Here is a 115,343-nt window from a genome sequence, read left to right on the forward strand (position 1 = left end):
ATCGTTTTTTAAAGCACATTTAAACATTGCCCACTTCCATGTCGAGCAAGTTCAACCTGACTTTGATCAGGATAGTCAAACTATCTACATTTGGCTAAAGCCTGGCTTAAAGTATGTAAGCTACTGAAAGTTGAAAGATGAGCATAACGGCTAATCTATTAAGCTCAACTTCCTCTATTCGTTTGTTTCAACAGAAATTAGATGAAATGAATACCGATTGCAAATGCCTTAATTCATACTTAAAGGATTTCCTGCAGCAATCAAATCTGTAATTAGTTGACCGGATTGGCCTGACCAAAATTCTTTATCACACACTATTATTAGCTGCTTCTGAGCTCTACTAACGGCTGTGTTCACTAAGTTGAGCCCTTTCGATATAGGTTTTTTGGAATCAACGAACCACATATCATTTGTATCAACCACACTTAGAATAACAGTATGCCATTCCTTTCCTTGTGATCCATGTACCGTTGATAACTTGAGATCGTTTCGTTGTTGAGGCAAGCGCTGACCTAAAAGCTTTAACTGCTTAGAGTAAGGTGTAAGAATTACGAAGTTCTCTTCCTGAGCCTTCACCAGTTGACTCACGATTTGTGTAATTGCCTCCACCTCATTTTTGCTGGTTCTGCTTTTAAAAGCATCGACCTTTTTGGCATCCACAAAAAGGATTTGTGTATCTCCTTGATCCACAGAGGATGTGAAAGAGTCGGCATAAACGTGATGTGCTAAAACTTTTGCTAGAGATCTGCCAAAACGAAAAGTCTCACTAAGCTGAGAGCGTTCCATGGCAGAGCAACTGAGATCTTTGTTATCAAAATAGTCAAGTAATGCCTGATCCTTACTTTGTAGAAACAAAGATTCTACAAAAATGGCTGATTGAGCCCAAATAAAGACATTCTTATAATCAGGATTCTTTTCAATGTCACTGTCATTGATCTCACAAACAGGAGGCAGCTGTTTATGGTCACCTAAGAAGGTAATTGGTACTTTATTATGAAATAGCGTTAGTGCCTTGATAACATTCGCATACCCAGCCTCATCCAGAAAGATATGTGACACGTCTAGCTTTTTATCATGAAAATTTCCGATATAGCTATCCAGGGTACATGCAATTACTTTTACCTCCTTTAATCTTTGTTCAGTAGAGAATGCTGCAATCTTTTCACGCTCATTGTTAAGTCTAGCTAAAGTACTGTTGATTTGATCCTCAGAATAATGTTGGTAATCAGATAAAAATTGGCTATCAACTTCTACTTGTTTCAGCTCCTCTTCCAAAGCTTCTTCAAATTGGTCTTTAACAGCTATGTAATTATTTTCATTTACATGGCTTGCCACTGCTAATAGATTTATCTGCTTCTCTAACTTTTCAAAAATGATTTCTTTTAGCTCAGTTATACTTTCCTCTACACCTTTTAATTCATTGGTGTATTGGTTAATAGCCTGTAGCTGTGGCTGTAATGAATCCTTTAAAGAAATCAGAGTACTTATAGCCTGTTGTGTTCTAACCTCAGCTCGTTCTAACTTTTGCTCTGTTGTGGTAGGTCCTGAGGAGAAAAACTTGTAAAGCTTATTTGTAAATGAATTTACAGAGGCTTTAAGGGCTATTCTTTCTTTATCTACTTTGCTTAATGTTTCTTCTTGTCTGTGTATAGCTATCTCAATAGATTTGCGTTTTAGAGTAGCGTTTTCGAAATTACTTTGTGACTTCTGCTTTTTGTTTTTGTATTTTTTGAACTTGTTGAAGAGGGGTAAGCTTTCTTTTGCTTTTTCAAGTGCTTGTCTGTTTTGCTCATATGCAATTACCCTTTCAAATAAGCTTATCTGATTGTCAATTTCTTCTAGCTTTTTTTGTACTCCCTTCTGTTCACATACATCAGGATAATCTTCAGCAAAATTTTTTGAAGGTGTTCCAAGCCTCAGAACTTGCGTTCTCTCTACCTTAGCTTTGTCCAACATTTTAATTACGCCTCTTAGAACCTGCTCAAGAGCATTATTGGTAGGTGCTAATATGGCAACTCGTTTATTATTTAAAATATAGTGCAGAATTGCGTAGGAGAGTACGAATTGAGTTTTACCGGTGCCTGGCGCTCCCCAAATATAGGAGAAAGGGTTATGAAAGATATTGGACAGAGCTGCTTTTTGGTTTTGTGATGGCTCTAATCCTGGCAAAAACTTGATTTGATTGGAGCTATTTTTTAATACTGAAGCCTTTTGTGGCAAACCGATACCATTCCCATTTTTTTCATACCAAACCTTAACCCTTCGGACTAAAAATTTTAAATCAGACACTACAAATAGATCACCTGCTTTTATAAATCTAAAAACAGTCTGAAGCTCTTTATTAGGCTTGACTAGAAGAAGGTTTTTGTCAGAGTTATACTCTACTACTTTTACTTGAGTTGTATCAAATAAATTGGCTTTGACTTTAAAAAAAATGGATTCTGTATCGAATAACTTTGCCGAAAGCCTAAGCTTAATGTACAAATCCTTTTTAGAATTTATTTCCAGATCAAAGACACTTACTTCCTGAACCCCTTTTTTATGTAGTTCTAGGTACTTTAAATACTTATCAGCACTATCAATACAAGTATTTCTTATCTCCTCTACTTCCATCTTCCAACCTTAAATAAAATGTCAATAGTCAGGCAGAAGTATTACCTAAACTCCAGCCTTACATTATTGTTATCTCAAATTTATGCTATTTTTTATTGTCTTTAAAAGAAAGGTTGGGAATAGCTTTTATTTTTTTTGAGTTTAATGGTTTAAAGGTGATTCAACAGTAGCTTTACAGCTAGGTAATAATAAAGTAGTAGCACTGAAATATCAGAAGATTATAATAGTAATGTCATAGCTTCTTACTATAATGAACGCAGAGTTTAACAAAGAAATGTACTAATATATCTGGATAGCTTATGGCTAGCTTAGAGTGGTTCTACATGTTTTATTTAATTTTTTACTCCTTAGATAACTAAACGTGATTGTCCTGTAATATTTATAAACAGAGAACATAGTTAGTAAGGATAGCACTAGGGAAGAAGGTGTAATAGATTCTGTTGATAAATTATTATTGACTGCTTCTTTGAGACCAGCTATTGGTAGTTAGTATCTTTTTCTTTGCTGAAGATTAAAAAAATATTTGCATTCAATCATAACAAATCAACATATAATATATCATATGTTATGAGAAGTTGCTAGATTTGAGTTATTAATTTGATAAAATATGAAAGCAACTTTTACAATTATTTCATTTCTGTTGATCATCCCCAAAGTGCTACTTGCACAGTTAAGTCCAGTAGAAGTAGCTGATTTATCAGTTAAAGTTCCTGGCCTAGAGACTACGGAATTATATTACGGTTTTGAAGAGGGAGATGAGTTGAAATTCAACTACCAAGACTTTAGTAAAAAAAGTATAAAGCAGATTGAAATTGTAGAGTATCCTTCAAATGTGAAATACTCTGGCTATGAAGTTAAAGAGTTGACCAAGACCATAAAGATAAACAAAAGGGGGATTTACATCTTTAGGTTTATCAATTCAGCTTTAGGTCAGCGTGTTGGCTCAGTAAAAATTAGTAGAGTTCCTGTAAATGATAAAGCTCTGGGGTTCAATCCAAATATCAATTGGAAAGAAGTAGCTGATACCACTTATGCTATTGTCAAAAAGAAAGAACTTGTTGGACAGGATACTACTTATAAGATGGTCAATGTAAGAGAACTTGTAAATACAGAGACTCTAGTTGAGGAACTTTTTAACAAAAAAGAACAGGTGGCTGCTCAGATGACCATGGGTAAAGCAAGCGAATCACTTCTTACAATTACAATGCCTCGGAATTATAATACTGAGCTTGAATCTCGTGAAGTAGTTGCTTGGGCATATTGGATAGGAGTAGGTCAAGAAGGCCATAATGCATTCGAAGCTAATAAGGCTAAATATATGAAAGCACTTGGTGGTGTGGCTAATGCTACAGGTAATCCGTTAATTGGGCTAGCACTTAACCAGTTCGCTTTCCTACCCACAGGTAATGCAGGAAGTAATGTTGCTTATTACTTTTTCCAAGATCAAGCAAATGCTGAAATGTTTTGGCACAACCATGATGCTAAGGGTTGGCGATTTTTTGATCAAGGCAATGGGGTTTCGGGATATGGCAGAAAAGAAGCTCCCTTGCAAGGCACATTTTACCTTGGGCTCCATAATGACAATGTATACAACGATATAAATGTTGATGTGAAGTTTGTTGCAGTAGTACAGAAAAAGACATACCAAACTAAGCAAATAAAGCAGCCAATAGTAACACCAAGATATGAGGAGAAGGTATACAAACAACCAAATGTGAGTATTAAGAAAGTGCCGACACATTCCTAACTTATGTAATAAGTTAATACTTCCTATAACTAATAATCCCTCTACCACAATAGAGGGATTATTAGTTATAGGACATTCTTTTCGTGCGAAATGAAAAGCATAATAAGTATGCTCTTCATTTATTTAAGTCATAGTTCGAAAAGGATAAGAGTAACAGCCTATAAAAACAATTTTGTTACTTTTCTGTTACTCTAGAAACAAAAAACCCGCTTATTTATCGAAATAAGCGGGTTTTTAAGCTTTACTAAGTAGTCCGTAGGGGAATCGAACCCCTGTTGCCAGAATGAAAATCTGAAGTCCTAACCCCTAGACGAACGGACCGTTATGTATTTTGTGTCACTCATTCCTGATTGACGATGCAAATATAGGCTACAAAAATGTTTTGCAAAACATTTAGCTCAAAAAAAAACGAAACAAAGTGTAAAGTATTCGTATTCAGGGGAGAAAAAAATATTGGTTTTCCTTTTAGCGAATACGTAACTTCGCACCACATTAAATATACATCTTACCAAATATAGATACCATGTCTAAAATTAAAGTTGCAATTAACGGTTTTGGCCGTATCGGTAGACTTACTTTTAAGGCACTGCTCCAAAAAGAGAATGTAGAAGTAGTAGCTATCAATGACCTTACTAATACCAAAACTCTTGCCCACCTGCTAAAATATGACTCTGTGCATGGCAAGTTTGATGGTACAGTAGAAGCCACTGAAAATGGCATTATCGTAAATGGTCGTGAGATCAGAATTACTGCTGAGCGTGAGCCAAAGAACCTGCCTTGGAAAGAGCTTGGCGTGGATGTAGTGCTGGAATCAACTGGTCGTTTCGTAGACGAGCAGGGTGCTGGCGGACATATTGAGGCTGGTGCTAAAAAAGTAGTTATCTCTGCTCCTGCAAAAGGTAACATCCCTACAGTAGTACTTGGTGTAAACGAAGACATCCTTACTGGTGATGAGAAGATCGTTTCTAACGCATCTTGTACCACTAACTGCCTTGCGCCAATGGCAAAAGTGCTGGATGATACATTTGGTATTGAGAAGGGCTACATCACTACTGTGCATGCGTATACTTCTGACCAGAACCTACAGGATGCGCCTCACAGCGACCTGAGAAGAGCACGTGCTGCTTCTTACTCTATCATCCCAACATCAACTGGTGCAGCTAAGGCCGTAGGTCTTGTATTACCACACCTTAAAGGTAAACTGGATGGTGTTGCCATGCGTGTTCCAGTTCCGGATGGCTCTTTAACCGACTTAACAGTTGTGTTGAAGAAGCCTGCAACAAAAGAAGAAATCAACGCAGCGCTTAAAAAGGCTGCTGAAGGTGAAATGAAAGGTATCCTGGAGTATACTGAGGATCCCATCGTTTCTATTGATATCGTAGGTAACCCGCACTCTTGTATCTTTGATGCAGAGATGACATCAGCTAACGAAACACTTGTAAAAGTAGTAGGCTGGTACGATAATGAAACTGGTTACTCTAACAGAGCCGCTGACCTGATTGCAAAGTTAGGACAGTAATTCTGTAAAATTTTTAGTAAACGGAAGCCCGCCAACAGGTGGGCTTCCGTTTTTTATATGCGTATATGTACAGATGATAGAAATAAATTATTAAATTGATATATATCATACTTTAGCCAGTTAACCAGGTATACCTTTGAGATCAATAAATCCTTTAAACCACTAACTACAAACACCATGAGACGCATACTTGTACCTACAGACTTTTCGGAACAGGCACAATACGCTTTTGAAGTTGCTGTAAATATTGCCCGTAGAACCGGAGCTGCCATTAAGCTGCTGCATGTAATTGATATGCCGCGCTCAATCGGTTTTAGTGCTACCGGTGATGTAACTTACCACGATAATATGGAGCAATTATACATAGTGCGCCTGCTGGAAAGTACAAAAAGCAGAATGTCCCTACTACTGAACAAGGTTAACCATAGTGGTGTGGAAGTGGTGCAGGAGGTTGATGTAGATAGTATTGTTGGTAAGATTAAGCGTGTAGTGGCGGATGATAAGGTTGATCTGATTGTAATGGGATCGAAGGGTTCTAGTGGCATGGATGAATTCCTCATCGGGTCTAATACAGAAAAGGTAGTGCGCACGGCAAATTGTCCGGTGCTAACTATAAAGAGACACCAGCCTGACTTTGAAATAAAAGAGATAGTTCTTGCTTCTGATTTCAGGCGGGAAGTTGGTAAAGCCATGGATTCTTTTAAGTTCTTTCAACAGCTTTTTGATGCCCGGGTACACTTGGTATACATCAATACACCAGGCGCATTTGAGTCAAGTACAAACCTGCGCAGCAAACTGGCTCATGCCGCCGAAAAGTACGACCTGCGTAACTATACCATAAATGTGTATAACGATACCATAGAAGAAGATGGCATACTGCATTTTGCTGAGGATATCAATGCCGATATGATTATGATGGCTACGCATGGGCGTACAGGCCTTTCTCACCTGTTGAGCGGAAGTATAGCCGAGGACCTGGTTAACCATACCAGCCGACCGGTGCTGACGTATCACATTTAAACTATAGTTTTATACTCAAAAGCCCGGTTATACTTGTATGGCCGGGCTTTTTGTTTACAGCAGTAAAGGTTACTTTTGTACTTATACTTACTATACAGCATGAGTACACGTCCGCGCATTCGGTTTATCATTAATCCTGTTTCCGGTACCAGGAGCAAGGTTGATGTAGCCGCCCGTATTAAACTATACTTAGATCACGGCAAACTCGACCATGATATAGTTTATACTGATTATGCCGGACATGCTACGGAGCTTGCTGCAACTGCTGCTGCCAGCAATTACACAGCTGTAGTGGCTGTGGGGGGAGATGGTACTGTAAACGAAGTTGCACGGGGACTGCTACACACAAATACAGCTTTAGGTATACTTCCAAAAGGCTCGGGTAATGGTTTGGCAAGGCACCTGCAACTACCCCTGAACCTGAATAATGCCATTAAAGTGCTGAACACAGGAGAAATATCGGTAATAGACAGTGGTACGATCAATGATATTCCCTTTTTCACCACAGCAGGTATAGGTTTTGATGCGTATATCAGTTCAGTGTTTGCTGGTAATAAGCGCCGTGGATTAAAAACATATGTGGAGTTGGTGCTAAAAGAAGTACGCACTTATAAACACCTGCCTGTTAAAGTATGGCTTAATGAGCTTGAAATGCAAACAGATTGTTTTGTGATGGCTTTTGCCAATGCTGCCCAGTATGGTAACAACGCATACATTGCACCACTTGCCGATATACGGGATGGTTTATTGGATGTATGCCTGGTGCGCCAACTGGATTTTATTAAAGCTATTAACCTAAGCTACTGCATGCTGACAAAACAACTGGCAAATGTGCAGAGCGCAGAATATTTTAAAACGAAACATATAAGGGTCGAAACAGAAGAACCAATGATGTTTCATGCAGACGGAGAGTTTAAAGGCAAAACCAGCCACTTTGAAGTTAACCTGAAACCGGAGTCGTTAAAGGTGCTGATACCTAAGGGCAAAGTATAAGTATAGACTAAGAAACCATGAGTGATAAAAATAAGAAAGGCCGCCAGGGAGTAGTATATTCTACAAATTCCGATTTCAACTATCAGTACGAGCAGGAGCATGAAGCAGAAACGCTCCCGCCACAGCAGCAAAACCTGAAAGTGATGCTGGATAAGAAGTCGCGTGGTGGTAAGCAGGTAACCTTAGTAGAAGGCTTTGTTGGCTCAGACGATGATCTGAAAGAACTAGGAAAAATGCTGAAGAATAAATGTGGCGTAGGCGGATCCGCTAAAGACGGTGAGATCCTAATCCAGGGTGATTTCAGGGATAAAGTGTTGCAAACCTTGCAAGCAGCAGGCTATAAGGCAAAGAGAGTAGGTGGGTGATTGGAGTGATAGTTTTTGAATACTTGTACTATAGAATGTTTAAAGCATATAAGGCTAAAAATGATTCTCCAGCTATTAGAACTTATATGTACATTGCTTTCCTTCAGTTCAGTCTAATTGCATTAGTCTTTATTTATCTTGAAGGTTCCTTGAAAAGAGCAGGGGTTATAGATAAAAAGCTCTCAGTGAGTTACCTAATTATAGCGGGTATTTTAGCCTTATTTTATACTTATCTACGTTATTAAAGAAAGGATTATAGTTACTATACCAACAAGTTTGGAATGCTTAACAAGCTAAACAATTTCTTGAGAATATGGATGTTTATAGTTCTTCCGTTTCTCCTCTTTTTCGGAGGAATCTACATATATATTCTTCTTTTCGGAGGAACAATTTTAGGAGAATTACTACAAGGCTATCTTAATTAATTATTCTTCTTTACTCATTAAACAAGCCCTGCACTTTCTCCAAATCTTCCGGTGAGTCTATACCTATGGTTTCAAACTCAGTCAGGGCAGTGGTGATCTTAAAGCCGTTTTCCAGCCAGCGCAATTGTTCTAAAGACTCAGCCAACTCTAAACCAGAAGGCGGTAGTTGTGTGATCTGCTCCAGTATATCAGCTCTATAACCGTAAATGCCGATGTGTTTATAATAAGTATGTTGTTTATGCCAGATATCCTGTGGCACGTTGCGGCAGTAAGGTATAGCTTGGCGGCTGAAGTATAACGCATCCCCAGACTTGCTAAGTACTACCTTTGGGGCATTAACATTAAACAGCTCTTCTTCGGTTGTTATCTTTTTAACCAGCGTAGCCAGTTGCGTATTTGGGCGTGTAAAACAGCTGGCAACAAGGTCTATCTGCTCAGGTTTGATAAATGGCTCGTCGCCTTGTATGTTAATGATATACTCGTAAGGCTTGTCGTGCAGTTTGTACGCTTCAAAACATCGGTCGGTGCCACTCTGGTGATGCTCTGCAGTCATTACAGCTTTTCCGCCAAATTCCAGTACATGCTCATAAATACGGTCATCGTCGGTGGCAACTATAACTTCAGCTAAGCCCGACGCAGATGCCTGCTCATAAACCCGACGGATCATAGTTTTGCCATTGATATCGGTAAGAGGTTTACCCGGAAAACGGGTTGATGCAAAGCGGGCTGGAATGATGCCGAGTACGTCCATAGTTTCTACTTGTAAGTGCAGGCTCAAATATACGGAAGTACCCGGTTTATTTAAGGTTAGCAGCGGGCAGTTTTCTTCTTTTTACCAGTGCGTCCCATTTGCTCTACTTTCTCGATGTAAGTATAAGCTTCCGGAGTTTTGCAGGCTGTACCACCCATATCTACCTGTACTTTGCCAATAGTTTTGGCTACTTCTTTGGCTTTTGCAGTAAGGGTAGGTATAAAGCAACCCATCGCAATTACAAATCCGTTCATGGTGTAGCGCACACGGTTCGGGCTGCTGTGTATAGCTTGCGCTACATGGTCCAATTGGCTGGTAAGGTACTCCAGGTCCAGTTCAGAATCCCCTTTTATACTTGCCAAACTCGATAGCGTAGCCCAACCGGTAGTAGCAATTCTTTCGTCATCAGACTGTATCCATTCCTTTGCCAGTTCTAAACCATAGTTGCTTTCAGAGGCTACCCACGCAACTGTATACTCGCTGAGCATATACCAGTTTGCCTGTTCAGCCCAATCCTGCAGGTCTTCTTTGGTCATAGCTTTTTCGTCGGCAATCAATCCGGCCAGGTACATGGCATCAGAGTTACCAGTGGCATACAGCTCTTTGGCCAGGTTATAGTTCTTCTTCAGCCTCTTTTGGATAGGCTTCAGGTCACCAACTTTTACACCGAAGAAAGGTTCCTGTGCACCATGCTTCAGCCAGGTTCTTTTGGTTTGTTGGTCGCCAAGGGTTTCCAGGTGCAGCAGTACTTCCTGAACCGTCATTACCTGCGATGGATCTTTAGAATCATGATCTGGTTATACTGTCTGCCCATCATGCAAGAGATAGCATTCTTCTTATAATTGATTATTGAAAGTCTAACAGCAATAGGTTCGCCAGTTCTATAAGATTCCGGAATAGCAGATTCATTTATAGGTTTATGCCTCGGGTACCGATCTCCTGTAGAGATAATGTAACCACATCCATCGGTTTCATATTTTCCTGTCCAGGTTATAGTTGCATCCAGCATCTGCACATCTTCGTTTTCTTCATCATCGCAGGATATCAGGAAGAGCAGGCTAAAAGCAAAAAAGAGTAGTCTTAGTTTCATAAAATAGCAGTTTAACACAGGACCCACGAAAGGCCACTGAAGTTGCAAGCTATTACAAAATATAGTTTACAGTCTTTCTATAGAAACGATGCGGATGCCTGGCATAGAGCGATCCTGTGTAGATAGGCCGCAGCGACGATCTATCATTTCACCGGTTTCAGTGTAGGTTACTTTTACAGGTACAGTTGCTTCTTCCTGTTTAAACTCGTCGCCAATTACAGCTTCGTCTTCCGGTTTATAATCTTTGCCGTCAATGGTCAGTTTAAAGCCGCATCCATCCACCATATATTCCCCGGACCACTCTAGTTGCGCTTCTTTTGTGATAGCTTGGTTTTCTGAGTTCATAGCTTTTTTTGAACAGGATGTAATTAAAACAGATGCTGAAAATAATAGTGTAGTCAATAAGGATAATCTCATAAATGCTTGTGGTTAGTGAATTTAAAGGTTAAGAGTTGAATGGGTTTAAATATACCTTAATCCTATGATCATTTAACTCATAGTCAGGCTTTCTTTACGCGCAGGGCAAAAGTGCTGTGGTCTATCACTTCCACTGTTTCGCCTTTTTCAATATATCCTTCGCGGGCCTGGGCATCATATAAGGTATCATCTATCAATACACGGCCAGTAGGTGCCATACGGGTGTGGGCAATACCTGTTTTACCTACCAGGTGAGAAGCGTCTGCCGAAGACCGGTAACCTTCCGAACCCTGAAATGTATTTTGCAATACCACGCGCTTCATGGTTCGGCTGGCAGCAAAGCGGCTCCAGGTTAGCGCAACTAAAACTACAGCGCCAACCATACCTAACACTACTGAAATCAGGCTCTGCATTAAGGCGCTGGATGGCACAAATGTAAAGTCGAAGTTCTGGTTATTAACCATGATGAGCAAAAGTGATACAAACACCAGTATAATGCCGCTGATGCCCGCAATGCCAAACCCCGGAATTACCAGTACCTCCACGCCAATAAGTATAAGCCCGGCAATAAACAGTAATATTTCCCAGTTCTCGGCCAGGCCGTTCAGGTAATAAGGCGTTAAGTATAAAATACCTGCCACTACGGCTGTTGCCAACGGAAAACCAATACCCAGAGCCTGCAACTCATAGTATAAGCCCCCGATGATCAGCAGTAAAAGTATACCACTTACAAACGGATTCAGGAAAAAGGAAATGATCTTGTTGGTGGTGCTCAGTTCATAGGTTACTACTTCAGCATCCTGCAAATTTACCTGTTGCAGTACCTGCTCTATGTTGGTGGCTACACCGTCGCAAAAGCCATGCTTTATAGCTTCGGATGTGGTAAGTGTAAGTACCTGGCCCGCGGATAAAGTACTATCAACGCTGGCCTCTACCATTGCTTCCGCCAGGTGCGGGTTTCGGCCCTGGGCTTCGGCAGTAGAACGCATAATAGAACGCATGTAACTTTGGTATTTACCCGGAGCAGCCTCGCCGTTTGCGCCTACAACAGTTGCCGCTCCAATGTTGGCACCCGGAGCCATATAAATACTGTCGCAGGCCATTGAGATCAGTGCACCCGCCGAGGCCGCATTTTTATTAATGAACACATACATTGGTTTTGGATATTCCAGTATGCGCTTGCGCATCTCATCGGCATCGTTCAGGGCACCGCCAAATGTATCGAGTATCAGCAGTACGTGGTCAGCTTTTATTTCGGTGGCATGGTTCAGGGCCAGCTCGGTATAGCGGTTGGTGCGCGGGTCTATCTCTGATTTTATCTCCATCACCAGTACTTTCTGTTTTTGTGCCCAGCCAGTAACAGGCAGCAACAAAAAGATCGGGAGCAGATACAACAAAGCAAAATGCCAACGTTTTGAGTCAGATTTCATACATTTGGGGCTGATACTGTGCCATTTTGGTTGAATATAGTAAAAAGTTAAGAGTTATACTTCCACTACTTTATACATACGACTTTGGAGCGCCTGTGTGGCGTATGCGACTGGATGCTGCAGCTAACCGGCTGGCCCTGGAAGTGCGTGATGCGGATTTGTTATTAGCAGATTTTTATACTTTAGAGCTCACGCATAATAAGCTTAAAAAACTGCCATTACCGGGAGCTAAAAACTGGTGGCTGGGCCTGGAGGATGTACACGAAGGACTGTTGCTGTTACATAGCTATGGCGACCGACAAACAGGGCAGCACAAAGGCATAATGGCCTACACTGCCGAAGAAGGAAAACTGCAATGGCAACAACCCGAACTGGCTTTTTATGGTGTAAGCGCTGATGGAATTTTGGCTTTAGATTTACAGGATCAGAAATTATACTTACTGGACTCGCAAACCGGAACTATACTTTCTGAAAACGTGTCACTGGTAGGCGGTGCAAATTCGGTAGCAGAATATAATATTGAGCGAACGAAAGCGTGTGTATACCCGATGCTGTTCCTGGAAGGGGAGCCATATTTTACGCAAGTGCAGGATTTTCTGGAACATCAGCTGCAGGTTAAACCCGTGAAGGGAATAGAATACGCTGAGACTGAACAATATATTCTGGTAAGCTTTTATACCGAAACAGCAGACGGAAAATTAGATAACCTGTTGAGTGTGTTTGACTTGAACGGTGAATTGCAGTTGCGCCAACGTATTGCACACGGATTAAGTGGCATAGGTTCAGATACTTTTATTATCTTTAACCACAATTTATACTTTATTCAGCAACGAAACATTTTAGTTGTATATAGTCTTTCATAGTTTACCTTTTAGCCCATGGTACGCATACTTTTACTAGTTCTTTTATTATCTCCTGTACTATCATTTTCGGCCTCGGCCTTTAACCTTACTGCCCTGCGCGACTCAGTAGGAGTAGAGCGCCGCAATGGAAAGTTTTTTGTGAAGCACAAGGTAGAACCAAAAGAAACCCTTTATGCCTTATCGCGCAAGTATGGCGTGCCTGTTGCCCAGATCGTAGAGTCTAACCCTGCAGTGGAGGCAAGTATAAAAATTGGCCAGGTAGTGCTAATTCCTAGCAAGGCACCATTATCAGCTGCTGTTAATGCTGCAACAACTAAGCCAGCTGCACCTGCTGCCAGCAACCGCACCTTTACTGTAAATGCAAAAGGCGAAAAGCTACATAAGGTAGAAGCCAGACAAACGCTTTACAGCATTTCGCGCATGCATGGCATATCAGTAGACAATATTAAAAGCTGGAATAAACTGGCATCTAACGAGATCGAAATTGGTACGGAGCTAATTGTGGGCAAAGGGGCTGTGCCAACTGCCAGCAAGCCGGTGTATGTGCCAGAAGCCGACGACGAGGTTGAAAAGCCTGTTGCCGCAACTCCTGCTACTAAACCAGCGACATCAACCAAAACTACAACACCAGCCAAAACGGAGCCTGCTCCAGCTACAACTACAACGCCTGTTGCCACAACTACAGTAAGTGAGCGCGAAGAAGAAGCTGGCACAACCGAAACTGCTGCCGGCGTTAAGAAGGTGATTGAAAATGGCATGGCTGAAATGATTGATCCGAAGGCAGATACCAACAAATACCTGGCACTGCATAAATCAGCCCCGGTTGGTACCATTATGCAGGTAAAGAATGCGATGAACGGCCAGGTAGTGTATGTGCGTGTAATTGGTAAATTACCTGAGACAGGCGCTAACAGCAATGTAGTGGTTCGTATCTCTAAAAAGGCTTACCAGAAGCTGGGTGCTGTTGATCAAAAGTTCAGAGTAGAAGTATCGTATATGCCGTAATTACGGTCTGGATTTATACTTTAAAGCCTGAGCAGCAATGTTCAGGCTTTTTTGTTTAAAGTAACTACTTTTAAAGTACCCGTATACTTCAGTTACAGAAATCAAAACCAATGAAGCAAGATATTGCCGCTATAAAAGCCCTGCTGGATGACCGGGTGGAGAAGTATAACCAGCCCAATTTCATCCCAAACGATCCGGTATCTATACCACATAGGTTCACTAAAAAGCAGGACATTGAGATAAGCGGATTCTTTGCTTCGATTCTGGCGTGGGGACAGCGTAAGACCATCATTAATAACTGCGTAAAGCTCATGAACCTGATGGATAATGCACCGCACGATTTTATACTTCATCACCAGGAGCAGGACCTGACACGCTTTTTAGGTTTTAAGCACCGTACTTTTAATGATACCGACCTGCTATACTTTCTGCATTTCTTTAACTGGTACTATAGCAAACACGATAGCCTTGAAACAGCTTTTACCGGCAAGAATAACGAGATCAAAACACAAAGAGAGCGGCTGATACATTTCCATGATCTGGTGTTTAGCCTGGAAGAGGCACCGCATCGGTCAAAGAAACATATCTCTACACCAGCCCGGAAATCAGCCTGTAAAAGAATAAATATGTACCTGCGCTGGATGGTACGAAAAGATAACAACGGCGTAGATTTCGGGATATGGGACACTATGAAACCCGCTGACCTGGTTTGCCCCTGCGATGTGCATGTAGAGCGTGTTGCCCGCCGTCTTGGACTGATAACCCGCAAAGGAATGGACTGGCAAACCGCTGAAGAACTGACTGACCACCTTCGCACCTTTGACCCGACAGACCCTGTTAAGTATGATTATGCGCTCTTTGGTTTAGGTGTGGAAGAAAAGTTTTAGCAGTCTATACTTCTTTTTTATACTTTTTTACCTCCAGTTCATCAGGGCATTGTTGCAATAGCTCGGCTATACTTTGCTGAAATACCGGGTGCACTAAGCCGGGAGCTATTTCCTGTAAAGGCAGTAGTGTAAAACGGCGCAGGTGCAGTTGCGGATGTGGTATTGTCAGGCGTTGCGTTTGCTGAACAAGGTTGTCGTAGAACAGGATATCGATATCGATCACGCGTGCTCCCCAGTGCTCCAGGCGTTCGCGCCCCAAGTCATGCTCTATGGTATTTATAGTTTGCAATACCTGCTCCGGGCCAAGTATAGTTTCTACCTCCAGCACCTGGTTCAGGAAACTTGGCTGGTCTGTTTTGCCCCAAGCTGCAGTTTCGTATAAAGCAGAAGCTTGTTTTATACTTCCCACCTGCGCGGCTATACTTTCGCGGGCCTGTTGTAAGTATAACGTACGGTCGCCGAGGTTACCACCTAGCAGCAGGTATAGTTTAGGCATGTTTCCTGAAAAATGCTATACTTAGGTCTGCGGCTACGCGTGCTGCTTCCGGTAATTCATTTTTTTCGTAAGGGTGCATGCCACCAAAGGAGTGGTCAGTGCCGGGCAACAAATGCATTTCAGCGTCGGGTTTCCAGCTTTGCAGATCGTGAGCCATTTGTACGGGCAGTGTTTCGTCTTCTTCGCCGTGCAATATAAGTAAAGGCTGGCGCATGTTCTTTATCACCTTTGGTATCTCCAGCCGCTGTTTATTGGCTAAGTAGTTTTCCATTATCTGGTAATACATCGGCATTTTCAGGCCGGTGCGGGCATTGGTTATCCATTGCACCCCTTCGCGTTGCCACTTGTCATTTTCCAGTTCATCCCAGCGTTGGTCAAATTTATTAACCGCAGCCCAGGTTGCCACAGCTTTCACTCGGGTATCTTCCGCAGCTTTAAGTATAACGGTGCCACCCCCGCGGCTATGCCCGATCAGGTAAATATGCTCCAGGTCCAGCTCTTTGTAAGGCAGCGGCCCTTCTACATTCTCTACCATGTCTATCAGCGCTTTTAAGTCGTCGAGCTCCAGGCAGAAGTTGTTATTGCCAAAAGCTTCGAGGTCATGCAAATCAGAATAATCCTCTACAGTAGTGCCGTTGTAGGCAAAGTTGAATTTAACAAACACAAAGCTACGCTCAGCAAAATACTGCGCAAGCAAATTGTAGTGCCCCCAGTCTTTAAAGCCTTTAAAGCCATGCGTAAAGATTACGATAGATTTAGGTTTCCCGGATGGTACATACACGGCGTCAGCGGTGAAAGGTCTTCCATGTTCAGGATAAACTACGAAATCAACTTTTAGTGTATCTGCCATAGGTAAGGGTATTTAAAATGGCTTTTAGGATGCTTAAACGGCTTAAAATAATGGTTTGTTGAAATATTTAAAGGATTATTTGTTAACGTCTTATGGTAATAGTTGTAAATACATTAATCAGACTTCTTAAAGAAACTATAAACCAAACTTAAAGTTTAGCCAATCAATACTAAAAACTATAAACAAGGTAAACAGGCTGTTTTATACTTTAGTAACTTTCAAATAAGCTAACGCCTTAAAATATCTGTGTAGCAATTTAACAATTAAACCCCGTTTTGCTACTGCAGGTTTGGAAACCACTATTGCAGGCAGTAATATTGCAACACCAACACATGAGCAGCACCCTAGATAAAATACAAGCGCCAATTGCCGGCGAAATGGAGCTTTTCGAGAAGAAGTTCCGGACTTCCATGAAGTCGAAGGTGCTGTTACTGGACCGAATCATGAGCTACATCGTGAAGCGTAAAGGCAAACAGATGCGCCCGATGTTTGTGTTCTTCACGGCTAAACTCTACCACGAAACCATTACCGATGCTACTTACCGTGGTGCTGCTCTAATTGAGCTGCTGCATACGGCTACATTGGTGCACGACGATGTGGTGGATGATGCCAATTACAGACGTGGTTTCTTCTCAGTTAATGCCCTCTGGAAAAACAAGATTGCCGTGCTCGTGGGTGATTATCTGCTCTCAAAAGGCTTGTTGCTTTCGTTGCAGAACGATGATTTTGAGTTGCTCAAGATCGTATCGAATGCGGTGAAGGAGATGAGCGAAGGGGAGCTGCTGCAAATAGAAAAAGCCCGCCGCCTGGATATTGACGAAGCCGTATACTTTGACATTATCCGTCAGAAAACGGCATCGCTTATTGCCTCTTGCTGTGCGGTTGGTGCTGCCTCGGCAGGTGCCTCAAAAGATGAGATCGAGAAAGCCCGTTTATTCGGCGAAAAAGTAGGAATCGCCTTCCAGATTAAAGACGACCTTTTTGATTACGGAACCGCAGAGATAGGCAAGCCAGTTGGTATCGATATCAAGGAAAAGAAAATGACCTTGCCGCTGATCCACGCCCTACGCCAAGCCGATTGGCTGACAAAGCGCCGCGTTATCTATAACGTGAAAAACAACAACGGCGACAACAAACGCGTGCAGCAGGTGATCGATTTTGTGAAGCAATCAGGCGGCATTGAATATACTATAGAAGTGATGAACCGCTACCACGCCGAAGCGCTGGAGATACTTCATACTTTCCCACCATCTCCTTCACGTACCTCATTGGAACAACTCATTGCTTATACTATAGAGCGGGAGAAGTAATTGATTGTTGATTTCTGATTCTGACAATCATAAAATCTGTAAACTTCAACTATAAATTTGTAAGGTAGGTAACTATGAAGTAGGATAGTTTTGTGAACGCAAAATAACCTATGAAAAATGAGCCTGAACACCAATACCTGGAACCGCCTGCGGTATACTTTATACTTACCCATCTACGACCTTATTGCCGACAGAATCTTCCGGAAGTATAGAAAACGGTCTGTAGAACTTTTAGCTGCTAAACCCGATGATGCTATACTTATACTTGGCGCTGGCACCGGCCTGGATCTGCCGTACCTGCAAGGCTATACAAACTTGACTGCCATCGATATTACACCTGGCATGATAACCAAACTACAGGAACGAGCTGAGAAGCTAAGAATACCTGTAGATGCCCGAGTGATGAATGGCCAGCAACTGGAGTTTGCTGATAATTCTTTTGATGCCGTAATAGCGCACCTTATACTTGCTGTCATACCCGATCCAATTGCCTGCATTAAAGAAGTGGAACGTGTTTTAAAGCCGGGCGGCACGGTTATGGTGTTCGATAAATTTCTGCCGGACGGGCAACAACCATCTATACTTCGCAGGTTCTTTAATCAAATTGCAAGTGCCTTGTTCTCAGATATTAACCGCAGTATTGGCGCTATAGTAAGCCATACTTCCTTAACTATAGAACTAAATGAGCCAGCTGCTTTAAACGGTACTTTCAGGTTGGTAAGATTACGGAAGTCGAAATAAGTATAGCTTTGGATGAAGCATCACATCCGTAATTCCAACCACCCCTAACCCCTCCTTATCTCAGGCGGGGAGTTCTGACTTTACTCCAGCAAAATCAGAAGGTCTATAGTTGCTGCTTAATCTCCGTTAAAAATAAGAATAAGAAACAGCTGCTTGAGTGACTATGTTGGCATAGAAGGCAGTAGTAGCAGACTCCCCGCCTTAGATAAGGGGGGTTAGGGGTGGTTGGATTAGGTGCTGCAATTAAAAAAGGCCGTTACTATAATAGCAACGGCCTTTTTATACTTTATATTGATCGAACAATCAACTATTAAATCTTCTCAGCTAACAACTGGTCCATGGTCTTATTAAAATCGGCTACCCAGTCTTCGTAGTATTTGCCGGTGCCAGGGCCTGAGAACCCAGTGTGTATCTTGCGTACTTTGCCATCTCTGCCAACAAAAATAGTAGTAGGGAAGGAGAGTACATGGTTCAGGGCTGGCAATGCTTTGGCTGCTGCTTCTTTATCTGAGATACCTGCTACCACAAGGTCATAGCCAATGTCAAAACGATCTTTCATTTTCTGCAGACGTGGGGCAGCTTTTTCAAATTCGGGGCTGCGCTCAAAACCTAAACCAATTATTTCCAGGCCACGGCCTTTGTTCTTTGCATAGTATGGGGCCAGGAACTTAGTTTCGTCCATACAGTTCGGGCACCAGGAGCCAAGCAACTGCACAATCACCACTTTGCCTTTATACTTGTCATCGCTAAGCGATATATTTTTGCCGCCCTCTATACTCGGGAAACTGAACTCCAGATTCTCATAACCCGGCTTCAGGAACGTAAGTGAATCGGCATTGGCTAGTGCGGCATTGTCGTTACGCTTGGCGGTCCAGCTTTCGTAACCATTCATGCCTGCATAAAAGTCACCTTTCAACGTGTTGGCATCAGTTGGTTTAGCCGTAAACAAATAAGCATGGTTTCCATCAAAAGTAGAAACGCTCAGTTGGTCGCCATCTACTTGTCCATCTAAATAGCGGTAGTCGCCGGTCTCGGTCAGGAAAGTGCCTGTAATATTATTCCCATCTTGCTCAAAAACGCCAACAGCATCGTAGCTTTTACCTTCTTTATCAGTAAACACTACATCCCATTTGCCATTGTAAGTATAGGCCGCCTTTGCTGGCTCAGCTTTAAAGCGGTTGCTGTTACCATGCTCGGCTGTGAAGGGAAGAGAATATGCGTAAGCCAGGTCGTTGCGTACAAAGCGGCCGGCCATCTTATCATCCTCAACTTTGGCTATCAGGTCGGCATCAAAAATGTGGAGCTTTATTTTTACAGAATCGCCGTCAGAGGTAATCTCGTCCAGAAGTATGCGCTCTTCCCCATTTACTAAGTATAAAACGGTGCTGTCGTTCTGCTGCTTGGCCTCCATTGTAAACGGAATTTCTTTGCCATCGGTACGCTGCAGGGCAACACGCCAGGTGCCCGGTTTTATAGTTGCGGAAGTTGAGTCCATTTTATTTTGCTGGCAGGAGCTAAATCCTACCGTTAACAGCAGGGCAAATAACAAAATAAGCCTTGCAGAAGTATTAGAATAGGTACGTTTCATGGGGTAAAATTACTGTAGGAAATCCGTAAAAGCCAAACATGGGACTGCCTATACTTGTTTATAGGCCAAAGGTTATATTCATAACGTCTAATGTTGCTGAATAGCCTATAGATTTCGTACATTTGTGAACTTCGGAAAAGAAGCATTTTATACATTAACAATAGCAAAACTATGGCATTTGATTTAGGAATGATCAAGGCAGTTTATGCCGGTATGGGTGAGCGCATTTCGGCTGCCCGTAATACAGTTGGCAGACCGCTGACTCTGACTGAAAAGATCCTGTACGCTCACCTATATAACGGTAATGCAACTCAGGCTTATGAGCGCGGAAAATCTTACGTGGATTTCGCTCCGGACAGAGTTGCAATGCAGGATGCCACGGCACAGATGGCCTTGCTTCAGTTCATGCAGGCTGGTAAGCCTACTGTAGCGGTTCCGTCTACAGTTCACTGCGATCACCTGATACAGGCCCGCGATGGTGCAGATTCAGATTTAAGAGACGCTTACAGCGAAAACAAAGAAGTTTACGATTTCCTTGCTTCAGTATCTAACAAGTATGGCATCGGTTTCTGGAAACCAGGTGCAGGTATCATTCACCAGGTAGTATTAGAAAACTATGCTTTCCCGGGTGGTATGATGATCGGTACAGACTCACACACACCAAATGCCGGTGGTCTGGGTATGGTAGCGATCGGTGTTGGTGGTGCTGATGCTGTGGACGTAATGGCTGGTATGGCCTGGGAGCTTAAATTCCCGAAAGTAATTGGTGTGAAGCTGACAGGTAAACTGAACGGCTGGACATCTCCGAAAGACGTTATCCTGAAAGTGGCTGGTATACTTACTGTAAAAGGTGGTACGGGTGCTATCGTGGAGTACTTCGGCGAAGGCGCTGAAGCTATGTCGTGTACAGGTAAGGCAACAATCTGTAACATGGGTGCTGAGATAGGTGCAACTACTTCGGTATTTGCTTACGACAACAGCATGCGCACTTATCTTAATTCTACTAACCGCGAAGAAGTTGTTCAGATGGCTGATGAAGTTGCTGAGCACCTGCGTGCGGATGATGAAGTATACGCTGATCCGGCTTCTTTCTATGATCAACTGATCGAGATAGACCTTTCTACTTTAGAACCACACGTAAACGGACCATTCACTCCGGATGCAGCTTGGCCAATTTCTCAGTTCGCTGCTGTAGTTAAAGAGCACGGCTGGCCAGCTAAATTGGAAGTAGGTCTTATCGGATCTTGCACCAACTCATCTTACGAAGATATTACCCGCGCTGCATCTATAGCAGAGCAGGCGGTAACGAAGAACCTGGTTGCTCAGGCTGAGTTTACCATCACGCCTGGTTCTGAAATGGTACGCTATACTACAGCCCGCGATGGTCTGTTAGATACATTTGCGCAGATGGGTGGTGTTGTATTGGCAAACGCTTGCGGTCCGTGCATCGGCCAGTGGGCCCGTCACACTGATGATCCGACTCGTAAGAACTCTATCATCACCTCATTCAACCGTAACTTCGCGAAACGTAACGATGGTAACCCGAACACACACGCGTTTGTGGCATCACCAGAGATCGTAACTGCTTTTGCTATTGCCGGTGATCTGACTTTCAACCCGCTTACTGATACCTTAACTAACAAAGATGGCCAGCAGGTAAAACTGGATGAGCCTAAAGGTATAGAGTTACCAGTAAACGGTTTTGCTGTAGAAGATGCAGGTTATGTAGCTCCAGCTGAAGACGGCAGTGGTGTAGAAGTTGTAGTTGATCCAAAATCTGACCGTCTGCAGTTACTGGAAGGCTTTAAGCCATGGGAAGGTACTGACCTGACTGGTCTGAAGCTTCTGATCAAGGCGCAAGGTAAGTGTACTACCGACCATATTTCTATGGCTGGACCTTGGTTGAAGTACCGCGGTCACCTGGACAACATCTCCAACAACATGCTGATCGGTGCGATCAACTGCTTTAACGGCGAAGCTAACAAAGTATACAACGACATGACCCGTGGTTATGACTCTGTTCCGGCTACTGCCCGTACTTATAAGTCAGCTGGCATCGGTACCGTTGTAGTTGGTGATGAGAACTATGGTGAAGGTTCATCTCGAGAGCATGCAGCTATGGAGCCACGCCACTTGGGTGTTCGTGCGGTTATTGTGAAGTCTTTTGCACGTATCCACGAAACTAACCTGAAGAAGCAAGGTATGCTGGCGCTTACATTCGCTAACAAAGCAGATTACGACCTGATCGAGGAGAACGACACCTTCGACATCCTAGGTCTGGAGAACTTTACGCCAGGTCAGCCACTGAAAGTGGTACTTAACCACAAAGATGGTTCTAAAGATGTGATCCAGGTAAATCATACATACAACGAAGGCCAGATCGAGTGGTTTAAAGCTGGTTCTGCCCTTAACCTGATCCGTTTAAAAGAAAAGCAGAGCGCTAACGCGTAAGCTATACTTTAGACTATAAACAAAAGGCCTCACTTACTGGTGAGGCCTTTTTCATTTTATACCTTATACTTTTCGAGCTCTCCACATAGATGAAGACCTAAGACAACTATAAAAAGAAGAGGCCTTGCTAAACAGCAAGGCCTCTTCTTTTTATAGTTGTTACCTAACGCAGTACTACTATCCGTTTAATAAAATTAGTATCCTTATAGGTGAAGTGGGCAATGTATAAGCCATTCGGGATCCCAGCAAAATCGAACACTATTTCTTTTGTACTCTCGTTTTTAACAGGCAATTTGAATTGGCGACCCACCTGATCGCTAAACCAGATCTCCGGTGCAGGTCCGGCATTCACATCCGCTGACCAGTTAACGCGTATTAAGCCTGTAGTTGGGTTAGGGTAAATATCTGTTAGCTGCGCATACATATCGGCTTTGTCAGTAGCCAATGGCTCCCGTACAAGATAGGAGTTAACTTTAGAAACGCTTACACAACCAGCACGATCAGTTATTTCTAATTTTACATCAAAGTTGCCTGGCGTTTTAAAAGTATAAACCGGGTTTTGATCAGTAGAGATGTCTCCATTGCCAAAGTTCCAGCGCCAGTTTTTTCCGTTTATACTTTTATTCACAAATCTAACCGGAGTATTGGCATGCAATGTCGCGCTTTCAGCTTCAAAATCAGCAGCTGGCGGCAGAGGTACCGATAAACTCGCTTGTGACACTGCACTTTCAAAAAGGGAATCCACGTTTGTAGCGTAGATGGAAATATTCTCGGTGAAGTTCTTTAAGGTATAAGCGCTGCCTGTTGCAAGTAAGGTCTTCTTCTCAGGGTCTGCATAAAATTTATAGTTAGTACCTCCGGTTGGTGTCCAGGTAAAGTCGCTGCCTATGCAAATTGTATCCTGTACAGCTACCGGGGGAGGGCCACTCTTTATTTGTATATACTTTTGTTGCGCAGCATCAGCGTGTTGTTGTAAGGCCGTCAGGTTATCCCCAGAAAGTATAGCAAAGGAGACTACTTTAGTTTCCCCGGGAGCAAGTTTAGGTATAATGCCTCCAACCACATGAGATACATTATCGCCGTTGCCGTTGCCTTTTGCTTCTGTACGGGCCACGCCTCCTGCTAGCATTGCATACTTTTCCGCATTCGTAAACCCATCTTCTATTGCTATACTTCCGGCAACACCCACGTTATCAATAGCATAATAGATAGGAGCAACCGGAGTAAGTAATTTTATACCTACTACCGGCTGTGAACCTACCGTATTATACACGTAGCCCAGGTTTCGGGTATCGTCCCAGGAGGCGGCATTCTGGTAGTATACACCTACGTCCCAGTCAGCAAACAACGCTGATGATAAATTTCTCAGCGTGTCTGGTGTAAGGTTCTTAATGTAGTACTCCTGTATAATATAATCTTTGTCAGGAACTGAGTTCCAAGCCATGGTTCGGTGTTTCACTTCCACACCCACCGTGGAGGCAGATGGGTAAATATCCTGGAGCAATCCGCGTACTTCCTGAGTGGCAGTAGGAGTATCATAGTATATTTTTGAAGAACGTATGGGAGTAAAATCGCCATCGTTCTGCCAGTTTGCATTGCGCAGGTTATCTGATACCCGGGCAGCTGATGTGCCAATCATTAAGCCGCCTTCAAAAAGCAATGTGGTGCTGCCTTTATATTGCATGCCCACACCTTGGTCAAAGTTCAACCCATTAAAGCCTAAATTACCCTTGCTGTTTATGGTGATGCGTACATTGTTTGCATCCATGGTATGGTAATCCGGGTTTACAACTAACTCGAAGTATTGGTAATCGGTGTAGTTGCCGGCGTTAAAGCTGAGTTTAAAAGCAACTGTAGTGTTTATAGGTATATCCGGGGAGATGGTGACCTGAAAAGGGGCAGTGTGGTTATTGGCAGTTGCCATTGTGGCCATGCTGCCTAAGGATAAGCGCTCGTTTGCGATGGTAACAAATGGTGAAGAAGTAGATAAAGTAACTTCCAAGTTGCTGACCGGATCAAGGATGTTTAAGAAACCGGCCTCGATTGCAACAGTACTGCCTGCCTGTGCCGATCTGTTATTTTTAATAGTAAAAGCTGTGCAACGTACAGCAGCCAGATTGTTTTGTGTTAGTGCTTTTTTTATGTTAAGCCGGCCGGTACCTATTTTATCGAGGTAAGGTTGATTACCTGCCAGATTGTTTATGTTATCTGTTGTTACACGGATACGCTCCATCACCTGCAAGGCATTAAGTTGCGGAAATTGTGCCCGCACAAGCGCAGCAGCGCCAGCTACCATCGGCGACGAGAAAGAACTGCCCCAGTTATAAGTATAGGAATTATTATTAGTTACGGAGGTAGAGTAGATATCTATACTTGGTGCCATCAGGTCTACGTAATGGCTCCAGGTATAATCTTTATACTTCAGATCAGATTTATCAGAACCGGCAACAGACAATACATTGGCATAGGAGGCAGGATAATAATTTGCCTGTTTTTTGATGTTACCAGCTGCCGACACAACCACAACATCCTTTTCGAGCACTACATAATTGATAATGTCCTGCTCGTACTGCGAGTAGCCTTCGCCACCCCACGATAAGTTTATGATCTTACATCCTTTTTCGGCGGCATACACTACTGCCTCATAGCCACCACCAAAAGATCCATCTCTGGAAGAAAATACTTTAAGTGGGAGTAACTTCGTTCTAAAACCAACCCCAGCCATACCGATCGCATTATCAGGAGTTGCAGCGGCCACACCTGCCACGCCCATACCATGACTTTTGTATCGGGTATCGTCCAGTACGTTGTTATCACCATCTGCAAAATCCCAGCCCGCATAGTTATCCGTATAGCCGTCTCCATCGTTGTCGGTGCCATCTATCGGGTCAGCGTAGTTATACTTGATGTTATTTTTCAGGTCGATGTGATCGGTACGGAAGCCGGTGTCAGCAACGCCAATTACTATATTAGTGTCGCCCTTCTGAATATCCCAGGCACCGTAAGCCTTAATTAGTTTAAGGTAATATGCAGTGATTTTAGTGGAGTCGGAGTGGGGGTCGGAGGTACTATAAAATGGTTCACGCAGGTATAACGGCTCTACATAAGCTACGTTACCGGTTGCCATTAAAGCGCGTTGTACATCTTTAAAGCTTAGCTCAGAAGAATAAGTTGCCTGGTAGATCCGGGTTATATCGGTAGAAGCTGAATTGCGAAGTTTTGCAGATTTAATGCGAGCATTCGGAAACTTTGGGTGAATACCTTTGGCTCCAACCTTTTGTAAAGCCTGTTGTAACGTGTTATACGAGGCTGTTCTGGCTGCAGTAGTATTCTCTGGTTTTAGTTTATACACAACAGTATAGGGCCTGGTGCGCGAACCATGGCCGTTAATTTGCTGTGCAATAACAGGCGCTGTAACCAACAGAAGCAGGGTGAGCGCAAGCCATCCCTGGCGGAAGGGCGCCTTAAGTGGGGTAAACATCTATACCAAGAATTAAATTTTTAAGTTAATAAAAACTGATCAGTACCTGTAAGGGAACATTATGCCTGATAACACATTTAAATATAAGGCGAAATACCAACAACACCCTAACGTTTATAATTTTTTACGTAACTTTCCACAGTTGGATCATAACCGAACATTTTAATATTATAATAAGAAAAACTATGGCTACAAATCTGGCAGATAAACACCAAGCAACACTTAATACCGCCGTACGTGCCCTGCATGAACGTACTTTCTTTGCTCATTACCCTGAAAACCCGACACCAGATGTTTATGGGGAGAATGCTGATAAAGAAGGCCGTGAAAAATATACATCACGATTAAATAATAAGTTCGAAGAACTGCTACAAGAAAATCCTGAAAGCTGGACCGGGCAGGAAGAATCGCCTTATGAGCAGCAGGCTTTAGGAATAAAATACCCGTTCTTTTCACCTGAAACACTTATTTCCCGTGCTGAAGAAGCTTACCACCAGTGGAGAAAAGTAAAGCCCGCTGATCGTGCTGCTATACTTGTAGAAACCCTGGAACGCATGAAGAGCCGTTTCTTTGAAATTGCATATGCTACCATGCACACAACTGGTCAGGCTTATATGATGTCGTTCCAGGCATCTGGCCCGCACGCTGCTGATCGTGCGCTGGAAGCCATTGCCTCAGGTTACGAAGAGCAGACTCGTTTCCCGGAAAGTACGGAGTGGGAAAAGCCGATGGGTAAGTATAACTTAAAGCTGAATAAAACCTGGAAAGCTGTACCGAAGGGCGTAGCACTGGTAATTGGTTGCTCAACCTTCCCGACCTGGAACACTGTGCCGGGCATGTATGCAAGCCTTGTTACTGGCAACCCGGTTATTGTAAAACCACATCCGAAAGCTGTATTGCCAATCGCTATAGTTGTAGCTGAGGTGCAGAAAGTATTGGCTGAAAACGGATTGAATCCAAATATCTGCCAGCTTGCTGTTGATGCAGAAGACAGACTGATTACAAAAGAACTGGCAGAACATCCTAAAGTAAAACTGATCGACTATACCGGCGGTACAGAATTCGGTAACTACATCGAGAGCCTGAAAGGAAAGACGGTATTTACAGAAAAAGCAGGTGTGAACTCCATTATACTTGATTCGGTTGATGATCTGGATAAAGTAGCGCAGAACCTGGCGTTCTCTGTTAGTTTATACTCCGGGCAGATGTGTACGGCTCCTCAAAATTTCTTTATTCCGGAGAATGGCATTAAAGTAGGAGGCGAAACGGTACCTTACGAAGAAGTGGTTCAAAAAATTGCTGATGCCGTAACCGGACTGGTTAACAACCCGAAAGCTGGTCCACATATATTAGGTGCTATCCAGAATCCGGCAACTACAGCCCGCGTGAAAGAAGCAGCAAGTATAGGTGGTAATGCGGTTTTAACAACCTGCGATTTCAGCAACCCGATGTTTGCCAATGCGCGTACCTGCTCGCCGGTTATTTACGAAGTAGATGCAGCCGATAAAGAAAGCTATAGCCGCGAACTGTTCGGGCCGATCATGCTGATCATCAAAACAAAAGATACTGACCAAAGTATAGAATTGGCCAGCAGCATGGCACGCGAGCATGGCGCTATCTCATGCGGAGCTTATACTACAGATCCTGTCGTGAAAGAGAAGATTATGGATGAAATGAGCTTAGCTGGTACTCCGGTTAGCTTTAACCTGACAGGAGGTATTTTTGTGAACCAGAATGCCAGCTTCTCCGATTTCCATGTAACAGGTGGCAATCCTGCTGGTAACGCATCGTTCACTAACCCTGAATTTGTAATTAAGCGCTTTACCTGGGTTGGTTTCAGAGAGCCTGTGGTTGGCTAAGCAACTATAAACTATCAAAAAGCCCGACTGCTGAAGAGTAGCCGGGCTTTTTTTATTTGAATAGATTTTCAATATCGTTCTTCAGATTATCCAATCCGTTGCGTAGGTTCTGCCACTTATCCTGTGTGTCTTCAGTATCACTCAGCTTTTCGGCAATCAGTTCTCTTTTCTTCTCAAGTGCGGCTATGTGCTCGTGGTAAGTATGATTTGAGTCTACAGTAGTGGCGTTTACTTTTGCTCTCAGGGTTTTAATTTTGCTATCCAACTCCTCTAAGCTTTGCTGGATCTCTTCGCGTGTCAAGTGGTTTGGCGCACGCATATGTTCAGGCTTCAGGTTATATGTATCCATATAAATAGCTTTTTATTCTGGTTGATGTATATCTTCTACATACTTGCCAAGAGCTGAAAAGGATATAAAACCGGCACTTGAGTATCTAAAAAAGTGACTTTTGTTATTATTTAGAAAAAATCTAAATAAAGGTTTGTGCTTACCAATTCGCTTCTTACTTTTGCTGCACAATAGAATTAATCTAAATAAGAATAAAGTATACATCATGTCCCGGAGTTTAGCTTCCCTAATCTTATTTCTGTTCGTTACCCAACTAGCACTTGCACAAAGCATCGGCCGAATTGAAGGACGAATAGTATCTGAAAGAAATGAACCCTTATTAGGTATAAGTGTAGCCCTGGAAGGCACAACACTTGGCACCACCACCGACGAAGAAGGCAAATATGTTATTAAATCTGTTGCTCCGGGTAGTTATACTTTAGTGGCTTCAGGTGTTGGTTATACTACCGTTAAGCGAAGTATAGAAGTGAAAGGTGGCTCAACTATAACAGAATACTTTTTACTGCCATCGTCGGCTACTGCCCTTAGCGAGGTGGTTGTAACTACAAGCAAGAGTGGCGAGTTTGTGCAGCCAATAGGCTCTACGGCTACTAAAATGGAAGCACCCTTAAAGTCGGTTCCGCAGTCGGTACAGATCATATCCCGTCGTGCTATGGACCAGATGCAGGTTATCCGGCTGGATGATGCTATGCGCAACGTGAGTGGTGTAACCATGGAGACTGGTTTTGGCGGCCGTACGGATATTTTCCAGATACGTGGCTTCAGAACAAGTACCGAAAGTATATTTAAGAATGGCTTCCGTAACAGCGTGCGTACCTTCCGCGAAACAGCCAACATCCAGCAGTTAGAAGTAATGAAGGGCCCTGCATCGGTATTATATGGTGTGAGCGACCCGGGTGGTATGGTGAATATCACAACCAAAAAACCAACAGCATTTACTTTTCAGGATATACAGTTAACAGCAAACAGCTTTGGCCAGTACCGTCCGGCTATAGATTTTGGTGGCGCCCTGAACGAAGAGAAAACTCTGAAGTATAGAATGAATGCTGTGTTTGAAAAGAGCGATACCTACCGCGACTTTGTAAGCACCAAGCGTTTTTTTGTAGCTCCGGCCTTAACTTACGATTTCTCAGACAGAACCTCACTTACTGTAGAAGCCGAATACTTGGACCACGACCAGGCATCGGACAGAGGTATAGTTGCTTTTAATAAAGTGATTGCTGATGTGCCAACTAATCGTTCTATAGGTGAGCCAGATAACGTAGGCAGACACCAGAACCGACTGGTACAGTATAACCTGCAACACCGTTTCAACGATATTTTCAGTTTGCGCCATGCCTCTAACTTTACCTATTCATCAGAAGAAAGGAAAATTATAGAATCTCAAGGTGTGTTGCAAAAAGAAATAGAGAAAGATGTTTTTGTGGATGTTGATGGAAAGGTAATTCGTCGCTTACAGGACCAGTATAATTTTGAGCGCAACTATGCCACACAAAATGAGCTATATGCTACCTTTAAAACAGGTGCGGCTTTTGAGCACAAAACAGTAGTAGGAGTTGAACTTGCACACTCTACATTCGATATCTGGTATAACCGTGGGGCTTACGATACGCTTGATATTTATAAACCGCAATACAGCCGTTTACCAAAACCGACAAAACTTAAATTTGGGGATGACTATCGCGACATTACAAAGCTGTACGGCGTGTATGTTCAGGACTTCCTGTCGGTAAGCCAGAAGCTTAAAGTGTTGCTGGGAGCCCGTTACGATATCTGGGATCTGGAAAAAGTTAACCAGAAGTTGGACAAGAAAACAAATACTTTCTCGGGGGTAACTACAGCGCAGCGTAATACTGCTTTTAACCCGCGTGTAGGAGTACTTTACGAACTGGTTGGCCCGCTTTCAGTTTATGGTAACTGGTCACGAGGTTTCCAGCCGGAAGTTGGTAGAGTGGCAGACAGGTTTAATGCGGATAGTACCGCTGTCATCAGCGAGTCTTTAAAACCTGTTACGTCCGAGTTAATGGAAGCTGGCTTTAAGGCTGGATTACTGAATGACAAGGTCAATATCAAAGCAGCATACTTCAACATCGTTCGCCAAAATGTGCCTTTGGAAGATTTAAGAGCTAAATCTGACCCTAGATATGCCGGACTTGTAATGCAGGTTGGTGAAGTGCGTAGCGAAGGTTTTGAAGCAGACGTAACTGGCGAAGTTGTAACCGGACTGAATGTAATTGCTACTTATAGTTACACGGATGCCATTATTACAAAAGATGTTAAGGAAGGTCTGGTAGGTACTCAATTCAGAGGTGTGAGCAAGCACAGCGGCAGCCTTTGGACAACGTACGAGCTGCAGGATGGTGCTTTGAAAGGATTAGGCATTGGTGGTGGTTTTACCAGTTTCGGCGACCGTCCGGTTGATGCTACAGACAGCTTCAGGCTACCAGGTTATACCCGTTACGATGCTACTGTATACTATGACAACCAGAAGTATCATGCAGCCATTAACGTAAAGAACCTGACAAACGTGAAATACTACGATGGTTCTCAGTCAGCAACTGCTATTATGCCGGGTGCGCCAATATCGGTGCAGGGTACAATAGGCGTTCGCTTTTAACCTGAATAAACTATAGTTTTGCTAAAATCTGGCGGCGCAGCTTCGGTTGGGCCGCCGGTTTGTTTTACGACCTCATGAGAAAACTGATTCTGCAACTACACCTCTGGGTTGGCCTTACCGCCGGAGCTATACTTTCGGTAGTTGGCATTACTGGTTCTGTATATGTTTTTCAGCCGGAGCTAACAGCACTTTTGTACGCCGACCTCTACCAAAGCTCAAATCAGGGTGCTAAAATAGTTGATGCCAGAAGTATAGTTAAGACAGCAGAAAAGCAATTTGATGGTAAAGTATCCAATATTTTTTTTCCGCTACGTGAGCTGGAGAATTACATTGTTAAGATAGATGGCAAAAAAGAGTTTATCTTTTACGATGGTGCCACCGGTTTATACTTAGGCGAAATGGCTAAGCGCCGCGGTGTAATGGAAGATGTGCTGGAGATTCACAGGGAGCTCACAATTGGCGAAATGGGTTCTATTGTAACAGGTATAAGCTCGCTGCTACTGGTACTAGTGTTGTTATCTTCGGGCTTATACTTATGGCTGCCTTATAAGAAGAAGCAACTGAAAGATGGTTTGCGCCTGAAGCCTAATGCCAGTTTTAAACGCCGGAATTACGATGTGCACAAGGTATTCGGTTTTTACTTTATCATCCCGCTTTTCCTGGTAAGTATAACGGGTGTATACTTTGCTTTTTCTGAAGAAGTACAGGCCGTAGTAGATTATGTAACCCGCACCAAGGAACCAACACCGGATGTAACCAAAATAAAATCAACTTATAGAGCCGATCTACCTGAGGTAACCATAGCACAAACGCTGGATATGATGGACGAAATGTATCCGGGGTATTATAAGCGTAATCTGATCATGCCAAAAGACAGCGCCGACAGGATATACTTTTCGGTAGTGAATACTGCTGAAGTAGATGCAGGACCAGAATACAGACCACAGGTGTACATCGACCAATACACTGGTAAAGTGCTTTATGCCTATGAGCCTCACACATCCCCGGCAGGCCGCCAATTAACGCGCAACTGGTTTGTGCCGATACACTTCGGAGAAATAGGAGGGTGGCTTACACGTATACTTTGGTTTTTTACCGGATTGATGCCGGCTATACTTTGGGTGAGTGGTATTATTATCTGGCGCGGACGTAAAAAGAAGAACAAACGAAATAAAGTATTACACCGCAATTTTTCTACACAGTAAAACTAACCCAAAAGCTGCTGATCAGTATAGTAAAGCAACTAACCGTACTGAAAAAGGGGCTTATTACCATTTCTGTAAAATTAGTGCAAAAAATACCTGTGAATTTAGCTGTATATAGTGCAGTTATTTTGAAATAGGTAATCTTAATTTGATATTTGTAATTAGTACTACACTCTAAAGAACAGATACTACATAAATGCTTGATCTGATACTGCTGATTGATGATGATGATACTACAAATTTCCTGAACAAGCGACTGCTGGAGGAAATGCAGGTAGCTAAGGAAATTTTGGTATACAACAACGGTAAAGATGCAATTGAGTACCTGAGCGAAGCCTGTGCAGAAAACAATACATCTGATAAAATTTGCCCGGACCTGATATTCCTGGATATAAAGATGCCTGTCATGGATGGCTTCTCCTTTTTAGATGAATACCAGCAACGTAACCTGGACTCAAAAGATCATGTGATCATAATGATGCTGACTTCTTCGGCAAGTTTTTATGACTTGGAGCGCCTCAAGAACTACAACCGTGTAAAGAAGCATTACTCAAAAACGCTAACAAAACACGATGTGCAGGAAGTGCTGCAACAGTTCTTCTCAAACCGATAAGTATAGCTTAATAACCAAAAGCGCCTGCTACTTTAAAACTAGCAGGCGCTTTTTAATTTGCAGCAGGTATAAAGTTTATACTTGTTCTGCTTTGATTTCGGCAGCCGGCCAGGTAAACACAAAACGTGCACCGCGCCCTTCAGACTCAACCCAGATTTTGCCTCCCTTACCTGAAACAATTTTCTTAGCAATAGATAAACCTAAGCCTGTACCCGAGTTCCTGGCACCACCTGTATAATACATATTGAAAATTTCATTCTGCAATTCAGCCGCTATACCTGGGCCATTATCCTGTAACGAAAAATAAAGCCAGTCACCTTTCAGTTCGTATGCTACTTCTATGGTGGCGTTAACTATAAGGTCATGGTACTTAATTGCATTCCCGATCAGGTTACTGAATACCTGGTGCAGCAGTATAGTTTCTGTTTCAAGAATTAATGGTGTGGCGGGTAGTATAACAGTTATATGCTCCGGTATACTGAGCAATTCGGTTATGCCACTTACAAGCTGGCGTACTTCTATTTCAGATTTTACAATGTTTTGCCGCCCTGAAATGGAGTAAGAAAGTATACTCATAATAAACTTATCCATGCGGGCAGTTTGCTGGTGCAGCATCGGGAAGAATTCTTTGGCTTCTTCTGTTTTTCCTGCATAAACACAATCTTCCAGTGCCCGGGCCAGCCCTTCAATATTTTGTAACGGAGCCCTCAGGTCATGAGAAACAGTATGTGCAAATGTATCCAGTTCTTCGTTTATGTGTTGTAGCTTTAAATTCTGCTCCTCACGCTCACGCAACAATCCTTGGATATCATTATTGGTCTGCTGTAGCTTCTCATTCAGGCGGCTGATTTCCTGTAGTTGTTGTTCGGCCACTTCGTTACGGTCACGGAGCTGTTCCAGCACTTCCAGTAGCTGCATGTTCTGGCGTTTGATCTCAGCATATGGTGATACACTGTCCATATCAAACTCCATCATCCAGGTATCTGCAATGGTTTTAGTTACGATAGGAGCGTGGTGTGGCAGACGCTGGCGCAGTATTACTTTGGTACCTTTTTCAAACTCGCTTACAACGTTAAAATAATCAACAAGCTTACGGGAATGTATTAGTCCTGTACCTTTTGTATTAGAAGCCCCGATATTCCGGTTTAACAGGTAATCTATGTTACCCAAACCCCGGCCACGATCACTTACGATGGCTTCAATAAATTTTACACCATTTATTTCAACCAGGTTAAACTGAATATTACCGTTCCCTACATGTTCTACCATGTTGCGGCAGATCTCTGAAACAGCTGTAGCAAACTTAGTCTGGTTGCCGATGGTAATCCCCAGTTTATCAGAAAGCTGTTTTGCCCGCTTATAAGCCAGCACTACATCCAGCTCATTTGTAATATTAATTTTAAGGATGTTTATCAGCATAAAGGTCAGGATTTGGAACGTACTACTACTACCAGAGAATCATCGGTATCTCTGCGGAAGTCGCGGTAAAGTACAGCTGCAATTATACTTACGTCGTGGCGGTGCAGGTTGGTGTACTTACTCAGGTCGTATCTCGACTTAATTCCATCTGAATGAAGGATAAGCAAGCTGGATTTGTTCCATTCCTGTTGCTGCGAATTAAGAGTGGTGGGAATGTTATGACCAAGTATACCATTATATGCAATAATGCTTTTACTGGACGCATTAACTATACCCGGGCCATCAATGGTGTAAAGCCTGCCTGCAATGTTGCCAATGCCGCAGTAGCTCATTCTTTTCAGACCTAAATCTATATGAACTATAGTGCCTACAGCTCCCCGTGTTTTCCGGATAGCCTGATGTATTTGCCGTAGGTTACTGACCGGGTCCAGAGAGTGGTTATTCAGGAAAACTCTTGCGGCTTCAGTGCTCGCATCTTGTGCTGCAGCTCCATGTCCTAATCCATCCAGGGCAATAAATTCGCAGCTCCGGCCTTGTATGCTCATGGCAAAACCATCACCACAAAATTGCTCATTAGGCTTTGGCACCAACAGGGCCCCAATTTCGAAAGGAACATTTTTTTTAGGAGCTGAAGTGCTTCCTTTATAAATGCGGGAGAGCAACACAGTACCACATCCGGCACAGGAAAACATATCAAAAGTATGCGACTGGCGCATAATGGCACCTAACCCTTCGCCGGCAGTGCCAGTAGTGGAAGTACCATCCTGCATCATCCGATGTGGTTCTTTCATGCCCGGGCCAAAGTCCAGGCATAGTATTTCTATCGCATTATCTTCCGTGTATTTTACAAGAAGTTCGCCACCTTGCGGAGAATGCTTATGCAGGTTCGATGCCATCTCAGACACCACGATATTGATGCGTCCTACTTCTGCGGGAGAAAAACCGTGGCTCTCGGCCAGGCGGGTAATATCTCTTTTTACAATATTAGCGAAGCTTCTATCTGCCAGCAGAAACCGCTGATAATGCTTAACGTCCATGCTTCCAGTGTGTAACAGTAACTGTTGTGCCTGCGCCTACCACACTTTTGATATCAAATTCGTTTACAAGGCGCTTGGCACCCGGCAGGCCTAAACCAAGGCTCCTGCCGGTCGAAAACCCATCCTGCATAGCTTGTGCTATATTTTCTATGCCGGGGCCTTCGTCTATAAAAGTTAATCTTACGCCACTTTGGCCGCTTTTGCTTATTATTTCAAGAATTATTTTTCCGCCATTGGCGTACTTTAGCATGTTCCGGACAAGTTCGCTGGCAGCTGTAATAAGTTTGGTCTGGTTTACCAGGCTCATCCCTATTTTTGTGCTCAGCTCACGCACCCGGTTCCGGAATGGTACAACGTCCTGCTCACGCACGATCTGCATCGTGTCTTTAGTCATTGTAATCATCCAGTTCCTCTTCGTTTTCTTCTTGTTGTTGAGTTGTTAACAAGTCAGTTTTATCATAAAGCAGATCCATACCTTTTTCTACGTTAAGGGCAGTGTGTACCCCTTGTAAAGTAAGGCCAAGCTCTACCAGTGTAATAGCAACAGCAGGTTGCATCCCCACTACCACTGTTTCGGCATCCATAATACGCGACATAGAGGCAATATTACCCAGGATACGCCCCATAAAGGAGTCTACGATGTTTACGGCAGAAATATCGATCAACACTCCGCGGGCACCTGTGTTACTTACCATCGTAATCAGGTCATTCTCTAAACTAAGTGCAAGTCTGTCGTATAGGTCAACCTGAATTGTAACCAACAGGAAAGGCCCCATTTTTAATATTGGAATCCTGTCCATGGTATTATCTGATCAATTTGGTTTGTGTACCTACGTTCTTCTTCTTTACTTCCAGGGCAAGCATGCTGAATGCTAATTGTAATGCGCTGGCCAGGGATGCTTTGGTTTTGATATTGGAAAGGTCGATGCCCAGGTGAACAATAGTTTGAGCAATTTCGGCACGGATACCGCTGATGATACATTCTGCACCCATCAGGCGTGTGGCGCTAACAGTTTTGATCAGGTGCTGAGCTACCAGGGAGTCTACTGCAGGTACACCCGAAATGTCAAGTATAGCTATGTTACTGCCTGTGTTTACAATTTCCTGAAGCAGGTTTTCCATCACAATCTGCGTACGGGAGCTGTCAAGCGTACCAATAATAGGTAGGGCAAGTATACCATCCCAAACACGGATAACTGGCGTTGAGATTTCGTTGATTTCGTCTGTTTGGCGAAGTATAACTTCCTCGCGGCCTCTCAGGTACGTTTCGAAAGTATAAATGCTCAGGCTATCAAGCAGTTTTGTTATCTGCAGCATCTCTTTGTACAGAATCTCAGGCTGGTCGCGCAGCTCTTGCTCCAGCACATCAGTCAGAGCTTGTTTTAAGCTAAGTACGTAGGTGGTTGTTTCGCGCGGTGTAAAACCCTGGCGGGCACGTGTTACGGAGATATCGCTTAAAATATCAGTAACCTGCTCAAATTCGCCTGAATAGATATCGGTATAGTTTCCTTTTTCGACAGCAGTAAGTATACCATTTAGCAGTTCTTCTGACTGGCGGCGCAGATCATCATTTGTTATAAGATCTTCGCGAAGCGACTCATCTGTTAATTGGTTTTCTATCCACTTTTCAAGTATTGTGTCTTTTCTCTTCTTGAGCAGCTGTGCTGTTTGGTTCATATTATTGATAGCTTAAGCGTGTATTACGTTTACGACAGTGTAAGAAATAATAGGCACGAAGATATCATTATAAATTAAGCCTCACAATTAACCTAAATAATACTGCTGACTTGACAGCTTCTGCTCCTTCGCTTGAAAATCAATTTTAGTAATGTGTTCGCTATTCTATAAGCAGTTATGAAATCTTTTCCGCAGCACAGAAAATCAGTAAGTTTCTATACTAAACTAATGCATCCACCACAAAGGTATTATTCCAATCAGATTATTTTGAATACAAAACTACTCTGCCAGTTTTTAGATTGAACCGTAGTAAACCAACATAGTAAACACTATGGAGTAAATCCCTCTATTTTTTAACTATCTTTAGAGAAAGCAACTCTAAAAGTCTTCATGAATGAAAGAATTATCTAAAAAGAACGGCAAACTTGAAAAGCTGATTGAGTTGAATGATGAACTGGAGAACTATTTCAACAACACCATCATACCGCAGCTATTTGTGGATGCCAATATGATCCTGCGCAAGTTCACGCCTGCTGCCATGACACACTTTAAACTTTCCGCCAGCGATGTGGGAAGGCACATAGAAGAGGTATCCAACAACATCCGCTTCCCTACCATCATTGACAACATCCACGAAGTAATCGAGGGCAGCCAGAGTTTGGAGAAGGAGATCCAGACAACCGATAAAAAGTGGTATCAGATGAATATCCTTCCTTATATTATAAAGAAGGAGAACAGGACGAATGGTGTCATCATTACCTTCATCGACATCAACGACCGCATCCAGATCCTGAAAGGGTACGAGAAACTACACAGAGATTATGAGAACATCATTCACTCTATTTCACACGACATAAAAGGGCCGCTTTCCAACATGGAAGGCTTGATCAAAATATTGAAAGGAACCCTGAAGAGTGAACAAGAATATAAGCAAATTATAGACATGTTGAGCCAGTCTGTAGACAACCTGCGCAAGACCGTTGACGAACTTGCCGACATCGATAATGACAAAGCATTTGCAAGGGAGCCTGAGCGAGTGAACTTCGAAAACGTGATCGAGGATGCAAAGCTTGCCCTCAGAGATAAGATCGAAGAATCTAACGCTCAGATCAGCACCCAAATTGACGAAGCAGAGGTTAACTTTTCCCGAAAGAATGTGAGAAGTATTGTCTACAACCTGCTCTCAAACGCTATCAAATACAGCAAGCCAGATAGCAATCCTGAGATAAACATCCAGACAGAAAAATCAGGGGATGACATACTGCTCACCGTGAGCGACAAGGGTATGGGTATAGCCGAAGATAAGCTGGAATCAGTATTTGACCGTTACAGCAGATTGCATGATACGGTAGAGGGCACTGGCGTTGGACTGTTCATTGTTAAAAGCATGGTGGAGAGTATGGGCGGTAAGATTAAGGTGGAAAGCAAGGTAGGTGAAGGAACAGCCTTTAAAGTATATTTCCGATCACTGTAATGCTAAAAGATTGGGGAAATATTCAAAGCATGGAAAGAAACATCAGTAGGGATTGATGATGGCATAGCAGAAAGTATAGAGGGAAGTTGTGATAATTCCGCAACTGATATAATTTTTCGAAAAGATATGAATCGTTTTTTGATCAAACAACGATTCCTTTTAAGTAAACAAATGGTAGAGATGTTTGATTATGAGATATGGTTTAAAATGTAAAACGCTGGCTATTATTTTAATAGCCAGCGTTTACTTTTAGGAACTGTGCACCCGAGAGGATTCGAACCCCTAACCCTCGGAGCCGAAATCCGATATTCTATCCAGTTGAACTACGGGTGCAGGATGTGTGCAAAAATAGAAACATTGCAGATAAAAGGAAACTTTCCCTGTAAAAATGTATAAGATAGTTTCTGATGACAGCTGCCTGACATGACTATACTTCTGACATGCAAAACATTAGAGCTGAAACTTTGGTTAACTATATTTATAAGCTAACCATGAACTAAATAAACAATACTATGGAAAAAGTATATACGGCAGAAGTAACTGCCACAGGTGGTCGCAGAGGTCATATAGTTTCATCTGATGGGGTACTGGATATGCCGCTATCTTTACCGGAAGGCTTGGGTGGAGAAAAGGGAAAAACAAATCCGGAACAGTTATTCGCAGCAGGGTATGCAGCTTGCTTCCAGAGTGCGCTACTGCTTGTAGCTGGCAAACATCATGAGCGACTGGATCCGGGCTCAACAGTAAAGGCACACGTTGATCTGTTAAAATCTGAAGAAGGCAGGTATGGACTGGGAGTGCAGTTAACTGTAGACCTGAAAGGAATGGACAAGGAAAAAGCCCGCCAGTTGGTAGAAGAAGCCCACCAGGTTTGCCCTTATTCTATAGGTGTGCAGGGGAATGTGGAAGTACAGTTAGAGGTTGTTTAAATTGGCGAAGTAACTCTTATTTCATAAAGTTTGAAGCGGAAGTTGCACCGAGGGTAGCTTCCGCTTTTTTATGCTTTTGCAGATCATAAAATTTGCTATTTTTACTAACTTTTCCTTATATAAAAATAGTCTCACAAGCGATTTATACTTTAATGCTGAAGCAGATGCTGTTGAAGAATTGGTGGTGCTGGGTGCTGTGTTGCGCCGTTGTGTTTATAAGTGCAGGTTTTACCTTCTGGTTGCCGGCATCGCAGTTGTATCGCATTAAAGAAGGCCGCATTCATTTTAAATCAGAAGCTCCCCTGGAACTGATAGAAGCCAGTTCTTCTAAGTTAAGAGGTTTGATCCGGACCGATGATCAGACCTTTGCTTTTTCAGTAGCCAATGAGTCTTTTGAAGGATTTAACAGCGCACTGCAGCGTGAGCACTTCAACGAAAATTATATGGAGAGTTCCCGTTATCCTAACTGCACTTTTACAGGCAAAATCATCGAACCAGTTGATTTTACGAAAGAGGGTACCTACACAGTGCGGGCTAAAGGTAAATTATCCGTGCATGGAGTGGATGTGGAGCGCATTATCAAATCAACGTTAACAATTAAAGGCAATACTATCTCTGTTCAGTCTGAATTTATAGTCCCGCTGCAGGAGCACAATATTACGATCCCTAAGATTGTGTACCAGAAGATTGCAGAAGAGATAAACGTTAAAATAAACGCCACACTTACGCCGCAACAGTAGGTAACCATGAAGCCAAACGTGTGGTGTAATCTTTTAGTGGTGATTTTGCTGCTGACACTTGCGCAGGTATCTGTGTTGGGGCAATCGCTGTATTTTAATACTACCGAAGTAGAGTATAACAACCAGCCTTTAAAGGTCCGGAAGTTGCACCAGGACAGACAAGGTTTTATCTGGTTAGGTACCTCCAATGGACTGCTTCGCTACACCGGCACAGCCTACCAACCTTTCTCTGTTCCCGGAGATTCTGCTGCACATGCGGTTTCGGCTATGTACGAAGATACACAGCAGCAACTATGGGTGGGGTATGATAATGGCATGCTAGTAAAAAAGCAAGGACAGCAACTTGTACCTGTAATTAATAATGGAGCACACCTGAATACACCAGTTACCGCTATAATTGAAGGAAATGACAAAACACTTTGGGTAGCAACGTACGGCCAGGGTGTATACTTTGGTAAAGGCAAACACTTCTACCATCTGGGTTCAAAACAAGGCTTGCCGGATGATTATACCTATACTTTAGCCACTGACAAAGCAGGTAACATCTGGGTAGGTACAGACCGTGGTATCGCGATCATCACATTGCAGCATAACACACCTGATATCAGGGTTCTTGACTCTCATGATGGGCTACCTGATAACATTGTAACGTCCATTAGAAGCCTGGCAACTGGTGAGATGCTGATCGGGATGCAGAGTGCGGGCCTTACAAAATATAATCCTGAGCTAAAGAAGTTTACCACACCTGCTGCAAGTATAAACTGGACTTACGGAAGTATAACCCAACTGCAGCCCCACCGGACAGGTACATGGGTAGGCACCGACGGGACAGGTTTGATGTGGCTGAGCAAAGATGGCAAAGTGTTGAAGCCAGTTACTCCAGAGACATCACGGGTAAAAGTAACAGACTTGCTAACCGACACCGAGGGACACATCTGGGTAGCAAGTAACTCATCTGTTTTACTTCGTGCAAACCCGGTGATAAAAAGTATAAATGAGCTGAAACGGCAAAATATACATGCTGTGCTGGCTGCCCGCGACAAGAGTACCTGGTTTGCTACCGACGAAGGATTGTTTAGAAAGCCTGAAAATGCAGCTACAGAAGTTTACCTGAGTTCCCGTGAAAAGTACCAGGTAGTTAGTTTATTTGAAGATAAATGGGGCTACATCTGGGTAGGAACAATGGGGCAGGGGGTGTTGCGCCTGAATCCTGAAACCGGTAAATATAAACAGCTAAGTATAACCAATGGCCTTATAAACGAGAATGTGTTAAGTATAACAGGCAAAGCAAACGAACTATGGCTGGCAACATTGGGTGGGGTTACTAAATGCACTCTAACAGCAAATGGTAATGCTGATGAACCGGATTATACTTTCCATAATTTTTCACAGCAGAACGGACTAGGCACAAACTATATCTATCAGGCATTTATTGATTCTAAAAACAGGATATGGTTTGCAACTGATGGCAAAGGAATCACAATGCTACAGAACGGCAAATTCAGAAATTTCTCCGGAAAGGATGGCCTTAAAAGCAAAACGGTTTATTCTATTACCGAAGACAAAAAAGGCAATATCTGGTTCAGTACACTGAATTCCGGCGTTTATAAATTTGATGGCAGAACTTTCCGGAACTATAGTTTGCAACAGGGCCTGCACGACCTGAACATAACAGGTATGGCAGCAGATAAACATGGAAATATTTTGCTGATGAACCGGCAGGGTGTAGATGTACTTAATCCTGAAACCGGGGATGTACTGTTTTACGGTAAAGATGCCGGCATCTCCGAGCCTGATCCGGGTTTAAATGTAGTAAGCACCGGGCCTGACGGACGTATCTGGCTGGGTACTCAAAACGGCTTACTCTGCTATGATCCTGCTTTTGCTACAGATCAGTTTAAACCATCCACAAGGCTGCAGGATGTGCAGGTTTTCTTTAAATCGGTGGCGGGGCAACAGAACCACACATTTGACCATGCTAACAACCACCTTACTTTTGAATATACCGGCCTTTGGTACCAGAACCCGGAAGATGTAATTTACAAGGTGAAACTAGAGGGCTATGACCGCAACTGGACCGAATCCCGCAACCAAACGATAACTTATCCAAACCTGCCGCCGGGCAAGTATAAATTTCAGGTTGCTTCGGCGGCCACTCCTGATTTTTCAGGTGCCAAGGCAGTTTCCTATACTTTTGAAATTAAACCTCCCTTCTGGCGAACTTACTGGTTTTATACATTAAGTTTTCTGGCTACTGTTTCCGGTTTATTTCTGTTCATTAAAGGTCGTGAAAAGCGCCTGCGGGAATCTGAAAGGCAGGAAAAAGACAAGGTGATGTTTCAGTTTGAAACATTGAAAAGCCAGGTAAACCCGCATTTCCTCTTCAACAGCTTTAATACGCTGATCTCTACCATTGAAGAAGACCCCGAAGCAGCTGTGCAGTATGTAGAAAAGCTGTCTGATTTCTTTAGAGTGATGCTGACGCTTCGTGAAAAGGATCTGATATCCCTTAGGGAAGAACTTGATCTGGTACGGGATTATGCTTTCCTGCAGCAGCAGCGTTACCGCGAAAACCTGCAGGTAAGTATAGCTGTTCCTGAGGATGCTTTCTGCAAACAAATACCACCGCTCACCCTGCAACTTTTACTTGAGAACGCCATCAAACATAATGTTATTTCCAAGGCAAAGCCGCTGATGGTGCATGTGTTTGTACAGCATGATTACGTGGTGGTGCAGAATAATTTCCAGCCAAAACAAACGCCTGAACTTTCAACCAACATAGGCTTGCAGAACATTAAGAAACGTTACCAGTTGCTGGGAGCCCGCAACATAAAAGTAGAACAGACACAGGAATTATTTACCGTAAGTATACCTTTAATTGACTTAGCAGACGATGGACGTACTGATAATTGAAGATGAAGCAGCTGCAGCCAGCCGCATCAGTAAAATGCTGCAACAACTCGATGCTACCGTACGTGTGCTCGATGTTACAGACAGCATTGAAAGCTCCGTGCAGTGGCTGGAAAATAATCCCCAGCCGGATCTTATACTTTCAGACATCCATCTGGCTGATGGTTCCAGTTTCGAGATTTTCAGGCAGACCTTAGTTGAAGCTCCGGTTATTTTTACAACCGCTTACGATCAGTACGCAATTGATGCTTTTAAGCTAAACAGCATTGATTACCTGCTGAAACCGATAAAGCTACAGGAACTGGCACAAAGCCTGGAAAAGTTTAAGAAAACAAAGTATAAAATTGCGGCCCCGACTGTTGATTATACTTTGCTGCTGCAAGCCTTGCAGCCACAAATTAAGTCTGCTTACCAAAAGCGACTGGTGATTAAATTCGGGCAGCACCTTAAAACAGTTGAAATAGCTGAAGTAGCTTATTTTTATACTCAGGAACGGGTAACGCATCTGTGTACCTTCGAGGGGAAGCGCCTGCCTATCGACCAGAACCTGGATGAAGTAGAAGACATTCTTGATCCGGCACATTTTTTTCGCATCAACCGCCAGTTTATCATTAATATTAAAGCTATTGATGCCATGTACAGTTACTCCAAAGCCAGAGTTAAGATAGATTTAAACCCGGCTTCTGTACACGAAACTATAGTTAGTACTGAACGTGCTGCGACTTTTAAGCAATGGTTAGTAGGGAAGTAGGAGGGTAGTAAGGCAGAATTCTACACTGTCGTTTGGGAGTTATTTACAACTCGAAACAAGCACTATTTTCATTGCTGGCTTTTCATCAGTCTTACAAGAGTTATAGTTACCCTGAATAGATATGGTGTTCTCAGCTCAGGAAATTGGCCAGGACACTCTATAGCTTATGGCAGTTACTACATTCACAGTGAGAATAGAATCAGGCAACATTTTTTAAAGGATGAACAGGAACTTTACTGCTTGACACTTCCCGGTTCAGGAACCACATTTTCCTGTTCAGCAGGCTAATATTCCGTTTCAGTAATATTGATTAGCTTACATTTAATTTACACCGTTATTTAGATGCAGAAATAAGGAACAAAGCTGTTTCTGCTAGCTGAATAAACAGGCAAAATTTGATCTGATAATGAAATTCCGACTAACAACGATCATGCTTCTGAGTCTGCTGCTTACGGTAAGTATAGTAAGTTGCAAACACGATGTGCCTGAGCCATTGGTAACTGAGGAACCGACTGACCCAACAGATCCGACTGATCCTACAGGCCCTGGCACAAACAATTGTGACCCGAATGTAGTGTACTTTCAGCGGGATGTGCTGCCTATACTTGTTTCTAATTGTGCTATCAGCGGTTGCCACGATGCCACAACCAAGCAGGAGGGTGTGCAACTAACAGACTATACCAGTATAATGCGCACAGCCGACATTAAACCAGGAGATCCTGAGGATAGCGAGCTATACGAGATGATTACTGAAGATGATGAGGACGAGCGTATGCCACTGGCACCTCGTGCGCCACTTAGCTCAGAACAGATAGCGCTGATAAGGAAATGGATTACCCAAGGAGCGAAAGACCTGACCTGCTCTGATAACACAGCCTGTAACACAGATAATGTTACATTCTCAGGAACTATAAAACCAATCTTTGCCAAGTATTGCACAGGTTGCCATAGTGGGGCAACACCTACAGGCGGTATCAACCTAACCTTATATGCTGATGCATCGGGAGTAGCAAAAAGTGGCAGATTAGTAGGAGCCATTACGCATGCCAGTGGCTATGTGCCTATGCCACAGGGTGGAGCAAAACTGCCAGCCTGCGAGATTGCCAAGATACAGGCATGGGTAACTGCCGGATCTCCAAACAATTAAAGTATAAACAGCGCATGAACCGCTTGAGCATAGTTAGAATCATCTTTAAGGCAGCTCTGCTGCTAACTATAATGGCTTTGCCCTTCACCCTGCAAAGCTGTTATTACGACGTGGAAGAGGAGCTATACCAGAATACACCCTGTGTAACCGAAAATGTAACCTTTAGCCAGACCATACAGCCAATACTGGTACGCAACTGCACTACCTGCCATACGGGGGCAGCGGGTAGCGGAGGCATCGATCTTTCAACACATGCCGGGGCATCGGTAGTGGCTAACAATGGCAGGTTGATAGGAGCAGTGACACACGCTGGTGGTTTTACACCCATGCCACAAGGTGCATCTCAGTTGCCTGCCTGTACTATAAACCAGATAAAAGCCTGGGTAGAAGCTGGGGCACCCAATAACTAACAACATGAAAAAGTTTATCCTTATAACCCTTGCAGCGGCGGTAATTGCTGCTATAGTTGGCTTTTTGCTTTACAACAAACCGCACCGCGATACGGCCTCCGCTGAATCTGATTTTGTAGTAGAAGCTCCGGTATTATTGAAGGAATTTACCGAGAACGAAGCTGCTGCCAACCAGAAGTACCTGGACAAAGTGGTAGCCGTGAGAGGAAAAGTAAAGTCTGTGACACCCGATGATGAAGGCAATATTAACCTGACGCTGGATGCCGATAACGATATGGCCGGAGTGATCTGTACCTTTCCGAAAGCTGATGCTGAAAGTGCTGGAAGTATAAATGAAGGCGAAGAGGTAACCGTGAAAGGCGTGTGTACCGGCGTGCTGATGGATGTGGTGCTGATACGCTGTGTAGTTGAGAAATAAAAAAATAGAAACTATAAACCAAAGTATAAATCCTATGAAAAAGATCGTTTTTAATACCCTTCTGCTGGTTTTACTGGCAACTGCCGTGCAGGCCCAGGATAAGTTCTTTACCAAAACAGGTAAGATCTCCTTCTTCTCATCTACCCCGATGGAAGATATTGAAGCACATAATAAAACTACCACCAGCGTGATCGACACTAAGACCGGTAAGTTAGAGTTTGCCGTGCTGATGAAGGCATTCCAGTTTGAAAAGGCCCTGATGGAAGAACACTTTAACGAGAACTATGTGGAGTCAGGTAAATACCCGAAAGCCAGCTTTTCAGGTGCAATTGCCAACTTAAGTGATGTTAACTTCAAGAAGGATGGCACTTATAAAGTAACCGTAAAGGGTAACCTTACGCTGCATGGTGTTACCAAAGCTGTTGAAGCTCCCGGAACTATAATTGTGAAGAACGGAGTGGTAAATGCTGCTTCTACTTTTAACATCTCCCCGGAAGACTATAAAATTGCCATACCTAACCTGGTACGCGAGAAAATTGCCAAGCAGATAAAGGTAACTGTAGACATGAACTACGAGCCGCTTAAAGGCTAAAATTTATACTTGACAAGTCTCAGGCAGCTTACACACCCACCCTAAAGCTGCCTGATTTTTACCTGACCATGAAGAAGCTAAAATATACTTTGTTGCTGCTGTGTTTGCTGGTTTATACTTCCGGTTTCGCCCAGGATGACCTGCTGTCGTTGCTGGGGGAGGAAGAAGAAACCACCGAATATGCCAAAGCCAGTTTTAAAACTACGCGCGTAATTAACGGGCATTCGCTGGAGAATGTGGCCGGCGGCGTAATGGACCTGAAGATATCGCACCGTTTCGGGATGCTGAACACAGGTGCTTATAACCTGTTCGGGTTGGATCAGGCAAGTATAAGAATTGGCCTGGATTACGGTATAAACGACAGGCTGATGATAGGAGGTGGCCGCAGCTCGCACAACAAGGTATACGACGGTTTTGTAAAGTATAAATTGCTGCGCCAGAGTTCCGGCAAAAAAACAATGCCTATCTCGCTGGCTATACTTTCGGGAGTTTATCTAAAAACTATTGAATGGCAGCAGCCGGAGCGTGAGAATTACTTCAGCTCCAGGTTAGAGTACACGCACCAGCTTATACTTGGGCGTAAATTCAGCGAAGGAACAACCTTACAGTTTATGCCGACAGTGGTGCACCGCAACCTGGTACCCACAGCCGAAGATGCACACGATGTAATTCTGATCGGAGTAGCAGCTCGTCAGAAGCTTACCAAACGGGTGGCTATTAATGTAGAGTATTATTATGCCTTACCGGAGCAGTTGCCAGCCGACAGAAAGAATTCGTTAGCTATTGGCTTTGATATTGAGACAGGGGGGCACGTATTTCAGTTGCACTTCACAAATTCCACATCTATGATCGAACCGGGCTTCATGACCGAAACTATAGGTGACTGGGGTAAAGGCGATATACACTTTGGTTTTAATGTATCAAGGGTATTTACTATCCGGAAACCAAAAACAGAATAAAGTATAAATGTTGTGTTGTTTAGTTTTAGAGAAGGGGCCGCCAGGGTTGGTGGCTTTTTCGTTTTACTGGTAACAGAGAAAGTACAGGAGCTATAAAACAAAGAAGGCTGCCAATTACGGCAGCCTTCTTTGTTTTATAGGTAAGCTTATACTTAAGCTCCAACTTCAGCTAAAACCTGCTTTACTTTTTCAGCGGCTTCTTTAAGCGCAACTGCAGAGTAAACTTTCAGGCCAGACTCGTCGATGATGCGGGCACCTTCTTCAGCGTTTGTACCTTGCAGACGAACGATGATCGGAACACGGATATCACCAATGTTTTTGTAAGCTTCTACTACACCATTAGCAACACGGTCGCAACGAACGATACCACCGAAGATGTTGATCAGGATAGCCTTAACGTTCGGGTCTTTCAGGATAATGCGGAAGCCAGCTTCAACTGTCTGTGCATTTGCCCCACCACCTACGTCAAGGAAGTTAGCAGGCTCACCGCCAGAAAGTTTAATAATATCCATAGTTGCCATTGCCAGACCAGCGCCGTTAACCATACAGCCTACATTACCGTCAAGCTTCACATAGTTCAGGTTAGAGCGGCTTGCTTCAACTTCCAACGGATCTTCTTCTGATTCATCGCGCAGGGCAGCAAGTTCTTTATGGCGGAATAATGCGTTATCGTCTAAGTCAACTTTCGCATCTACAGCCAGGATCTTGTTGTCTGAAGTTTTCAGAACAGGGTTGATCTCGAACATAGAAGCATCAGACTCTACATAAGCTTTGTAAAGGCTTGTTACGAACTTCACCATCTCCTTGAAAGCTTCACCTTGCAAGCCAAATGCAAAAGCGATCTTGTTAGCCTGGAAAGGACGCAGACCTACAGCAGGGTCGATCCACTCTTTAATGATTTTTTCAGGGTGTTGCTCAGCTACTTCTTCAATGTCCATACCACCTTCAGTAGATGCCATGATCACGTTCTGACCTTTTGCACGGTCAAGCAGAATGCTCAGGTAAAACTCTTTTGGCTGAGACTCGCCAGGATAGTAAACATCCTGTGCTACCAGTACTTTCTGTACTAGTTTACCTTCAGGACCCGTCTGGTGCGTTACCAGCGTCATGCCTAAAATTTGGTCAGCTAGTTCTCTTACCTGGTCAAGGTTTTTAGCAAGCTTTACGCCACCACCTTTACCACGGCCACCTGCATGTATCTGTGCTTTAATAACATGCCAGCCTGTGCCGGTTTGCTCAGTAAGTTTTTTAGCAGCTTCTACAGCCTGCTCTGGCGTTTCAGCCACGATGCCTTCCTGTATGCGTACGCCGTAGCTCTTTAAAATGTCTTTACCCTGATATTCGTGTATGTTCATGCTTTCAGTTTTAATGGACGCACGAAAGTACGTCTTCTTAGCTATAAATTCAAGTAATGGATTTTTAAAATATTAGACGCTGGTTTAAGGTATGTAAACACCAGCAGCAGTCTGGCTAATATACTTCTGAGACCACATTAAGTTATCTGCAGCACAACACATTTATAGGTTGCCATAGTATAAGGTGAAATCTTTAACTATTGGCTTATGGGGCAGACATACCGAAGAGTTGCGCTTACCACTTTTATAGTTTTGCTGATTGGCTGCGGATTTTATCTGCTGATAGAAGTAGCAGAGTTCTTTCTGCTGGTATTTGCCGGCATTTTGCTTGCCGTAATTTTCTGCGGACTTACAGAGTGGATAGTGCGGAAATTTAACTTCAGGCGTGGTTGGGCATTACTGCTGGTAGTAGTTGTGGTGCTGGGAGCAATAAGTAGTATAGGCTGGTTTATTGCCCCGACTGTTATCGATCAGCTTTCAGAAATGCGGGAAACCATACCCAAAGCACTTGCTAGGGTAAGAGAATGGGTAGCTGGCCATAGTTGGGGGCGTAACCTAGTAAAAGAAATTCCGGCACAAACTTCCGACCTGATGCCTCGTCGTGGCACTCTGTTATCCCGTATTTCCAACATATTCTCCTCAACACTGGGGGTGCTGGCCAACATTATACTTGTTATCATGACGGCGCTTTTCTTTTCAGTAAACCCAAGGCTCTATACACATGGATTTGTAAAGCTTTTTGCGCCGCATTACCGTACCCGCATGCTAGATGTACTGGCTAAGTGTTATGCAACGCTTAAGCTATGGTTGCTGGCCATGTTGCTATCCATGACTATAATTGGGGTGAGCACTGCTATTGGTTATACTTTGCTGGGTTTACCGTTGGCTATTACGCTGGGTGTACTTTCGTTTTTTCTGGCATTTATACCTACTATCGGGGCTTATGGAGCTGCCGTGCCGGCAGCGTTGGTGGCACTTACGCAGGATCCTAAAACGGCATTGTATGTTATACTTATGTACATCGGTATACAGATGCTGGAAACGTACCTTATCACGCCTATCATCTTCCAACGGACAGTTAAGTTGCCACCTGCCTTGCTGTTATTTAACCAGGTGTTATTCGGGATATTGCTTGGTGCACTTGGTTTGCTGTTAGCGGCGCCTATACTTACCGTGGCTATGGTACTTATCAGGGAGTTATACATTAAAGACGTGCTCGAACAAAATGGAGTAGGTAAAGGACTGATTTCAGAAGCAGGAACCTAAAGGTAACGTAACACGTAGCTTACTGCCGGAATTACAGATATCAATTCCAACAAAATTTTGTAGCTTTGATGCTGGCATAGTTTCTTTTAATACCCATACTTTTATTCTCGTGCTGCAGGTATCCAACATTCATAAAAAATACGGTAATCTCGAAGTTCTGAAAGGTATCAACTTGACCATTGGCACAGGCGAAGTGGTTTCTATAGTTGGAGCTTCAGGAGCTGGTAAAAGTACGTTGCTGCACATTTTAGGAACTTTGGATAATGCTGATTCCGGCGAGGTCTTATTTGAAGGGAAGAACATTGCAAAGTATAATGCCTCTGACTTAGCTAAGTTCCGCAACAGGCATATTGGCTTTATTTTTCAGTTTCATAACCTGCTGCCCGAATTTACTGCCGTAGAGAATGTTTGCTTACCTGGTTTCCTGGCTGGTCGCCCCGAGAAAGAAGTTATTGAGCGTGCTAAAGAGTTGCTGATGATGCTTAACCTGTCGCACAGGCTGGATCATAAACCTTCTGAAATGTCGGGAGGGGAGCAACAGCGCACGGCAGTAGCCAGGGCTTTAATTAACTCGCCGGAAGTGATCTTTGCCGATGAGCCAAGCGGTAACCTTGATTCCAAAAACGCTAAAGAGCTACACGATATCTTCTTCAGGCTACGCGATGAGTTTAACCAGACCTTTGTGATTGTTACGCACAACGAGCAGCTTGCTGCTATGGCTGACCGAACCTTAGTAATGAAGGACGGCCTCATTGTGCAGGAGGTACTTTCTGAAAGATAATTACTGATTGTTAAATTGTTAAAGGTCAAATTGTTAGCTTGTGGTATCAGCTAAAGTATAAAACGCAATGTATTGCGTCTCTACACTGCAATAACTCCCAAATTTTCTAACTTATACCTTTCTAACTCGTCCTTCTCTAACTCCAAAACTCTCTAACTCCCCAGCTCTTTCTCTCGTAAATACCTCTTACCCTTTTCTCTTTTAGCCAAAGCTCGCATAGCTTTAGCAATGGTACTAAAAATTTTAGAAAAAAGTTTGTAACTCATTGATAATCAGTCATATAAATTACATAATTTTTTGCTTTTTTTGCACCATTTCTTTAGCCAGTGTGTTTAATTATTGTACTTAAACAAACAAAGCTAATAGAGATGAATCAACCAAGTAAAGACTTAAAAGTACAGAAGCCTAAGGTCGAGAGTTATGACATTGCGAAGTCGGATGAAACCATGCATCTGGCGGTAGACCTGGCGAAGTTCATTAAAGAGAACAGACTATATCAGAACATACAGGGTAAAGAGTATGTGAACGTGGAAGGCTGGCAATACGCTGGTTCACGTTTAGGTATACTTCCTGTAGTGGAACATGTGGTAAATATCAGCACCGACGATGAATTAAAATACCAGGCAAAAGTAAACCTGCTTGACCTGAGAAGCCAGCAGGTAGTAGGGGCAGGCTTTGCGATCTGCTCCAATAAAGAGCAGGGTAAAAAATATTACCAGGAATTTGCGATTGCTTCTATGGCGCAGACACGTGCTATTGGTAAAGCATACCGTAACATTCTGGCCTGGATCATCAGAGCAGCTGGATATGAGCCAACCCCTGCTGAAGAAATGGATTATAGCGGCAACGAGCCGGCAAAAACAGCTAAGAACCCGGCAGTACCGACTGAGAAAAAAGCAACTATGCGTGCTTCGGAAGTAGCTGCAACAGCTGATAAAGAAGTGGCTGAGGCTCCTTCAACCAGTGTGCGTTATGCATCAGCTAAGCAGAAAGAAGAGATTATCCGACTGCTTAACAACCCGGTGATCACGCGCCAGGAGAAGACAAAGATGCTTCTGAACATTAACCGTTTCGACGAAGAGCGTGCTGCACAAGCAATCGATAAGTTGAAAAAGGTGATAGAAGAGCGCGAAGACGGCCAGTCGGCTGCAGCTTAATTAAAGAACTTATATCAGGAAAGCCTGCCTCATTAGAAGCAGGCTTTTTTATTTAGTTAATCTTTAAATTGTGTTTACCTAGATAGAATTTAGAGTTTGTCAAAACATACATAATGCAGTGTAAATATCAAATGATGAATTATACTTCTACTACCACCGTCTCTAAATTTAAGCGCCTGTTGTTTATAACAGCATGCTTATTTCTGCTCAGCAAGTTTATGTCCAGTAAGCGGAACCTATCCAGCAATCCCGGCCGTGAGAGCAACAAAGGTAACTATAGAACTGTAGGTAAGTAAAGCTCCCAAGATAACAGGCAACTTTGGAATTATAGCTAGGTTCAATTAGCAAGCAACGTCAACTATAGCCCAGACTGCTTTAGATCTCTCGCTAAGACTTGAAATGACAGTAAGATGCAGGTTCAGCAATTTATACTTATCTTTTTCTCTTCAGGACAGCATAATTAATTAAAACTATAAATAATTAACTGTCATTGGTAAAGCAGCCTATCCAAAATTATTTATTCTGACTTCTGTCCTCAAAACTTTATCTTCGCTGAATAAAACCATCTCCCTTTGCCGGACATTCATCACATACTTAAAACGTACTGGGGCTACGACCAATTCAGGCCGTTACAGGAAGATATTGTGCAGTCTGTGCTGGATGGGAAAGATACGCTGGCGTTGTTACCCACGGGGGGAGGAAAATCAATCTGCTTCCAGGTGCCGGCCATGGCAATGGAGGGGATTTGCCTGGTGATTACCCCGCTGATTGCGCTGATGAAAGACCAGGTAACCCAACTTAAGAAACGGGATATTCCGGCAGTAGCAATTTACTCCGGCATGAACCGTCGTGAAATTGATATTGCACTCGATAACTGTGTGTATGGCAACATAAAGTTTCTATACTTGTCCCCGGAGCGCCTGCTGACGGAAATTTTTCTGGAACGGGTAAAACGCATGAAGGTAAACCTGCTGGCCGTAGACGAAGCACATTGTATTTCGCAGTGGGGATACGATTTCAGGCCGCCATACTTACAGTTGGCACAGCTACGCGAGCTTTTACCAAAAGTGCCTGTACTGGCGCTTACTGCAACGGCTACGGAGCATGTTCGGCAGGATATACAGCAAAAACTTAATTTCAGGCAACAGAACATATTTGTAAAAAGCTTTGCCCGTGCTAATCTGTCTTACTCCTGCCTTTACACCGAGGATAAAGTAGGGCGGTTACTGGAAATACTGCAGCGCATGCCAGGACAAAGCATCGTGTATGTGCGCAGCCGCAAGCAAACCGTAGAGTTAGCAAGATTTTTACAAAGCAGGCAGATCTCAGCAGCTGCCTACCATGCCGGGCTAAAGTTTGAAGAGCGCGGCGCTGCACAGCAAGCCTGGATAGATGATAAAGTGCGGGTTATGGTAGCAACCAATGCATTCGGAATGGGAATAGACAAACCTGATGTACGGCTAGTGGTGCACCTCGACCTGCCTGAAAGTTTGGAAGCTTATTACCAGGAAGCCGGCCGTGCCGGGCGCGATGAAAAGTATAGCTATGCCGTTATACTTTACGGACCCAGCGATGTAGCAGACCTGCATAAGAAAGTAGAAGAAGCCCATCCTCCGCTGGAGCTGATTCGGCGTGTTTATCAATGTTTGGCAAACTATTACCAGCTGGCAGTAGGCAGCGGAGCCATGAGCAGCTTCGATTTTGAACTGGCTGACTTTGCTAAGAACTATAAACTGAAGCCGCTGGAAGTACACCATGCCATTAAAAGGCTAGAAGGAGAAGGTTACCTGCAGCTTAGTGAAGGCTATTATACACCATCACGACTTTTTATACAGCTGAATAACACTGCGCTTTATGAGTTCCAGGTAATGAACCCGGAGCACGATGCATTGTTGCGCCTTATACTTCGCATGTATGGGGGCGAGGTGTTCACCAATTTTGTGAAAATATCAGAGCGAAAAATAGCGGAATATTTAAAGAAGCCGGAGCAGGAAATACGCCGTAAATTGGAATACCTGCACAAATTACAGGTTATTATTTATGAACCACAGCACGACTCTCCGCAGCTGGTTTTTACTAAAGCCCGGCAAGACGCACTTAATCTGCCACTGAACCATAAAAAGCTGGATGAGTTACGTGCACGTGCTTTACAACAGGTAACACAAATGGGAAAGTATGTGGAGAGCAACAACCGTTGTCGTACACAATTATTACTGGCTTATTTTAATGAGATAACTGATGCGAGCTGCCGTATCTGCGACTACTGCCTGGCGAAACGTAAAAAACAACGGCAGGAACAGGAGCTCAAAGAACTTCGCGCCAAAATAATTGCTTTGCTACAGGAAAGGACCTACTTGCCAAAAGAGCTAATACAGCAGTTTGCCCCAAAAGATACCGAAACAATTATCACTATCATCAGAGAACTTGTAGATGTAGGGCAGCTTTCATACACCGAAGCCGGAAAGTTGGAAGCTACTGCAGTTTCATAATCTACTTCACCAATCTATCTTTTTGCAAATTTATACTTGAGCTCTATAGTGGCTGTAACACAGCTTATATAAGTTTTCTAGAAGTATATTCTGAAATCCTATTTTTATAATTGGCTTTTCTTATGCTGCAAAATGTACTCTTATTGTTCTAAAATTATGATTTCAACACTGTAATGTAGTGTAATATGTAAAATTCATATTTAAAAAGTATAATTATACGTCATCGAAAATTGATGTCCTGCATTAAAAAATAATGTTTTTACTAAAAAAAATAATAAACTATAGTTGTATTAGGTAAGGTGCGTATAAATACTTAAAATACAGTAAGTTGGGTGTTAAAGCGAAATGTGAAGTATGAAGCAGAGGTAGCTATCAGGAAATAATAGTTAAGCAATGGCAATGAGGGTAATTTTAGAAGCTCGCATTCGGGAAGAAGCAGTAGACGAAGCAAAGGTCTTTTTTCAGAAATGTATACCGGATGCACGTCTTTCTGAAGGTTGCCTTCATAGCGATGTTTTCCAGAACGAAAAAGAGCCAACTATGATGGTAATGGTAGAAGATTGGGAATCGCAGGAGCACCATAAAAAGTACCTGGATCAATGCCTTAAAAGCGGAATGCTGAAAAATCTGATTCGGTTTTTGTCCGGTCCTCCAAATTTGCGCTACTTTTATGCTATAGATGTATAAGTGCCTGTGTTTTAATAAATTAGTATTTTAAATAGTTGTTTTTAGTTGCCCAATATTTTAAATTTATACTTGCTTTAATAAAGCTTTAAAACGAAAACAAAGTCGCTTGGTAACGGTTATAATAATAGGGTAAGATTTAAAGCGCTGGATGCAACCCTTTTATCAAAGTAAACATCTTTACATTAGAGCAAATAACACACTGTAAGCAGCCAAAGCGTCATTTAGCTTAATGAAGACATGCAGAGATCACGTTTTAACAGGGATCATGCAGAAGATAAATTCCTTTTGAGGTAGAGGGCAAAAGGAATTAACGGGTACAACCACCAGTATACAGTGGTTGTACTTCGTTTTTAAATACTTTCCCCTCCTATTTGTATGAGCAGTATACTTACTTCAGCACCTTTACCATATGTTGAGTGACAGGTGTGAAGCCCTGGCTCTCCCAGAATCTCAACGCATCAGGGTTATTTACGGATACCTGCAGTTCAACATGATCTGCACCTTTATCCTGGAGCCATTTAAGCGCTGCATCAAATAATGCTTTTCCTATTCCCTGGTTGCGGTAAGCCTTCTTAATGACAGTTTCAGCGATGTATCCTTTCCGGTTCAATTCAAATCCATTAACCCCCTGCCGCAGAATACAAATGATCATTCCTACCCATTCGCCTTGCTTTTCAAATACAAGTACTTGCGTGTTTCTTTCCCGGATGCGGTTCAGGAGTTCGGCTTTCAGAGGCTTTTCGTGGTTTGGTTTACATCTAAAAACCTTATGATGGCTTTGGTGGTGGTGCATCAGTTCGAGCCACAACGGGAAAAGCTCGTCAATATCCTCCGGTGTTGCTTCAACAATCATAATCTGGTAAGCTTTTCTGTAACTGTATTATACTTGAGTTAGTCTGCTAAAATAGTTTCTGAAGATCGGAGGGGCTTTGCAGGTAGGCACTGTAGGTAGGCACATGACCAAAACCATAACCAGCAAAAATAAATGGTACACCGGCTACAACACTAGCCTGGTAATCGCCTTTGGTGTCGCCCACATAAACCGGTTGTTGCAGTTTATTTCTTTTAATAATATCCTTCAGATTTTCGCCTTTCGGGTTGCCGGTTCTGCCAGAGCATTCGTGGTCCTTGAACAGGTAGGCCATGTTGTTGAATTCATAAAAAGCTTCTATGTAGCCATCTTGGCAGTTGCTTACTATAAACAATTTATACTTGTCGTGCAGGTACTCCAGGGAGTCTTTTATGCCGCTGAACAGCTTGCCTCCATACTTCTGCAGGTGCTGCATTTCCTCACGCCCGCTTATCTCCATCAGTTCTTTTTTCTGGGCCTCCGTCAGATCCGGAAAGAACTTATTATAGATCAGGTCGTGCTGCATGCCAGCTACGGAGCGTATATCTTCCTGTGTTATTTCCTGTATCTCAAAATCAACCTGTTTCCGGGCAGCTTCCCAGGCGCGGGCTACGGTGGCAGTTGCATCCCAAAGGGTGCCGTCGAGGTCAAATATCAGGCTGTCGGTTTGTTGGTTCATAATTGGGTTACTTTGTTTCAGGGTCAGGGTAAATAAAGGTAACTTCGTAGATTTTGCCCTCCCGTATGCGATACACGGCAATAGCTTCTATACGTGGCTTGTTTTTATCGGTCTGCACACGTTCATGGTCTATCACCACGTTACCCGATACAATTCTGTTTACAAGTTCACAGTGCAGGTCAGGAGTATCTGCAAATTTCTGTCCGTAGCGTTTCCGCATCTCGTCGAGGCCCTGGTAACTAAGCGCGCCCGGCTGGCGGTAAATCTTCACATCATCAGTATAAGCCTTCAGAAAAGTATCTATGTCGCGGTTGTTATAAGCTTGCAATTGTAGCGTGGCAGGTGCTTCTATGCCTGTAGTTTTAGGAGTAACCTGTGCGTTAGAAGTGTAGGCAGCCATAAGCAGAAGTATAGGTAAAAAGTATAGTTTCATGCTCCAAGCTAGGCAATTTTCTCTAAATCCTGAAGCTGTAGTGCCCGTATATGGCACTTATGTTAGAAGAATTGATCATACGTACCCTTTGCGATACCTTACCGGCCACACCTTCGGATGCTCTGTTTTTATTCGGACAGACGGAAGACAACCAGGAAGCTGCCTTTGCAGCTGCTAAGTTATTATTACAGGATAAGCATACTTACAGGGTACTTTTTCTGGGAACTAAGCCTATGAGCGGTTATCCCGGCGGAGCCAACTGGAAAGAAACCATGATGGCACTAGGCATGCCAGAAGATAAACTGGAGCTCATTTTACCTTTACCTGCCAATACCAAGTTGCTGCATACTGGCATTGAAGCCAATTCTATGGTAAAGCACGCAAAGGAGCAGGGCTACAGAAAAGTGATAGTTACGGCAGCGCCTTTTCAGCAACCGCGGGCAGTAATGGCAGCAGTTACAGCAGCTATACGATTATATCCTGAATTACAGATTTATAGTTTGCCGGGCAAGCCGTTGCCGTGGCAGGAGGTTGCCGTACACTCACAAGGCAAAACTGAAAGTACGCGGGCAGGCCTTATTGCCGGTGAGATGAAGCGCATAGCTAAGTATACTGAGCAAGGCGACCTGGCAACTGTGCAGGAAGTGTTGGACTACCTGAACCGCCGCGATGTAGCAGAACTATAACAAGTACTAGGGTTCCGGTGCAGTTAGTGTTTGTTTTACCAGCAACTTATTTACTGTTAACTTATTTATTTCCAGCTCATCTATACTTAGTTTACAGACCCTGGAGCCCCCGACTGCCAGCCTTCCGATAGCTATAGTTCCGATGGCTAAGGCACCAACGGCCAGCGCCCCGCAGGCAAATGCCCCGATGGCCAGAGCACCTGACGATACGGCTCCTGCAGCCGCACGTTTTATAGCGAAGCTTTCTGCAAATGTTCTCGCAATTTTTGACATGGCTATAGTTGTTAGTAGTACTGTTGAACTATAGCTAACGTATTGATAAGGCAGAAGTTAAGCGATTTAGTGGCCAGCTCTGGGAGCAGGGTAAGCAGCCTCTGCTACGCGATTATTCTTCTTCGTAAAACTGGATCAGGGCACCGAAGTAGGCTTCTTCCCATCCTTCTACAATGTCGTTATAATCCTGGTTAGGTATGTTGGTGTGGCGCAGCTCAGCCGAGGTGCCATACTTGTGCGGGTGCAGCTTTATAGTTACAACAGATGGTTCTTCCTGCTCCCCGAAATACCACTCTTGCACAATCTTTTTACCTTCTTCAAACTCCAGGTTCTTGCCAACTATACTTCCTTCAAACAACGAGAACTCAGAGCCGGGCTCTGTGCTCATTTCGGCTTCCTCGCCGGTCCAGGCTTGCAGTGTGAGCGGGTTAGTTAGGGCAGCATACACCAGTTCGGGCTCAGCCGGGATGATAAAGTATTTCTTATAGTCTTTCATGCGGAGGTTATTTTTTGGCAAACGTGCGGATGTACAGATCTTCTACTTTCTGGCGAGCCCAGGGGGTTTTACGCAGAAACTTCAGGCTGGAGTTTATACTTGGGTTGTTGTTAAAGCTGTTGATATTGATCTTATAGCCCAGCTCATCCCAGCCATAATAATCAACTAACTGTACCAGTATGCGCTCCAGCGTTTTGCCGTGCAGGGGGTTGTTTTTCTGTTCTTCCATGTGTGTAATGCAGCCCAAAGGTACATAAAACATACGTATACCTGGTTTCTGGTTATACCTATACTTTAGTAAGACAAGTATACTTCTACGTTAAGTTTAAGGCTATTTCGTTTTCCAGCTTTTGTCCGTTCTCAAACTGGTCGAGGCTCCGGAAGGTAGTGGTGGCAATTTCCTGCAGGGCTTCTCTGGTAAAAAAGCCCTGGTGTGCAGTGATCAGTACATTCGGGAAGGTCATCAGCCGTGCTATCAGGTCATCGAGTATTACTTTTTCCGAGAGGTCCTTAAAAAAGAGGTGCTCTTCCTGTTCATATACATCTATGCCAAGGTAACCGAGTTTTCCGGTTTTAAGTGCTTTTATTACATCTTTGGTGCTTATCACTGCGCCTCGGCTGGTATTGATAAGCATAGCCCCGGTCTTCATTTTAGCAAGCGCTGCTTTATCTATCAGGTGGCGGGTTTCGGGGGTAAGCGGGCAGTGCAGCGAGATGATATCGCTTTGCTGCAGCAATTCATCCAGTGAAGTATAAATTACTCCATATTGCTTCAACTCCTCAAAAGGGGCAATATCAAAGGCCAACACTTTACAGCCAAAACCCAGCATGATATGGCAAAAGCAGTTACCAATTTTACCTGTGCCGATAACGCCAACAGTTTTGCCAAACAGGTTAAAGCCAAGCAGCTTTTCCAGGGAAAAATTGCTTTCGCGCACACGGTTATAGGCTTTATGAGTTTTGCGGTTTAGGGTAAGTATAAGGGCAACGGCATGTTCGGCTACTGCCTGCGGCGAGTAAGCAGGCACCCGCACCACTTTTATATGGTTTGCTGCAGCGGCGTGCAGGTCTATGTTGTTAAAGCCTGCACTGCGTAATGCAATTAGTTTTACGCCACATCTGGCCAGCTCTTCCATCGTGTGCTTATCAGCTTTGTCGTTCACAAATAAACAGATAGCATCAAAAGCTTCGGCCATTTTTACAGTGGCGGCAGTCAGTGGCTCGTTGAAATAGGTTAGATTATGCCCGGTATTATACTTGTCCAGGTACTCCTGATCGTATTGGCGGGTACTGAAAACAGCTACTTTCATAGGCAGCGTTATAAGGTTCCGGAACTATAGTTAACGTGAGCTGCGGATTAAGGCTTTACTATAACCTTTTTATATTAACTTGAGTTTTACAAAGTTGTAATTGTATTTATACTTATCTGTAACGATGAAAGCATACGTAGTGAATGAACCCGGCGGACCAGAAAGCCTGCAGCTAACGGAGCTGGAAAAGCCAACTATTAAGGACAACGAAGTACTGGTAAAGGTAAGAGCAGTTAGCATAAACCCGGTAGATACCAAAACCCGCGAAGGAAAAGCTCTATTTAACACCTTAAAAGAAACAGCACCTGTTATACCTGGCTGGGACATTTCGGGGGAAGTGGTAGAAGCAGGAAAGGATGTAACATATTTTAAGCCTGGCGATGAAGTTTTCGGGATGGTAAATTTTCCGGGGCATGGCAGAGCCTATGCTGAGTATGTAGCAGCACCTGAAGCGCACCTGGCACATAAGCCCGAAAACATACCTCACCACGAAGCTGCCGCCGCTACTTTGGCTGCACTTACAGCCTGGCAGGTATTGGTAAACGAAGCCGATATACAACCAGGACAGCGTGTGCTTATACATGCCGCAGCAGGGGGCGTGGGTCATTTTGCCGTACAGATCGCTAAATATTTTAAAGCCTTTGTGATCGGTACCGCCTCTGCCGAGAATCATGATTTTATCCGGAACATGGGCGCCGACGAGCAAATAGATTATAATGAGTATAAGGTAGAGGATGTAGTGATGGATGTGGACCTGGTGCTTGACTCGCTGGGAGAAGAGAACACCCGCCGCTCTTTAAACTGCCTGAAAGATGGTGGTAAGATCATATCTATACTTGGCGGAGCGAAGGAGGCTGTGCAGGAAGAAGCAAAAAAACGCAACATAGAAGCTAGAAGTTACCTGGTGCACTCCAGCGGAGAAGACCAGGCTAAAATTGCCGACCTGCTAAGCCAGGGAAGACTGACTGCACACGTATCGCATGTGTATGATTTTGAGGATATGGCCAAAGCCCACGAGCAGGTAGAAACCCATAAAACCCGCGGCAAAGTAGTAGTACACGTTAGCTAAAAACCAACTATAAATACTGTACCATGACACAAACCAAAAACCTGGAAGTATGGCTGCGAGGACCGCTGCCTGATGTGCCTGCTTTGCTGCAACCGGTGGCCCATGCTTTGCTGCAAGCCCGCGAAGAAGTAGAGAATTTTATGCGCGATGTACCGGAAGATTTGATCTGGGAACGGCCAGCCGGTGTGGCGTCGGTGGGGTATCATCTGCAGCACCTGGTTGGCATCCTCGACAGGTTACTGACCTACGCCCGCGGCGAAGCACTGACCGAAGAGCAACTGGCCTACCTATACGCCGAAGGAAAACCTACCAAAGCAACAGCGCAGGAACTGGTGCAGCAATACCATGAAGAAGTTGATAAGGCCCTGGAGCAAATAAGGAAAACCGAAGAGCAAACCTTAACGGAAGTGCGCAGGGTAGGGCGTTCGCAGGTGGAGTCTACGGTTATAGGGTTGCTGTTTCATGCGGCAGAGCATAGCATGCGGCATATAGGCCAGCTGCTGGTAACAGCACGGGTGCTGCGCGGTCAGGCTTACGAAGTATAGCTTTGGCTATACTTCGGCCTTCATAAAATCGAAAGCGCCTTTGCGCAGGTTTATACCATGCTCCAGGTACGCTTTAAGGCATGCCAGGAAGTTGGCCCAGCCAGCGGTATTGCCTTTCAGCCAGTTCAGGCCGGCTTCGTTATTTTCCATTTCCTTTTCGGTGATGGTTACAACGGTGGCATTTTCACCTTTCGGTGTAAGGTTAATCTCAACCAGCAGTTCATTTCCGTCTGTGCCATCCCAGTAATAAGCTATGTAGTTGTCTTTTTCGATTTTACCGACTCTGACAGGGAATGTCTCCTCAAACTCCGGAAACTTCCAGGTCAGGGTTTTGCCTTCCTCCATGCGACCGGAGCCTTCAGAAATAAAGTAATTAGACATTTTAGCCGGGTCAACTATGGCTTCGAATACGTCATGGGCAGGTTTAAGCACCTGTAAGGCTGTTTTGATTTCGAGTTTCTGGTTTTCCATGTTAGTTTATACTTGCAGCTTTAAACCAAGGGGTTAAAAAGTTGTGGTTTTTAGTCTGATGTTCGCATCTCTGTTCCTTCCAGCAGGTTAGCGGATCTTTCAGCTTTTTATAGTTATAGAGGCCCAACGTAACCCATGCTTTGCTTAATCCTCTATTGCCTCGATACCAAGTTGCTTCAGTCGCTCAAGGTGCTCCTTCATGGTGTTGAGCTGTTCAGGGGAGTGACCCTGCCAATCTGTGACCTCGCCTACGACACGAAGCGGATTCCGGGAACGGTATGATTTCGTTGGATTGCCTGGAAATTTCTTGTCCGTTAAATTAGGGTCATCTTCGATAGGGCCTGTTGGCTCTACTATATAAATTCTGCCTATTCCTTCGCCTTGGGCAAGTTCAGCTCCCAGATAGCAGCATCCAGTGTAGCAGTCAGATACACAAAAGATGCCCTTTTCCGGGTGCCATAGTTTGAATTAAAACCTGGTTCAATCAGGTCTCCCTGCTTCAGATCAGACTTTGTGCCATGGTAGAACTTCTCCGAGTTCAGGTCGTGGGCATCCGCTGTTAGCTTGCCCTCACTTTTGTTCGTTTTCATTGTTGCTATATTTTTTATGAGGATCTTTATGTTCTATGAGGCAGCTGTTATCAATTACTAACGGTTAGTATAAACTGCACGCTAGACCGTCGGCCGAAGGATGACTTTTATACAGTGTTAGCCATCGCTTTTTATATTTTTAGCCTTATATAACTATAATCATCTTCCCTGGGTATACCATTAATTTCTATCACTTTATCTAGAGGTAGTATCTGGATAATTAGTGTGCTTGGTGATTCCCAGTAAAACTCATATGGTGACCATTTCTGTTGATTTATCTCAATGAACTTAATTAAGTTCTGTCCATTGTTTTCAATCCTGAATACCTGAATCCCTAGTGGCGGCCCTTCCAGACCGTATGGCATTGAGAGGCTTGCAAGCATTTTTTTGTCGGGGGAGATGTAAGGTCTAGTCCAGGTTGTATCTAGTTTTCCTGTTGTTTTGTCAACCAGATAACATTCATAGTGTTCCCAAAAGATCCTTCTACAAGATATTTATTGATTGACTTAATCTGCCCTGCATACTTATATTCTCTGATGTCTTCATCATCAGATTCAGGGCTGTTCAACGTGTCTCTGAATGCGGTTAGAAATTTCCAATTTCCGTTAGTTAGCACCTGTAGTACACCGTCCTTCTTCCGTGAGTTAGTCGTGTCTGTTGTTAGTGCGTCTGAATAAGCTTTTTTAGCCCTATCAAAATCCGCTTTTGTAGCCTTGTCAATAGAATACGCTACTGACGCTGTTTCCTTTTCTTCGGTTGGTTTTGCTTCTACTGCTGGACTTTTGGTTTCGTTGTTTATCTGAGCTTTTTCTTCTGCTTTTGCAGCTTCAGACGGTTTGCTACTACAGCTAAAAATGAAAGCAATTGTCAGGAGAGGCAGTATATTTTTCATTTTTAAATTAGGCTAACGTTACTCGTGCAGCCAATAAGCAAAGTGTAAATGAGTATAAAGGCTGCACTTTGTTGTATGAGGTTTTTAATTAATTTCTTTCAGGTCCGTCTTTAATATCCATAGAGCGGTTGGCTTCTCATTATGGCATTCAAGTCCAAGGGCTTTTACATCACAGTCAAATTGAAATAAAACTCTGTTTTTGTTAGGGAAACCCAACTCGTCTGCATGATTTACTATGATGCCTTGCTCTTTAATTAATTTCCAATAGTTCTCACTCTCATTACATTCTTTGTCAGGAGTTTCTGTTCCATTGAAAGTATAAAGCATAAATCTTTGTCCTTTTTTCATTATTGCAAATGACATACAATGGTTAGTACAGGCTGCGAACAAGGCGTAGCTGAAGTATGAAGCCTGTGCAATGTTGTACTAAGCTTTTCTTATTTAAGTAGAAGAATCTTCCATAGAAGTTAACATCCATTTGCCTTTATTTTTATTGAAAACATATGTGAAGTAAACTCCAGTATCTTCTAAGGTGTAAATCATAGTTACTGTACTGTTACTTTCTTCTTTTTTCTCAAGATGATGCTCTCCAACCTGCATTTGGGAAAAGTTTATAAATAACCAATCTTCTTTACTAATGTATCGTGTTACAGACCCTATATCTTCCATTAATGTGATTTTGTATGGAAACTCTACTCTCGAAAGTTGAAAAACTGAATCTGACGAAAACTTCAGGAAAAAGCTGTCAAAGTATTCATTGTTGGTCTTTTCTTCTTCAATATTACCAACATCAACAGCGTCCGACTTACTAAATCTGGAAGATGTGTTTTCTTTAGCAATGTTTTTGGTAATGTCATTAGCGACCCGTGTATTGTCGCAGCCAACACTAAAGAGCATTATTACAAGACAAAGTAATTTCATAGTTTAAGTTAAGTACAACTCCCAGATAAACCAAAACATCGCTTACCTGCACTATATATGTGGTTGTGTAAGTTAAGGGGTGGTAATTGAATATTATCTAATCCACCTTAAGTATTCAGCTCTCAATATATAAAATTTGCCTGTCATTTACCCATAAAGAATAAACGGCCTGCTACTTTTCAGTAACAGGCCGTTTTATAAGTATAGCTAACTATAGTTTAATTAAGGGTGCTTTTGCAGAAAACATCAGACAGGTTCTCCATGTATTTCTGGCCGGAACCGGTGTTTAGCAACAGGATATTTTCATCCTGAGAGATATATCCAGTTTCCAGAAGTTTACGGGCAGCCATCCACACGGCAGCGCCTTCCGGGGCTACAAACAAGCCTTCGTTTGCACCCAGTTCTTTTAACCCGGCTACCATTTCGGCTTCAGTTATACTTATGGCAGTGCCCCCGGAGGCATGTATGGTTTGCAGCATAAGCGGCTCGCCTAAGGGGCGAGGCACAGCCAGGCCATTGGCTATAGTTGGTTTACCTATATAATTCTGTGCGTTTGGTTGTCTGCCACTTAATGTCTCGATTAGCGGCTGGCAGTTAGCGGCCTGCACTGCTACCATGCGTGGCAATTTTATAGTTGGTGCAAGCCAGCCAAGCTGTTGCATTTCCTTAAAGGCTTTCCAGATACCGATCAGGCCAGTGCCGCCACCGGCAGGGTAAAGTATAACGTCGGGCAGGTTCCAGTTCAGTTGCTCTGCAATTTCATAACCCATGGTCTTTTTCCCTTCCAGGCGGTAAGGCTCTTTCAGCGTCGATACATCCAGCAGTTCGTTGTTACTGTTCAGTTCTTTTACTTTAGCAGCGCAGTCGTTTATCAGGCCATCTACCAATATAACTTCGGCACCATACCAGTAGCACTCATCCCGGAACGCTTTAGGCGTATGGCGCGGCATTACAACCAAAGCGCGCATGCCTGCTTTGGCACAATATGCGGCCATGGCAACCCCGGCATTACCGGCAGTAGGTATAATGCAGCCCTCCACACCGTGCTCTTTTGCTTTGGATATGGCCATGCTTAAACCACGTGCTTTAAAAGATCCGGTTGGGTTCTGGCCTTCGTCTTTTAGTTGCAGCGAGGTAAGCTCGTACTTTGCGGCTAGGTTGCTAAGGGTAAGTATAGGCGTAAAGCCTTCGCCAAGGCTAACTATATTTTCCTGGTGCAGCACGGGCAGCATTTCCTGGTAGCGCCACATGGTGCCTTCGCGGTGCTTCAGTACCTCTTTGGTAAGTTGCTTATTGGTTTCGTAACGGGCAAGCAGCGGCAAATGGCAACACGGCGATACGGTTTGTTTTTCGTAGGCAGAATAGGGGGAGCCACAGCGCGAACAGGTCAGGGTGCTTAGGTGGCTCAGGCGGTAGTTTAGGGTTGTTTCCATATCTTTATCTACGGCAAATTGCAGTACTGATATGACGAAACAAAATAGCAAAAAGGAATAGGCTATGCCATTTTGGAATAGTGGCGTTTGGTAAACTGGATGAAGTCTTTGTAAGGAAAATTGTTCTCGGTGCCTTTGCGCTGTATAAAGTTAAAGCTCCGCCTTACGTGCAGGTCAGCAATAGGCACTTCCACCAACTCACCAGACTCCAGCTCTTTCAAGACGGCCTGACGTGGCAGAAAAGAAAGGCAGGTATCTACCCGCACAAAGTTTTTCAGGGCTTCGGTACCTCCCAGTCTGATCTTGATTGGTAGTTCGCTCAGCCTGATCTTCTTTCGCTCAAGGGCATCTTCCAGCACAGCTAACGTACCTGAACCTCTTTCGCGCAGGGCTAACGGGATATCATACAGGTCTTTTACTTCGAGCTGCATTTTTTTGAGCGGGTTACGTGACGAGCAAACAGCTATCACATCATCCGTTAGAAAAGGAGTATAGGTAACGTTACTTACTTTACTAATTCCTTCTACAATGCCCAGGTCCAGTTCATGGTCCAGCAACGCTTTCAGTATGTTCTCGCTGTTGCGGTTTTTGAGGGTAAGCTGCACGTTGGGGTTCTTCTGAAGGTAAGCAGACAGCACCGGGGGCAAAATGTAAAGCGAGATAGTTGTACTAGCGCCAAGTACCATATTTACCTGTGGTGAAAAGTTCTCGCTTAGCTGCTTAAACTCATGGTATAGCTCGTTCTGGAGTTGCTTGGCTAGCAGCATTTTTTCGTAAAGCATTTTGCCGGCAGGGGTAAGGGCTACACTATTGCCTAACCGCTCAAATAAACCGGTCTTGTAGTACTCTTCCAGTGCTTTTACCTGCTTGCTAATAGCAGACTGACTGATAAATAGGCTCTGGCTGGCTTTGGTAAAGCTGAGCAACCGGGCCACTTCCATAAATATTTCGTGCTTATGCGAGAGCATACTTTTTTGTTAGTTACTGTTACAAGTATAACGGTTGTTTTATAACTATAATGATAAGTGCTGACTGATTATAGGAAAGCTCCTTAAGTTAATTATCTTAGAAACTATAAACGCCCTGCCACTTTTCAGCAGCAGGGCGTTTTATAAATATAGTAACTATAGTTTAGTAATCATCGCGCTCTATGGCGGCTACGCCTGGCAGGGTTTTGCCTTCCATGTACTCCAGCAGTGCACCGCCACCCGTCGATACATAAGATACCTTATCAGCGTAGCCAAACTTGTTAACAGCTGCAGCGGAGTCACCGCCGCCAATCAGCGAGTAAGCACCCATGCGTGTTGCATCCACAACAGCATCGGCAACAGCTTCGGTACCTACCGAGAAGTTCGACATCTCAAACACACCCATCGGGCCATTCCAAAGTATAGTTTTAGAGTTGCGGATAACTTCGGCATACATTTCGCGGGCAGTCGGGCCAATGTCCAGGCCCATCCAAAGTGGCTTAATGTGGTGGCTTAGACTGGTGTCGATGTTGGCGTCGTTGCTGAACGCATCAGCCACTACAGAGTCAACCGGGATCATCAGGTTCACGCCTTTTTCGCGGGCCATGGCAATCAGTCGCTTCGCCAGGTCAATTTTATCTTCTTCTACCAACGATGAACCGATCTGGCCACCATCTGCCTTCACAAACGTATAGCTCATGCCGCCACCAATCAGCAGGTTGTCCACGCGGTCCATCAGTTTCTCGATGATCAGGATCTTATCGGAGATTTTGGCACCACCCATGATAGCGGTGTAAGGGCGCTCGGCATTACCCAGTACACGACGTGCATTGTCGAGCTCGGCCTGCATTACGTAACCCATCATTTTATCTTGCGGGAAGTAGCGTGCTATAACTGCCGTTGAAGCATGCTCACGGTGAGCAGTTCCGAAGGCATCGTTCACGTACACATCACCCAGCGTAGCCAGTTCTTTGGCAAAATCAGCATCGCCTTTTTCTTCATCCTTATGGAAACGCAGGTTCTCGAGTAGCAGTATTTCGCCTGGTTTTAGCTCCTGCGCCAGCTGTGCCGCCTGTGGCCCAACGCAATCTTCCGCAAACAACACATTAGTGTTAAACTCCTGCGATAAACGGTTTACCAAGTGTTTCAGCGAGTATTTCTCTTCAGGACCAGCTTTCGGTCTGCCCAAATGCGACATCAGGATAACAGCGCCACCATCGGCTAAAATTTTCTGAATAGTTGGTACAGCCGCTCTGATGCGTGTATCGTCGGTAATGCGGTAATCCGAATCGAGTGGTACGTTAAAATCTACCCGCACCAGCGCTTTTTTGCCGGCGAAGTTATACTGGTCTATCGTTCTCATGTAGTAAGGTTATAGTTTTATTTCTGTTTACGTTGTTCGTGTTTCAGCTTTTTTTGTTGCTGAAATTTAAAAGGATGAACAAATATAGTAAAAACGGTATAGTTTGTCTGGTTAAGGATAGATACCCCTTCCCAATCTTCCTCTATAAACAGAGGAGGAGTTTACCTGCCTCAGCCCCTCCTTGTCTAAGTTGGGGAGCTTTTCTGCTACTCCGGTAGTTGAAGCTATAGTTTCATAGTTCCCGTTGAAACACCCCTGTAGTCCCCTCAAGGGGACAGTTTCTGCTTTTGCTATTTCAAATCAGCAGCGCGATGCCTAAAGACGGGGCCCCGCGGCCGTGAGCGCACCAATGTATAATTGAAACTATAGGCAAGTAGAGCTCCCAGGATTGGAGGATACTATAAAAGTATAGCTTGGTTCAAGTAAGTATAAACAATAGCCATTAAACAAATAAGATGTCTCGGCTTCGCTCGACATGACAAAGAGAGGAATCAAAAACTATACTATTGAACCTATACTTCCAGTTATCAATTCTAAATAAAACTCTTAAGTTTTACCCTTATTAATTAACGCTTCCAATTTATTACCTTTGCAGGAATGAGAGTAGGAATAATTTTCGGTGGGCCGTCGCGTGAGCGCGAGATCTCGTTTGCAGGTGGCCGTACGGTTTACGATAACTTAGATAAAGCCCTTTTTGAAGCTGTTCCGGTGTTTGTGGACAGCCTGGGCAACTTTATACTTTTAGACTGGCATTTTATCTATAAAGGTACGATCCGTGACTTTTACCCGCCTGTTGATTCACTTCCTGAAAGTGAGCACGGCCTGCAGGTGTACCTGGAGTCGCTGGGTGATCTGAGCATTGAAGAGCAGGATAAGATCATAGCCAAAGCTGGTAAGCGTCTACAGCCAAACGAATTCAAGAACCATTTTGATTTTGCTTTCCTGGCGCTGCACGGCCCGTACGGCGAAGATGGCTCTATTCAGGGCTTGCTGGAGTGGTATCATATTCCTTATTCCGGTTCTGGTATACTTCCGTCGGCGATAGGTATAGATAAGGTGACGCAGAAGGAAATGCTGAAACAGCATGGCTTCCCGACACCTGATTACCGCATCATCAACTATAGCCAATGGTCTGAAAAGCAGAACCGACCACAGATATTTGAAAAACTGGTAGCTGACCTTGGCTTACCATTGGTGTTAAAAGCGCCGCACCAGGGTTCATCTATCGGGGTTTCTATAATTAAAGAGCAGGATTTTGCTGCTTTTGAGGCGGGTGTAGAACGCAGCTTCTTTACCAAAACTATCTACAAAGCACAGTGGCTGGCGATGGGCGAGGAGAAACAGCTGATGAGCATCAAGCAACTGGTGGATATCCGTGAAGGTATCGGGATGCCGGTGCAGTTGGAGAACGGAACTATAGTTTACCACCCCGAAGAACTGTTCAACCATATCAATAAAACATTTACTTCTTCTGCCACCGACAGCATCACGCTTACGAACATTGAACATGAGCAGCAGGTGTTGGTAGAATCGTTTATACGAGGTAAGGAGTTTTCTTGCATTGTGGTGCAGGATGAGCAGGGTGAGCCAATCGCGTTGCCTCCAACCGAGATCGTGAAGGGCAGTGAAGTATTCGACTACCGTTCGAAATACCTGCCTGGACTGAGCCGTAAAATTACACCAATTAACCTGCCAACAGAGCAGATCCAAAGTATAAGACAAGCTACCAGCCGACTGTTCACAGCCTTCGGATTTAACGTGTATGCGCGTCTGGATGGCTTTATTACAGATAACGGTGAGATTTTCCTGAACGACCCGAACACAACGTCAGGAATGTTGCCGTCGTCGTTCTTCTTCCATCAGGCCGCTGAAATTGGGCTTAACCCTTCCCAGTTCCTGACCTATATTATCCGCACTTCTGTTTCTGAAAGGCTGAAGTCTGGCAAGGATACCGTGAAGCTGACAAAGCTGCTGGCTGAGCTGGATAAAAGTATAAAAGAAGAGCAGGCGCACCGTCATGATAAAATTCGAGTGGGTGTGATCATGGGTGGTTACTCTTCGGAGCGCCATATTTCGGTGGAGAGTGGCCGTAATATTTACGAAAAGCTTTCTTCATCTGTAAAGTATGAGCCGGTTCCGGTTTTCCTGACTGGCAGCAACGAAGAGCATCGTTTGTATACTATCCCAATCAATATCATGCTGAAGGATAATGCAGACGACATTAAAGAGAAGGTTTTATACTTCGAGAATGGTGGCAAGCCGCACCCGGTGCTAGCCCAAATTGCAGAAGAGGCAGAAAGTATAACCCGCAAGTATACCGGCAGCACGCTACAGGAGCCACAGCGCATTAGTTACAGCCAATTGAAGAACCTGGTTGATGCTGTGTTCATTGCGTTGCATGGTCGTCCGGGTGAAGATGGTGCTTTGCAGACGGAGCTGGAGAAACTATACATTCCGTACAACGGTTCCGGTATCCGCTCGTCGCAGATAACTATAAACAAGTACGAAACCAACGAGATACTTGCCAGGCACGGGGTACCGGTAGCGCACCATAGAATGGCATGGAAAGAAGATTGGCTAAAGGATAAAGAAGCATTTTTCCAGAGCTTAGAAGCTGAATTTAAATATCCGTTCATTGCCAAGCCAGCCGACGATGGTTGCAGCTCTGCTGTTAAGAAGATTAAGAACCGCGCTGAACTGGAAGCCTTTACGACATTGATCTTCCGTGAAATGGAGGAGCTGGATACAGAATGTGCACGCACCTTGTCGCTAGGTTTTAAAGAGGAGTTTCCTAACAAGCAGGGCTTTTTGGTAGAAACACTGATCTCCAGAAACGGCGCAAAGCACTTCCTGGAAATTACCGGTGGTTTGCTTACAACACATGCTCCGGATGGCAGCGTGAACTACGAAGTGTTTGAAGCATCGGAAGCGCTGGCTGAGGGAGAAGTACTTAGTTTAGAAGAGAAGTTCCTGGCTGGTGAGGGGCAGAACATTACGCCTGCGCGTTATGCTGCTGATCCAGAGCGCCGCCAGAAAATATCAGACCAGGTAAAGGAAGACCTGAAGCGTGTGGCCCAGATCCTGAACATTGAAGGTTATGCCCGAATAGATGCCTTTGTGCGTGTGCTGGAAAACGATGAAGTGGAGACAATCATCATAGAAGTAAACTCGCTGCCAGGCATGACGCCGGCAACCTGTATCTTCCACCAGACTGCCATCAACGGCTATAAACCTTACGACTTCATCGACCGCATCCTGACCTACGGCGTGGAGCGCACCAGAATGAAAGCAACAGTATAGTTAAAAGTTAAAAAGTTTATAAGTTAGAAAGTTGATTATAGTTAGAGAGTTTGGGAGTTAATGAGTTTAGGAAGTAGAAATCTTGCTAATTTCATAAATCACTGTTAATCTGTGGTTCAGACAATAAACAATTTAACAATCAACCATCAGCAATTAAAATATGTTAAAAGCGAATTCGTTTGCCGATGTAGTTAAGCACTTGGCTATTATGGCGGCTATAGTAGGAGTACTGGTTATAGGCTTCTTCTATTTTTACCTGCCATCCACTACCAATCATGGCGAGAGCGTGCCGGTGCCTAAAATTACAGGTATGTTGCTGCCCGATGCCGAAGCGTTTCTGGAAGAGCAAAATCTACTTTACTACATCAACGACTCCAGCTACAACTCCGACCGCAAGCCGTTTGAGATCCTGACCCAGGATCCAGCTCCGGGTGCCCAGGTAAAAGAAGGCCGCAAGATCTACATCTCGGTGAATATGAAAAACCCGCCGATGATCAAGATGCCGAAGCTGATTGATGGTTCTGTGAAGAATGCAGAGCTAATACTTAAGAGCTATGACCTGAAAGTAGGTAAAATAACGCCAGTACCAGACCTGCAGAAAAACGCCGTGTTAAAGCAGTTTGTAAATGGCAAAGAAGTAGCCCCGGGTGAGACCATAGCCAAAGGTTCTGTAGTAGACCTGCATGTGGGCGATGGACTAGGTAACACAGAGTTTGAAGTACCGGAAGTAGTAGGTATGCCAGTAGATGAAGCATCGGTTTTACTGGTAGGGCAGGGCCTTCAGATCGGTAACATACTTTACGTGCAAGGCAGCGGCGAGCCGGATGGTACTGTATTAAAACAGCGTCCGTTTGCAGAAGTAGGTGCCAAGATACGCGTTGGTGAACTGGTTGACCTTTGGGTAGCCGGTACCGAACCTGTCGAGACAATAGAGTAAACAACTATAAAGTATAAAACAACAACGCCTGCCAGTAATGGCAGGCGTTGTTGTTTTATACTTTCGCAGGTTACACTAAAATTTGAAATTTGCGTACAGATTTCTCGTTTAAAGTATAAATGCCTAACTTCTTACGCATTATACTTAACGCCCGATTCTATGAAAAAACTGTTACTGTTCGCTTTTATACTATGTTGTTTTAGTTTTACAACACTGGCCCAGGCTATACTTACCCCCTTAACATCTGAGCAGCGCAGCAACCAAAGTATAAACTATAGAAATGCGACATCAGTAGCAGCGGTTGGTCTCCCGTTTTTTGATGATTTTGCAACAGTAACCAATAACCCAGACCCTTCGCGCTGGATCAACGGCGGCGTATACATCAACAACCGATTTGCTTCTGGGCCTATCACCAAAAATGTAGCTACGCTTGATGGCGTAAATGCAGTCGGGCAACCATACCTGGCAGGCGCTACAAGTCCGGGTCCTTCCGATACACTTACTTCACAGCCTGTAAGACTGGGTACATTTTCACCTGCTGATTCGGTATACCTGAGCTTTTACTGGCAATCCGGTGGGTTAGGCGATGTGCCCGACAGAACAGTAGAGAACACTTTTTACCTGGTGTTGGAATTTAAGGATAATACAGGTAACTGGCAGCAGGTATGGCGTCAGAACGCGACTGGCGAAGCTACTGATTTTGTGCAGGTGTTTGTAGGCTTAAAGGATGCCCGGTATTTCCATAACGAGTTTGAGTTCAGGTTCCGTAACATTGGGCGCAGAAGCGGACTGCTTGATATCTGGAACCTGGATTACATAGAGCTGAATCAGAACCGACGTAAAGGGCAAAATACGACCCGCGATATCGCTATCAGCCAAATGGTAACTCCCTTACTGGAAAACTACACAGCCATGCCGCTTCACCAGTTCCTGGAAGATCCGGCTGCTGCGCTAGCTGATTCTGTTTCTGCTACTGTAAATAACCTGGGTAATGTACCCGGTGCCATTAGCTGGCGCGGTTTTATTAAAAGGGAGAATGCCGCAACTGCCGATACTTTTTTAATTGAACAGGGCCTGATTCCTGCCAATGCACGACAATATAAGATAGCTGGAAAGCCAACTATAGCTAACATCGCGCTCCCTGCAGAGAGCTTTACTTTAGTGCACGGCTTCAGATTAAATACCCAAGAGCAAAACCGTTTGCAGGCTGCCAACGATACTACTTTCAGAACCACTACTTTTGCCGACTACTTTGCTTATGATGATGGCACTGCTGAAGCAGGTTTTGTTTATCCTGCTAATGGTAACACAACGCAAGTTGCTATGCGCTTCGAACTGGCTAAACCTGACCAGGTACGAGGCTTTAAAGTATACTTCCCGAGAATAGGCGAGAACCAGGAAGGAAGAACTATAACTGTGAAAGTATGGCAGGACAATGATGGCTTACCTGGCAAAGAGCTGCATCAGCAGAGCTTCGAGATAAAGTATACCGAAGGTGCCAATGAGTTTTATGAAGTTGAGCTTAGTAAAGTAGTACCGGTGCAGGGTATATTTTACCTAGGTTGGAGCCAGCCAGCTTCACAGTTCATTAATTTCGGCTTCGACAGAAACAGCAATGCCCCGGGCAGCAGGTTTTTATGGAACAGCCAGAGCAACTGGCATGCAGATACTTTTCTGGAAGGTGCTGTGATGATGCGTCCGCTGATGACAGGTGTAGCGCTTGGTTTAGAAGATGAAGACCCGGTGGCGGCTGCTATACAACTATACCCGAACCCAACTACAGGAGTGGTGCAGGTAAACGGGCTCTACAAAGCTGTCAGCGTTTTTGATGTTACCGGTAGGCAAGTATACCAACAGCAACGCAATGCTCAGGTAAATAGCGTAGATTTGCGCCACCTGCCGGCAGGAATGTATACTTTCCGCATCGACACAGGTAAATCAGTTATCACTAAAAAACTTATATTAACACTATGATCACGACAGACATCACAGCAGAGGAACTGAAAGAGCGCTTAAATAAGGGCGAAACTCCGGTTATTATTGATGTACGCGAAGATTGGGAATTTCAGGAGAGCAACATTTCAGGAGCTCAAAACATACCACTTGGTACATTGCCACAGCGCGTAGAAGACCTGGAAGACCTGAAAGAGGAAGAAGTAATTGTGCATTGCAAATCGGGTGCCCGCTCGGCTTCGGCAAAGGCATTTTTGCAACAACAGGGTTTTAAGAATGTGCGTAACCTGCTGGGTGGCATACAAGGCTACAAAGGCTAAGTATAACCTACTGTAAAGTATAAAAGCCCGGGGCAACTATAGCTGTTCCGGGCTTTTTTGTCTAAAGTATAAATCTACTCAATTACAAATGGTGTAGGACTGAAGCAAAGTATAAATATCACAAAAGCTAAAATTCCTAACACCTTTCTAAATGGGGTAAGTGGTTTTTCGTTCGGACAGCTGGGGTGAAAAAGGCCCATTACTCTGGAAAGCAATAAACTATAAACAATCCAGCCACTATAGCCATCTGCTTCAGGGTAGAACGCAGAAATAAGCACCTGCACCACAAGTATAACTACGGCAGCATATAGTGCAAACTTCAGCTTTGGAACAGCCGGCTGCAGCACAAATATCAGGTATAACATGTAGGTGGGCCACACCCAGATGTAACCAGCCCAGTCTGGTAAGGTAGTCGCTAAACTATATTGCAACATCAGCATAAAAAGCGCTGCCCCCATACTATACCTTCTGTCATCCACTATTTTCCGGAAAGCCCAGTAAGTAAAAGGTACAAAGAACAGCATTAACTCTTCAGACCATAAGGGGGCATGATGCGGCGACACTACACCCAGACCGGCATAAAGTATAAAGAAGGAGAAAAAGATAGGGGAGAGCCTGTTAAACCGCTTATAGCCTATTAAACCATACAACACATGCCCGCCATCCAGCTGCCCGATTGGTAACAGGTTTAGCGCCGTAAAAAATAAGGCCAGGTAGCCAGCAAATAGTAGCGGGTAATGAATTATCTCATACGCGTTAGGTACCAATCCCGGATCTGTGGCAACATACTGCTCGAAGAACATAAACAGCAGGTTTTTGCCTAACGAGAAATTGCCAACGCCCTGCTCGTACACATGAGAGGCATAATCCAGTCCGTACTTCTTATACTCCGGGTGAATGGTGAAAATATGTTCCGGCGCGGGCAGGTGCGTAAACCCATACCATAACAGCGGAAGCGCAACTAAAAAACCGGCCAGGGGACCAGCTATTCCTATATCAAAAAACTGTTGCCGCGAGTAAATGCGACTCTTGATTCTTATAAAAGCACCCATGGTGCCGATAGCGGCTGTAATGCCAAACCACAGCGGAATATAAAAAGGTAATGTTACGCTGGTGTTATAGTGCCTGGCTGTAAAATAATGCCCAAACTCATGTACTGTTAGCACCCCAATAAATGGTACAGAAAAGTATAAGCCAGCCCAGAATTCAGCCCACGTTATACTTCCGGTCCAGGTAAACTCTTCCGGGCCTAGGAAAAATAGTTTGCCGGTCATCCATTCGGCACCTGCAATAGTGGTGGTAATGCAGGTAACTATAAACAGCAACAGGTGCAGGCCATACTGCCGTTGCTCCTTAGGAGACCACATCCTTAAAGAACTCATTTATAGTTAACGGCGGCTGCAGGTGCAGCGTATTTATGCCAAGGCTGTCGGCACTGTTAATGTGCTGGATGCTATCGTCTATAAAAAGTGTTTCAGTCCTGTCTAGGTTATTCTCTGCCAGTATCTGCTCAAAAATAGCGGCATCAGGTTTACGTTTACCTACAAGGTGCGAATAGTAACTCTGTTCGAACAGCGAATCCAGGTTAGGAATGGTAAAGCTATGGGCTACTAGCTCGTTAAATTTCTTAAGGTGTATGGCGTTGGTGTTGCTCAGCAAGAAGATTCTATACTTTTTACCTAATTCCTGTAGCAGGTCTATGCGTTCCTGTGGTATATCCAGTAGCATAGCGTTCCAGGCAGCATCTATTTCTTCGTCGGTAGCTTCCAGGTTATACTCGCTGCGCAGGTTGTTGCGGAACTGCTCGCAGGTGCTGTTGCCTGTTTCGTAAAGGTCGAACAGCTGCGACTGCGCTTTTTGGGTAAACTCCATGGCACTGCCTGTTTTACTGTACTTTAGCAGCTCGCGTAAGCTTTTGTTGTAATCTATATTGATGATAACTCCGCCCAGGTCGAAGATGATGTTTTTGATATTTTGTAAATCCACAGAAAATTTTTTGAGTTGCATTTGAAAATCTCGATACAAATATGTAGAATTGCACTCCCAAATCAAAGAAAGCACTTTAAGTGCAATCTTTCAGGGACGGGCCTATAGCTCATTCGGTTAGAGCAACTGACTCATAATCAGTAGGTGGCTGGTTCGATTCCAGCTGGGCCCACACTAAAAAGCACTTCTGATATACTTCGGAAGTGCTTTTTAGTTTTTAGGCAGTTCAGAACTAAGCCCATCTTGAGTTTAATTTCTCAGATTTATACTTTAAGAAAAACAAACAGGTTTAACTATAAAGTAGGAAAAGATTTATCCTTCTATTTAAACTGTGCAAGCCATTCCAGAGCACTGTTTTTATCAGTAAACATGCGTGTTGGATTCACAGGCTTATTAACAATTATGTAAAAATTAGCCATCATTTTTATAACTGTAGAGTTGGTAAGTATGGCATTGGCTATAATTCCTTCGTTGCCTTCATTGGCGAAGTAATCCCGGGCTTCTTTAGAAAAGTTTTTTATACTTATTGCGTCTACCAGGCAGGGATAATCTTTATTCCCGGTAAATTCTTTGCGGGAATTCACACAGGCTTCGGCTACTCCAAGGTCCAGATTCTCAATTTCTTTATAATAGAAGTGGAGGATGCCATCTTTGATAAACATCTTTACATAGGGTGTTTCTTCTGTTTGTATGCCCTCTTCCAAATTCTTTATTTAAAGTGAGATGTATTTTGTTATATTCTTGTTGAGCCACTTGAAGTAACAAGTATACTAAAATTTGTGGCAAAAATAAGGCACAACAATATAATAGATACGGTAGATGCTGTACTTGCTGTATCAAAAAAGAAAGGAATTATCCATCTGCATGCAGAAGATGAGGCACTTAGTGGTAATTCTCTCATACTTAATGGTAAACAGGTGCTCCATTTTGGTACCTGCGGTTATCTTGGCCTGGAACACCACCCGGCACTAAAACGTGGAGCAATAGATGCTATAGAGCGTTTTGGCACTCAATTCCCCATGTCGCGCACTTATATTTCTAACCCTTTGTACCGCGAACTGGAAGCCTTGATACAGGAAATGTATAAGGTGCCGGTCGTTATCTCCAAAAACTGCACACTGGCTCACCAGACAACAATTCCGGGTATTATCCGACAAACTGACTTAGTTATACTGGACCACCAGGTACATGCCAGCATCCAGGAAGCTGTTAAAAAGCTGCTTGCCCAGGGCGTAGCTGTGGAGATGATCAGGCACAATAACCTGGAAATGCTGGAAGAATGCATAAAAAAGCAACGCAACAAGTATAGCCGCATCTGGTACATGGCCGACGGTGTTTACTCGATGTATGGGGATTATGCGCCCATTAAGGAGATGATTGCCCTTGCCGAAAAGTATGAGCAGCTATACTTGTATGTTGATGATGCACATGGCATGAGCTGGGCAGGCGAACACGGTACAGGGTATGTTATGAGTCAGATGGATGGCGTGCTGTACCGCAAAATGGTGCTGACTGCTAACCTGGGAAAAGCTTTCGGGTCCTGTGGTGGGTTGTCGTTGTTCCCTGACGAGGAGTGGTATAATAAGGTAAATAACTTTGGCGGCCCGCTTACTTTTTCGGTACAGATAGAGCCAGCAACACTTGGGGCTGCTATAGCCTCTGCCAAACTGCACCTAAGCGACGAAATTTATACGTACCAGCAGGAATTACAGAAAAGAATAGCCTATTTCAATACATTACTAAAGCAAACTGACCTGCCGCTGGTGCACGAAAACAACAGCCCTATATTTTTTATAGGTACCGGTACCATGGAAATGGGCAATTACCTGGTAAGATCGCTGCTAAACGATGGCATCTATGTAAACCTGGCTACTTTTCCGGCTGTGCCTGCCAAAAACATCGGCATTCGTATTACTATCTCCCTCAACAACTCTTTCCAGGATATTGAGCAATTGGTGGCTAAGCTGAGCGCTAATTTTAATAAGGCATTAATTGAAACCAACCAGACACAGGAGAAGATCAGGAAGGCGTTTAAAATACCAATGCCAGCACCAACAGCTTTACCAGCGCAGCCAACTATAACTCATAACGCTCTGAAGTTGCAAAGTTATAGTTCCGTGCAAAGTATAAACGAGGCCGTTTGGAACAATTACCTGGGGCACGAAGGCATGTTTGACTGGCGGGGAATGCAGTTTCTGGAAAAATCATTCAGTAGTAACAACGAGACCGAGAACAACTGGGACTTCCGTTATTATGTGGTGACCAATCAGGAGGGCAGTATTATACTTATGACCTTTGCCGTAATTGCCCTTCATAAAGAAGATATTTTTGCACAAGCTTCGGTATCAAAAGTTATAGAGCAGGAACGCAGCTTAAACCCACAATACCTAACGGCAAAAGGTATAATGCTGGGTAGCCTCTTTACGGAAGGCAAACACATGTACCTTAACAGAAGCAATGCCAACTGGAGGTCTGCTCTGACGATGGTGTTACAGGAGCTTTTTAAAGAGCAGGACAGGGAGCAGGTCAGTAATATTATGCTTCGCGATTTTGATACCAACGACCAGGTAATGCATGAGTTTATGATTGATCAGGGTTTTGTCAAGATCGACCTGCCAGATTCATGTGTGGTTGAGAACCTGAGTGGCCAATCGGAAGAGGCATATGTAAGCGGACTATCCCGAAAAAACAGGCGCCATTATGTGCAGAAGATAAAACGAAACCAGCATTACTTTAATGTTGAGATTAAGAGCAGGCTGACAGAAGCTGAGCTTGCACATGCGTTCAGTCTTTTCCGGAATGTAAAGGAAAGAAACCTGGCAATCAATAATTACCTGTTCCCTGAGAAGCTGTTTAATGAAATTAATAAAAGCCCGGATTGGGAGTTTATAGTTTTATACCTGAAAGAAGAATTTAGTGATAACAGGAAGCCAGTAGCTGTTTGTTTCTGCCATATAAATGCGGCCAATATTTACAGTCCTATGCTGATAGGTATGGATTATGAGTACCTGATGGAATTTGGAATTTACAGGCAGGCACTTTTTCAGGTAATTAACAGGGCAAATAAATTAAACTGTGCAAAGATAAACTTCGGCATATCGGCTACTCTCGAAAAACAACGGATTGGAGCTGTCATTTATCCGAAAGTAGGTTATTTTCAGGCGAAAGATAATTTTACGATGGAATTAATGGAAGCTACTTTCATGATTGAGAAGGAGTAACGAACTTTAGTGCGAAGAAGACTAATTGGAGAATACGTGGACGTTCTACAGAAAAGAATTGAGGAGATAATAACGTTTATTGCTGAAATAGCTAACGGAAATTTCGATTATCAGATGGAAGTTTCTGAAACAGGCAACGAAATGGATGCCATTATTTCAGGAATAAGCATGCTTGGGCAGGAACTTAAGAATTCTACGGTATCCAGGGACTTTATGCAAAGTATTTACCAGGGTGTGGTAGATATGTTGCTTGTTTTAAATACAGATTACACCATCCGAAATGTAAACGAGGCATTTGAAGAATTGACCGGCTACAGGCAGAGTGAACTAGTTGGCAGACATTTTCTGGAGCTTTTTAGCGATAGCGAGAACCTGCGCCTGTTAGAGGCATTGTATAAACTGGAGAACGAAGGTAAATGCCTGAACACAGAATTTCTTCTGAAAACAGCAAACCAAGCTACCATACCAACATCATGTTCCTTTTCTTTTTTGAGAAATAATACCCAAGATAGAGACGGTATTCTGATCATTGCAAAAGATATTACTGAACTTAAAAATAAAGAGCGGGAACTGAACGAGGCCAAAGAGAAAGCCGAAGCTGCCAACGAGGCCAAAAGTAATTTCCTGTCCAGCATGAGCCACGAGATCCGGACGCCGCTAAATGGTATAATGGGTTTCACTAATCTGCTAATAAATACCGGGCTGGATAGCACGCAGGCACAATATGTTCACCTGATACAGAGCTCCGGAACCACGCTTACAAAACTTCTGAACGATATACTTGACCTGCACCGCATAGAACAGGATAAGGTGGAGATAGAGGCTATTCCGTTTGATATCAGGGCTACCATGGCATCGCATCTGGAGCCTTACCGTTATGTGGCCAAAGGTAAAAATATCTCGCTTAGCTATACTTTTGATGAGGATGTTCCGCAGGTTGTGATCAGCGATCCGACCCGTATTAACCAGGTGCTTGTAAACCTGGTAAGCAACGCCATAAAGTTTACCGAAAAAGGAAGTATAACAGTGCATGCTTCGCTGGCAAGTATAAGCCAGCAGGAGTCTTCGGCTATACTTCATTTTAGTGTTACAGACTCAGGAATAGGTATACCCGCAGAAAAGCAGGAGCTAATTTTCGAATCATTTACACAGTCTGATCAGTCTACAACGCGTAAGTATGGTGGCTTCGGCCTTGGCCTGGCAATCAGTAAAAAGCTGGTAAAGCTGATGGGGGGCGAGATGGGAATAATTAGTGGACAGGCAGGTCAGACGGGTACCACTTTCTGGTTTACTATAAATCTGGGCTACCTGAATGAAAAGACCACTGAGCCTGTTGAAGAGATGGAAGACGAAGCATTTAAGTTACGCGATGGTGTTCAGGTACTGGTGGTAGATGATAACCCGATTAACGTGTTGCTGATGCAGGATGTACTGGAGCATTTAGGTGCCAGGGTAACTGCGGCTGAGGGTGGCGAAGAAGCATTACAGGCAACGCAAAACCATACTTTCGACCTGGTTTTTATGGATATTCAGATGCCAGGTATGGATGGCCTTGAAGCAGCAGATAGATTACGTAAAGCAAACTTTAAAAAACCTATCATCGCTTTCTCAGCGAATGCTTATAAAGATGACATTGCTAAAAGTATAAATGCCGGCATGAATGGCCACTTGTGTAAACCCTTTACTACCCGCGAGCTTGTAAGTATACTTAAGAGGTGGGTTTAAAAAAGAAGGATACTACTAGCTCCCCAGAATAAAAAAGCCTCTCCCGAAACAGGAGAGGCTTTTCACTATCATTAAACAGGTTAGATCAATATTATTGCACACCACCACCGTCGCCTTGCTTGGCATCGTCATTGCGGATAGACTTTTTACGTTTTGGCGGACGCTGCTGCTCCAGTTTACCAAAGCGGTAGTCGAAGGAAACACGCACGCCACGGTTATAGTTGTTGATGCGCACATGCTGCTCATAAGCCCTTGCATTAGCCTCAGTAAGCGGTGCAATTACGTCATTTTTCATTTTCATGCTTTCACGGAATGGGTTATCCAAACCTACGCTAATACCACCTTTCTTATCAAACAGCTCTTTTTTGATAGCAATCTGGTGGAAAGAGAATGCTGCAAATCTACCTAGCAACTGAATACGCTCCGAGTTAAAACCACCACTAAACTGTGCGCTAAAACCTTTCGGGAAAGTATAAGATGTATTAGCGTTGATGTTATACATCCAGCCGCTGTTGCTGTTATATTCACTGTTAAGGTCTACATAGTAAATGTTAGAGCTACCGCCTATGGTCCAGTTATTGGTTGGTTTGGTGTTACCGAACAAGCTTACACCGTAAGTTTTGTTGGTGGCGATATTTTGGAATGTAAGTAGGGTTACATTTTTAGGATTTCCTTGTTCATCTTCAACCCTCTCGATTGAGGCAACTGGCTCAATGGCGTTATCTGTTTGGCGCATATAACCAGTTACACTTATTGATGTCTGTTTAAAGAAAGTACTGTAACCTAATTCATACAGGTTTGTTAATTCAGCATCAAGGTTTGTGTTACCAATAACAAATGTGTTTGATGTTTGCTCCTGACGATATGGGTTCAGGAAGTTCATGGACGGACGCTGGATGCGCTGTGTATAGTTAGCCTTTAATGTATGTACTTTATTTATAGTATAAGACAGCGCTACACTTGGAATAAAGTTGTCATAATCGGCAGTATAACCAGTTTTACCATCTTTAGAAGAGTTATTATCTGAGCTGATGTCAGTAAACTCATAACGGCTGCCTAGTTTAACGTTTAATGCTTTTTTAATGGTAAAACCATAAGTCAGGTAAGATGCATATACATCCTGCTGATAGAAGAAGTAGTTGCTACCCATCGCCGGAGCTTCCGCTGTACCATAAAGGGCATCACTTTCCACATCACGGAAGATAGTTTTAGCACCAATTTCAAGTATGGTTTTATTTGCAAATGGGTGCGTATAATCTGCCTGGAAGGTTAATTCTTTATTGCTACCATCATTCATGTTGCGCACTCTTTTAAATGGTGCCTCACTAAGCGTGTAATGGTCCTGATTTATATCGTTTTCCGTATTTGTAATGGAGTATAACGATAACAGGGCAAGTTCCTGACCTTGTTTCTTGAAATAATGCGTAAAGTCTAGGTTATAGTCTGTGCCCAGCCTGAAGTTTTTGTGGCGGATAGCATTGTTGAAATCATTTATTACTTCCTTTTCTGCCGTTTCTGTCTCAAACACAGACTGATCATTTTTCAGCCTAAACTGGCCACCGTTTGAGCGTATACCACCAGATAAGCTGTTACGCTGGTTAAAATCGTATTCAAAACCTAACTGACCATTCATAAACGCTCCTCTTGGGGCAGTTTCACCTAGCTGGAGAGAGTATGATTCTTCATCTAACGGCGTATCAGGATTATCATAACCAATAATCTCGTTGGACATGTCGCCCTTGTTGTAGAACATGTTACCACCAAAGGTACCGTTGATACCCAGCTTACCACGACGTACATTAAGGCTTGCATTGGCGTTACTGCCACGCGTACCTGCACCCACAGCTACCGAACCCGTTATACCTTGCAAACCACCATCTTTTTTAGTGATGATGTTGATGATACCGGCTGTACCTTCAGCGTCATATTTAGCAGATGGCGATGTGATAACTTCTACTGATTTGATCTGATCGGCTGGGATTTGCTTCAGGGCATCAGCTATACTTCCGGCCATGATGGCAGAAGGCTTGTTATTGATGAGTACGCGTACGTTAGAGCTACCGCGTAGCTGCACGTTGCCATCGTTGTCGAGCGACAGCGACGGTACTTTCTGCAGTACATCGGCAGCGTTACCACCAGCATTTGTAATATCTTTTTCGGCGTTATAAACCGTGCGGTCAATTTTTTCTTCTACCAGCGGCTTCTCGCCAGTAACAACTACTTCGTTAAGCTTCTGTGCGTTAGACTCCAATGTGATGGTGCCTAAGTTTAGGTCTTCGCTGTCAGAACTAATAGTAAAGTCGCTGAGGGTCTTTTGCTGGTATCCGATAAAAGATACAAGCAACCTATACTTGCCCGCCGCCACTTTGCTTAGTGTAAAACGGCCTTTTTCGTCGGCCATGGTACCATCAATTGGCTTGCCGGTGCTCACGCTGATCATGGCTACTGTAGCAAATTCAACAGCGTTTTTAGAGTCGGCATCTACCACTACACCACTAATTTTAGCGTTGCCTTTCGGGGCGGTAGTGCCAGGTATGGCAGCCGGTTGTTGTTGCTGTGCCGGGCGACCTTGCGGTGCAGCCTGCTGTGCCTGTACAAGCACAGGTGCTGTGCTTAAACCAAGCAATAATAGGAATACATTCTTCTTCATAGTTTATATCGGAAAGCTTCTTTAAATCCGTTTTTAGTGCGTTACCTGTAACTTCACATGGCAAAGAAAGACCGCATTTCTGAACTGCTAAAACAGAATATACCAATGCACCTCATTTCTATATAAAGAGGCATTTCAACCCGACAAGATTTTTAAGGTTTTGAGGCTTTCCCGGACAAATGAATTAATACAACTTTCAGGTATGGCAGGCTGCTTAATTTTGTGCAGAAGAATAGAGTTTATACTTTCGTGAAAAATCTGTTTATGGAAGTAAATCTTACACGATTAGACCAGGATTTCCATTTTGCAGCTACAGGTAATTCTGGAGTGGCAGTACACATGGATGCAAACCCGGAAATTGGAGGTCATAACATGGGTGCCCGCCCGATGGAAATGCTCCTGATGGGGCTAGGTGGCTGCAGTGCCATTGATGTAATACTTATACTTAAAAAGCAGCGCCAGGAGATCGGTTCTTTTGATATAAAAGTAACAGCCGACCGGGAGAAGGTGGAAGAGCATACTGAATTCAGGAACATTAATGTTCATTTCAGACTAGGCGGCAATCTTAACGAAGACAAAGTTCGCCGTGCTATCGAGCTCTCGCTGGAGAAATACTGCTCTGTAGCAATGGTGCTCTATAAAACATCCGCGATAACTTATACTTTAGAGCTGGTGTAGGTCAGGTGCCGAGCCTGGCCACGTACTTTACCAGTGAGCGTTTGGCTATAGGTAACAGGCTTTGCTCTAACGGTACAGGCACTTTAGAGATAATGGCAAAAGTAGCAGGGTTTGGCAGTTCTTTCCGCTCTTTTATCAGCTGCACTTTCAGGTGCTCGTGGGTCAGGCTCAGGCCGCGGCGCACTGTTTGCACATGTTCTGTGTTAATGCCCCGGTACTGCTCGTATGTGTTTTTAAAAACAGTGATGCGGTACAGGTATACCTGTGTCTCTTTGCCTGGAAATGCATCCAGAAACAGGTAGCCTTCGTCGTGATACATGGGTGTTATACCTACAGGACTTATCTCTAAGTGGCTTTCTACAAACTCGTATAGTTCTTTCCCTTCTTCCAGCGTTTCGCTGAACAGGGGAGATGCGTACTGTATGATCTCTTCAATCTGCTGCATGGTCTCGTCGTCTTCCACTATCTTCTGGTAAACGAGCTCCAGCTTTTCGAAATCAGCGCGGCTGATGCGTTGCGGAAATTGCTCATACACCAGTTGCTTGTGCTCTTTTAACTGCACCAGGTTTCGGTAATGCATGATCAGGTCGGAGAAAACAGGGTAGAGGCGGTGGTGGCTGAATTCTGCTTTTACAGCCTGCAGGTAAGCAAGCAGCAAATACTTCTTATACTCAAAATCTAATAATCCTTCTGTAAGCCAGTTGACGGGTAGGGTGTTCATAGCCTTCAACTCTTTTAATTTATACCTGCTGTATTTAACGGATGAAGCAGAAATCGGGATTATAGTTAAGCATGATTTTTATTATAAGTTATACTTCTCTTAAACCTTGTACATTAGCTACAGGATAGTAGCTACACTTTAAATTGTATACAAACCTAAGAGTTGGCTTTACGTTAGCTAAGCAAGGCCTGGGTTAAAACAAAGCTCTTCCCAATGCCTGAGATCATCTTTTAGTTAACTAAAATAATGCGACCATGAATTATACTGAAAACTTTGAAGGCATAAAATTAGACATACAGGCAGTTGATATCGATATCTCAGATGCGATGCAGCAAAATCTGCGGGATAAGATCTCAAAACTGAAGCGACATGCTAAAAAAATAGACTCTATTGACGTATATTTTAAGGAAGAATCCAGCCATTCGACCAACACTAAAAGCGTACGGATACGTGTGGGAGTGCCGGGAAATGACGTGTTTGCACATGATGAGGGGGATAACTGGTACCAACTGCTGGATAGCGTGGAAGAAAAACTAAAACGCCAGTTAGAGAAGAAGTAACATAGGAATAACCAGTTTATACCTGGTATGTATTAAAAAGGCTCCCTGCAAAATACTGCAGGGAGCCTTTTTGATGACTAAGTTATTCGTTGTTAATCGAAGATCTCGTTCAGCAGACCAGCCAAATGTATACCACCTTTTAGTAGCTGTGTATTCAGAGTGTCAATGTGATCATATGTATAGCGGTAGCTAAGCTTTTGCTCTGGCTGCAGTTCGCTGTACAGTTTGTTACTGATCAGGTAAGACTCATATAACCACTGGCTGATAGGCTGTTTCATCCACTCTTTGCGTTGTGCTTTAGTGGTATGGTTCAGGGCGGTGCTGTATTCAGTATAGCTCAGGTCCTGCGACTCGATCAGGTCACTGTCCCACAGGCGGTGCAGGTTAGTAGATTCGCCAAACCAGAACAGTTTAACACGGTTACCACCTAAATCTTCAGGGCGGCCTGTGTGCATCGGCTGGTGTATATCGCCCACAAAATGAATTACCAGGCGCAGGTACATTTGCTTTTTATCCTGTGGCAGGTCTTTGTTTTTCAACTCTTTTACCAACATGTTCAGCTTCGTGTGCACGTTGGTAGCAGTATCCTGCATCAGGCTGGCAGTGAACTGATCGTAAGTCAAACCATCTTTAAAGTTGATGTAATGCCAGTTATCCAGGTATTTGTAGCTAGGTTCCGATTTCACGAAATCGGCCCAGTTGCTGGCCATGGCTAATGACTCATTGCCCAGTATTTTTTTAACTTGCTTTTTTGCCTTACAGGTTAAGTTGCGCTCCGCAATTTCGCCCACCACGCGGTGCCCCAGCATGCCCCACGCCATCGACTGAAGCGGCATATACAGGAACAAACCCGCCAGTATTAATTTTTTAAGCGATTTAAATGCCATTGATATAAGAAACTATTGGTTAGAATTTTTCGGCAGCAAATGTCAGAAAATTCTGTTGAAAGACGATAGCTGTTTTTGATAATTGTTTGTTGGCACTGTAGTATTTGTGTGGCTATAGTTGTTTTGATTCTCTATAATCGAAAGTATAGCGTCGGCTAATTCCTGCTTTTGCGCAACTGTTACATTTACCAGCCTGAATTTAGCTTCGCCTTTCAGCATGCGTAAGCGCCAGTCCCACTGATCTATAGTTCGGTGCTGGCCGTTGTCCATCCACCAGCTCGTATAGAGTGTATCTTTTCCTTTCTGTAGCTCGCCTACATATACTTTATAGTTGCCGATCTGCAGCGTTTGTACATGCCTGAACTTGTAGCCGCTACCTTCCCAACAAATAAGCGGGTGGTGCTCTGTAGAATAAAATGCCTGTACCGGCTTGAGGTAAACCAAGACATCTTTATTGCTATACTTTGTAACCCCGTTTTCCAGCTTAGTAGTCTCAAATCCGTTTAACTGTGGGGTTGCTTGTTCCAGAGATATTGCCGGTACTTTACTTTTGACATTCAGGCCTGTTAAGATCAATGAGATAAGCAATATAAAGTTGAGGAGTAAGGCAGTTCTTAACTTGATTGGTGCTTTCACTTTCCTATCCTGGGAAGGTATGGTTATGTATCGCTGCAGTCCTTTTGCAAAAAAATAGAAAGGTACAAGCGCATAAATAAGTAAACAAAGCAAACCTATAACATCGTGCATTGGGTTGCCTGGCAAAATCTTAAACCAAACAAGTAACAGGATGCGCAGCAAATTAGATACAAGATTAAGGATCAGCATACCTCCCAGCATCAGCACAACAGCCCAAAGCGGCCATACTTTTTGCTTTGTTTGCTGCAGGTGAGCAAGTATAAAAATGGCTAGTATCAGCGACAACGACAGCATAGACAAAGCTGCACAGGCCGGATCTACAGAAAATTCTTCCCCGTTCACAAGTATTATGTTGCCCGCGGCTTCGGCCTGTGTATCTATCATTTTAAGTATAGCAACGGCCCAGGTAGTTAACTGCATCCGAAGCGGGAAACTGATAATACTGGTGATGTACTTAAAAATAGGAGAGGCTATGGTTAATAAGAGCAGCGGGTACAGGGATATTTTACCAACTATAAGCTGAACGCCACACCAAAGCGCTATTATAAAAGTAAAGAAGTATAAAGTGCTGTTCTGAAGCGTGGCAGCAAGTATGGCAAAGAGTATTGCGGTTACCAGTAAAACAGGTGAACAAGACTTGTGAGATTGTACCTGTGCTACAAATGGTAAAAGAAACATTGCAAGCAACCATTGGCTGTCCCAGAGCAGGTATTCGCTCAGGAAAATCCCGCCAACCAGTATGTATAAACCAAGTACCAGTATCGGGACAGCCAGCCGTTCGGTGGGCCGGATAATGCTTAAATTCATCTTAATATGTAAGGTTTCAAAGTGATGAAACCAATGATTACCACAGCCAGGATGATCAGCGCCCATTCTTCAGGTTCCGGTACTGCGCCCGATCCGTTCATACTTGCATTGCCCAGGCTGTCTTTGCTCTTCTGGATGTCGAATCGTTCATAATCTTTTTGTGTTTCCAGGACGATAAGACTTGAGACAGGGCTCACAATATTAGCTTGCGTGGCTTCTGTTATCAGCTCATCTTCTATATAATCTTTAGAAAAAAAGCGTGCCCCGATTTGCTGCAAAATATGGTTATAAGCGAACAGGCGTAGCACATGGTCTGGGGCTGTGTTGGTAGCTTTAGTTGCATTCGTTTTAACTATGCTTAAACCCGAATCACCCAAACGTACTGTGTTATTATCTATAGTTATGTTAGCGAATTGCTTCTTCTGCAGTAACGTAGCCAGTTGTTCGGTATTCCCATGCATAGGTACAATAACCCGAAGTTCTTTCAGGCTTTTAAAGTAAGGTGATAACTGTGGCCCAAGCGAGTAAACTCTTATAGCGGATTGTAGTGGTAACACTTCAGCCATCTGTTCTGCAAATGGAGTATCTTTCAGGTCGTTGAGGTTAGGGGATATGCCATTACTTTTGCTGATAACAAGTGCCTGCTCTGGATTTTTTATATGATGTAACGGGAAGAGTGAGTAGTGTTGCTGTCGTAGCTGGTAAAAGAGTTGTGCATTGTTCTGTTCAGTAACCTGCACCATCTTTCCATCCCAGGCATAAACCTGCTTACCTTTTGCTATACTCCAAACTTTCTCAAACTCGCTATCAGACCAGCTGGCATTTATGTCGAGGTATACCTGTTGCGGCTCAAATGCTACCAGTTGCTGTGGTAATGCTTCAATTTTATAGTTGTTGCCGGCAAAACTGAAACCGCCATTGGCCAAAGCAGGTGCAGTAAATCTTAGGCTCCAGTCCTGTGTATAGTTGCCCTGGCGTTTATACTCGTTGCTGCGCGTAAGTTTATAGTCGGAAGGTGAATTCAGGTTAGTAACTTTATTATTAAAATAAATAACAGATGTTTCGGAAGCACCTGTGGCAGAGGGACCTGTGAAGTATACATTTTCATAAACAAGCTCATTGCCTCGCTGCTGCAGGGGAGAGGTTATACCTATTTTAAACTGGCGGTTTTCTTCCGGTGTGCACGGGAACACTCTTACGGATATCCTGTTTCCTTCCTGCCAATGTACCACTGATGGGTCTCGTGCTTCTAAACCAACTATAGTTTTGTATGCGGTCTGCGCTTTACTTTTTGTGGTAAGGTAACCTTTTTCTTCACGGCCGTTTATCCAGAGCGAAAGCGAAGAAACCACACTGCCTTCCGGTAAAAAGAAAGTATAAATGGCCTCCTGCTGATTGTTGCTGTTGGTCATGTTGTTGTGAACGCGCAGCACTTTTTCAGTATAAGCTAACCTGTAACTAGGGTAGATGCGTACCTGCGACACTACATTAGCTGTACTTAGGTTGTTGCCCGACCAGAGCCGTGCCTCTGCCTGATGGCGGGCGTCGTACATGCTCTCAAGTATCTTTATTTTTTCTTTCCTGTCCAGGTTTGGTTGGCCCAGGAATAACACAGCTAAAGTTACCAGCGGGTCGTGGCGTTTCACTTCATCAAAATTCTCACCAGGTATATCCCAGATATTAAAGCTATTGTGTGGCACCTGGTACACAAGGTCAGTTTTCATGATGCGCTCTGTCAGAAAATCGGCCGGCAATTGCTGGCTAAGCCTAACCCAATGCGGCAATGTCTCATTTTCCTGTATCACAAAATCATTACTGCTAAAATCTATCTGCACGTTCCGGTTATGCCATTGCCAGATAAAGAACACACTAAAAAGTATAGGGAATGCTGCCCCAGCAAGAAAACTACGAAGGTATTGTTGGTCTTTGGAAGCAGCTTTGTAAACACCAAAACCTAAACTAATCACCACCCAAAGCGGCACAAAAGTATGCAGCGCTAGACCCAAGGCCAGAATACCGAAAATGCTGATGATATAAAGCGGCAACAGGTAAATGGCATAATACACCCAAAGTATAGATCCTGCACCAAGTATAAAGAGCAATACCTGGTTCATGAGTTTAGGTAGTCGCTCCTGAAAACTATAGATTATGAGCGTTATACAGAAAAGGGTGATAAAAGCTTCCAGCCAGGGAACAGAGTCCTGAAAGATACTCATCTGGCGGTTAAGCGAATAGCAACTGATGATAAAAAGTACCAGGTACAAGTATAGGTATTGTAAGTGCTGAAAAGGCCTTTTAAAGGAAAAGACTTTCTGGGAGAGCATTATAACAAAGTAGACAGCAGCTAAACTATAGTTCAGCCAGAAAATACCAAAAGCTGCCCCGTCTGTTGCTGCCATGCCCCACTCAGGGAACATGAAAATAAGGAAGGAAATTACGATCATTCCCACGCCTACAAAATGCAATTGGAGGTCGGTTCTGGCAGGTACTTTCGTCAGAGTTTGCATGCTTTAGCTATAGTTTCAGAATGCCCAGCAATGTGGGTAGAGAGATTATTTTCTTAAAAGAAATATACAACTAATTGGATGTTTATAATATGCTTTTACTTAAAACCGAACACAAGTGGGAAAACAAACACAACCACTACTGTCCATAAAGTATACACCGGCAGGAACAAAGCAATGGAGTGCTCAGCTTCAGCCACATCCGCTTTTTTTCTGAACGATTGAAAGAGCCTGAACGTGATGAGCAGCAGGTTGAGCAGCATTAAGAAATTGCCGCCTAACACAGCCAGCCTGTTCGGGGTAATGCCAAATTCTGTGATGCGGAAGATGATAGCCGATAATGCAATGCCATTAACTATAACCGTAACTAAAGATAAAAGGAATAGCACCCATACATCCGAATTTCTTGTTTTACCGGAGCTTTCGGCAATAGAGAAAAAGATCAGCGCCATCACGCCTATCAGCAACACGTTAAACAGCAACAAAAACTCCCGGTCGTTGTAAGGGTCTTTGCCTGAATACACAATAGCAGCCAGGTAGATAATGAGCATAACCAGCACCAGCGGGCTGAATATTTTAGCAACAATTGGTGATACTTTATTAACCAGTTGCGGATTGGTTTGGGTAAGATAAGTACCAACTATAGGCACTGCCGGTAGCCCGAAAGCTACTACATACTCTCCGTAAAACTCCTCAATCTGTAAGCTGATAAGCGAAAACAACGCTATAGTAATTCCGGTCATGAGTACACCTGCCAGCCCCAGAACAGCTGACATTACGATCAGGTCTCCGTTAAACCTCAGATAATCCAGCCGCTTTTTATAGTTGTTCAACTCATCTCCGGCATAGGAAATGCCTAATAAAACCCACAACAACAAAGGCAAATGGATGCAGGCTAATAGTAGCGTATCACTGGTAGTTGAAGCCGGAAGGGAGTTGATGTAAAACACGCACACCAGTATGGCTATACTAATAAAGCCAGTTGTCTGTAAGCTCAGTTTGTTTTTCCAGGCGAAGTATGCGGCCAGCACCGGGAAAACGATAAATCCGGCATTTCGTGGGTAATAAAATTCTTCGGGTACAGGAAGTATAGCCGGAATTTTAACAAGAAAGCCTGCTATTAAAACAGCTATTGCCACAAACAGCAAATCATTTATTGTGCCCCAGGCTACTTCATCTGATTCATATCTTAATCTTTCGTGCCAGAAATCAGCGAGTGCGTTGCCCTTAAGCTCCGGATATAGATTGCTGAACTCCCGCTTAAAAGGTGTCTTGTTGGACCGGTATAGCTTCTCGAGCTGCTGCGGGTCGTTTATTCCAGAAAGTATCTTTTCTTTCATGGGGTCTATACTTTAAGGTTTCTTGTTCAATTGTTAATAGAAATAGACAGCGGTGTTTAATGCCACATGGTACCAGCTAATCCTAACACAAAGCCAAGGTAAAATCCGATGATAAAAACCAGTAGACTTAAGAGTATGGCAAACGACTTGTTTACACCAATTTTGCTGGCAAAGTATAAGATAAAGTAATTACAGAAGCCTCCTGCTGCACCGGCCATAGGCACAATAACCAAGGGGCGTACCCACCATAGTTTTCCCCATTCGGGATTAGGTTCATTCACAAAAATCAGGAAAACGCAGATCAGTAATAAACCTATCCAGGCACCCACTAGCATCCTTTTACCTAATGTAAACAGATGGATCGGGTGGTTTTTAAATTCGATTCGCTGTATCATTTCTGAAAGTTTAAATCAATGATATCCTTACAACTTATCAATCATGTCCCCAAGGTCGCTTACCCCTAACGTGAACATAATGAGCACAATGCCCAGGGTGATCTTAACAATAAGCGGAATTGAGAAACCAAACTTCTTTTTAAAATAGATATTTGCGGGAGGTAAGTAAACCAGGGAAAGAAGAAGATAAGCTATGCCCGGAACAGGGTGCACTAAAACTATATTCAATACACCAATTATCAGAAGAAGTATACCGAATGCCCAACCGCTAATATTCCAGATAGTTGGTCTGTTGTTCATTGTCATTTTATTTTCCATGATTTTTTAATTTTTAGTAAACTGTTCAACTTTTGTTTGGCCCTTAGCTTTTCTTCTTCACTGGTTTAACTGCTTAACTTCCCGCGAAAGGTGTTCCAAAGATACCAACAGCAAGCTCTGCCCAGATGAGGAACAATACTACCAGTACAACTGCAATAAGGGCAACCCGGGATTCGGTACTTTTCACCTTCCGCATTACAAACTCACAGGTAAGGCCAGTGCCGAATAGCAGGATGCCCATGATCACAAAATCGAACAGCTTCCAGTCTACTTCATCTGTAAACTGCATCGCTACCAATGGAATAAGTAGTATAAACACCACTGTAAGTAAAATGCCGGTAAGTCTTTTGTTTTGCGTAATCATAATCGTTTCTTTTTAAAGTTTATGGGTTGTTTATATTTCTGATTTTAAGGTATTATAGATCCAGCAGCATGAGTTCTATCTTATCGGATAATTCACCCACGCCCACTGCGGCCCAGATAATAAAAATGCCGATCACAATTTTTACTGTTCTTAAAGAAGGGATGGAGTAGCCGGTCATCTTCCTGATAATTACATTTACTGGTAAGAAATAGAGGAAGGAAAGTAGTATTATAAATATTCCGAAACCGGGATCGTTGCCCCAAAACGTGTTCACTACTCCAATTGCAAATGCCACAATGCCAAACACCCAGCTGATAATATTCAGGGTCATAGTTCCGGCATTTGCCTCCAGTGCTTCTTGAAATTCCTTTTCGTTAGTCATAATTTTATACTTTAAAGCGTTCAACATCTGATCAGTTAAAGCTGCTTAATCCCACATAGTGCCGTTTAAGCCCAGCACAATACCTAGCCACAGCACTACTATGAAAACAACTAGGCTTAGTACATAAGCTAAAGCCTTTCTCCAGCCGCCTTCGTAGCGCAGATAATCCATGTTGTAGTAAAAAAGCCCTCCCAGTGCACCAGCCGCCGGAACTATAAGCAGGGGCTTAACCATCCAGAATCTTGACCAGCTTGGGTCGGGATCTCCTGCACCAATAAGGAAAAATGAGATAATAATGAGGCCGATTACTGCGCCATGCAGCATGCGTTTGCCTACCGAAGCCCCGTGAACCGGGTGGTTTTGAAATCCACTTCTTTGTGTCATGATCAATTATCTTTAATGGTTTTAAAACTTGATTTGTTGTTTATTTAAAGTACTTTGAATTACAAAGTATAACCGCAAAAAAAATTTAGTTTCCTGGCCTGTTGTTTAAAATCAGTTGCTCCAGTGCATCTAAATGGCTTTTAAAAGCTTCGCGACCGGCATCGGTGGCATGGTAAGTTGTATTCGGTTTACGGCCTACAAACTGTTTTTCCACGCGCAGATAGTTTGCCTCTTCCAAGGCACGCAGGTGGCTGGCCAGATTACCATCCGTTAGCTGTAAAGTTTCTTTAAGGGTGTTAAAGTCTGTTTTATCCTCCACCATCAGCACCGACATAATGCCTAACCGCGCCCTGCTTTCGAAGGCTTTATTTATATTTTCAAGATAATCTTTCACAGGACCTGTTAACGTTCGTATTTAAAATACACCAGTGCACCATAAACTATGTGCAGCACTCCAAACCCCAACGTCCAGGCAAACAAACCATACCCCACAAAAAAACTGGCAACCAGCCCAATTATAATCTCCAGTAAACCCAGGTAACGAATATCGCTGAGGGTATACTTACTGGCATTTAACAACCCGCAACCATAAAAAATGAGCATCACAGGCGCTACCAGGTATAGCAGGTCGTGGTAAATAAGTATGGCACAAAAAGCCCCGCCTGCCGCAATAGGTATAAACAGGTTAACAAGCATACGCTCGGTTTTGCTATCCCACACACGGTGACTGTTTTTTTTGGCGTTGCGTGCCGTAAAGTAAGTAGCAGTACACAATGCAAGTATAAACACAAACGCCGCTACCGCAACCAGAAACAAAAGATTGTCATTTGTAAGGCCGCGGCCTAAGGTCTGGTTATAGTTTATGTTATGCGTTACCAGATACCATTTAACAACTGCTGCCCCTAAGAGCGCAGATACGCCGGCGGCAATTCCCGATAATCCGCTTAGCGAAATAAAGCGGGAAGAACGATCCATGATGTTGCGGATCTCGTGCAGAGTGGCTAACTGGTCTTGCTGCTGGTTCATATAAAGTACTTTGAGTTTCAAAGTTAATAATACTTTACGTAATGTCAAGCAGTACGGTTAAAATATTTTTAAATTCTATACTTATAGTTGGGTGGGCAACACAATCTTAGCACATGCGGTAACTTAGTAAGCAGTAAAACTATAGTTTATGATAAACGACTATTACACGGGTAAAACAGTTTTGATAACCGGTGGCGCACAAGGCATAGGTTTAGGAATGGTACAGGCTTTTGCTGATGCAGGGGCCAAGGTTATACTGACAGATGCTGACGAAGAAGCCGGTAAAGAAGCAGTAGAAAGACTGCAAAAGGAGAAGAAAAAGGTAGCGTTTATTCGTTGCGATGTGAGCCAGGAACATGAGGTAATTAAGTTGATGGAGATAGCAGGAGTGAAGTATGGAAAACTGGATGCTTTAATTAATAATGCTGGTATAGCAGATCCTTTTACAGGTAATCTTCAGAACATGCTGCTATCGGAGTTTGACCGGATGCTGGCAGTAAATTTGCGCGGACCCCTGTTATGTGCCAAGTATGCCTTACCGCTTTTAAAAGCTGCAGAACAACCGGCCATACTTAATATTACAAGCACCAGAGCTTTTATGTCGGAACCTGATACATTTGCCTACACAGCCTCAAAAGGCGGGCTGGAAGCACTGACACATTCACTGGCTGTAAGTCTGGCTGAAGATAAGATAAGGGTAAATGCCATAGCGCCGGGTTGGATTGAAACAGGAGAGTGGCAGAAAAAGAGCGAACAATACCTGCCTAAGCACAGCAAGCAAGATAGAGAACAGCACCCTGTCGGGCGGGTAGGCAAACCTGAAGATATTGCAGCTGCAGCTTTATTTTTATGCTCAGACCAGGCAGGGTTTATTACAGGCCAGAGTATAAAAATTGACGGAGGCATGACGATCAAAATGATCTATGTGTAGCAATACAGATGACGAATTTTAAAACTATACAACCTACCAGATGTGTGTAAGGTAAACTATAGCCGACACAACTTAGCTTAACTATGGTACAGTCTCAGAATACGCCTACTATACTTTATGTTACCAATCCGATGTGCGCCTGGTGCTATGGGTTTACACAGGTGGTGAGAAGACTGGCTGCTTTGTGGAGGGGGAGGTTGCAGGTACAGGTGCAGTTAGGTAACCTGCAGGCCTATGCAACAGAGCCGCTCCAGCGCGAAGAAAGGGAAAGACTGGCAACTAGCTGGCACTGGGTACAGCAGCGCACGCATTTACCCTTCGACTTTAAGTTTTTCCTGAGAAAAGAATATGTTTATGCCACAGAACCTGCCTGCAGGGCTTTGTTATGCATGCGTTTGTTGCGCCCGGTTCTTACATTAGAAGTGCTTCGTGCCATGCATTCTGCATTTTACGCCGATGGACTGGATCTGACAGATACAGCAGTGCTGGTAAGGATAGCTGGCATGTTCGGAGTATCAGAGAACCTGTTTTTAACATTATTTGAATCTGATGAAGTAATGCAGCAACTAGATGACGAGTTTGAAGCAGTTGCTCAGTTAGGTGTTACCAATTTCCCGAGTATTTATCTCAAAACCAGGCAAGGGACAGAACTTATTACGAAAGGCTTTTGCCAGTTAGATGAGTTGGAGCAACGGCTTTTGCAGCACTTGCAACTATAAGTTATACTCCGATTAAGCAAAGGTACATACCAGCCTGATTATACTTTCAAAGTATCTATACTTCCTGAAATAACTATTTGCGCTTCTATCCCGCATACTTTTATGGATAGTTGGTACTTCACACGCAGCTAATATTTGTAAAATACAACTCATAGTTGACAGTAATATTAAATATGTTGTATATTTATCAGCATCAAGCGAATGCTTTAACTGAGCGCAATCAACTATGAGAATCAAGGCTACTACCAACCAGGTTGATGAATACATAGGAAAACTGAGTCAGGAAAAGATACATCTGGCACAGGAAATACGTCGTATTATTCATTCATCAGTAGCACACCTGGAAGAATGTGTACGCTGGGATTATCCTTGTTACTTCTTTTACGGCCCTGTGTGCTATTTTGCATCCTCCCGAAGCGGTATTCATTTCGGCTTCTTCAGAGGGAAAGAGCTTTCTGATCCGGCCCGCAGGTTAGTTAGCCGTAACGGCCAACATCTGCACATCAAGATCCGCACCTTAGACGACATTGACGAAACTTACTTTGTAGAGTTGATCAAAGAAGCTGTGTTGCTTAACCAGAATTAGGGGTTGGTGCAGGCTTCGTGCTCGCAGGCATAGCCGGGTACTTCCAGTTCTACTGTTACATGCTGCACTGCCAGGTCAGCCATCATTTCCCGTATTTGTTGCTTTATTTTTTCTGTTTCCTGCAAGGGCAGGTTTTCAGCTATTACGGCATGCAGTGTCAGCACATTGTAGGTGCCATCCATTGTCCAGATGTGCAGGTCGTGGATGGACTGTACATCCGGCAGAGCTAGTATGCGTTGCTGTACTTCATCCAGATTAATGTGCGGGGGAGTGCCCTGTAATAATATCTTCAGGCTCTGGCGAAGGTTCTTAACCACGTTATACAATACAAACAGCGTAATGCCAACAGAAAGCAGCGGGTCTATGAAAGGCCAGTTAAAAAAATAAAGTATAACACCACCAACCAGAACGGCAATCCAACCTAAAACATCTTCCAGCAGGTGCAAGCGCACGACGCGTTCGTTTATTGAGTTTTCTCCTTTTAAACGAAGCACGGCTGCACCATTTACAAGTATACCCAACACCGCAAAGCCAATCATGCCGGCAGCATTTACAGGTTCCGGATTCCAGATGCGTGGTATAGCTTCAGAAAGTATAATAAAAGACCCAACCAGAAGTATAACGGAGTTAACAACTGCACCCAATAAGGAAAAACGCTTGTACCCGTAAGAGAAATTGCGATCGCTGCCTTTTTTAGAGAGCTTTTCGAAGTACCAGGCCAGCCCCAGTGAGAGCGAATCGCCAAGGTCGTGCAGGGCGTCTGACATAACAGCCACGCTGTTTATCCAGAAACCACCTACAAACTCCAGGATCGTAAAGCCCAGGTTCAGTAAAAAAGCTACTTTTATGTTGCTACCCCCATGGTGGTGATGCTGATGATCATGGGAATGCCCGTGGTTATGTGCCATAGTATAAAAACGTTGCCATCAGGTTTTAGATATTTGCGATTAACTTTGCAACTCATAATCTGTTAATCCAAAAAACATTTGGCTGCATTTTAATTGTTAAGATAGTAAAAGAACTAAAACCAGCATGAAGGTACTGTTAATTGAGGATGAACCCAAAGTGGCTTCTTTTATAAAAAAAGGGCTTGAAGAACAGGCTTTTGAAGTAGACCAGGCATACGATGGTACCTTCGGGATTAAGCTGGCGTTGCAGAACGAATACGACATCATCATCCTGGATATCATACTGCCGCACATGAACGGGCTGGAAGTATGCCGTGAGATCAGGAAGCATAGCACATCTGTATCTATACTTATGCTTACCGCACTGGGCACCACCGATGATAAGATAACAGGCCTGGATGCAGGAGCAGACGACTACCTTACCAAGCCATTTGAGTTTAAAGAATTGCTGGCCCGCATACGTGCCTTAACCCGCCGTACCACCGAAAGTACCACCGGAGAGAAGCTAACTATTGCCGACCTGGAGATGGATGTAGTAAAGAAAACAGTGACCAGAAGCGGCAAACCTGTAAACCTTACAGCCCGCGAATTCGCCTTACTTTATTACCTGCTGCGCAACAAAGAGCGCGTGGTATCGCGGGTAGATATAACCGAACAGGTATGGGAAACTTCGTTCGATACGGGCAGCAATGTAATAGATGTATACATCAACTTTCTCAGGAAGAAGATAGATAAAGATCATTCGTCTAAACTGATTCATACGTTGGTGGGCATGGGCTATGTACTGAAAGAGCAGAAAGAGGTATGAAGATAAGGAACAGGCTTACGCTGCAGTTCGCCGGAATATTTACGCTTATTCTTGTTTTGTTTTCGCTGGTAATCTACTACTTCACATCTATTTACCGGCAGGAAGATTTTTATGACCGGATTCTGCAACGTGCAAAAGTGGTTTCTGCTTACGTATTTGATGCAGATGAAGCAGATGCCCGTACCCGCCGCCTGAACCAGATCCGGTTTTACCAGGTGCTCCCTTACGAAGTTGTTAAAATTTATGACAGCCAGGGCAGACAAACCTTTACGGAAGGAAGAGGCAGGCTGGAAGTTGACAATGCACTGCTAACTAAAATAAGGCAGGAAAAAGAACTACATTATGAGCAGGGCGACCGCCAGGTAGTTGGTATAGTTTACCATGATAACCAGGGAGAATTTATTGTACTGGCATCTTCTATTGACGCTTATAGTTTAAAAAAGCTGCAGCACCTAAAGGTTATACTTATAGTTGGTTTCCTGGGCTCCCTGATTGTTGTGCTGGTAGCGGGGTGGGTATTTGCTAAAGAAGCACTTCGCCCGATAACCAAAGTAGTAAGCGAGGTAGAAAAGATCACGGCATCGGACCTGCACATGCGCCTGAGCAACGCCGACGGAAAAGATGAGCTATCCCATCTGGCGCAAACCTTTAATAAAATGCTGGAACGGCTTGAACTGGCTTTTGAGATGCAAAGCACCTTTGTTTCCAATGCATCGCATGAGTTGCGCACACCACTTACCACAATGATGGGAGAACTGGAAGTAGCTTTGATGAAGCCCCGTACGCCGGAAGAATATCAACGTGTGCTAAACTCCACACTAGAGGATGCCCGCTTACTAACAGAGCTTTCAAACGGGTTGCTGCAGATCGCGCAGGCAAGTATAGATTCATCTAAAATACAGCAGGTGTACCTGCGCTTTGATGAGTTGGTTTGGATGGCCCGCGACCAGGTAGTAAAGCGCCAGCCCAATGCCCATATCGATATTGATTTTGCCGATTTCCCGGATGAAGAAGACCGACTGGTAGTGAAAGGAAATGAAGCACTGTTGCTGATAGCTATGGTAAATGTGATAGAGAATGCGATCAAATTCTCCCCGACAGGCAGAAGTGCAACCGTACGCATAGTACTTAGCCGGAAAGATGTAAAGCTGGTTGTAACAGACCGTGGGTTAGGTATAACAGAAGAAGACCTGAAGCATGTGTTTGTTCCTTTTTTCAGGGCAGAGAACGTGCGTAACATAACAGGCCACGGCATTGGCTTGCCGCTTACCGAACGTATTCTGAAATTACACAACGGTAGTATAACTGTTCATTCGCAGATAAACCAAGGCACAGAAGTTACTCTTACTCTGCCACAGGCATACGGCTTTATACCTGCCCGACCTTGATTTTAATCTCTTTTTAATCTCGTTTTAATTCCACCTTAATATGGTAACTATACTTTTGAGGCATTAGGTGAGAAAATCAACTTTTGCTCCTGCCCGGATCATATGGGAAGGGCAGGGGCAATTGTTGAATAAAGAGATTAAAATATGAAAGAAAGTATAAAGAGTCCTAATTACCTTGGCCATCTGAGTAAAGATATTCCAGCAGGATTAGTTGTTTTTTTTGTTGCGTTACCTCTATGCCTTGGTATATCCCTGGCTTCTGGTGCTCCGCTTATGTCCGGGCTTGTAACGGGTATAGTTGCCGGTGTACTGGTTTCGTGGTTAAGTGGTTCACAGCTTGCAGTTAGCGGCCCTGCAGCAGGTCTTACTGTAATTGTACTGAACGGTATTGAGACCCTTGGATCTTTTGAGGCCTTTTTGCTGGCAGTGGTGATCGCCGGTTTTCTGCAATTGATCCTGGGTTTCCTGAAAGCAGGTGTCATCGGGCTTTATTTTCCTTCCTCTGTTATTAAAGGAATGTTGGCCGCCATTGGCCTTATACTTATCCTGAAGCAGATTCCACACTTTTTAGGAGCTGATGATGATTTCTTTGGAGAGATGCAGTTTTTCCAGCCGGATGGCCGTACTACCTTTTCAGAGCTAGGGCATGCGTTCTCTAGTATTCAACTAGGCGCCATGATCATTGGTATCATCTCCCTGGCTATAATCCTGTTGTGGGATAATCCTAAAATAAAGAGCATTAAGATACTAAGCTTTATCCCGGGAGCACTGGTGGCTATTATTTTTGCAATTGTAATAAATGCCTTGTTCTCAGGCTTTGCTCCTGAGCTGACGGTTACATCTTCGCACTTAGTTAGCATTCCAATACTGGGTAGCTTTAACGACCTTAGCACAGAGCTCCGTTTCCTGGACCTGGGTGCTCTTTCTAACCCGTCGCTATATATTGTAGCCTTTACTATTGCCATTGTAGCTAGTTTAGAAACATTGCTTAGTATTGAGGCAATAGATAAACTTGACCCGCACAAGCGCCGCAGCAATACTAACAGAGAGTTGAAGGCACAGGGTGTTGGTAACATGGTTGCAGGCTTGTTAGGTGGTTTACCTATGACGGCCGTAATTGTGCGTGGTTCTACAAACGTTGCCTCAGGTGCTCAAACCAGGGTGTCGTCTTTTGTACATGGCGTGTTTCTGGCACTGTCGGTATTTCTGTTAGCTGGCCTGATGAACCGTATCCCGCTTTCAGCGCTTGCTGCAGTACTACTGGTAGTTGGTTTTAAACTTACGAAGCCGGCACTTTACAAGTCACAGTTAAAGCTTGGTCATGAGCAGTTTATACCTTTCATTGTTACAATACTGGCTATTCTTTTCACAGACCTTCTGATTGGTATCTGCGTTGGTCTTGCTGTGGGTATTTTCTACATTCTGAAGGCAAACTACAAATCGCCGTACTTCTTCCACAAAGAAGAACATAAAGACAAAGAGATCATCCGTATCAGGCTTAGCGAGCACGTTTCTTTCCTGAATAAGGCAAGTATTATACTTACACTTGACCACTTGCCACAAAACAGCCATGTAATAATTGACGGTGAAAATTCAGAATACATTGATTATGATGTGCTGGAAGCAATTCAGGAATTTAAACAAACGGCTCACGAACGCAACATTAAAGTAGACCTGGTGAACATAAGTAATGTAGAAGTAATGGAGCTTCACTAATCAATAAATTAAAATAATCTGTTTAACTGACATCTAAACGTATATGGAAAAAATATTTGAGAACAATCAGAAATGGGTTGCTGAGAAGCTAGCCCAGGACAGTGAATACTTTGTTAAACTGGCTCAAGGACAACAGCCACGTTACCTGTTTATTGGCTGTGCAGACAGCCGTGTGCCTGCAGGCGAAATTACCGGCACAGGACCAGGCGAATTATTTGTGCACCGCAACATTGCTAACATGGTAGTTCATACAGACATGAACATGCTGTCGGTGTTACAGTATGCTGTGGAAGTACTGAAGGTTAAAGATATTATAGTTTGCGGGCACTATGGCTGCGGCGGTGTGGCTGCGGCTGCCAGTAACAAGCAGTTCGGTCTGATAGACAACTGGCTTCGTAACATCAAAGATGTAATACGCCTGCACGAAGATGAGATTTTGAGTGTCTCTGATGAGGATGCACGCCTGCGCCGGCTGGTAGAACTGAACGTGATTGAGCAGGTGCACAATCTTTCAAAAACATCTATCATCCAGAATGCCATGTTAACTGATAACCCTCCTAAGTTGCATGGTTTAGTATATGATATTAAAGAAGGTTTGCTGCGCGACCTGAAAGTAGATATAAATACGTTTAAGCGTTACGAGCACATCTACAACACCATATTGGAAAATACGGAAAATTAACCCTCCCCAAAATATAAAGTATAGATTGTGTTGTTTTGAATTATAGTGAACACGAAAAAAGCCTGGTAGTTTAACCAGGCTTTTTTGTTGCTCTTAAGCTTATGCTGAAAATAATTTATGCTACTGAAACAGGTAACTGAACATAAGCATGATAGAAGAGTTGCGGCGCTGGTCACCTGTAAAAGGACCTTCATCATCAATCTTCTTTAAACCGCCTGCATAGCGTAGTTCAAGACCAAAACCATTACCGGCACGGTAACCAATATCGCCTACATAAGCAAAATCAACCTGATAGGGGTGATCTGTGATCTCAGTCTCTACGGTAGTGGTGGTATTACCGGTAGCGGAGGTAACTTCACTGACGCGGCGACCTTTTGCAATAAAACTTACCTGCGGACCCAGATCAAAGAACAAGCCACCAGCAGACACATGCAGCAAAACCGGTACATCCACATAATTCAGGCGAAATTTATCTTCAGCTTTGGAGCCGTTACCAAGTGTAGTTTCCTGCTTAGCTCCTTTAGAAGTATAAAGTGTTTCCACCTGAATACCTATCAGATCCGTGATGTGATTTTGTAATATCAAGCCGGCAGTATAGCCTAATCTGTAATCGTAGTTTTTAGCATCATCGCCTTTAAAGTTGTTGTAAGTAGCCCCGGCTTTTATACCTAATTGCTGGGCAAACCCGGTTGTTGCTAATAAGACTAATGATAACAGTAGAATCGTTTTCTTCATAATTTAATTTTAATTGGTAACAGTTATAGTTCTTGAATATTGTAAAATTTAAGGGTGGCAAAAGTGCAAATAAAAAAGCCCCGCTGCAACCAGCGAGGCTTTTTTGTGGAGTTTCATCCACTATTCAGATGTAGGAATTACCATTGGTACCCGTAAAAACGGGACTTGTCGGTAATGCTACCACTCGTAGTCTCTGCGTGATGATGAACCATAAGAGTATGGAGGTCCGCTGTAAGAACCGGAAGAGTAAGATGATGAACTACCGGAGCGGTTATAGTCTGAATCGTGTTCACGATCCCGCATCTCATCCATTCTTCTTCTGCGTTCTGCTTCTTCATCACCGAACCATGATCTTATTTCATCACCGGCACGGTCAAAGAATCCACGGTCCTCATGGCCTTCGCGGTCTCTGTCATAGCTGCGTGAAGAATATCTGTCTCTGTCGTAATCGCTGGAGTAACGGTCTCTGTCGTAGCTGCCGCTGCCATAGCTGCTTGATCCATAGCCGCCAGTGCTGCCATAGCCTGATGATCCCATTCCTGAGCTATAACCAGATCCCATACCTGAACCGTATTGTGTGCTTCTGCCGTAGCTGCCAGAGCCAGAACTACCTGATCCGTAACCAGAACTACCTGATCCGTAACCAGTGTTGCCAGAGCCAGAGCCATAACCTGATGATCCCATTCCAGAACCATAGCTAGATGATCCGTAACCGGAAGTTCCATAGCTAGAACCTGTGCTTCCTGAACCATAACGGCTGCCAGAGCCATAGCCAGAAGATGAACCATAGCCACCGCCATAGCTGCTTCTGCTTCTGTTGTCATCATCGTCTGTCATGCGATCCCATGCATTAGATACACGGCTCTTAGTGCGGTCCCAGGCATTCTCTATTCTATCACCGGCACGATCCCAGGTATCACGGCCACTGCGGTCGTAGTCGCTGCTATAACGTGATCCTGAAGTTCCTCTGCCATAACTTGATGAGCCGTAGCCAGAAGATCCGTATCCTGAAGTTGATCCATATCCTGAAGAAGACCCATATCCTGATGAGCCATAGCTGCTGCCAGTCATGCCTGCAGAACGTCCGTAAGTAGAACCGCTGCCATAGCCTGAACCGGCACTATAATCACGACCTGATCCGAAGCCAGAACCTGAACCAGTTCTGGTGCCATAGTCGCTGCTTCTGTTTGTTAAGTTATCGGAATAATAATTTCTTGCCGACCCTCTTGATTCTGATCTGTTGTTGTCATTGTACGGGTTGTAGCCCGAGTTTTCATAGCTTCTCATAGATTATTTGGGTTTACAGTTATAAAAATTATACTTAACTAAATGTGTCACTGCTATATACTGCGACGTGTTTTTTTACGATTCATCTTGCATTTAGTTATTAGCTTCAAACTAGTATACTTACTTAGTACCTCGTATAGAATTAAGATTTTCAGGGAATAGTCAGGCCTGTTATACCTCTGGCCAATTAATAACTTAAGGTTATTTTTTAGGCGCATACTAAACTCCGTCCAATCCTGAACGGAATAAAGCAGGGGCAGCTGTTATACTATTGAAAGTATTGTTTGCCTGTAGGATTAATTAAATAATCTGATTGTATTTGTGCTGTTTTGTTAAAATTTGTCTGGTTAGTGATTTGATTGAATATAAATGCTTTGTACTTTGGTGCGCATTTAAAAAAGTTATAACTGACTGAACTATTAAATAGTACTTTTTAGTTGTAGCTCAATTAAATAGATATCTTTTAGCCAAACATATTATGAAATTAAAATCAGTACTGGCATCTATGCTTGCTATAGTTGCCTTAACAAGTTGTGAAGACTTGTTTGAAGATGGCGATATGCAGCCGGATGGCTCAAAGCCAAGCTTAACCATTAACAACCCTACCAACAACCAATCGGTAAACCAGACACAGGACCTTCGGATCCATGTTACAGCAGTAGATAAGGATGCGGTTAAAGTGGAGTTTGCTGTAAAAGGTGCAGAAACTAGTCTGATAACTTTTAATAAAGTATCGGAGAAGAATGTAGTTGATTTTGATACGCTGATATCAATGGAGAACATTGCGCCTGGTACTTACCAACTATACGTTCGTGCTACGGATGGTCGTACAAATGTATCTGAGCAACAGGTAAACTTTATCGTTAAATAAAGGCGAGCAGTTTTACACGAAATAAAAGGGCAACTTCTATAGTTGCCCTTTTTATATGTAAGCTACTGTAATTTAGAACTGGTATACTACCTGCCCCTGGTCGTTTATAGTTAGAGCAGCTTCAAAGGTGTTACCGGTTTTATGGGATATAAAACCTTTTATTTTACCTGTTTTACCTTTTGTGAGCAGGGTAGCAATCTGCTTTTCAGAGAGTGTTTTACCGCCCAGTTCAAAGGGTACCTTAAACTGGCAACCCTCCCGGAAACGACTGCATCCGTAGGCTGTACTTCCTTTTAACATTTTACCTTGCTTGCAGCGCGGGCACATAGCAAACGGATCTGATGCTGGCTTTTGCTCTGCTTTCTGAACTTCAAGCTGCTGTCCGTTTAGAACTATACTTCCATCAAAAGTTTGGCCGGCTGCGTCTTTTAGTCCTTTTATAGTTGGTGTTTTGCCTTTGGTTAGCAGGGCAGTAATCTGTTTCTCGTTCAGTGGTTTTCCGAACTGCTCAATCGGTATCAGGAAACGGCATCCATCTTTATACTTAATGCAGCCATAAGCTGTAGAACCTTTTACAATATACCCCTGCTGACAGGCAGGGCAGGAGCCAAGCCCTTGCGTAGGAGCTGCGGCTTTCTCTTTTGCCGGAGCAGTTTTTTTAGATTTGGCTGCATCCCTGATCTTAGCGGCCGGAGCAGCAGTTGCCTGTGGTTCTATACTTACGCGGGCAGTATCATTCTTCACTTCCTGCACCAGGCTGATAACAAAATTCTGTAGTTCCTGTAAAAAGGCTTCGGCTTTAAACTCACCACCTTCTATCTGGCGCAGTTTCTTTTCCCACTGCCCGGTCATCTCCGCCGATTTCAGGGTCTGGTTTTTAATCACACCTATCAGGTCAATGCCCATCTGTGTAGGCACTATCTTTTTTTTGTCTTTGCGGATGTACTGCCTCTTATAAAGTGTTTCAATAATAGCTGCACGGGTAGATGGCCGGCCGATCCCGTTCTCTTTTAAGGCATCCTTTAGTTCCTCATCTTCCATCTGCTTGCCGGCTGTTTCCATGGCGCGCAGCAACGTGGCTTCGGTATATTCTTTTGGCGGGTTGGTCATTTTTTTCTCCAGCAACGGTTCGTGTGGGCCATGTTCGCCTTTATCGAAATGCGGCAGTACGCCGGCTGTCACTTCTTCCGCATCACCTTCTTTTGCAGGAGCTTCCGGTTTAATATCTTCAGCACCATACAACACACGCCAGCCCGGCTCTAGTATCTGTTTTCCTCTAACCCTAAAAGTATAACCTGCCGATTCTGCATTTACAGTAGTGTTACTTACTATACAATCCGGGTAAAAGGCAGCTATAAAACGACGGGTAATAATATCATATACATCGGCTTCGCGACCATAAATGCTACCTGCCGATGCGCCTGTTGGTATGATAGCGTGGTGATCTGTTACTTTATTATTGTTGAATACTTTTTTGGTTTTGCGAATCTTGTCTTGTAGCAACGGTGCTACTTCATTTCTATAGTTATCCAACCCCTGAAGTATACCTGGTATCTTCGGATAAATATCATCAGGAAGGTAAGTGGTATCTACACGCGGATAAGAAACTACTTTCTTCTCGTACAGGCTCTGCACGGTCTTCAGCGTTTCGTCGGCCGACATGCCCAGTTTGTTATTGCACTCAATCTGCAGCGAGGTTAGGTCGAACAGGTTACGCGGCGCTTCAGTACCTTTCTTGGTCTCAACATCAGTTATAGTTAATTCTGCCTGACGTATCGCCTCCAGTATTTTCTGAGCATCTTCCTCTTTCTGGAAACGGCCGTTGGTGCTGGCAAACGTTATATCGCGGTAAACAGTCTTCAGTTCCCAGTATGGCTGCGGTACAAAGTTAGCGATCTCATGGTGGCGGTTTACCAGCATAGCCAGCGTAGGTGTTTGCACACGGCCAATAGATAAGGTCTGGCGGCTGCCGTTGGCATACTTCAGCGTAAACAAACGGGTAGCATTCATGCCCAGCAGCCAGTCGCCAATGGCGCGGCTTTTACCAGCCTGGTAGAGAGAATCGAATTCTGAGCCTTCGCGTAAGCGGGCAAAACCCTGACGAATGGCTTCTTCGGTAAGCGACGAGATCCAGAGACGTTTGAAAGGTTTTCTATACTTGGCTTCGGTTAAAACCCAGCGCTGAATTACTTCTCCTTCCTGGCCGGCATCCCCACAGTTTATTACTTCTTCGGCGTTGTCGAGTAGCTGCTTTATTATTCTGAATTGCTTTTGAACACCGCTGTCCTGCATCAGTTTTATGCCGTACTGCTGCGGTAGCATGGGCAGGTCGTGTATGCTCCAGCGCTTCCATTCGGGGCGGTAATCGTCGGGCTCGCGCAGCTGGCAGAAGTGCCCGAAGGTCCAGGTTACCTGGTAGCCGTTGCCTTCAAAATAACCGTCTTTCTTGGTTCTGGCACCAATAACCATGGCAATTTCGCGGGCCACACTGGGTTTTTCAGCAATGCAAACTTTCAAGCTTTCGTATATTTTAAATAATCAATCAGATTTCAAATTTACAGCTTTTGCAGGTTAATTAGTAGCTTTTGCCTAACTTTGCGCCCCGAAATATCACGGCCCCAGAACTATGAAAGTAAGCGGTTTTACCTTTGTCCGGAATGCAATAAAGTTCGACTACCCTGTAGTGGAAGCCATTCTTTCTATACTTCCTGTCTGCGACGAGGTGGTGGTAGCCGTAGGCAATTCTGACGATGATACGCTGGGCTTGATCCAAAGTATAAATTCCCCGAAGATCCGCATCATAGAAACTGTTTGGGATGATTCGCTACGCCAGGGCGGCCAGGTGTTGGCAGAAGAAACCAACAAGGCATTTGCCGCTATCTCCCCGGACTCTGACTGGGCTTTTTATATACAAGGCGACGAAGTGGTGCACGAGCAGTACCTGCCAACTATAAAAGCAGCCATGGAACAGTATAAGGATTCTCCTGAGGTGGATGGCTTGCTGTTCAACTATAAGCACTTTTATGGTTCCTATGATTATGTTGGAGAGTCGATGCGCTGGTACCGCCGTGAAATCCGTGTGATCAAAAACCGGAAAGATATATTTTCTTACAGAGATGCACAGGGCTTTAGAAAAGGAGATAACCAGAAGCTGAATGTGAAGCTGATAGACGCTTACATCTACCATTACGGCTGGGTAAAAGACCCGCGTGCGATGCAGGGCAAACGCGAAAGCTTTACACGCATGTATCACTCGGATGAATGGATTGAGACCAATGTGCCCAAGGTAGAAGAGTTTGACTACTCCGGTGTAGATGCACTTGGACTTTTTGAAGGTACCCACCCTTCAGTAATGAAAGACCGCATAAATAGGATCAACTGGAAGTTTGACTACGACCTGAGTTACCGCAGGTTTGTAATAAAAGATAGGATAAGAATGTTTGTGGAAAGTATAACAGGTTATCGCCTGTGGGAATACCGCAACTATAAAATTATTTAATTTTGTTTACCCTGAGCGACTTTTAGCTCAAAATATAGTACCGCGCCCAAAACAATTAATTGCACTTCTGGTATATACTAACATTAATACCAGTAAATGCAATACACTACTACAAAATATAACTACTTGAAAAAAATTACACTTGCCGCGCTTGCGCTGCCTTTGCTGGCATTGCAGGCTTGCGATAAGTTTGAGTATAGCCCCTATGAGGTAAGGCTACACGATAACGAACGCCAACTGAATCAGAAAAGCATCGACCGCATCAAACAACAGAACATCCCACAAGATGCAACCATCACTTTTGCACTAGTATCTGATACCCAAGGGTATTATAAAGATACCGAAGTGATGGTAAACCACCTGAATAAGCGTAACGATGTACAGTTTATATTGCATAATGGTGACATAACGGACTTTGGTTTACTTAAAGAGTTCAGATTAATTAATGAAGAACTGGGTAGATTGAAGGCGCCTCTGGTAACTGTGATAGGCAACCATGATGCAGTAAGTAATGGCATGCAGCTGTACAAGGAAATGTATGGGCCATATAATTTTAGTTTTGTAGCAGGCCACTCCAAGTTTATCTTCATCAATACGAATAACTGGGAGTTTAACGGTACTGCCCCGGACCTGGACTGGCTTGAAATGCAGCTAACCGACCGGGCAAGCTACGACCAAGTGTTTGTGCTTTCCCATATTCCCCCTACCAGCTCTGCTTTCGGTGATGCCAATGCAACACGTTACCGCCAGCTCATGAACCAGTATAACGTAACCATGTCGATACACGGGCATAACCATAGCTTTGAAACATATCAGCTTGAAGAAGGAGGTACGCAGTACATGAATGTGGGCGAAGCCGCTGATGAAGAATACGTGCTGATGCGGGTTAACAACACATCTGTTGCCTTCGAACGTGTTTCAACTAAAAGCGGCTACTAATGAAGCGACCTGTAAAATAGTTGTATTGGCGTAAGTTCTACACAAAACCGTAACTATAAAATTAACATACTTTATTTGCTCCAGGCTGTTCTTAGCTTAAAACCGGCACAACAGGTTGAACAAATAATTGCACTACTGGTAAACATTACTAGTGATGCCGGTTTATGTATTATCCTGTTGAAAAATATAACTGTTTTGTCTGTGTTATACTTGCGTTGTGTTTGTTGATATTGCAGGCCTGCGAAAAGTTTGAATACAGCCCGTATGAAGTTCGACTCAATGATGATGAAAAGAATATAAACCAACGCAACATTCAGAGGATAAAGGATCTATCTATTACTCCAACCGACCAGATTAAATTTATTCTTATCTCCGACTCGCAGGGTTTTTATGCGGATAATGAGAAGGTTGTAAATCACATTAATCGCCATCACGGTGAAGCACACTTCCTGCTGCTTGGGGGCGACATAACGGATTTCGGACTATTAAAAGAGCATAGACTGATTCATCAACAGTTGAGCAAGTTAAAAATGCCATATGTAGCTGTAATCGGTAACCATGATGGCACTAATAACGGTAAGGTTGTTTACAAAAGAATGTATGGCGCTTTTGATTTTAGCTTTACAGCTGGAGATAGTAAATTTATTCTGCTTAACACCAATTACCTGGAGTTCGACAGAAAAGTACCTGACCTTGAATGGCTGGAGGAAGAACTGAAAGATGGACAGCAATACAATCACATTTTTGTACTTTCTCATATTTACCCCATTCTATATGAATTTGGCAGAGACGAAGGTAAAGGTGAATTATATGGAAAGTTAGTTAGCAAGTATAATGTAAGTTTTTCGCTCCATGGCCACAGGCATGCCTATAACCTCTTTTATCCGTTTGATGGTAGTATTCCGTACCTGATTTCGGGTGCTACCGAACGGCTCGAGTACATCGTTTTTACAGTAAACGGTGATAACATAACTTTTGAACGTATTCAAATCAATTCCTGAAATGAGGATAAGATTGATATTGCTTCTGGTAATTTTATCAGGAGCAAATTATACTTGTGTGGGCAGTCCAGTACAGGACACAACCGTTACTTCCGCACGAAAGTGGTATGCACCTGATGCAGCCGTGTTGCAGTTTGCCGGCAACATGGGGATGTTAGCAGTCGGGCCGGGGTATGACTTTGCAAAAAGGAGAATAGGAGTGGACCTGCTATATGGGTATGTACCCGAGTTTGATGCTGATGAAGCTGAACATCTGCTTACCCTGAAAGGAACCTACAAGCCTTGGGAGATAAAAAGGAAAAGAAACTTTACTGTTATACCTGTGCAGTTGGGGTTAGGGCTGAGCTATTATTTTAATGATAAATACCCGCTCTCCTGGGACGATAAATTTCCGAAGGGATATTACTGGTGGTCGCCGAAAGTAAGGTTGTTAGGATTTGCAGGGGCAACTGTTACCCGCGATTTACATAACAGTGATGTAAAGAAGATCGGCCTGTACAGTGAGCTCGGAACCTACGATCTGTTAGTTACGTCGTGGTATAAAGATGAAAACCTAACGCTTTGGGAGATCATGAATATTTCCATTGGTGCAAGGGTAAACTTTTAAACTATAAACGGATGCAGCCTGTCGGGAAATATATAGTTATAGTTGGCGTAGTTATAGTAGTGCTTGGGCTGCTTATCTGGTTTGCCGGCGATAAACTCAATTGGTTCGGTAACCTGCCCGGCGATATTAAAGTGGAGAAGAAGAACGTACGGGTTTACTTTCCGATCACGACAATGTTATTGCTGAGTGCGCTGCTTTCACTGCTGCTGTGGCTGTTCAGGAAGTTCTTCTAAACTAGAGCTGTTTTCAGGTTTATCTATAGTTTGCTATCTTGGGAGGGCAAAATCAGCCATTATGTTTCCGAAGCTTAAGCTGCACAAAGACATCATTGCCATACTAACTATGGTACTTGTTTTTCTGCTGCTCTGGCTAATCTTTTAACCTGCTATGTTCTTCCTGCTATCTAAGTTGCTGCACCTTTTCCTGATGCCCTTTCTGTGGGTGCTGCTGTTTCTGATCCTGGCCCTTTTGCTGAAAAAGCCGAAGTATAAGCGAAGTTTTTTATTCTTGTCGCTGGGTATACTTATAGTCTTTTCAAATCCTTTTCTGGAGAATGAAGCCTGGCGGGCCTGGGAAGTTGCCGCTATTCCGGTTAATAAAGTAAAGCATTACGATGTGGCCATTATACTTACCGGCGTTACCGGCTATCGCGAAGACATACCTGACCGCATCCACACACACAAAGGGGCCGACAGGTTCCTGCACCCGCTACAACTATACCGCTTAGGCAAAATAGACCAGTTCCTGATCTCAGGTGGTGATGGAAGAGTAACCGGAACAGCCGTACCGGAAGCGGAACAAATAGAAAAAGTGTTGCTGATGGCAGGTGTGGACGAAGAAGATATTATAACCGAAAGCAATAGCCGCAATACCTACGAAAACGCGAAACACACAGCAAAACTACTGCAGAAGCATCCCGAGTGGAAAACCCGGCTTCTTGTAACATCTGCTTACCACATGCGCCGCTCTCAGTCTTGTTTTACAAAAGCAGGTATAAAAGCCGATGTGTATAGCACCGATTTTTATTCTGGGCCACGCTACTTTACTCCTGATGAGCTTATAGTTCCCAATGCAGGCTCACTCAGCAACTGGCACCTGCTCATCCACGAAATTGCCGGCTATGTTATGTATAAACTGATGGGATATTTATGAGTGTAAGAGTTAATGAGTTGTTCCTTATAACCCTTTTTAATAATTCTCTAACTCACAAACTCTCTAACTCATTAACTCCTAAACTTTTCCTAGTCTCCCTGCTTGTTACTTGGGCCAGCGCCTACCCAGATGCTTTTCTGGTTTACAAATTCGCGGATGCCGACGTAAGATAACTCACGACCGTAGCCGGATTTTTTTATACCTCCGAACGGCATTTCAGGCGAAGAAGCAACCATGGCGTTTACGAAAACCGCACCTGATTCAACCTGTCGGGCCACTTTTAAGCCACGTTCCTGATCTTTTGTCCAGACAGAGCCGGCCAGGCCAAAGCGGGAATCGTTGGCAATCCGGATGGCATCCTCTTCGTCTTTGGCAACTATAAAAGCGGCTACGGGTCCAAACATTTCTTCTTCGTAAGCAGGCATGCCGGGCTTCACATTCTTCAGGATCATCGGTTTAAAATATGCACTGTCTTTGCCTTCACGGCCGCCATCTAACACAACTTCAGCTCCTTTTTCTACTGATCTGTTTACCTGTTCTTCCAGTTCTTCTGCCAGGTCTGGACGGGCCATCGGGCCATAATCGCAGTCATCTTTAAGCGGGTCTCCAGTTTTAAGTGCGGCCATTTTCTGCTTCATCTTCTCCAGAAAAGCATCGGCTATAATTTCTACAACTATAAAACGCTTGGCAGCAATACAACTTTGCCCGGTATTCACCATTCTCGATTTCATGGCATTTTCAGAGGCTAGTTCCAGGTCGGCATCATCTAAAACTATAAATGGATCACTGCCGCCCAGTTCGAGTACCGTTTTCTTTATCTCTTTGCCCGCTGTGGCGGCTACGTGTGCACCTGCAGCTTCACTACCAGTCAGGGTTACAGCTTTTACTGCCGGGTGTCCGATCACAGCATCTACTTCTTTTGAGCCTATCAGTAAGGTATAAAACACATCTTCGGGGAAGCCAGCATTACGAACAATTTCCTCAATTGCCAGTGCACATTGGGGTACGTTGGAAGCATGTTTCAGTAAACCGGTATTGCCAGCCATAAGTGCAGGCGCCAGAAAACGAAATACCTGCCAGAACGGGAAATTCCAGGGCATAACAGCCAATATAACCCCCAGCGGTTCGTAAGCGATCAGGCTTTTTTCTGCTTTGGTTTCTATAGTTTCATCCTTCAGAAAATCTTCTGCATTGTCGGCATAGTAGTGGCAGGCGGTAGCGCATTTCTTAATCTCTGCGATACTATCTTTCAGGGGTTTGCCCATTTCCAGGGTAATGATGCGGCCATATTTTTCTGCATCTTGTTCCAGTATGTCGGCGCACTTTTGCATGAGTCTGGCGCGCTCTGCAAAACTAGTTTTACGCCAGCTTAGGAAGGCTTTATCGGCAGCTTCTATTTTCTGGGTAACTTCTTCAGACGTGTGCGGTTCGAAAGTTTTTACCACCTCGTTGGTGGCCGGATTCATAGTTTGTATGGCCATAGTATCGTGTCATTATCAAAAGTAAATATACGCAAAGGCTGGTTTTTTAAGTATAATGGATGGTACAGTTGGCTTTGGGTAATGTTTCTGAATGTACTTGGGCTGATCAGAGCTTTTTCAAATTATAGTTTAGTTTTCAGGCTTGGCTGACGTAGTTTTACAGGATATACTTTAACAGAACGCATAAGTATCTGTTTAAGCTTTATAATAACTATAGTTTATGGAAAAAACCTATTACGACCCGGCCGACCTTAAAAAGTTTGGAGACGTTACGAAGCTGCAGCCTGAAATGGGCAACAAGTTTTTTGATTACTACGGCGAAGTTTTTAAAGAAGGCGCTTTAACTGCCCGTGAAAAAGCTTTGATTGCGCTGGCTGTATCGCATGCGGTGCAGTGCCCGTATTGCATTGATGCCTATACTTCGGATTGTTTGCAGAAAGGCGCTGACGAGAACCAGATGATGGAAGCTGTGCATGTGGCGGCAGCTATAAAGGGCGGTGCGGCATTGGTGCACGGCGTGCAGATGATGAACAAGATCAAGGAACTTACGATGTAATTTATGGCGCTTACCGCTACATCGCTTCACAGGCAGAAACACGAATTATCGGAACCGGCTTACCAGCTTACGGTGCTGCAACAGGGTACACAGTTTCCTGAGTTTGCTGCGAAGTTGCAGCAGCATGAACTGTACCCTTTAAAGCCAACAAGTGTCACGGTTTTGCAGGTTAATGTGGGGAAGATGTGTAACCAGACATGTCGCCATTGCCATGTAGATGCCGGCCCGGACCGCAAAGAGATCATGACCCGCGAAACGATGCAGCTTTGCCTGGATGCGCTGGTAAATTCACCTGAAATAACAACGGTAGATATTACTGGCGGCGCCCCGGAAATGAACCCCGAGTTTAGGTGGTTTGTAGAAGAACTCTCGAAGCTGGGAAAGCAAATTATAGTGCGCTGCAACCTGACCATTATACTTGCCAACAAAAAGTACCACGATCTGCCTTTGTTCTTTAAAGAGCATAAAGTGCAGGTGGTGTCATCGTTGCCGTACTTTGCTGCCAGCCGCACCGATGCACA

General features: G+C 43.8%; 110 protein-coding genes, 3 tRNA genes and 1 pseudogene (1 of these 114 cut by a window edge). 59 read left to right on the forward strand and 55 right to left on the reverse strand.

All coding sequences use genetic code 11. From position 1 onward, the window contains the following. Positions 1-228: 228 nt before the first annotated feature. Positions 229-2,613 (reverse strand): DEAD/DEAH box helicase, encoded by a 2,385-nt coding sequence (locus tag MJ612_RS01885; RefSeq protein WP_187028912.1) that lies wholly within the window; start codon positions 2,611-2,613, stop codon positions 229-231. A 607-nt stretch (positions 2,614-3,220) separates the two neighbouring features. Here MJ612_RS01885 and MJ612_RS01890 point away from each other — a divergent pair. Beyond that, positions 3,221-4,360 (forward strand): hypothetical protein, encoded by a 1,140-nt coding sequence (locus tag MJ612_RS01890; RefSeq protein WP_187028914.1) that lies wholly within the window; start codon positions 3,221-3,223, stop codon positions 4,358-4,360. Positions 4,361-4,609: 249 nt separating this feature from the next. Here MJ612_RS01890 and MJ612_RS01895 read toward each other — a convergent pair. Beyond that, a tRNA-Glu gene (locus MJ612_RS01895) sits at positions 4,610-4,681 on the reverse strand. A gap of 202 nt (positions 4,682-4,883) precedes the next feature. On the opposite strand from MJ612_RS01895, the gene gap reads away from it, so the two are divergent. The 4 genes from gap (at position 4,884) to MJ612_RS01915 (ending at position 8,257) form a co-directional block, all read left to right on the forward strand. After that, the gene (gene gap, locus MJ612_RS01900) at positions 4,884-5,879 is read left to right on the forward strand and encodes a type I glyceraldehyde-3-phosphate dehydrogenase (protein ID WP_187028916.1); all 996 of its coding nucleotides are present in this window, start codon (positions 4,884-4,886) and stop codon (positions 5,877-5,879) included. Between the two features lie 177 nt (positions 5,880-6,056). After that, on the forward strand, positions 6,057-6,899 hold the full coding sequence (locus tag MJ612_RS01905; protein WP_187028918.1) for a universal stress protein: 843 nt from the start codon (positions 6,057-6,059) through the stop codon (positions 6,897-6,899). Between the two features lie 99 nt (positions 6,900-6,998). Further along, positions 6,999-7,892 carry a diacylglycerol/lipid kinase family protein gene (locus MJ612_RS01910; protein WP_187028920.1) on the forward strand — a complete coding sequence of 298 codons (894 nt, stop codon included), beginning with the start codon at positions 6,999-7,001 and terminating at the stop codon, positions 7,890-7,892. Positions 7,893-7,909: 17 nt separating this feature from the next. Further along, positions 7,910-8,257, forward strand: a complete 348-nt coding sequence (locus MJ612_RS01915; RefSeq protein WP_187028922.1) for a translation initiation factor — start codon at positions 7,910-7,912, stop codon at positions 8,255-8,257. Between the two features lie 435 nt (positions 8,258-8,692). Here the strand turns inward: MJ612_RS01915 and kdsB are convergent, their stop codons facing one another. The 5 genes from kdsB to MJ612_RS01940 form a co-directional block, all read right to left on the reverse strand. Then, on the reverse strand, positions 8,693-9,433 hold the full coding sequence (kdsB, locus tag MJ612_RS01920; RefSeq protein ID WP_187028924.1) for a 3-deoxy-manno-octulosonate cytidylyltransferase: 741 nt from the start codon (positions 9,431-9,433) through the stop codon (positions 8,693-8,695). A 56-nt stretch (positions 9,434-9,489) separates the two neighbouring features. Continuing rightward, complete coding sequence (locus tag MJ612_RS01925; protein ID WP_187028926.1) at positions 9,490-10,197, reverse strand: DNA alkylation repair protein; 708 nt, start codon at positions 10,195-10,197, stop codon at positions 9,490-9,492. After that, positions 10,197-10,523 carry a hypothetical protein gene (locus MJ612_RS01930; RefSeq protein ID WP_187028928.1) on the reverse strand — a complete coding sequence of 109 codons (327 nt, stop codon included), beginning with the start codon at positions 10,521-10,523 and terminating at the stop codon, positions 10,197-10,199. The genes MJ612_RS01925 and MJ612_RS01930 overlap by 1 nt, the downstream gene beginning before the upstream one ends. A gap of 66 nt (positions 10,524-10,589) precedes the next feature. Further along, the gene (locus MJ612_RS01935) at positions 10,590-10,868 is read right to left on the reverse strand and encodes a hypothetical protein (RefSeq protein WP_187028930.1); all 279 of its coding nucleotides are present in this window, start codon (positions 10,866-10,868) and stop codon (positions 10,590-10,592) included. 155 nt (positions 10,869-11,023) lie between these two features. After that, positions 11,024-12,370, reverse strand: a complete 1,347-nt coding sequence (locus MJ612_RS01940; RefSeq protein WP_187028932.1) for an NfeD family protein — start codon at positions 12,368-12,370, stop codon at positions 11,024-11,026. 26 nt (positions 12,371-12,396) lie between these two features. Here MJ612_RS01940 and MJ612_RS01945 point away from each other — a divergent pair, with 26 nt between their 5' ends. The 3 genes from MJ612_RS01945 (at position 12,397) to MJ612_RS01955 (ending at position 15,125) form a co-directional block, all read left to right on the forward strand. Further along, positions 12,397-13,233 (forward strand): DUF4905 domain-containing protein, encoded by an 837-nt coding sequence (locus MJ612_RS01945; RefSeq protein ID WP_250419019.1) that lies wholly within the window; start codon positions 12,397-12,399, stop codon positions 13,231-13,233. A gap of 15 nt (positions 13,234-13,248) precedes the next feature. Then, positions 13,249-14,238, forward strand: coding sequence for a septal ring lytic transglycosylase RlpA family protein (locus MJ612_RS01950; RefSeq protein WP_250419020.1), 990 nt, complete (start codon positions 13,249-13,251; stop codon positions 14,236-14,238). A gap of 110 nt (positions 14,239-14,348) precedes the next feature. Further along, entirely contained in the window at positions 14,349-15,125 is a 777-nt protein-coding gene (locus MJ612_RS01955) for a TIGR02757 family protein (RefSeq protein WP_187028934.1), read from the forward strand. Between the two features lie 4 nt (positions 15,126-15,129). Here the strand turns inward: MJ612_RS01955 and folK are convergent, their stop codons facing one another. Continuing rightward, positions 15,130-15,621, reverse strand: coding sequence for a 2-amino-4-hydroxy-6-hydroxymethyldihydropteridine diphosphokinase (gene folK, locus MJ612_RS01960; protein WP_187028936.1), 492 nt, complete (start codon positions 15,619-15,621; stop codon positions 15,130-15,132). Further along, entirely contained in the window at positions 15,614-16,471 is an 858-nt protein-coding gene (locus MJ612_RS01965) for an alpha/beta hydrolase family protein (protein WP_187028938.1), read from the reverse strand. The genes folK and MJ612_RS01965 overlap by 8 nt, the downstream gene beginning before the upstream one ends. A 332-nt stretch (positions 16,472-16,803) precedes the next feature. Between MJ612_RS01965 and MJ612_RS01970 the strand changes: the two genes are divergently transcribed. Then, on the forward strand, positions 16,804-17,781 hold the full coding sequence (locus MJ612_RS01970) for a polyprenyl synthetase family protein (protein ID WP_187028940.1): 978 nt from the start codon (positions 16,804-16,806) through the stop codon (positions 17,779-17,781). Between the two features lie 117 nt (positions 17,782-17,898). Beyond that, the gene (locus tag MJ612_RS01975; RefSeq protein ID WP_187028942.1) at positions 17,899-18,522 is read left to right on the forward strand and encodes a class I SAM-dependent methyltransferase; all 624 of its coding nucleotides are present in this window, start codon (positions 17,899-17,901) and stop codon (positions 18,520-18,522) included. Between the two features lie 310 nt (positions 18,523-18,832). On the opposite strand, the gene MJ612_RS01980 is transcribed toward MJ612_RS01975, so the two are convergent. Continuing rightward, positions 18,833-20,110: a peroxiredoxin family protein gene (locus tag MJ612_RS01980; protein WP_250419021.1), complete on the reverse strand. Its 1,278-nt coding sequence runs from the start codon at positions 20,108-20,110 to the stop codon at positions 18,833-18,835. Between the two features lie 171 nt (positions 20,111-20,281). Between MJ612_RS01980 and MJ612_RS01985 the strand changes: the two genes are divergently transcribed. After that, positions 20,282-22,561 (forward strand): aconitate hydratase, encoded by a 2,280-nt coding sequence (locus MJ612_RS01985; protein WP_187028944.1) that lies wholly within the window; start codon positions 20,282-20,284, stop codon positions 22,559-22,561. Positions 22,562-22,724: 163 nt separating this feature from the next. Here MJ612_RS01985 and MJ612_RS01990 read toward each other — a convergent pair whose 3' ends face one another. Further along, positions 22,725-26,042 (reverse strand): S8 family serine peptidase, encoded by a 3,318-nt coding sequence (locus MJ612_RS01990; protein WP_187028946.1) that lies wholly within the window; start codon positions 26,040-26,042, stop codon positions 22,725-22,727. Positions 26,043-26,227: 185 nt separating this feature from the next. On the opposite strand from MJ612_RS01990, the gene paaN reads away from it, so the two are divergent. Beyond that, positions 26,228-27,901: a phenylacetic acid degradation protein PaaN gene (gene paaN, locus MJ612_RS01995; RefSeq protein ID WP_187028948.1), complete on the forward strand. Its 1,674-nt coding sequence runs from the start codon at positions 26,228-26,230 to the stop codon at positions 27,899-27,901. Positions 27,902-27,953: 52 nt separating this feature from the next. On the opposite strand, the gene MJ612_RS02000 is transcribed toward paaN, so the two are convergent. Further along, positions 27,954-28,250 carry a sll1863 family stress response protein gene (locus tag MJ612_RS02000; RefSeq protein WP_187028950.1) on the reverse strand — a complete coding sequence of 99 codons (297 nt, stop codon included), beginning with the start codon at positions 28,248-28,250 and terminating at the stop codon, positions 27,954-27,956. A gap of 205 nt (positions 28,251-28,455) precedes the next feature. On the opposite strand from MJ612_RS02000, the gene MJ612_RS02005 reads away from it, so the two are divergent. The 3 genes from MJ612_RS02005 to MJ612_RS02015 all read left to right on the forward strand — a co-directional run bounded on the left by MJ612_RS02005 (position 28,456) and on the right by MJ612_RS02015 (position 32,685). Next, positions 28,456-30,867 (forward strand): TonB-dependent receptor, encoded by a 2,412-nt coding sequence (locus tag MJ612_RS02005; RefSeq protein WP_187028952.1) that lies wholly within the window; start codon positions 28,456-28,458, stop codon positions 30,865-30,867. Positions 30,868-30,941: 74 nt separating this feature from the next. Next, positions 30,942-32,072, forward strand: coding sequence for a PepSY-associated TM helix domain-containing protein (locus MJ612_RS02010; RefSeq protein WP_187028954.1), 1,131 nt, complete (start codon positions 30,942-30,944; stop codon positions 32,070-32,072). A gap of 196 nt (positions 32,073-32,268) precedes the next feature. Beyond that, complete coding sequence (locus MJ612_RS02015) at positions 32,269-32,685, forward strand: response regulator (RefSeq protein ID WP_187028956.1); 417 nt, start codon at positions 32,269-32,271, stop codon at positions 32,683-32,685. 75 nt (positions 32,686-32,760) lie between these two features. Here the strand turns inward: MJ612_RS02015 and MJ612_RS02020 are convergent, their stop codons facing one another. The 5 genes from MJ612_RS02020 to MJ612_RS02040 are packed head-to-tail and all read right to left on the reverse strand — an operon-like array spanning position 32,761 to position 36,818. Beyond that, the gene (locus MJ612_RS02020; protein WP_187028958.1) at positions 32,761-34,104 is read right to left on the reverse strand and encodes a sensor histidine kinase; all 1,344 of its coding nucleotides are present in this window, start codon (positions 34,102-34,104) and stop codon (positions 32,761-32,763) included. 5 nt (positions 34,105-34,109) lie between these two features. Next, positions 34,110-35,141 carry an ATP-binding protein gene (locus MJ612_RS02025; protein ID WP_187028960.1) on the reverse strand — a complete coding sequence of 344 codons (1,032 nt, stop codon included), beginning with the start codon at positions 35,139-35,141 and terminating at the stop codon, positions 34,110-34,112. Next, positions 35,131-35,535 carry an anti-sigma regulatory factor gene (locus MJ612_RS02030; RefSeq protein WP_187030692.1) on the reverse strand — a complete coding sequence of 135 codons (405 nt, stop codon included), beginning with the start codon at positions 35,533-35,535 and terminating at the stop codon, positions 35,131-35,133. The genes MJ612_RS02025 and MJ612_RS02030 overlap by 11 nt, the downstream gene beginning before the upstream one ends. Beyond that, a complete protein-coding gene (locus tag MJ612_RS02035; RefSeq protein ID WP_187028962.1) occupies positions 35,528-35,941 on the reverse strand; it encodes an STAS domain-containing protein in 414 nt (137 codons plus the stop codon). Before MJ612_RS02035 ends, MJ612_RS02030 begins: the two co-directional genes overlap by 8 nt. A gap of 4 nt (positions 35,942-35,945) precedes the next feature. Then, positions 35,946-36,818 (reverse strand): STAS domain-containing protein, encoded by an 873-nt coding sequence (locus MJ612_RS02040; protein WP_187028964.1) that lies wholly within the window; start codon positions 36,816-36,818, stop codon positions 35,946-35,948. 394 nt (positions 36,819-37,212) lie between these two features. On the opposite strand from MJ612_RS02040, the gene MJ612_RS02045 reads away from it, so the two are divergent. Further along, a complete protein-coding gene (locus tag MJ612_RS02045; RefSeq protein WP_187028967.1) occupies positions 37,213-38,292 on the forward strand; it encodes a sensor histidine kinase in 1,080 nt (359 codons plus the stop codon). A gap of 259 nt (positions 38,293-38,551) precedes the next feature. Here the strand turns inward: MJ612_RS02045 and MJ612_RS02050 are convergent. After that, positions 38,552-38,625: transfer RNA gene (locus MJ612_RS02050), tRNA-Arg, on the reverse strand. A gap of 179 nt (positions 38,626-38,804) precedes the next feature. Between MJ612_RS02050 and MJ612_RS02055 the strand changes: the two genes are divergently transcribed. From MJ612_RS02055 to MJ612_RS02095, 9 genes are all read left to right on the forward strand, one after another. After that, positions 38,805-39,221, forward strand: a complete 417-nt coding sequence (locus tag MJ612_RS02055; protein ID WP_187028969.1) for an organic hydroperoxide resistance protein — start codon at positions 38,805-38,807, stop codon at positions 39,219-39,221. 152 nt (positions 39,222-39,373) lie between these two features. Continuing rightward, complete coding sequence (locus MJ612_RS02060) at positions 39,374-39,961, forward strand: YceI family protein (RefSeq protein ID WP_187028971.1); 588 nt, start codon at positions 39,374-39,376, stop codon at positions 39,959-39,961. Positions 39,962-39,967: 6 nt separating this feature from the next. Beyond that, on the forward strand, positions 39,968-42,874 hold the full coding sequence (locus MJ612_RS02065) for a sensor histidine kinase (protein WP_187028973.1): 2,907 nt from the start codon (positions 39,968-39,970) through the stop codon (positions 42,872-42,874). Next, the gene (locus MJ612_RS02070; protein WP_187028975.1) at positions 42,855-43,622 is read left to right on the forward strand and encodes a LytR/AlgR family response regulator transcription factor; all 768 of its coding nucleotides are present in this window, start codon (positions 42,855-42,857) and stop codon (positions 43,620-43,622) included. The genes MJ612_RS02065 and MJ612_RS02070 overlap by 20 nt, the downstream gene beginning before the upstream one ends. A 406-nt stretch (positions 43,623-44,028) precedes the next feature. Further along, positions 44,029-44,769: a c-type cytochrome domain-containing protein gene (locus tag MJ612_RS02075; protein ID WP_187028977.1), complete on the forward strand. Its 741-nt coding sequence runs from the start codon at positions 44,029-44,031 to the stop codon at positions 44,767-44,769. A 14-nt stretch (positions 44,770-44,783) separates the two neighbouring features. After that, complete coding sequence (locus tag MJ612_RS02080) at positions 44,784-45,179, forward strand: c-type cytochrome (RefSeq protein ID WP_187028979.1); 396 nt, start codon at positions 44,784-44,786, stop codon at positions 45,177-45,179. A gap of 4 nt (positions 45,180-45,183) precedes the next feature. Continuing rightward, entirely contained in the window at positions 45,184-45,597 is a 414-nt protein-coding gene (locus tag MJ612_RS02085; protein WP_187028981.1) for an OB-fold protein, read from the forward strand. A gap of 34 nt (positions 45,598-45,631) precedes the next feature. Next, positions 45,632-46,189, forward strand: coding sequence for a YceI family protein (locus tag MJ612_RS02090; RefSeq protein ID WP_187028983.1), 558 nt, complete (start codon positions 45,632-45,634; stop codon positions 46,187-46,189). 68 nt (positions 46,190-46,257) lie between these two features. Then, entirely contained in the window at positions 46,258-47,148 is an 891-nt protein-coding gene (locus tag MJ612_RS02095) for a DUF5777 family beta-barrel protein (RefSeq protein ID WP_187028985.1), read from the forward strand. 152 nt (positions 47,149-47,300) lie between these two features. Here MJ612_RS02095 and sucC read toward each other — a convergent pair whose 3' ends face one another. Then, on the reverse strand, positions 47,301-48,503 hold the full coding sequence (sucC, locus tag MJ612_RS02100) for an ADP-forming succinate--CoA ligase subunit beta (protein ID WP_187028987.1): 1,203 nt from the start codon (positions 48,501-48,503) through the stop codon (positions 47,301-47,303). A gap of 207 nt (positions 48,504-48,710) precedes the next feature. Between sucC and MJ612_RS02105 the strand changes: the two genes are divergently transcribed. The 6 genes from MJ612_RS02105 (at position 48,711) to MJ612_RS02130 (ending at position 54,883) form a co-directional block, all read left to right on the forward strand. Next, positions 48,711-49,769: an AI-2E family transporter gene (locus MJ612_RS02105; protein WP_187028989.1), complete on the forward strand. Its 1,059-nt coding sequence runs from the start codon at positions 48,711-48,713 to the stop codon at positions 49,767-49,769. A gap of 103 nt (positions 49,770-49,872) precedes the next feature. Then, positions 49,873-50,550: an ABC transporter ATP-binding protein gene (locus MJ612_RS02110; protein ID WP_250419144.1), complete on the forward strand. Its 678-nt coding sequence runs from the start codon at positions 49,873-49,875 to the stop codon at positions 50,548-50,550. Between the two features lie 368 nt (positions 50,551-50,918). Next, on the forward strand, positions 50,919-51,707 hold the full coding sequence (locus MJ612_RS02115) for a hypothetical protein (RefSeq protein ID WP_187028993.1): 789 nt from the start codon (positions 50,919-50,921) through the stop codon (positions 51,705-51,707). 113 nt (positions 51,708-51,820) lie between these two features. Then, positions 51,821-52,003 carry a hypothetical protein gene (locus MJ612_RS02120; RefSeq protein ID WP_187028995.1) on the forward strand — a complete coding sequence of 61 codons (183 nt, stop codon included), beginning with the start codon at positions 51,821-51,823 and terminating at the stop codon, positions 52,001-52,003. A 276-nt stretch (positions 52,004-52,279) separates the two neighbouring features. Then, complete coding sequence (locus MJ612_RS02125) at positions 52,280-54,196, forward strand: RecQ family ATP-dependent DNA helicase (RefSeq protein WP_187028997.1); 1,917 nt, start codon at positions 52,280-52,282, stop codon at positions 54,194-54,196. Positions 54,197-54,589: 393 nt separating this feature from the next. After that, positions 54,590-54,883: a putative quinol monooxygenase gene (locus MJ612_RS02130; RefSeq protein ID WP_187028999.1), complete on the forward strand. Its 294-nt coding sequence runs from the start codon at positions 54,590-54,592 to the stop codon at positions 54,881-54,883. Positions 54,884-55,271: 388 nt separating this feature from the next. Here MJ612_RS02130 and MJ612_RS02135 read toward each other — a convergent pair whose 3' ends face one another. From MJ612_RS02135 to MJ612_RS02145, 3 genes are read right to left on the reverse strand one after another with little or no spacing between them, the layout of a single operon-like run. Next, the gene (locus MJ612_RS02135; protein ID WP_187029001.1) at positions 55,272-55,736 is read right to left on the reverse strand and encodes a GNAT family N-acetyltransferase; all 465 of its coding nucleotides are present in this window, start codon (positions 55,734-55,736) and stop codon (positions 55,272-55,274) included. A 46-nt stretch (positions 55,737-55,782) separates the two neighbouring features. After that, positions 55,783-56,412: an HAD family hydrolase gene (locus MJ612_RS02140; RefSeq protein ID WP_187029003.1), complete on the reverse strand. Its 630-nt coding sequence runs from the start codon at positions 56,410-56,412 to the stop codon at positions 55,783-55,785. 7 nt (positions 56,413-56,419) lie between these two features. Continuing rightward, a complete protein-coding gene (locus MJ612_RS02145; RefSeq protein ID WP_187029005.1) occupies positions 56,420-56,845 on the reverse strand; it encodes a nuclear transport factor 2 family protein in 426 nt (141 codons plus the stop codon). Between the two features lie 50 nt (positions 56,846-56,895). On the opposite strand from MJ612_RS02145, the gene MJ612_RS02150 reads away from it, so the two are divergent. Next, on the forward strand, positions 56,896-57,531 hold the full coding sequence (locus MJ612_RS02150; protein ID WP_250419022.1) for a YdcF family protein: 636 nt from the start codon (positions 56,896-56,898) through the stop codon (positions 57,529-57,531). Positions 57,532-57,537: 6 nt separating this feature from the next. Here the strand turns inward: MJ612_RS02150 and MJ612_RS02155 are convergent, their stop codons facing one another. The 4 genes from MJ612_RS02155 to MJ612_RS02170 all read right to left on the reverse strand — a co-directional run bounded on the left by MJ612_RS02155 (position 57,538) and on the right by MJ612_RS02170 (position 59,610). Beyond that, a complete protein-coding gene (locus MJ612_RS02155) occupies positions 57,538-57,804 on the reverse strand; it encodes a hypothetical protein (RefSeq protein WP_187029007.1) in 267 nt (88 codons plus the stop codon). A 112-nt stretch (positions 57,805-57,916) separates the two neighbouring features. Next, positions 57,917-58,300 (reverse strand): SRPBCC domain-containing protein, encoded by a 384-nt coding sequence (locus MJ612_RS02160; RefSeq protein ID WP_187029009.1) that lies wholly within the window; start codon positions 58,298-58,300, stop codon positions 57,917-57,919. 7 nt (positions 58,301-58,307) lie between these two features. Next, a complete protein-coding gene (locus MJ612_RS02165; protein ID WP_187029011.1) occupies positions 58,308-58,529 on the reverse strand; it encodes a VF530 family protein in 222 nt (73 codons plus the stop codon). An 85-nt stretch (positions 58,530-58,614) separates the two neighbouring features. Beyond that, complete coding sequence (locus MJ612_RS02170) at positions 58,615-59,610, reverse strand: 2-hydroxyacid dehydrogenase (protein ID WP_187029013.1); 996 nt, start codon at positions 59,608-59,610, stop codon at positions 58,615-58,617. Between the two features lie 124 nt (positions 59,611-59,734). Between MJ612_RS02170 and MJ612_RS02175 the strand changes: the two genes are divergently transcribed. Beyond that, positions 59,735-60,679 (forward strand): NADP-dependent oxidoreductase, encoded by a 945-nt coding sequence (locus MJ612_RS02175; protein ID WP_187029015.1) that lies wholly within the window; start codon positions 59,735-59,737, stop codon positions 60,677-60,679. 23 nt (positions 60,680-60,702) lie between these two features. Next, positions 60,703-61,224, forward strand: a complete 522-nt coding sequence (locus MJ612_RS02180; RefSeq protein WP_187029017.1) for a DinB family protein — start codon at positions 60,703-60,705, stop codon at positions 61,222-61,224. A gap of 6 nt (positions 61,225-61,230) precedes the next feature. Here the strand turns inward: MJ612_RS02180 and MJ612_RS02185 are convergent, their stop codons facing one another. The 8 genes and pseudogenes from MJ612_RS02185 to MJ612_RS02220 all read right to left on the reverse strand — a co-directional run bounded on the left by MJ612_RS02185 (position 61,231) and on the right by MJ612_RS02220 (position 67,862). Continuing rightward, entirely contained in the window at positions 61,231-61,695 is a 465-nt protein-coding gene (locus MJ612_RS02185; RefSeq protein WP_187029019.1) for an SRPBCC domain-containing protein, read from the reverse strand. A gap of 144 nt (positions 61,696-61,839) precedes the next feature. Further along, positions 61,840-62,183 (reverse strand): annotated as a pseudogene (arr, locus tag MJ612_RS02190) (NAD(+)--rifampin ADP-ribosyltransferase). Between the two features lie 526 nt (positions 62,184-62,709). Further along, entirely contained in the window at positions 62,710-63,177 is a 468-nt protein-coding gene (locus MJ612_RS02195; RefSeq protein ID WP_187029021.1) for a hypothetical protein, read from the reverse strand. A gap of 84 nt (positions 63,178-63,261) precedes the next feature. Then, on the reverse strand, positions 63,262-63,540 hold the full coding sequence (locus MJ612_RS02200; protein WP_187029023.1) for a hypothetical protein: 279 nt from the start codon (positions 63,538-63,540) through the stop codon (positions 63,262-63,264). A gap of 78 nt (positions 63,541-63,618) precedes the next feature. Then, the gene (locus tag MJ612_RS02205) at positions 63,619-64,098 is read right to left on the reverse strand and encodes a DUF4348 domain-containing protein (protein WP_187029025.1); all 480 of its coding nucleotides are present in this window, start codon (positions 64,096-64,098) and stop codon (positions 63,619-63,621) included. 218 nt (positions 64,099-64,316) lie between these two features. Then, positions 64,317-65,531, reverse strand: a complete 1,215-nt coding sequence (locus MJ612_RS02210) for a threonine synthase (protein ID WP_187029027.1) — start codon at positions 65,529-65,531, stop codon at positions 64,317-64,319. A 62-nt stretch (positions 65,532-65,593) separates the two neighbouring features. Beyond that, entirely contained in the window at positions 65,594-66,499 is a 906-nt protein-coding gene (locus MJ612_RS02215; protein WP_187029029.1) for a LysR family transcriptional regulator, read from the reverse strand. A gap of 163 nt (positions 66,500-66,662) precedes the next feature. Continuing rightward, positions 66,663-67,862: a phosphoglycerate kinase gene (locus tag MJ612_RS02220; protein ID WP_187029031.1), complete on the reverse strand. Its 1,200-nt coding sequence runs from the start codon at positions 67,860-67,862 to the stop codon at positions 66,663-66,665. A gap of 597 nt (positions 67,863-68,459) precedes the next feature. Here MJ612_RS02220 and MJ612_RS02225 point away from each other — a divergent pair. The 4 genes from MJ612_RS02225 to MJ612_RS02240 all read left to right on the forward strand — a co-directional run bounded on the left by MJ612_RS02225 (position 68,460) and on the right by MJ612_RS02240 (position 74,372). After that, positions 68,460-71,162: a D-alanine--D-alanine ligase family protein gene (locus MJ612_RS02225; protein ID WP_187029032.1), complete on the forward strand. Its 2,703-nt coding sequence runs from the start codon at positions 68,460-68,462 to the stop codon at positions 71,160-71,162. Positions 71,163-71,322: 160 nt separating this feature from the next. Then, the gene (locus tag MJ612_RS02230) at positions 71,323-72,099 is read left to right on the forward strand and encodes a PASTA domain-containing protein (RefSeq protein WP_187029035.1); all 777 of its coding nucleotides are present in this window, start codon (positions 71,323-71,325) and stop codon (positions 72,097-72,099) included. A gap of 159 nt (positions 72,100-72,258) precedes the next feature. Next, positions 72,259-74,073, forward strand: coding sequence for a T9SS type A sorting domain-containing protein (locus tag MJ612_RS02235; RefSeq protein ID WP_187029036.1), 1,815 nt, complete (start codon positions 72,259-72,261; stop codon positions 74,071-74,073). Beyond that, positions 74,070-74,372 carry a rhodanese-like domain-containing protein gene (locus MJ612_RS02240; RefSeq protein WP_187029038.1) on the forward strand — a complete coding sequence of 101 codons (303 nt, stop codon included), beginning with the start codon at positions 74,070-74,072 and terminating at the stop codon, positions 74,370-74,372. Before MJ612_RS02235 ends, MJ612_RS02240 begins: the two co-directional genes overlap by 4 nt. Positions 74,373-74,446: 74 nt before the next feature. Here the strand turns inward: MJ612_RS02240 and MJ612_RS02245 are convergent, their stop codons facing one another. Further along, the gene (locus MJ612_RS02245; protein WP_250419023.1) at positions 74,447-75,754 is read right to left on the reverse strand and encodes a site-2 protease family protein; all 1,308 of its coding nucleotides are present in this window, start codon (positions 75,752-75,754) and stop codon (positions 74,447-74,449) included. Then, complete coding sequence (locus tag MJ612_RS02250; protein ID WP_187029040.1) at positions 75,726-76,358, reverse strand: HAD family hydrolase; 633 nt, start codon at positions 76,356-76,358, stop codon at positions 75,726-75,728. Before MJ612_RS02250 ends, MJ612_RS02245 begins: the two co-directional genes overlap by 29 nt. 98 nt (positions 76,359-76,456) lie before the next feature. On the opposite strand from MJ612_RS02250, the gene MJ612_RS02255 reads away from it, so the two are divergent. Beyond that, positions 76,457-76,530: transfer RNA gene (locus MJ612_RS02255), tRNA-Ile, on the forward strand. Positions 76,531-76,678: 148 nt separating this feature from the next. Here MJ612_RS02255 and MJ612_RS02260 read toward each other — a convergent pair. Beyond that, positions 76,679-77,062: a DUF7793 family protein gene (locus MJ612_RS02260; protein ID WP_187029042.1), complete on the reverse strand. Its 384-nt coding sequence runs from the start codon at positions 77,060-77,062 to the stop codon at positions 76,679-76,681. 75 nt (positions 77,063-77,137) lie between these two features. Between MJ612_RS02260 and MJ612_RS02265 the strand changes: the two genes are divergently transcribed. After that, a complete protein-coding gene (locus tag MJ612_RS02265; protein WP_187029044.1) occupies positions 77,138-79,579 on the forward strand; it encodes an aminotransferase class I/II-fold pyridoxal phosphate-dependent enzyme in 2,442 nt (813 codons plus the stop codon). 9 nt (positions 79,580-79,588) lie between these two features. Beyond that, positions 79,589-81,304 (forward strand): PAS domain-containing hybrid sensor histidine kinase/response regulator, encoded by a 1,716-nt coding sequence (locus tag MJ612_RS02270; protein ID WP_187029047.1) that lies wholly within the window; start codon positions 79,589-79,591, stop codon positions 81,302-81,304. A gap of 91 nt (positions 81,305-81,395) precedes the next feature. Here MJ612_RS02270 and MJ612_RS02275 read toward each other — a convergent pair whose 3' ends face one another. Next, entirely contained in the window at positions 81,396-83,954 is a 2,559-nt protein-coding gene (locus MJ612_RS02275) for a TonB-dependent receptor domain-containing protein (protein ID WP_187029049.1), read from the reverse strand. Between the two features lie 222 nt (positions 83,955-84,176). Here MJ612_RS02275 and MJ612_RS02280 point away from each other — a divergent pair, with 222 nt between their 5' ends. Continuing rightward, the gene (locus MJ612_RS02280) at positions 84,177-84,632 is read left to right on the forward strand and encodes an OsmC family protein (RefSeq protein ID WP_317233014.1); all 456 of its coding nucleotides are present in this window, start codon (positions 84,177-84,179) and stop codon (positions 84,630-84,632) included. A 1-nt stretch (position 84,633) separates the two neighbouring features. Here MJ612_RS02280 and MJ612_RS02285 read toward each other — a convergent pair whose 3' ends face one another. After that, entirely contained in the window at positions 84,634-85,353 is a 720-nt protein-coding gene (locus MJ612_RS02285; RefSeq protein WP_187029052.1) for a hypothetical protein, read from the reverse strand. A gap of 254 nt (positions 85,354-85,607) precedes the next feature. On the opposite strand from MJ612_RS02285, the gene hpf reads away from it, so the two are divergent. Beyond that, a complete protein-coding gene (gene hpf / locus MJ612_RS02290; RefSeq protein ID WP_187029054.1) occupies positions 85,608-85,913 on the forward strand; it encodes a ribosome hibernation-promoting factor, HPF/YfiA family in 306 nt (101 codons plus the stop codon). Positions 85,914-86,005: 92 nt separating this feature from the next. On the opposite strand, the gene MJ612_RS02295 is transcribed toward hpf, so the two are convergent. The 11 genes from MJ612_RS02295 to MJ612_RS02345 all read right to left on the reverse strand — a co-directional run bounded on the left by MJ612_RS02295 (position 86,006) and on the right by MJ612_RS02345 (position 94,977). Then, a complete protein-coding gene (locus tag MJ612_RS02295; protein ID WP_187029056.1) occupies positions 86,006-86,800 on the reverse strand; it encodes a S1/P1 nuclease in 795 nt (264 codons plus the stop codon). Positions 86,801-86,842: 42 nt separating this feature from the next. After that, on the reverse strand, positions 86,843-88,243 hold the full coding sequence (gene xrtN / locus MJ612_RS02300) for an exosortase N (protein ID WP_187029058.1): 1,401 nt from the start codon (positions 88,241-88,243) through the stop codon (positions 86,843-86,845). Continuing rightward, positions 88,240-90,750 (reverse strand): XrtN system VIT domain-containing protein, encoded by a 2,511-nt coding sequence (locus MJ612_RS02305; protein WP_187029060.1) that lies wholly within the window; start codon positions 90,748-90,750, stop codon positions 88,240-88,242. The genes xrtN and MJ612_RS02305 overlap by 4 nt, the downstream gene beginning before the upstream one ends. A gap of 95 nt (positions 90,751-90,845) precedes the next feature. Continuing rightward, on the reverse strand, positions 90,846-92,087 hold the full coding sequence (locus MJ612_RS02310; RefSeq protein ID WP_187029062.1) for a DUF4153 domain-containing protein: 1,242 nt from the start codon (positions 92,085-92,087) through the stop codon (positions 90,846-90,848). A gap of 56 nt (positions 92,088-92,143) precedes the next feature. Further along, positions 92,144-92,482, reverse strand: a complete 339-nt coding sequence (locus tag MJ612_RS02315; protein ID WP_187029064.1) for a potassium transporter KefB — start codon at positions 92,480-92,482, stop codon at positions 92,144-92,146. 27 nt (positions 92,483-92,509) lie between these two features. Further along, complete coding sequence (locus MJ612_RS02320; protein ID WP_250419024.1) at positions 92,510-92,800, reverse strand: hypothetical protein; 291 nt, start codon at positions 92,798-92,800, stop codon at positions 92,510-92,512. Positions 92,801-92,873: 73 nt separating this feature from the next. Beyond that, the gene (locus MJ612_RS02325; protein ID WP_187029066.1) at positions 92,874-93,164 is read right to left on the reverse strand and encodes a hypothetical protein; all 291 of its coding nucleotides are present in this window, start codon (positions 93,162-93,164) and stop codon (positions 92,874-92,876) included. Positions 93,165-93,216: 52 nt separating this feature from the next. Continuing rightward, a complete protein-coding gene (locus tag MJ612_RS02330; RefSeq protein ID WP_250419025.1) occupies positions 93,217-93,546 on the reverse strand; it encodes a hypothetical protein in 330 nt (109 codons plus the stop codon). Between the two features lie 45 nt (positions 93,547-93,591). After that, the gene (locus tag MJ612_RS02335; protein ID WP_187029068.1) at positions 93,592-93,930 is read right to left on the reverse strand and encodes a potassium transporter KefB; all 339 of its coding nucleotides are present in this window, start codon (positions 93,928-93,930) and stop codon (positions 93,592-93,594) included. Positions 93,931-94,015: 85 nt separating this feature from the next. Continuing rightward, on the reverse strand, positions 94,016-94,324 hold the full coding sequence (locus MJ612_RS02340) for a winged helix-turn-helix domain-containing protein (RefSeq protein ID WP_187029070.1): 309 nt from the start codon (positions 94,322-94,324) through the stop codon (positions 94,016-94,018). 8 nt (positions 94,325-94,332) lie between these two features. After that, on the reverse strand, positions 94,333-94,977 hold the full coding sequence (locus MJ612_RS02345; protein WP_250419026.1) for a hypothetical protein: 645 nt from the start codon (positions 94,975-94,977) through the stop codon (positions 94,333-94,335). Between the two features lie 127 nt (positions 94,978-95,104). Here MJ612_RS02345 and MJ612_RS02350 point away from each other — a divergent pair, with 127 nt between their 5' ends. The 3 genes from MJ612_RS02350 to MJ612_RS02360 all read left to right on the forward strand — a co-directional run bounded on the left by MJ612_RS02350 (position 95,105) and on the right by MJ612_RS02360 (position 97,192). Then, positions 95,105-95,887: an SDR family NAD(P)-dependent oxidoreductase gene (locus MJ612_RS02350; protein ID WP_187029072.1), complete on the forward strand. Its 783-nt coding sequence runs from the start codon at positions 95,105-95,107 to the stop codon at positions 95,885-95,887. 83 nt (positions 95,888-95,970) lie between these two features. Next, complete coding sequence (locus MJ612_RS02355) at positions 95,971-96,606, forward strand: DsbA family protein (protein WP_187029074.1); 636 nt, start codon at positions 95,971-95,973, stop codon at positions 96,604-96,606. 226 nt (positions 96,607-96,832) lie between these two features. After that, on the forward strand, positions 96,833-97,192 hold the full coding sequence (locus MJ612_RS02360) for a DUF1801 domain-containing protein (RefSeq protein WP_187029076.1): 360 nt from the start codon (positions 96,833-96,835) through the stop codon (positions 97,190-97,192). Here MJ612_RS02360 and MJ612_RS02365 read toward each other — a convergent pair. Then, positions 97,189-98,100 carry a cation diffusion facilitator family transporter gene (locus MJ612_RS02365; RefSeq protein WP_187029077.1) on the reverse strand — a complete coding sequence of 304 codons (912 nt, stop codon included), beginning with the start codon at positions 98,098-98,100 and terminating at the stop codon, positions 97,189-97,191. The two genes, MJ612_RS02360 and MJ612_RS02365, sit on opposite strands and share 4 nt — an antisense overlap. 124 nt (positions 98,101-98,224) lie before the next feature. Between MJ612_RS02365 and MJ612_RS02370 the strand changes: the two genes are divergently transcribed. The 4 genes from MJ612_RS02370 (at position 98,225) to MJ612_RS02385 (ending at position 102,694) form a co-directional block, all read left to right on the forward strand. Beyond that, positions 98,225-98,908, forward strand: a complete 684-nt coding sequence (locus MJ612_RS02370) for a response regulator (protein WP_187029078.1) — start codon at positions 98,225-98,227, stop codon at positions 98,906-98,908. Next, a complete protein-coding gene (locus MJ612_RS02375; RefSeq protein ID WP_187029079.1) occupies positions 98,905-100,296 on the forward strand; it encodes a HAMP domain-containing sensor histidine kinase in 1,392 nt (463 codons plus the stop codon). Before MJ612_RS02370 ends, MJ612_RS02375 begins: the two co-directional genes overlap by 4 nt. 144 nt (positions 100,297-100,440) lie before the next feature. After that, the gene (locus tag MJ612_RS02380) at positions 100,441-102,012 is read left to right on the forward strand and encodes a SulP family inorganic anion transporter (protein ID WP_187029080.1); all 1,572 of its coding nucleotides are present in this window, start codon (positions 100,441-100,443) and stop codon (positions 102,010-102,012) included. A gap of 43 nt (positions 102,013-102,055) precedes the next feature. Beyond that, positions 102,056-102,694, forward strand: coding sequence for a carbonic anhydrase (locus MJ612_RS02385; protein WP_187029082.1), 639 nt, complete (start codon positions 102,056-102,058; stop codon positions 102,692-102,694). Positions 102,695-102,814: 120 nt separating this feature from the next. On the opposite strand, the gene MJ612_RS02390 is transcribed toward MJ612_RS02385, so the two are convergent. Together MJ612_RS02390 and MJ612_RS02395 are read right to left on the reverse strand one after the other, a co-directional pair. Next, the gene (locus MJ612_RS02390) at positions 102,815-103,429 is read right to left on the reverse strand and encodes a porin family protein (RefSeq protein WP_187029084.1); all 615 of its coding nucleotides are present in this window, start codon (positions 103,427-103,429) and stop codon (positions 102,815-102,817) included. Positions 103,430-103,606: 177 nt separating this feature from the next. Then, positions 103,607-104,716, reverse strand: a complete 1,110-nt coding sequence (locus tag MJ612_RS02395; RefSeq protein WP_187029086.1) for an SWFGD domain-containing protein — start codon at positions 104,714-104,716, stop codon at positions 103,607-103,609. 478 nt (positions 104,717-105,194) lie between these two features. Here MJ612_RS02395 and MJ612_RS02400 point away from each other — a divergent pair, with 478 nt between their 5' ends. Beyond that, entirely contained in the window at positions 105,195-105,587 is a 393-nt protein-coding gene (locus MJ612_RS02400) for an Ig-like domain-containing protein (RefSeq protein WP_187029088.1), read from the forward strand. A 72-nt stretch (positions 105,588-105,659) separates the two neighbouring features. Here the strand turns inward: MJ612_RS02400 and MJ612_RS02405 are convergent, their stop codons facing one another. Beyond that, a complete protein-coding gene (locus MJ612_RS02405) occupies positions 105,660-108,104 on the reverse strand; it encodes a type IA DNA topoisomerase (protein ID WP_187029090.1) in 2,445 nt (814 codons plus the stop codon). 109 nt (positions 108,105-108,213) lie between these two features. Here MJ612_RS02405 and MJ612_RS02410 point away from each other — a divergent pair, with 109 nt between their 5' ends. The 6 genes from MJ612_RS02410 to MJ612_RS02435 all read left to right on the forward strand — a co-directional run bounded on the left by MJ612_RS02410 (position 108,214) and on the right by MJ612_RS02435 (position 112,785). After that, entirely contained in the window at positions 108,214-109,086 is an 873-nt protein-coding gene (locus MJ612_RS02410) for a glycosyltransferase family protein (RefSeq protein ID WP_187029092.1), read from the forward strand. Positions 109,087-109,212: 126 nt separating this feature from the next. Then, positions 109,213-110,025 (forward strand): metallophosphoesterase family protein, encoded by an 813-nt coding sequence (locus MJ612_RS02415; protein ID WP_187029094.1) that lies wholly within the window; start codon positions 109,213-109,215, stop codon positions 110,023-110,025. Between the two features lie 164 nt (positions 110,026-110,189). After that, positions 110,190-111,026, forward strand: a complete 837-nt coding sequence (locus MJ612_RS02420) for a metallophosphoesterase family protein (RefSeq protein WP_250419027.1) — start codon at positions 110,190-110,192, stop codon at positions 111,024-111,026. Between the two features lie 58 nt (positions 111,027-111,084). Then, a complete protein-coding gene (locus tag MJ612_RS02425; RefSeq protein WP_187029098.1) occupies positions 111,085-111,633 on the forward strand; it encodes a hypothetical protein in 549 nt (182 codons plus the stop codon). Between the two features lie 11 nt (positions 111,634-111,644). Continuing rightward, entirely contained in the window at positions 111,645-111,866 is a 222-nt protein-coding gene (locus tag MJ612_RS02430) for a DUF2905 domain-containing protein (protein WP_187029100.1), read from the forward strand. Between the two features lie 154 nt (positions 111,867-112,020). Beyond that, positions 112,021-112,785, forward strand: a complete 765-nt coding sequence (locus tag MJ612_RS02435) for a YdcF family protein (RefSeq protein WP_187029102.1) — start codon at positions 112,021-112,023, stop codon at positions 112,783-112,785. Between the two features lie 89 nt (positions 112,786-112,874). On the opposite strand, the gene MJ612_RS02440 is transcribed toward MJ612_RS02435, so the two are convergent. Further along, positions 112,875-114,266: an NAD-dependent succinate-semialdehyde dehydrogenase gene (locus MJ612_RS02440; RefSeq protein ID WP_187029104.1), complete on the reverse strand. Its 1,392-nt coding sequence runs from the start codon at positions 114,264-114,266 to the stop codon at positions 112,875-112,877. Positions 114,267-114,486: 220 nt separating this feature from the next. On the opposite strand from MJ612_RS02440, the gene MJ612_RS02445 reads away from it, so the two are divergent. Both MJ612_RS02445 and arsS read left to right on the forward strand, forming a co-directional pair. After that, on the forward strand, positions 114,487-114,822 hold the full coding sequence (locus MJ612_RS02445; RefSeq protein WP_187029107.1) for an arsenosugar biosynthesis-associated peroxidase-like protein: 336 nt from the start codon (positions 114,487-114,489) through the stop codon (positions 114,820-114,822). A 3-nt stretch (positions 114,823-114,825) separates the two neighbouring features. Beyond that, on the forward strand, positions 114,826-115,343 hold the 5' end (the start) of the coding sequence (gene arsS, locus MJ612_RS02450; RefSeq protein WP_187029109.1) for an arsenosugar biosynthesis radical SAM (seleno)protein ArsS. The gene runs 538 nt beyond the window's last position; the window shows 518 of its 1,056 coding nt (coding positions 1-518); its start codon is at positions 114,826-114,828; the stop codon falls past the right edge of the window.

Source organism: Pontibacter deserti (assembly GCF_023630255.1).
In the GTDB taxonomy this organism is placed as follows: domain Bacteria; phylum Bacteroidota; class Bacteroidia; order Cytophagales; family Hymenobacteraceae; genus Pontibacter; species Pontibacter deserti.

Coding starts and splice junctions, on each gene's coding strand:
- MJ612_RS02315 (WP_187029064.1), bottom strand. CDS start 92,482: ATGATACAGCGAATCGAATTTAAAAACCACCCGATCCATCTGTTTACA.
- MJ612_RS02200 (WP_187029023.1), bottom strand. CDS start 63,540: ATGTCATTTGCAATAATGAAAAAAGGACAAAGATTTATGCTTTATACT.
- MJ612_RS02435 (WP_187029102.1), top strand. CDS start 112,021: ATGTTCTTCCTGCTATCTAAGTTGCTGCACCTTTTCCTGATGCCCTTT.
- MJ612_RS02355 (WP_187029074.1), top strand. CDS start 95,971: ATGGTACAGTCTCAGAATACGCCTACTATACTTTATGTTACCAATCCG.
- MJ612_RS02380 (WP_187029080.1), top strand. CDS start 100,441: ATGAAAGAAAGTATAAAGAGTCCTAATTACCTTGGCCATCTGAGTAAA.
- MJ612_RS02145 (WP_187029005.1), bottom strand. CDS start 56,845: ATGAAACTATACTTTTTACCTATACTTCTGCTTATGGCTGCCTACACT.
- MJ612_RS02245 (WP_250419023.1), bottom strand. CDS start 75,754: ATGAGTTCTTTAAGGATGTGGTCTCCTAAGGAGCAACGGCAGTATGGC.
- folK (WP_187028936.1), bottom strand. CDS start 15,621: ATGCCTAAACTATACCTGCTGCTAGGTGGTAACCTCGGCGACCGTACG.
- MJ612_RS02195 (WP_187029021.1), bottom strand. CDS start 63,177: ATGAAAAATATACTGCCTCTCCTGACAATTGCTTTCATTTTTAGCTGT.
- MJ612_RS02095 (WP_187028985.1), top strand. CDS start 46,258: ATGAAGAAGCTAAAATATACTTTGTTGCTGCTGTGTTTGCTGGTTTAT.
- MJ612_RS02440 (WP_187029104.1), bottom strand. CDS start 114,266: ATGGCCATACAAACTATGAATCCGGCCACCAACGAGGTGGTAAAAACT.
- MJ612_RS02365 (WP_187029077.1), bottom strand. CDS start 98,100: ATGGCACATAACCACGGGCATTCCCATGATCATCAGCATCACCACCAT.
- MJ612_RS02005 (WP_187028952.1), top strand. CDS start 28,456: ATGTCCCGGAGTTTAGCTTCCCTAATCTTATTTCTGTTCGTTACCCAA.
- MJ612_RS02420 (WP_250419027.1), top strand. CDS start 110,190: ATGTATTATCCTGTTGAAAAATATAACTGTTTTGTCTGTGTTATACTT.
- MJ612_RS02180 (WP_187029017.1), top strand. CDS start 60,703: ATGACACAAACCAAAAACCTGGAAGTATGGCTGCGAGGACCGCTGCCT.
- sucC (WP_187028987.1), bottom strand. CDS start 48,503: ATGAACATACACGAATATCAGGGTAAAGACATTTTAAAGAGCTACGGC.
- MJ612_RS02295 (WP_187029056.1), bottom strand. CDS start 86,800: ATGGCATTTAAATCGCTTAAAAAATTAATACTGGCGGGTTTGTTCCTG.
- MJ612_RS01980 (WP_250419021.1), bottom strand. CDS start 20,110: ATGAAACGTACCTATTCTAATACTTCTGCAAGGCTTATTTTGTTATTT.
- MJ612_RS02115 (WP_187028993.1), top strand. CDS start 50,919: ATGAATCAACCAAGTAAAGACTTAAAAGTACAGAAGCCTAAGGTCGAG.
- MJ612_RS02130 (WP_187028999.1), top strand. CDS start 54,590: ATGGCAATGAGGGTAATTTTAGAAGCTCGCATTCGGGAAGAAGCAGTA.
- MJ612_RS02410 (WP_187029092.1), top strand. CDS start 108,214: ATGAAAGTAAGCGGTTTTACCTTTGTCCGGAATGCAATAAAGTTCGAC.
- MJ612_RS02430 (WP_187029100.1), top strand. CDS start 111,645: ATGCAGCCTGTCGGGAAATATATAGTTATAGTTGGCGTAGTTATAGTA.
- MJ612_RS02210 (WP_187029027.1), bottom strand. CDS start 65,531: ATGGAAACAACCCTAAACTACCGCCTGAGCCACCTAAGCACCCTGACC.
- MJ612_RS02175 (WP_187029015.1), top strand. CDS start 59,735: ATGAAAGCATACGTAGTGAATGAACCCGGCGGACCAGAAAGCCTGCAG.
- MJ612_RS02085 (WP_187028981.1), top strand. CDS start 45,184: ATGAAAAAGTTTATCCTTATAACCCTTGCAGCGGCGGTAATTGCTGCT.
- MJ612_RS02000 (WP_187028950.1), bottom strand. CDS start 28,250: ATGGATACATATAACCTGAAGCCTGAACATATGCGTGCGCCAAACCAC.
- MJ612_RS02235 (WP_187029036.1), top strand. CDS start 72,259: ATGAAAAAACTGTTACTGTTCGCTTTTATACTATGTTGTTTTAGTTTT.
- MJ612_RS02225 (WP_187029032.1), top strand. CDS start 68,460: ATGAGAGTAGGAATAATTTTCGGTGGGCCGTCGCGTGAGCGCGAGATC.
- MJ612_RS02120 (WP_187028995.1), top strand. CDS start 51,821: ATGCAGTGTAAATATCAAATGATGAATTATACTTCTACTACCACCGTC.
- hpf (WP_187029054.1), top strand. CDS start 85,608: ATGAATTATACTGAAAACTTTGAAGGCATAAAATTAGACATACAGGCA.
- MJ612_RS02055 (WP_187028969.1), top strand. CDS start 38,805: ATGGAAAAAGTATATACGGCAGAAGTAACTGCCACAGGTGGTCGCAGA.
- MJ612_RS02285 (WP_187029052.1), bottom strand. CDS start 85,353: ATGAACACCCTACCCGTCAACTGGCTTACAGAAGGATTATTAGATTTT.
- MJ612_RS02090 (WP_187028983.1), top strand. CDS start 45,632: ATGAAAAAGATCGTTTTTAATACCCTTCTGCTGGTTTTACTGGCAACT.
- MJ612_RS02375 (WP_187029079.1), top strand. CDS start 98,905: ATGAAGATAAGGAACAGGCTTACGCTGCAGTTCGCCGGAATATTTACG.
- MJ612_RS01990 (WP_187028946.1), bottom strand. CDS start 26,042: ATGTTTACCCCACTTAAGGCGCCCTTCCGCCAGGGATGGCTTGCGCTC.
- MJ612_RS02155 (WP_187029007.1), bottom strand. CDS start 57,804: ATGTCAAAAATTGCGAGAACATTTGCAGAAAGCTTCGCTATAAAACGT.
- MJ612_RS01985 (WP_187028944.1), top strand. CDS start 20,282: ATGGCATTTGATTTAGGAATGATCAAGGCAGTTTATGCCGGTATGGGT.
- MJ612_RS02135 (WP_187029001.1), bottom strand. CDS start 55,736: ATGATTGTTGAAGCAACACCGGAGGATATTGACGAGCTTTTCCCGTTG.
- MJ612_RS02040 (WP_187028964.1), bottom strand. CDS start 36,818: ATGAACCAAACAGCACAGCTGCTCAAGAAGAGAAAAGACACAATACTT.
- MJ612_RS02075 (WP_187028977.1), top strand. CDS start 44,029: ATGAAATTCCGACTAACAACGATCATGCTTCTGAGTCTGCTGCTTACG.
- MJ612_RS02385 (WP_187029082.1), top strand. CDS start 102,056: ATGGAAAAAATATTTGAGAACAATCAGAAATGGGTTGCTGAGAAGCTA.
- MJ612_RS02045 (WP_187028967.1), top strand. CDS start 37,213: ATGAAAGAATTATCTAAAAAGAACGGCAAACTTGAAAAGCTGATTGAG.
- MJ612_RS02035 (WP_187028962.1), bottom strand. CDS start 35,941: ATGGACAGGATTCCAATATTAAAAATGGGGCCTTTCCTGTTGGTTACA.
- MJ612_RS02395 (WP_187029086.1), bottom strand. CDS start 104,716: ATGAGAAGCTATGAAAACTCGGGCTACAACCCGTACAATGACAACAAC.
- MJ612_RS02070 (WP_187028975.1), top strand. CDS start 42,855: ATGGACGTACTGATAATTGAAGATGAAGCAGCTGCAGCCAGCCGCATC.
- gap (WP_187028916.1), top strand. CDS start 4,884: ATGTCTAAAATTAAAGTTGCAATTAACGGTTTTGGCCGTATCGGTAGA.
- MJ612_RS02330 (WP_250419025.1), bottom strand. CDS start 93,546: ATGACTAACGAAAAGGAATTTCAAGAAGCACTGGAGGCAAATGCCGGA.
- MJ612_RS02030 (WP_187030692.1), bottom strand. CDS start 35,535: ATGACTAAAGACACGATGCAGATCGTGCGTGAGCAGGACGTTGTACCA.
- xrtN (WP_187029058.1), bottom strand. CDS start 88,243: ATGAATTTAAGCATTATCCGGCCCACCGAACGGCTGGCTGTCCCGATA.
- MJ612_RS01935 (WP_187028930.1), bottom strand. CDS start 10,868: ATGAACTCAGAAAACCAAGCTATCACAAAAGAAGCGCAACTAGAGTGG.
- MJ612_RS02140 (WP_187029003.1), bottom strand. CDS start 56,412: ATGAACCAACAAACCGACAGCCTGATATTTGACCTCGACGGCACCCTT.
- MJ612_RS02215 (WP_187029029.1), bottom strand. CDS start 66,499: ATGCTCTCGCATAAGCACGAAATATTTATGGAAGTGGCCCGGTTGCTC.
- MJ612_RS02370 (WP_187029078.1), top strand. CDS start 98,225: ATGAAGGTACTGTTAATTGAGGATGAACCCAAAGTGGCTTCTTTTATA.
- MJ612_RS01955 (WP_187028934.1), top strand. CDS start 14,349: ATGAAGCAAGATATTGCCGCTATAAAAGCCCTGCTGGATGACCGGGTG.
- MJ612_RS01885 (WP_187028912.1), bottom strand. CDS start 2,613: ATGGAAGTAGAGGAGATAAGAAATACTTGTATTGATAGTGCTGATAAG.
- MJ612_RS02400 (WP_187029088.1), top strand. CDS start 105,195: ATGAAATTAAAATCAGTACTGGCATCTATGCTTGCTATAGTTGCCTTA.
- MJ612_RS02325 (WP_187029066.1), bottom strand. CDS start 93,164: ATGATTACGCAAAACAAAAGACTTACCGGCATTTTACTTACAGTGGTG.
- MJ612_RS02230 (WP_187029035.1), top strand. CDS start 71,323: ATGTTAAAAGCGAATTCGTTTGCCGATGTAGTTAAGCACTTGGCTATT.
- MJ612_RS02165 (WP_187029011.1), bottom strand. CDS start 58,529: ATGGAAGAACAGAAAAACAACCCCCTGCACGGCAAAACGCTGGAGCGC.
- MJ612_RS02275 (WP_187029049.1), bottom strand. CDS start 83,954: ATGAAGAAGAATGTATTCCTATTATTGCTTGGTTTAAGCACAGCACCT.
- MJ612_RS01890 (WP_187028914.1), top strand. CDS start 3,221: ATGAAAGCAACTTTTACAATTATTTCATTTCTGTTGATCATCCCCAAA.
- MJ612_RS01925 (WP_187028926.1), bottom strand. CDS start 10,197: ATGACGGTTCAGGAAGTACTGCTGCACCTGGAAACCCTTGGCGACCAA.
- MJ612_RS02220 (WP_187029031.1), bottom strand. CDS start 67,862: ATGAGAACGATAGACCAGTATAACTTCGCCGGCAAAAAAGCGCTGGTG.
- MJ612_RS01975 (WP_187028942.1), top strand. CDS start 17,899: ATGAGCCTGAACACCAATACCTGGAACCGCCTGCGGTATACTTTATAC.
- MJ612_RS01970 (WP_187028940.1), top strand. CDS start 16,804: ATGAGCAGCACCCTAGATAAAATACAAGCGCCAATTGCCGGCGAAATG.
- MJ612_RS02025 (WP_187028960.1), bottom strand. CDS start 35,141: ATGGACGTTAAGCATTATCAGCGGTTTCTGCTGGCAGATAGAAGCTTC.
- kdsB (WP_187028924.1), bottom strand. CDS start 9,433: ATGGACGTACTCGGCATCATTCCAGCCCGCTTTGCATCAACCCGTTTT.
- MJ612_RS02160 (WP_187029009.1), bottom strand. CDS start 58,300: ATGAAAGACTATAAGAAATACTTTATCATCCCGGCTGAGCCCGAACTG.
- MJ612_RS02015 (WP_187028956.1), top strand. CDS start 32,269: ATGCTTGATCTGATACTGCTGATTGATGATGATGATACTACAAATTTC.
- MJ612_RS02350 (WP_187029072.1), top strand. CDS start 95,105: ATGATAAACGACTATTACACGGGTAAAACAGTTTTGATAACCGGTGGC.
- MJ612_RS02010 (WP_187028954.1), top strand. CDS start 30,942: ATGAGAAAACTGATTCTGCAACTACACCTCTGGGTTGGCCTTACCGCC.
- MJ612_RS02185 (WP_187029019.1), bottom strand. CDS start 61,695: ATGGAAAACCAGAAACTCGAAATCAAAACAGCCTTACAGGTGCTTAAA.
- MJ612_RS02150 (WP_250419022.1), top strand. CDS start 56,896: ATGGCACTTATGTTAGAAGAATTGATCATACGTACCCTTTGCGATACC.
- MJ612_RS01905 (WP_187028918.1), top strand. CDS start 6,057: ATGAGACGCATACTTGTACCTACAGACTTTTCGGAACAGGCACAATAC.
- MJ612_RS02320 (WP_250419024.1), bottom strand. CDS start 92,800: ATGGAAAATAAAATGACAATGAACAACAGACCAACTATCTGGAATATT.
- MJ612_RS01915 (WP_187028922.1), top strand. CDS start 7,910: ATGAGTGATAAAAATAAGAAAGGCCGCCAGGGAGTAGTATATTCTACA.
- MJ612_RS01965 (WP_187028938.1), bottom strand. CDS start 16,471: ATGGCAGATACACTAAAAGTTGATTTCGTAGTTTATCCTGAACATGGA.
- MJ612_RS02240 (WP_187029038.1), top strand. CDS start 74,070: ATGATCACGACAGACATCACAGCAGAGGAACTGAAAGAGCGCTTAAAT.
- MJ612_RS02335 (WP_187029068.1), bottom strand. CDS start 93,930: ATGACACAAAGAAGTGGATTTCAAAACCACCCGGTTCACGGGGCTTCG.
- MJ612_RS01930 (WP_187028928.1), bottom strand. CDS start 10,523: ATGAAACTAAGACTACTCTTTTTTGCTTTTAGCCTGCTCTTCCTGATA.
- MJ612_RS02310 (WP_187029062.1), bottom strand. CDS start 92,087: ATGAAAGAAAAGATACTTTCTGGAATAAACGACCCGCAGCAGCTCGAG.
- MJ612_RS02060 (WP_187028971.1), top strand. CDS start 39,374: ATGCTGAAGCAGATGCTGTTGAAGAATTGGTGGTGCTGGGTGCTGTGT.
- MJ612_RS02170 (WP_187029013.1), bottom strand. CDS start 59,610: ATGAAAGTAGCTGTTTTCAGTACCCGCCAATACGATCAGGAGTACCTG.
- MJ612_RS01950 (WP_250419020.1), top strand. CDS start 13,249: ATGGTACGCATACTTTTACTAGTTCTTTTATTATCTCCTGTACTATCA.
- MJ612_RS01910 (WP_187028920.1), top strand. CDS start 6,999: ATGAGTACACGTCCGCGCATTCGGTTTATCATTAATCCTGTTTCCGGT.
- MJ612_RS02205 (WP_187029025.1), bottom strand. CDS start 64,098: ATGAAATTACTTTGTCTTGTAATAATGCTCTTTAGTGTTGGCTGCGAC.
- MJ612_RS02360 (WP_187029076.1), top strand. CDS start 96,833: ATGAGAATCAAGGCTACTACCAACCAGGTTGATGAATACATAGGAAAA.
- MJ612_RS02445 (WP_187029107.1), top strand. CDS start 114,487: ATGGAAAAAACCTATTACGACCCGGCCGACCTTAAAAAGTTTGGAGAC.
- MJ612_RS02065 (WP_187028973.1), top strand. CDS start 39,968: ATGAAGCCAAACGTGTGGTGTAATCTTTTAGTGGTGATTTTGCTGCTG.
- MJ612_RS02080 (WP_187028979.1), top strand. CDS start 44,784: ATGAACCGCTTGAGCATAGTTAGAATCATCTTTAAGGCAGCTCTGCTG.
- MJ612_RS02390 (WP_187029084.1), bottom strand. CDS start 103,429: ATGAAGAAAACGATTCTACTGTTATCATTAGTCTTATTAGCAACAACC.
- MJ612_RS02305 (WP_187029060.1), bottom strand. CDS start 90,750: ATGCAAACTCTGACGAAAGTACCTGCCAGAACCGACCTCCAATTGCAT.
- MJ612_RS02020 (WP_187028958.1), bottom strand. CDS start 34,104: ATGCTGATAAACATCCTTAAAATTAATATTACAAATGAGCTGGATGTA.
- paaN (WP_187028948.1), top strand. CDS start 26,228: ATGGCTACAAATCTGGCAGATAAACACCAAGCAACACTTAATACCGCC.
- MJ612_RS02105 (WP_187028989.1), top strand. CDS start 48,711: ATGGGGCAGACATACCGAAGAGTTGCGCTTACCACTTTTATAGTTTTG.
- MJ612_RS01940 (WP_187028932.1), bottom strand. CDS start 12,370: ATGAAATCTGACTCAAAACGTTGGCATTTTGCTTTGTTGTATCTGCTC.